The sequence below is a fragment of the Agrobacterium sp. LMR679 genome, from assembly GCF_027157905.1.
GTDB lineage: Bacteria > Pseudomonadota > Alphaproteobacteria > Rhizobiales > Rhizobiaceae > Agrobacterium > Agrobacterium leguminum.
In genome coordinates, this window is record NZ_JAPVOJ010000002.1 from 2,628,797 (window position 1) to 2,742,736 (window position 113,940).

Annotated in this window: 106 protein-coding genes, 4 tRNA genes and 3 pseudogenes (2 of these 113 only partly in view); 48 read left to right on the top strand and 65 right to left on the bottom strand. The window is 60.1% G+C overall.

Annotated elements, in window-relative coordinates:
* Both mgrA and O3W47_RS23495 read left to right on the top strand, forming a co-directional pair.
* Positions 1-841, top strand: the 3' portion of a protein-coding gene (gene mgrA, locus O3W47_RS23490) for an L-glyceraldehyde 3-phosphate reductase (protein WP_127756005.1). The gene continues 191 nt to the left of window position 1, outside the view; only the last 841 of its 1,032 coding nucleotides appear in the window; the start codon falls outside the window, past its left edge; its stop codon occupies positions 839-841.
* A 189-nt stretch (positions 842-1,030) separates the two neighbouring features.
* On the top strand, positions 1,031-1,357 hold the full coding sequence (locus tag O3W47_RS23495) for an RcnB family protein (protein ID WP_003525025.1): 327 nt from the start codon (positions 1,031-1,033) through the stop codon (positions 1,355-1,357).
* A gap of 67 nt (positions 1,358-1,424) precedes the next feature.
* Here O3W47_RS23495 and gndA read toward each other — a convergent pair whose 3' ends face one another.
* The 5 genes and pseudogenes from gndA to ccoG all read right to left on the bottom strand — a co-directional run bounded on the left by gndA (position 1,425) and on the right by ccoG (position 7,543).
* Complete coding sequence (gene gndA / locus O3W47_RS23500; protein ID WP_269314709.1) at positions 1,425-2,855, bottom strand: NADP-dependent phosphogluconate dehydrogenase; 1,431 nt, start codon at positions 2,853-2,855, stop codon at positions 1,425-1,427.
* Positions 2,856-3,018: 163 nt separating this feature from the next.
* A complete protein-coding gene (gene ccoS, locus O3W47_RS23505) occupies positions 3,019-3,177 on the bottom strand; it encodes a cbb3-type cytochrome oxidase assembly protein CcoS (RefSeq protein ID WP_269314710.1) in 159 nt (52 codons plus the stop codon).
* Positions 3,174-5,466 (bottom strand): annotated as a pseudogene (locus O3W47_RS23510) (cation-translocating P-type ATPase). Before O3W47_RS23510 ends, ccoS begins: the two are co-directional and overlap by 4 nt.
* Positions 5,463-5,963, bottom strand: a complete 501-nt coding sequence (locus O3W47_RS23515) for a FixH family protein (protein ID WP_269314711.1) — start codon at positions 5,961-5,963, stop codon at positions 5,463-5,465. Before O3W47_RS23515 ends, O3W47_RS23510 begins: the two are co-directional and overlap by 4 nt.
* Positions 5,960-7,543 carry a cytochrome c oxidase accessory protein CcoG gene (gene ccoG, locus O3W47_RS23520; RefSeq protein WP_269314712.1) on the bottom strand — a complete coding sequence of 528 codons (1,584 nt, stop codon included), beginning with the start codon at positions 7,541-7,543 and terminating at the stop codon, positions 5,960-5,962. Before ccoG ends, O3W47_RS23515 begins: the two co-directional genes overlap by 4 nt.
* A 119-nt stretch (positions 7,544-7,662) precedes the next feature.
* Between ccoG and O3W47_RS23525 the strand changes: the two genes are divergently transcribed.
* Both O3W47_RS23525 and O3W47_RS23530 read left to right on the top strand, forming a co-directional pair.
* Positions 7,663-8,067: an SRPBCC family protein gene (locus O3W47_RS23525; RefSeq protein WP_080816978.1), complete on the top strand. Its 405-nt coding sequence runs from the start codon at positions 7,663-7,665 to the stop codon at positions 8,065-8,067.
* Between the two features lie 10 nt (positions 8,068-8,077).
* A complete protein-coding gene (locus O3W47_RS23530; protein ID WP_269314713.1) occupies positions 8,078-8,434 on the top strand; it encodes a VOC family protein in 357 nt (118 codons plus the stop codon).
* A gap of 222 nt (positions 8,435-8,656) precedes the next feature.
* On the opposite strand, the gene ccoP is transcribed toward O3W47_RS23530, so the two are convergent.
* The 5 genes from ccoP to cobU form a co-directional block, all read right to left on the bottom strand.
* The gene (ccoP, locus tag O3W47_RS23535) at positions 8,657-9,520 is read right to left on the bottom strand and encodes a cytochrome-c oxidase, cbb3-type subunit III (RefSeq protein WP_269314714.1); all 864 of its coding nucleotides are present in this window, start codon (positions 9,518-9,520) and stop codon (positions 8,657-8,659) included.
* 3 nt (positions 9,521-9,523) lie between these two features.
* Positions 9,524-9,676, bottom strand: coding sequence for a CcoQ/FixQ family Cbb3-type cytochrome c oxidase assembly chaperone (locus tag O3W47_RS23540; protein ID WP_003502810.1), 153 nt, complete (start codon positions 9,674-9,676; stop codon positions 9,524-9,526).
* 13 nt (positions 9,677-9,689) lie between these two features.
* Positions 9,690-10,421, bottom strand: coding sequence for a cytochrome-c oxidase, cbb3-type subunit II (gene ccoO / locus O3W47_RS23545; protein WP_137003548.1), 732 nt, complete (start codon positions 10,419-10,421; stop codon positions 9,690-9,692).
* Between the two features lie 11 nt (positions 10,422-10,432).
* Positions 10,433-12,055 (bottom strand): cytochrome-c oxidase, cbb3-type subunit I, encoded by a 1,623-nt coding sequence (ccoN, locus tag O3W47_RS23550; protein WP_127755996.1) that lies wholly within the window; start codon positions 12,053-12,055, stop codon positions 10,433-10,435.
* 239 nt (positions 12,056-12,294) lie between these two features.
* Positions 12,295-12,816, bottom strand: coding sequence for a bifunctional adenosylcobinamide kinase/adenosylcobinamide-phosphate guanylyltransferase (cobU, locus tag O3W47_RS23555; protein WP_269314715.1), 522 nt, complete (start codon positions 12,814-12,816; stop codon positions 12,295-12,297).
* A gap of 503 nt (positions 12,817-13,319) precedes the next feature.
* Between cobU and O3W47_RS23560 the strand changes: the two genes are divergently transcribed.
* Positions 13,320-14,012, top strand: coding sequence for a DUF599 domain-containing protein (locus tag O3W47_RS23560; RefSeq protein ID WP_269314882.1), 693 nt, complete (start codon positions 13,320-13,322; stop codon positions 14,010-14,012).
* Between the two features lie 69 nt (positions 14,013-14,081).
* Positions 14,082-15,047 carry a heparan-alpha-glucosaminide N-acetyltransferase gene (locus O3W47_RS23565; RefSeq protein ID WP_269314716.1) on the top strand — a complete coding sequence of 322 codons (966 nt, stop codon included), beginning with the start codon at positions 14,082-14,084 and terminating at the stop codon, positions 15,045-15,047.
* Positions 15,048-15,245: 198 nt separating this feature from the next.
* Here the strand turns inward: O3W47_RS23565 and O3W47_RS23570 are convergent, their stop codons facing one another.
* Together O3W47_RS23570 and mgtE are read right to left on the bottom strand one after the other, a co-directional pair.
* Positions 15,246-15,632, bottom strand: coding sequence for a MerR family transcriptional regulator (locus O3W47_RS23570; protein WP_003524989.1), 387 nt, complete (start codon positions 15,630-15,632; stop codon positions 15,246-15,248).
* Positions 15,633-15,704: 72 nt separating this feature from the next.
* The gene (mgtE, locus tag O3W47_RS23575) at positions 15,705-17,132 is read right to left on the bottom strand and encodes a magnesium transporter (RefSeq protein ID WP_262535326.1); all 1,428 of its coding nucleotides are present in this window, start codon (positions 17,130-17,132) and stop codon (positions 15,705-15,707) included.
* Positions 17,133-17,525: 393 nt separating this feature from the next.
* Between mgtE and O3W47_RS23580 the strand changes: the two genes are divergently transcribed.
* From O3W47_RS23580 to O3W47_RS23590, 3 genes are read left to right on the top strand one after another with little or no spacing between them, the layout of a single operon-like run.
* Entirely contained in the window at positions 17,526-19,826 is a 2,301-nt protein-coding gene (locus tag O3W47_RS23580) for an FdhF/YdeP family oxidoreductase (protein ID WP_269314717.1), read from the top strand.
* Complete coding sequence (locus tag O3W47_RS23585) at positions 19,826-20,128, top strand: hypothetical protein (RefSeq protein ID WP_137451929.1); 303 nt, start codon at positions 19,826-19,828, stop codon at positions 20,126-20,128. Before O3W47_RS23580 ends, O3W47_RS23585 begins: the two co-directional genes overlap by 1 nt.
* A 17-nt stretch (positions 20,129-20,145) precedes the next feature.
* Complete coding sequence (locus tag O3W47_RS23590) at positions 20,146-20,640, top strand: peptide deformylase (RefSeq protein ID WP_269314718.1); 495 nt, start codon at positions 20,146-20,148, stop codon at positions 20,638-20,640.
* A gap of 3 nt (positions 20,641-20,643) precedes the next feature.
* Here O3W47_RS23590 and O3W47_RS23595 read toward each other — a convergent pair whose 3' ends face one another.
* The gene (locus tag O3W47_RS23595; protein WP_269314719.1) at positions 20,644-21,069 is read right to left on the bottom strand and encodes an OsmC family protein; all 426 of its coding nucleotides are present in this window, start codon (positions 21,067-21,069) and stop codon (positions 20,644-20,646) included.
* 111 nt (positions 21,070-21,180) lie between these two features.
* Here O3W47_RS23595 and O3W47_RS23600 point away from each other — a divergent pair, with 111 nt between their 5' ends.
* On the top strand, positions 21,181-21,348 hold the full coding sequence (locus O3W47_RS23600) for a Thivi_2564 family membrane protein (protein ID WP_003502827.1): 168 nt from the start codon (positions 21,181-21,183) through the stop codon (positions 21,346-21,348).
* Between the two features lie 81 nt (positions 21,349-21,429).
* On the opposite strand, the gene O3W47_RS23605 is transcribed toward O3W47_RS23600, so the two are convergent.
* Positions 21,430-21,855, bottom strand: coding sequence for a PAS domain-containing protein (locus O3W47_RS23605; RefSeq protein WP_331283569.1), 426 nt, complete (start codon positions 21,853-21,855; stop codon positions 21,430-21,432).
* Between the two features lie 300 nt (positions 21,856-22,155).
* Between O3W47_RS23605 and O3W47_RS23610 the strand changes: the two genes are divergently transcribed.
* On the top strand, positions 22,156-22,317 hold the full coding sequence (locus tag O3W47_RS23610) for a hypothetical protein (RefSeq protein ID WP_078053104.1): 162 nt from the start codon (positions 22,156-22,158) through the stop codon (positions 22,315-22,317).
* 198 nt (positions 22,318-22,515) lie between these two features.
* Here the strand turns inward: O3W47_RS23610 and O3W47_RS23615 are convergent.
* A tRNA-Leu gene (locus tag O3W47_RS23615) sits at positions 22,516-22,600 on the bottom strand.
* Positions 22,601-22,789: 189 nt separating this feature from the next.
* Between O3W47_RS23615 and lipB the strand changes: the two genes are divergently transcribed.
* The 3 genes from lipB (at position 22,790) to O3W47_RS23630 (ending at position 25,679) form a co-directional block, all read left to right on the top strand.
* Positions 22,790-23,521: a lipoyl(octanoyl) transferase LipB gene (gene lipB / locus O3W47_RS23620; protein WP_120947647.1), complete on the top strand. Its 732-nt coding sequence runs from the start codon at positions 22,790-22,792 to the stop codon at positions 23,519-23,521.
* 66 nt (positions 23,522-23,587) lie between these two features.
* On the top strand, positions 23,588-24,655 hold the full coding sequence (locus O3W47_RS23625; RefSeq protein WP_080816967.1) for an NAD(P)-dependent alcohol dehydrogenase: 1,068 nt from the start codon (positions 23,588-23,590) through the stop codon (positions 24,653-24,655).
* Between the two features lie 88 nt (positions 24,656-24,743).
* A complete protein-coding gene (locus O3W47_RS23630) occupies positions 24,744-25,679 on the top strand; it encodes a DMT family transporter (RefSeq protein ID WP_269314883.1) in 936 nt (311 codons plus the stop codon).
* Positions 25,680-25,699: 20 nt separating this feature from the next.
* Here O3W47_RS23630 and O3W47_RS23635 read toward each other — a convergent pair whose 3' ends face one another.
* From O3W47_RS23635 to yajC, 5 genes are all read right to left on the bottom strand, one after another.
* Positions 25,700-26,158, bottom strand: a complete 459-nt coding sequence (locus O3W47_RS23635) for a hypothetical protein (protein ID WP_127755988.1) — start codon at positions 26,156-26,158, stop codon at positions 25,700-25,702.
* A gap of 145 nt (positions 26,159-26,303) precedes the next feature.
* The gene (locus O3W47_RS23640; RefSeq protein WP_269314721.1) at positions 26,304-27,149 is read right to left on the bottom strand and encodes a phytoene/squalene synthase family protein; all 846 of its coding nucleotides are present in this window, start codon (positions 27,147-27,149) and stop codon (positions 26,304-26,306) included.
* 23 nt (positions 27,150-27,172) lie between these two features.
* On the bottom strand, positions 27,173-27,565 hold the full coding sequence (locus O3W47_RS23645; protein ID WP_003524967.1) for an Mth938-like domain-containing protein: 393 nt from the start codon (positions 27,563-27,565) through the stop codon (positions 27,173-27,175).
* Positions 27,565-30,138, bottom strand: a complete 2,574-nt coding sequence (secDF, locus tag O3W47_RS23650; protein ID WP_003524965.1) for a protein translocase subunit SecDF — start codon at positions 30,136-30,138, stop codon at positions 27,565-27,567. Before secDF ends, O3W47_RS23645 begins: the two co-directional genes overlap by 1 nt.
* An 80-nt stretch (positions 30,139-30,218) precedes the next feature.
* Positions 30,219-30,566 carry a preprotein translocase subunit YajC gene (yajC, locus tag O3W47_RS23655; RefSeq protein WP_003524964.1) on the bottom strand — a complete coding sequence of 116 codons (348 nt, stop codon included), beginning with the start codon at positions 30,564-30,566 and terminating at the stop codon, positions 30,219-30,221.
* 206 nt (positions 30,567-30,772) lie between these two features.
* Here yajC and O3W47_RS23660 point away from each other — a divergent pair, with 206 nt between their 5' ends.
* A complete protein-coding gene (locus tag O3W47_RS23660) occupies positions 30,773-31,645 on the top strand; it encodes an ATP-binding protein (protein ID WP_269314722.1) in 873 nt (290 codons plus the stop codon).
* Between the two features lie 161 nt (positions 31,646-31,806).
* A complete protein-coding gene (gene fdhA / locus O3W47_RS23665; RefSeq protein WP_003524961.1) occupies positions 31,807-32,997 on the top strand; it encodes a formaldehyde dehydrogenase, glutathione-independent in 1,191 nt (396 codons plus the stop codon).
* Positions 32,998-33,094: 97 nt separating this feature from the next.
* Here fdhA and O3W47_RS23670 read toward each other — a convergent pair whose 3' ends face one another.
* Positions 33,095-33,754, bottom strand: coding sequence for a TetR/AcrR family transcriptional regulator (locus O3W47_RS23670; protein ID WP_127755985.1), 660 nt, complete (start codon positions 33,752-33,754; stop codon positions 33,095-33,097).
* Between the two features lie 110 nt (positions 33,755-33,864).
* Between O3W47_RS23670 and O3W47_RS23675 the strand changes: the two genes are divergently transcribed.
* Positions 33,865-35,259, top strand: a complete 1,395-nt coding sequence (locus O3W47_RS23675; protein ID WP_269314723.1) for a cytochrome P450 — start codon at positions 33,865-33,867, stop codon at positions 35,257-35,259.
* Positions 35,260-35,314: 55 nt separating this feature from the next.
* Here the strand turns inward: O3W47_RS23675 and O3W47_RS23680 are convergent, their stop codons facing one another.
* From O3W47_RS23680 to O3W47_RS23690, 3 genes are all read right to left on the bottom strand, one after another.
* Positions 35,315-35,518 carry a DUF3126 family protein gene (locus O3W47_RS23680; RefSeq protein ID WP_269314724.1) on the bottom strand — a complete coding sequence of 68 codons (204 nt, stop codon included), beginning with the start codon at positions 35,516-35,518 and terminating at the stop codon, positions 35,315-35,317.
* A gap of 141 nt (positions 35,519-35,659) precedes the next feature.
* Complete coding sequence (gene cysE / locus O3W47_RS23685; protein WP_080816963.1) at positions 35,660-36,484, bottom strand: serine O-acetyltransferase; 825 nt, start codon at positions 36,482-36,484, stop codon at positions 35,660-35,662.
* A 200-nt stretch (positions 36,485-36,684) separates the two neighbouring features.
* The gene (locus O3W47_RS23690) at positions 36,685-37,461 is read right to left on the bottom strand and encodes an alpha/beta fold hydrolase (protein ID WP_080818716.1); all 777 of its coding nucleotides are present in this window, start codon (positions 37,459-37,461) and stop codon (positions 36,685-36,687) included.
* Between the two features lie 170 nt (positions 37,462-37,631).
* Here O3W47_RS23690 and O3W47_RS23695 point away from each other — a divergent pair, with 170 nt between their 5' ends.
* Both O3W47_RS23695 and O3W47_RS23700 read left to right on the top strand, forming a co-directional pair.
* A complete protein-coding gene (locus O3W47_RS23695; RefSeq protein WP_003502857.1) occupies positions 37,632-37,877 on the top strand; it encodes a zinc-finger domain-containing protein in 246 nt (81 codons plus the stop codon).
* A 30-nt stretch (positions 37,878-37,907) separates the two neighbouring features.
* Positions 37,908-39,089, top strand: coding sequence for an FAD-dependent monooxygenase (locus O3W47_RS23700; protein WP_269314725.1), 1,182 nt, complete (start codon positions 37,908-37,910; stop codon positions 39,087-39,089).
* Between the two features lie 2 nt (positions 39,090-39,091).
* Here the strand turns inward: O3W47_RS23700 and O3W47_RS23705 are convergent, their stop codons facing one another.
* Complete coding sequence (locus tag O3W47_RS23705; RefSeq protein WP_137451922.1) at positions 39,092-40,279, bottom strand: cystathionine beta-lyase; 1,188 nt, start codon at positions 40,277-40,279, stop codon at positions 39,092-39,094.
* A gap of 376 nt (positions 40,280-40,655) precedes the next feature.
* Here O3W47_RS23705 and O3W47_RS23710 point away from each other — a divergent pair, with 376 nt between their 5' ends.
* The 6 genes from O3W47_RS23710 (at position 40,656) to O3W47_RS23735 (ending at position 45,832) form a co-directional block, all read left to right on the top strand.
* Positions 40,656-41,678 (top strand): amino acid ABC transporter substrate-binding protein, encoded by a 1,023-nt coding sequence (locus O3W47_RS23710; protein WP_003524863.1) that lies wholly within the window; start codon positions 40,656-40,658, stop codon positions 41,676-41,678.
* Between the two features lie 106 nt (positions 41,679-41,784).
* Positions 41,785-42,981, top strand: coding sequence for an amino acid ABC transporter permease (locus O3W47_RS23715; protein ID WP_080816960.1), 1,197 nt, complete (start codon positions 41,785-41,787; stop codon positions 42,979-42,981).
* A 2-nt stretch (positions 42,982-42,983) separates the two neighbouring features.
* Positions 42,984-44,141 (top strand): amino acid ABC transporter permease, encoded by a 1,158-nt coding sequence (locus tag O3W47_RS23720; RefSeq protein ID WP_269314726.1) that lies wholly within the window; start codon positions 42,984-42,986, stop codon positions 44,139-44,141.
* An 11-nt stretch (positions 44,142-44,152) separates the two neighbouring features.
* The gene (locus O3W47_RS23725; protein ID WP_003524857.1) at positions 44,153-44,926 is read left to right on the top strand and encodes an amino acid ABC transporter ATP-binding protein; all 774 of its coding nucleotides are present in this window, start codon (positions 44,153-44,155) and stop codon (positions 44,924-44,926) included.
* A 303-nt stretch (positions 44,927-45,229) separates the two neighbouring features.
* Positions 45,230-45,304 (top strand) — tRNA-Glu (locus tag O3W47_RS23730).
* A gap of 453 nt (positions 45,305-45,757) precedes the next feature.
* Positions 45,758-45,832, top strand: a tRNA-Glu gene (locus tag O3W47_RS23735).
* A gap of 142 nt (positions 45,833-45,974) precedes the next feature.
* Here the strand turns inward: O3W47_RS23735 and recJ are convergent.
* The 5 genes from recJ to O3W47_RS23760 all read right to left on the bottom strand — a co-directional run bounded on the left by recJ (position 45,975) and on the right by O3W47_RS23760 (position 52,142).
* Positions 45,975-47,783, bottom strand: coding sequence for a single-stranded-DNA-specific exonuclease RecJ (gene recJ / locus O3W47_RS23740; RefSeq protein ID WP_127756171.1), 1,809 nt, complete (start codon positions 47,781-47,783; stop codon positions 45,975-45,977).
* 94 nt (positions 47,784-47,877) lie between these two features.
* Positions 47,878-48,102, bottom strand: coding sequence for a hypothetical protein (locus O3W47_RS23745; protein ID WP_003524853.1), 225 nt, complete (start codon positions 48,100-48,102; stop codon positions 47,878-47,880).
* A gap of 187 nt (positions 48,103-48,289) precedes the next feature.
* On the bottom strand, positions 48,290-49,600 hold the full coding sequence (locus O3W47_RS23750) for a homoserine dehydrogenase (RefSeq protein WP_080816956.1): 1,311 nt from the start codon (positions 49,598-49,600) through the stop codon (positions 48,290-48,292).
* A 59-nt stretch (positions 49,601-49,659) separates the two neighbouring features.
* The gene (locus O3W47_RS23755) at positions 49,660-50,880 is read right to left on the bottom strand and encodes an LL-diaminopimelate aminotransferase (RefSeq protein ID WP_059758717.1); all 1,221 of its coding nucleotides are present in this window, start codon (positions 50,878-50,880) and stop codon (positions 49,660-49,662) included.
* A gap of 302 nt (positions 50,881-51,182) precedes the next feature.
* Positions 51,183-52,142 (bottom strand): nucleoside hydrolase, encoded by a 960-nt coding sequence (locus tag O3W47_RS23760; protein ID WP_269314727.1) that lies wholly within the window; start codon positions 52,140-52,142, stop codon positions 51,183-51,185.
* A 184-nt stretch (positions 52,143-52,326) separates the two neighbouring features.
* On the opposite strand from O3W47_RS23760, the gene O3W47_RS23765 reads away from it, so the two are divergent.
* Positions 52,327-53,130, top strand: coding sequence for a TSUP family transporter (locus O3W47_RS23765; protein WP_269314728.1), 804 nt, complete (start codon positions 52,327-52,329; stop codon positions 53,128-53,130).
* Positions 53,131-53,189: 59 nt separating this feature from the next.
* Here the strand turns inward: O3W47_RS23765 and O3W47_RS23770 are convergent, their stop codons facing one another.
* The 8 genes from O3W47_RS23770 to hemN all read right to left on the bottom strand — a co-directional run bounded on the left by O3W47_RS23770 (position 53,190) and on the right by hemN (position 61,303).
* The gene (locus O3W47_RS23770; RefSeq protein WP_080816954.1) at positions 53,190-53,885 is read right to left on the bottom strand and encodes a hypothetical protein; all 696 of its coding nucleotides are present in this window, start codon (positions 53,883-53,885) and stop codon (positions 53,190-53,192) included.
* A gap of 279 nt (positions 53,886-54,164) precedes the next feature.
* Positions 54,165-55,094 carry a lipid A biosynthesis lauroyl acyltransferase gene (locus tag O3W47_RS23775; RefSeq protein ID WP_400155349.1) on the bottom strand — a complete coding sequence of 310 codons (930 nt, stop codon included), beginning with the start codon at positions 55,092-55,094 and terminating at the stop codon, positions 54,165-54,167.
* 5 nt (positions 55,095-55,099) lie between these two features.
* Entirely contained in the window at positions 55,100-56,128 is a 1,029-nt protein-coding gene (locus tag O3W47_RS23780; RefSeq protein WP_003524845.1) for a zinc-binding dehydrogenase, read from the bottom strand.
* A gap of 157 nt (positions 56,129-56,285) precedes the next feature.
* Positions 56,286-57,569 carry a beta-ketoacyl-ACP synthase gene (locus O3W47_RS23785; RefSeq protein ID WP_003524844.1) on the bottom strand — a complete coding sequence of 428 codons (1,284 nt, stop codon included), beginning with the start codon at positions 57,567-57,569 and terminating at the stop codon, positions 56,286-56,288.
* 11 nt (positions 57,570-57,580) lie between these two features.
* Positions 57,581-58,777, bottom strand: a complete 1,197-nt coding sequence (locus tag O3W47_RS23790; RefSeq protein WP_080856386.1) for a beta-ketoacyl-ACP synthase — start codon at positions 58,775-58,777, stop codon at positions 57,581-57,583.
* 209 nt (positions 58,778-58,986) lie between these two features.
* Positions 58,987-59,466, bottom strand: a complete 480-nt coding sequence (locus O3W47_RS23795; RefSeq protein WP_020810293.1) for a 3-hydroxyacyl-ACP dehydratase FabZ family protein — start codon at positions 59,464-59,466, stop codon at positions 58,987-58,989.
* 88 nt (positions 59,467-59,554) lie between these two features.
* On the bottom strand, positions 59,555-59,839 hold the full coding sequence (locus O3W47_RS23800; protein ID WP_003495848.1) for an acyl carrier protein: 285 nt from the start codon (positions 59,837-59,839) through the stop codon (positions 59,555-59,557).
* 114 nt (positions 59,840-59,953) lie between these two features.
* Entirely contained in the window at positions 59,954-61,303 is a 1,350-nt protein-coding gene (hemN, locus tag O3W47_RS23805; RefSeq protein WP_269314729.1) for an oxygen-independent coproporphyrinogen III oxidase, read from the bottom strand.
* 213 nt (positions 61,304-61,516) lie between these two features.
* On the opposite strand from hemN, the gene fnrN reads away from it, so the two are divergent.
* Positions 61,517-62,242, top strand: a complete 726-nt coding sequence (gene fnrN, locus O3W47_RS23810; RefSeq protein WP_269314730.1) for a transcriptional regulator FnrN — start codon at positions 61,517-61,519, stop codon at positions 62,240-62,242.
* Between the two features lie 293 nt (positions 62,243-62,535).
* Here fnrN and O3W47_RS23815 read toward each other — a convergent pair whose 3' ends face one another.
* Both O3W47_RS23815 and O3W47_RS23820 read right to left on the bottom strand, forming a co-directional pair.
* On the bottom strand, positions 62,536-62,844 hold the full coding sequence (locus O3W47_RS23815; RefSeq protein ID WP_080816948.1) for a hypothetical protein: 309 nt from the start codon (positions 62,842-62,844) through the stop codon (positions 62,536-62,538).
* 33 nt (positions 62,845-62,877) lie between these two features.
* Positions 62,878-63,351 (bottom strand): hypothetical protein, encoded by a 474-nt coding sequence (locus O3W47_RS23820; protein ID WP_233283526.1) that lies wholly within the window; start codon positions 63,349-63,351, stop codon positions 62,878-62,880.
* Positions 63,352-63,442: 91 nt separating this feature from the next.
* Between O3W47_RS23820 and O3W47_RS23825 the strand changes: the two genes are divergently transcribed.
* From O3W47_RS23825 to O3W47_RS23850, 6 genes are all read left to right on the top strand, one after another.
* A complete protein-coding gene (locus O3W47_RS23825; RefSeq protein ID WP_269314731.1) occupies positions 63,443-65,302 on the top strand; it encodes a PHA/PHB synthase family protein in 1,860 nt (619 codons plus the stop codon).
* Between the two features lie 32 nt (positions 65,303-65,334).
* Positions 65,335-66,054, top strand: a complete 720-nt coding sequence (gene sfsA / locus O3W47_RS23830) for a DNA/RNA nuclease SfsA (RefSeq protein ID WP_269314732.1) — start codon at positions 65,335-65,337, stop codon at positions 66,052-66,054.
* Positions 66,055-66,085: 31 nt separating this feature from the next.
* On the top strand, positions 66,086-66,925 hold the full coding sequence (gene map, locus O3W47_RS23835; RefSeq protein WP_003524822.1) for a type I methionyl aminopeptidase: 840 nt from the start codon (positions 66,086-66,088) through the stop codon (positions 66,923-66,925).
* Between the two features lie 14 nt (positions 66,926-66,939).
* Positions 66,940-67,773, top strand: coding sequence for a RadC family protein (radC, locus tag O3W47_RS23840; protein ID WP_269314733.1), 834 nt, complete (start codon positions 66,940-66,942; stop codon positions 67,771-67,773).
* A 137-nt stretch (positions 67,774-67,910) separates the two neighbouring features.
* Complete coding sequence (locus tag O3W47_RS23845; RefSeq protein WP_003524819.1) at positions 67,911-68,333, top strand: TadE/TadG family type IV pilus assembly protein; 423 nt, start codon at positions 67,911-67,913, stop codon at positions 68,331-68,333.
* 1 nt (position 68,334) lies between these two features.
* Entirely contained in the window at positions 68,335-70,074 is a 1,740-nt protein-coding gene (locus O3W47_RS23850) for a TadG family pilus assembly protein (protein WP_080816944.1), read from the top strand.
* 66 nt (positions 70,075-70,140) lie between these two features.
* Here O3W47_RS23850 and O3W47_RS23855 read toward each other — a convergent pair whose 3' ends face one another.
* From O3W47_RS23855 to rpiA, 4 genes are all read right to left on the bottom strand, one after another.
* Positions 70,141-71,517: a class II 3-deoxy-7-phosphoheptulonate synthase gene (locus tag O3W47_RS23855; protein ID WP_137451911.1), complete on the bottom strand. Its 1,377-nt coding sequence runs from the start codon at positions 71,515-71,517 to the stop codon at positions 70,141-70,143.
* 248 nt (positions 71,518-71,765) lie between these two features.
* On the bottom strand, positions 71,766-73,154 hold the full coding sequence (gene gor, locus O3W47_RS23860) for a glutathione-disulfide reductase (RefSeq protein WP_269314734.1): 1,389 nt from the start codon (positions 73,152-73,154) through the stop codon (positions 71,766-71,768).
* 145 nt (positions 73,155-73,299) lie between these two features.
* Positions 73,300-73,869, bottom strand: a complete 570-nt coding sequence (locus O3W47_RS23865) for a DUF2059 domain-containing protein (protein ID WP_003524811.1) — start codon at positions 73,867-73,869, stop codon at positions 73,300-73,302.
* Between the two features lie 16 nt (positions 73,870-73,885).
* On the bottom strand, positions 73,886-74,581 hold the full coding sequence (gene rpiA, locus O3W47_RS23870; protein ID WP_269314735.1) for a ribose-5-phosphate isomerase RpiA: 696 nt from the start codon (positions 74,579-74,581) through the stop codon (positions 73,886-73,888).
* Between the two features lie 190 nt (positions 74,582-74,771).
* Here rpiA and O3W47_RS23875 point away from each other — a divergent pair, with 190 nt between their 5' ends.
* Complete coding sequence (locus tag O3W47_RS23875) at positions 74,772-75,473, top strand: HAD family hydrolase (RefSeq protein ID WP_137451907.1); 702 nt, start codon at positions 74,772-74,774, stop codon at positions 75,471-75,473.
* 312 nt (positions 75,474-75,785) lie between these two features.
* Here O3W47_RS23875 and O3W47_RS23880 read toward each other — a convergent pair whose 3' ends face one another.
* Positions 75,786-77,645 carry a L,D-transpeptidase family protein gene (locus tag O3W47_RS23880; protein ID WP_162936776.1) on the bottom strand — a complete coding sequence of 620 codons (1,860 nt, stop codon included), beginning with the start codon at positions 77,643-77,645 and terminating at the stop codon, positions 75,786-75,788.
* Between the two features lie 502 nt (positions 77,646-78,147).
* On the opposite strand from O3W47_RS23880, the gene fumC reads away from it, so the two are divergent.
* The gene (gene fumC / locus O3W47_RS23885; protein WP_137451906.1) at positions 78,148-79,539 is read left to right on the top strand and encodes a class II fumarate hydratase; all 1,392 of its coding nucleotides are present in this window, start codon (positions 78,148-78,150) and stop codon (positions 79,537-79,539) included.
* Between the two features lie 207 nt (positions 79,540-79,746).
* Positions 79,747-80,679 (top strand): alpha/beta hydrolase, encoded by a 933-nt coding sequence (locus tag O3W47_RS23890; protein ID WP_137451905.1) that lies wholly within the window; start codon positions 79,747-79,749, stop codon positions 80,677-80,679.
* Between the two features lie 99 nt (positions 80,680-80,778).
* Here the strand turns inward: O3W47_RS23890 and O3W47_RS23895 are convergent, their stop codons facing one another.
* The 4 genes from O3W47_RS23895 to O3W47_RS23910 form a co-directional block, all read right to left on the bottom strand.
* Positions 80,779-82,407, bottom strand: a complete 1,629-nt coding sequence (locus tag O3W47_RS23895) for a CTP synthase (RefSeq protein ID WP_065116217.1) — start codon at positions 82,405-82,407, stop codon at positions 80,779-80,781.
* A 159-nt stretch (positions 82,408-82,566) separates the two neighbouring features.
* The gene (gene secG, locus O3W47_RS23900) at positions 82,567-83,022 is read right to left on the bottom strand and encodes a preprotein translocase subunit SecG (protein ID WP_003524802.1); all 456 of its coding nucleotides are present in this window, start codon (positions 83,020-83,022) and stop codon (positions 82,567-82,569) included.
* A 116-nt stretch (positions 83,023-83,138) separates the two neighbouring features.
* Positions 83,139-83,909 (bottom strand): triose-phosphate isomerase, encoded by a 771-nt coding sequence (gene tpiA / locus O3W47_RS23905; RefSeq protein ID WP_137451903.1) that lies wholly within the window; start codon positions 83,907-83,909, stop codon positions 83,139-83,141.
* A gap of 213 nt (positions 83,910-84,122) precedes the next feature.
* Positions 84,123-85,004: an alpha/beta fold hydrolase gene (locus O3W47_RS23910; protein ID WP_137451902.1), complete on the bottom strand. Its 882-nt coding sequence runs from the start codon at positions 85,002-85,004 to the stop codon at positions 84,123-84,125.
* A 225-nt stretch (positions 85,005-85,229) separates the two neighbouring features.
* Here O3W47_RS23910 and parE point away from each other — a divergent pair.
* Positions 85,230-87,333 (top strand): annotated as a pseudogene (gene parE / locus O3W47_RS23915) (DNA topoisomerase IV subunit B).
* Positions 87,334-87,753: 420 nt separating this feature from the next.
* Here the strand turns inward: parE and O3W47_RS23920 are convergent.
* Genes O3W47_RS23920 through O3W47_RS23930 form a run of 3 tightly spaced genes read right to left on the bottom strand, consistent with a single transcriptional unit; the run spans position 87,754 to position 89,071 of the window.
* The gene (locus O3W47_RS23920; RefSeq protein WP_137451900.1) at positions 87,754-88,362 is read right to left on the bottom strand and encodes an ATP-dependent Clp protease proteolytic subunit; all 609 of its coding nucleotides are present in this window, start codon (positions 88,360-88,362) and stop codon (positions 87,754-87,756) included.
* 41 nt (positions 88,363-88,403) lie between these two features.
* Complete coding sequence (locus O3W47_RS23925) at positions 88,404-88,760, bottom strand: SRPBCC family protein (RefSeq protein ID WP_262535371.1); 357 nt, start codon at positions 88,758-88,760, stop codon at positions 88,404-88,406.
* Positions 88,757-89,071, bottom strand: a complete 315-nt coding sequence (locus tag O3W47_RS23930; RefSeq protein ID WP_003524773.1) for an ArsR/SmtB family transcription factor — start codon at positions 89,069-89,071, stop codon at positions 88,757-88,759. The genes O3W47_RS23925 and O3W47_RS23930 overlap by 4 nt, the downstream gene beginning before the upstream one ends.
* A 159-nt stretch (positions 89,072-89,230) precedes the next feature.
* Between O3W47_RS23930 and O3W47_RS23935 the strand changes: the two genes are divergently transcribed.
* Entirely contained in the window at positions 89,231-90,787 is a 1,557-nt protein-coding gene (locus O3W47_RS23935) for a phospholipase D family protein (protein ID WP_269314736.1), read from the top strand.
* A 15-nt stretch (positions 90,788-90,802) separates the two neighbouring features.
* Here the strand turns inward: O3W47_RS23935 and O3W47_RS23940 are convergent, their stop codons facing one another.
* Together O3W47_RS23940 and O3W47_RS23945 are read right to left on the bottom strand one after the other, a co-directional pair.
* The gene (locus O3W47_RS23940; protein WP_120947574.1) at positions 90,803-91,636 is read right to left on the bottom strand and encodes a response regulator; all 834 of its coding nucleotides are present in this window, start codon (positions 91,634-91,636) and stop codon (positions 90,803-90,805) included.
* A 102-nt stretch (positions 91,637-91,738) separates the two neighbouring features.
* Positions 91,739-94,309 carry a GcvT family protein gene (locus O3W47_RS23945; protein WP_269314737.1) on the bottom strand — a complete coding sequence of 857 codons (2,571 nt, stop codon included), beginning with the start codon at positions 94,307-94,309 and terminating at the stop codon, positions 91,739-91,741.
* 61 nt (positions 94,310-94,370) lie between these two features.
* Between O3W47_RS23945 and O3W47_RS23950 the strand changes: the two genes are divergently transcribed.
* Positions 94,371-94,496: a hypothetical protein gene (locus tag O3W47_RS23950; RefSeq protein ID WP_269314738.1), complete on the top strand. Its 126-nt coding sequence runs from the start codon at positions 94,371-94,373 to the stop codon at positions 94,494-94,496.
* 75 nt (positions 94,497-94,571) lie between these two features.
* On the opposite strand, the gene O3W47_RS23955 is transcribed toward O3W47_RS23950, so the two are convergent.
* From O3W47_RS23955 to O3W47_RS23965, 3 genes are all read right to left on the bottom strand, one after another.
* Entirely contained in the window at positions 94,572-94,910 is a 339-nt protein-coding gene (locus O3W47_RS23955) for a hypothetical protein (protein WP_080816929.1), read from the bottom strand.
* A gap of 43 nt (positions 94,911-94,953) precedes the next feature.
* The gene (locus tag O3W47_RS23960; RefSeq protein ID WP_269314739.1) at positions 94,954-96,210 is read right to left on the bottom strand and encodes a hypothetical protein; all 1,257 of its coding nucleotides are present in this window, start codon (positions 96,208-96,210) and stop codon (positions 94,954-94,956) included.
* Positions 96,211-96,468: 258 nt separating this feature from the next.
* Complete coding sequence (locus tag O3W47_RS23965; RefSeq protein ID WP_269314740.1) at positions 96,469-99,150, bottom strand: mechanosensitive ion channel family protein; 2,682 nt, start codon at positions 99,148-99,150, stop codon at positions 96,469-96,471.
* A 122-nt stretch (positions 99,151-99,272) separates the two neighbouring features.
* On the opposite strand from O3W47_RS23965, the gene O3W47_RS23970 reads away from it, so the two are divergent.
* Positions 99,273-99,527: a GlsB/YeaQ/YmgE family stress response membrane protein gene (locus O3W47_RS23970; protein ID WP_003524764.1), complete on the top strand. Its 255-nt coding sequence runs from the start codon at positions 99,273-99,275 to the stop codon at positions 99,525-99,527.
* A 155-nt stretch (positions 99,528-99,682) separates the two neighbouring features.
* Positions 99,683-99,758: transfer RNA gene (locus O3W47_RS23975), tRNA-Lys, on the top strand.
* A 176-nt stretch (positions 99,759-99,934) separates the two neighbouring features.
* Here O3W47_RS23975 and O3W47_RS23980 read toward each other — a convergent pair.
* Complete coding sequence (locus O3W47_RS23980; protein ID WP_269314741.1) at positions 99,935-100,378, bottom strand: energy transducer TonB; 444 nt, start codon at positions 100,376-100,378, stop codon at positions 99,935-99,937.
* Between the two features lie 498 nt (positions 100,379-100,876).
* On the opposite strand from O3W47_RS23980, the gene O3W47_RS23985 reads away from it, so the two are divergent.
* The 3 genes from O3W47_RS23985 to O3W47_RS23995 all read left to right on the top strand — a co-directional run bounded on the left by O3W47_RS23985 (position 100,877) and on the right by O3W47_RS23995 (position 102,032).
* A complete protein-coding gene (locus tag O3W47_RS23985; protein ID WP_020810465.1) occupies positions 100,877-101,128 on the top strand; it encodes a hypothetical protein in 252 nt (83 codons plus the stop codon).
* Between the two features lie 200 nt (positions 101,129-101,328).
* Positions 101,329-101,559 (top strand): hypothetical protein, encoded by a 231-nt coding sequence (locus tag O3W47_RS23990; RefSeq protein ID WP_003524760.1) that lies wholly within the window; start codon positions 101,329-101,331, stop codon positions 101,557-101,559.
* 284 nt (positions 101,560-101,843) lie between these two features.
* Positions 101,844-102,032, top strand: a complete 189-nt coding sequence (locus O3W47_RS23995; protein ID WP_003524758.1) for a hypothetical protein — start codon at positions 101,844-101,846, stop codon at positions 102,030-102,032.
* A gap of 132 nt (positions 102,033-102,164) precedes the next feature.
* On the opposite strand, the gene O3W47_RS24000 is transcribed toward O3W47_RS23995, so the two are convergent.
* On the bottom strand, positions 102,165-102,413 hold the full coding sequence (locus tag O3W47_RS24000) for a hypothetical protein (protein ID WP_003502962.1): 249 nt from the start codon (positions 102,411-102,413) through the stop codon (positions 102,165-102,167).
* A gap of 682 nt (positions 102,414-103,095) precedes the next feature.
* Between O3W47_RS24000 and O3W47_RS24005 the strand changes: the two genes are divergently transcribed.
* On the top strand, positions 103,096-103,533 hold the full coding sequence (locus tag O3W47_RS24005; RefSeq protein ID WP_080816925.1) for a PACE efflux transporter: 438 nt from the start codon (positions 103,096-103,098) through the stop codon (positions 103,531-103,533).
* A 23-nt stretch (positions 103,534-103,556) separates the two neighbouring features.
* Here the strand turns inward: O3W47_RS24005 and O3W47_RS24010 are convergent, their stop codons facing one another.
* The 5 genes from O3W47_RS24010 to O3W47_RS24030 all read right to left on the bottom strand — a co-directional run bounded on the left by O3W47_RS24010 (position 103,557) and on the right by O3W47_RS24030 (position 108,641).
* A complete protein-coding gene (locus O3W47_RS24010) occupies positions 103,557-104,522 on the bottom strand; it encodes an alpha/beta hydrolase family protein (RefSeq protein WP_269314742.1) in 966 nt (321 codons plus the stop codon).
* A 111-nt stretch (positions 104,523-104,633) separates the two neighbouring features.
* Positions 104,634-105,239: an ABC-type transport auxiliary lipoprotein family protein gene (locus tag O3W47_RS24015; protein WP_035236961.1), complete on the bottom strand. Its 606-nt coding sequence runs from the start codon at positions 105,237-105,239 to the stop codon at positions 104,634-104,636.
* A 15-nt stretch (positions 105,240-105,254) separates the two neighbouring features.
* Positions 105,255-106,625, bottom strand: coding sequence for an MlaD family protein (locus tag O3W47_RS24020; RefSeq protein ID WP_020810470.1), 1,371 nt, complete (start codon positions 106,623-106,625; stop codon positions 105,255-105,257).
* 8 nt (positions 106,626-106,633) lie between these two features.
* Complete coding sequence (locus O3W47_RS24025) at positions 106,634-107,470, bottom strand: ABC transporter ATP-binding protein (RefSeq protein ID WP_035223193.1); 837 nt, start codon at positions 107,468-107,470, stop codon at positions 106,634-106,636.
* 10 nt (positions 107,471-107,480) lie between these two features.
* Entirely contained in the window at positions 107,481-108,641 is a 1,161-nt protein-coding gene (locus tag O3W47_RS24030; RefSeq protein WP_269314743.1) for an ABC transporter permease, read from the bottom strand.
* Positions 108,642-108,784: 143 nt separating this feature from the next.
* Here O3W47_RS24030 and dgcA point away from each other — a divergent pair.
* Positions 108,785-109,768 (top strand): annotated as a pseudogene (dgcA, locus tag O3W47_RS24035) (N-acetyl-D-Glu racemase DgcA).
* A 534-nt stretch (positions 109,769-110,302) separates the two neighbouring features.
* Here dgcA and O3W47_RS24040 read toward each other — a convergent pair.
* Positions 110,303-111,142, bottom strand: coding sequence for a UDP-2,3-diacylglucosamine diphosphatase (locus tag O3W47_RS24040; RefSeq protein WP_059760137.1), 840 nt, complete (start codon positions 111,140-111,142; stop codon positions 110,303-110,305).
* Between the two features lie 228 nt (positions 111,143-111,370).
* Here O3W47_RS24040 and O3W47_RS24045 point away from each other — a divergent pair, with 228 nt between their 5' ends.
* Positions 111,371-113,686, top strand: coding sequence for an NADP-dependent malic enzyme (locus O3W47_RS24045; protein ID WP_020809546.1), 2,316 nt, complete (start codon positions 111,371-111,373; stop codon positions 113,684-113,686).
* Positions 113,687-113,822: 136 nt separating this feature from the next.
* A protein-coding gene (locus O3W47_RS24050) for a DUF2865 domain-containing protein (RefSeq protein ID WP_269314744.1) crosses the window boundary here: on the top strand, positions 113,823-113,940 show its 5' portion. It continues 986 nt past the right edge of the window; 118 of the gene's 1,104 nt are visible here — the first part of the coding sequence; its start codon is at positions 113,823-113,825; the stop codon falls past the right edge of the window.

Consider the following 113,940-nt stretch of genomic DNA (forward strand, 5'->3'; position numbering starts at 1 on the left):
CAATTACGGCCCGCCGCCCGGCAGCGCCGAAACTGCCTTCGGTGAAATCCTGAAGACGGATTTCGCCGGCTATCGCGACGAGATGATCATCTCCTCCAAGGCCGGTTACAACATGTGGCCCGGCCCCTATGGCGAATGGGGCAGCCGCAAATATCTGATCTCTTCCTGCGACCAAAGCCTGAAGCGCATGGGGCTGGACTATGTCGATATTTTCTATTCCCACCGTTTCGACCCCAACACACCGCTTGAGGAAACCTGCGGCGCGCTGGACCAGATCGTGCGCTCGGGCAAGGCGCTTTATGTCGGCATTTCCTCCTATAATTCGAAGCGCACCCGCGAGGCCGCCGCCATCCTCAAGGACCTCGGCACGCCCTGTATCATCCATCAGCCGAGCTATTCGATGATCAACCGCTGGATCGAGGAAGACGGTCTCGTCGATACGCTGGAAGAGCTGGGCATCGGCTCCATCGTCTTCTCACCGCTGGCGCAGGGCATGCTGACGACGAAATATCTCGGCGGCGTGCCGGATGGCAGCCGTGCATCGCAGAGCAAGTCGCTGAACCCGGCCTTCCTCAACGAGCGCAATGTTGAAAACATCCGCTCCCTCAACAGCATTGCCGAACGCCGCGGCCAGACGCTGGCCCAGATGGCGATTGCCTGGGTTCTGCGTGGCGGCCGCATCACCTCGGCGCTGATCGGCGCAAGCCGTGTTGAACAGGTCGAGGATTGCGTCAAGGCGCTCGACAATGCCGAGTTCTCCACCGAGGAGCTGGCGGAAATCGATCGTTACGCCAGGGATGCGGATATCAACCTCTGGGCAAAATCCGCCGAACGGGTCTGATACAAAAAGGTCGCCCGGTTACGCCGGGCGGCCTGCACGCTCCGAAACTTGCGCCAAGAAACTCAAAACAAAAGATTAACTCCCGCCCCTAAGCATTAACAACCATTACATAAATGTAATTTTAAATTCAGTTTCCGTTCATTCGTTTATTCGTAAGTTCTCCTCATCGAAACCCGAGAGGAAACTTCCATGAAAAAGTTCGTCACCATTCTTCTGGCAGCCACAGTTCTTGCAGCTCCGATGGCACAGGCCCAGAGCCGCCACGACGATCGCCATCGCGGCGTCACCGTCGAGCGTCAGGTCACCACCAAGAAAGTCATCGTCAAGAAGCACCGCTGGGATCGCGGCCAGCGCCTCTCGGCCCGTGAGCGTCGCAACATGGTGGACCGCCGTGACTACCGCCGTTACCACCTTGCAGAACCGCGCCGCGACCAGCGCTGGGTCCGCGTCGACAACCAGTTCCTGCTGATCAACGCCGTCAGCGGCCTCATCGTCGGCCTCGCCGCCGCCCGTTAATCCAAGTATCAATGAAATGAAAAAGGCCCGCTTGCGCGGGCCTTTTGTCGTTTGTCGTTTCAGCCGATCAGAAAATCTCGGCGCCGCTGCCCCATGGGCCGTGCGGCTTGTCGACACCGTCGGTGCGTTCGAAACCATGCGCGCCGAAGAAGTCGCGCTGCGCCTGAATGAGGTTGGCGCTGCCGCGACCGCGGCGATAGGCGTCGAAATAGCCGAGCGCCGAAGCCAGCGCCGAAACCGGCAGGCCGGAGAGCACGGCGTAGGAAACCACGCGGCGCAGCGGCGCATCGGTATCCTTGACGATGGCGGCGAAGGCAGGTGTCACGATGAGATTGGCCACATGCGGATCCTTGGTGAAGGCCGAGGTGATCTCATCGAGGAATTCCGAGCGGATGATGCAGCCGGCGCGCCAGATGCGGGCGATCGTCGGCATCGGCAGGTTCCAGTTGAACTCCTTCGAAGCGGCCGACATGATGGCGAAGCCCTGCGCGTAAGCACCGACCTTGGCGGCCAGAAGCGCGCTTTCCAGATCGGCGATGAAGGCCTTTCTGTCAGCCGGTGCCGCCGCGAGGGTCGGCAGGCCGAAGATCTTCTCGGCAGCTTCGCGCTCATCCTTCTGCGACGACAGGATACGGGCAGCCACGGCCGCCTCGATGGCGGTTGCGGCGACGCCCATGTTCTGCGCCTCGATGACCGACCACTTGCCGGTGCCCTTCTGGCCGGCCTTGTCGAGGATCAGATCGACCATCGGCTTGCCGGTGATCGGATCGGCGGCGCGCAGAACCTTCTCGGTGATTTCGATCAGGTAGGAATTCAGACGGCCCTTGTTCCATTCGGCGAAGACATCGGCGATTTCGACGGCGCTCATGCCAAGGCCATCACGCAGGATGCCGTAGATTTCGGCGATCATCTGCATGTCGGCATATTCGATGCCGTTATGGATGGTCTTGACGAAGTGGCCGGCGCCGTCATTGCCGAGCCATGCCACGCACGGATCGTCATTATATTTGGCGGAAATGGAGGTCAGCACCTTCTCGACACGCTTCCAGCTGTCTTCGGTGCCGCCGACCATGATCGACGGTCCGTGACGCGCGCCTTCTTCACCGCCGGAAACGCCCATGCCGATAAAGGTCAGGCCGCTATCCTTCAGATTGTCGAAACGGCGGATCGTATCGCGGAAATTGGCATTGCCGGCGTCGATCATGATGTCGCCATTGGCGAGATGGGGCTTCAGGATTTCCATCTGCTGGTCGACCGGATCGCCAGCCTTGATCATGATGATGATCGGGCGCGGAGGACGAATTGCAGCGACAAATTCCTCGATGGTTTCGCAGGGAATGATCTGGCCCTGCAGTTCGCCCGCATCGGCGTAGAATTTTCGTGTAACTTCCGGGGTTCGGTTGAATACGGCAATCTTGTTGCCCTTTTCCGCGATATTCAACGCCAGGTTCGAGCCCATGACGCCGAGACCGATCAAACCGATTTCTGCCTGTTCCACGGATGTGCCTCCATCTTGCTTTTAGGTGGTCGTGTTGTGGCACTGTAATGGACAAACGGCAAGGCTAGCCGGGACTGAAACGATTAAATTTTGATGACGCAAGTCAGCTTTGCATATTTGCGACAGGTCAAGGCCAGGTCAAAACTGACCTTTTGCGTCCCCTTCAAGAGGGCCGTGGCCGGTCGTCACCATCCTCGATTACCCGCCAGGCAGCCCCGTCCATATCGTCATACTGCCCTGATCGAACCGACCAGAGAAAGGCGAAAAGCCCGAGCGCGCCCAGAAACAGCGCGACGGGAATGAGATAGATCAGCATGTTCATGCCAGTTGCGCCCCCTCGCCCGCAAATCCTGTTTTTACGTCGTTCCGGGGACGAATGGGTTCCGCCGCACCGGCGAGGCGCAACGCATTGGCAACGACGATCAGTGAAGATGTCGACATCGCAATGGCCGCGATCATCGGCGTCGCATAACCGGCAATCGCAATCGGCACGGCGATGATATTATAGCCGATGGCAAGCGCGAAGTTCTGCCGGATAAGCCTTCCGGCCCGCTCCGATGTCTCGATCGCAAAAGGCACGGCATCGAGATCCTCCTGCATGAACACGAAATCGGCGGCCTGACGGCCAATATCGGCGGCGGTGGCGGGCGCCATGGAAACATGGGCGGCGGCAAGCGCCGCCGCATCGTTGATACCGTCTCCCACCATCAGCACCCTGCGACCCTCGCCCGGCAAGTTCGGCGCAGCGCGCCGCCTTTTCCTTCGGCGACAGGTCCGCACGCCAGTTGCCGATCCCCAGCCGCTGCGCCATGGCGCTGACGGCGGCGGCCCGGTCACCCGAAACGATTTCCTGCATCAGGCCCCACACTGAGAGATTACGCAAAGCCGCAACCGCACCCGCGCGCGGATTATCCTCGAAGCCGAAGCTCGCCAGTTGATGGCCATCGAGCGACAGCACCACTTCCGACCGCGCATCGCCATTGTCGGTCTGTGCCTCATCCGGGCAGGCGAAACGGCGATTACCGAGCCGGTAGATGCCGGCTTCCGTCTCGGCCTCGACACCCGAGCCCGGAATTTCCCGCACCACCTCATAGGCCGGCAAGGCACCGCTATAAGCGGCATGCAGGGCTTTCGAGAGAGGATGACGCGAATGGGCGGCAAGTCCCGCCGCAATTGCCATGGTGGCCGGCTTCACATCACCTGTCTCGACCAGTCTCGGTTTACCAACGGTCAGCGTGCCGGTCTTGTCGAACAGCACGGTGTCGATTTCGGCCAGCCGCTCCATGGCCGAGCCTTCCTTGACCATGATGCCGTGCCGGAAGAGCCGTCCAGCGGCCACCACCTGCACGACGGGAACGGCAAGGCCCAGCGCACAGGGGCAGGTGATGATGAGAACCGCAATGGCAATCAGCATCGCCTGTTTCCAGTCCCCGCCCAAAATGCCCCAGCCGAGGAATGTAACCAGCGCAAGAAGATGCACCACGGGTGAATAATAGCTTGCGGCGCGGTCGGCGATACGGCGATAACGCGCCCGCCCGCCTTCGGCCGCCTCCATCAACCCGATCACTTCCGACAGGAAGGAATCCCTGGCCGAGGCGGTCACCCGGGCGGTGAGCGAACCGGTGAGGTTGAGCGTGCCGGCCTGCAGGCTGTCGCCTGCCGCAACGCGGCGCGGCGCGCTTTCACCATTGACGATGGACATGTCGAGATCGCTACTGCCGGCGACGACCACGGCATCCACCGCCACGCGGTCACCGGCCGCAATCGCAATCGACATTCCGGGTTGGACATCGGCAAGCTGGCGGTATTCCCGCGTTCCATCCTCCCCGATGACGGTCGCCCCGCGCGGCGACAGCCGGGCCAATCCGGCAATGGCCGAGCGCGCCTTGTCGCGCATGATATGGTCCAGCGTGCGGCCGATCAGCAGGAAGAACAGCAGCGACACGGTCGCATCGAACCAGGCATGCTCACCGTGATGAATCGTCTCCCACAGCGAAACGGCATAAGAGAGCGTGATGGCAAGCGCGATCGGCACATCCATATTGGTGCGGCCGTGTTTCAGCGCGTTCCAGGCAGATTGATAGAAGAAACGCCCGCCATAGATCAGCGCCGGCGCGGCAATCATCGCCGAAATCCAGTGGAACATGTCGCGCGTCGCCGCATCCGCCCCCGACCAGACGGAGACGGACAGAAGCATGATATTGGCGGAAGCAAAACCGCACAGCGCCACCGCCCTTATCAGCTGCGAGCGCAACGCGTCGGAAGCATCCTGTCCGCTGGCGAAAAGATGTGTGCGGTATCCCGTCGACAGGATTGCACGGGCAATCTCGGCGGGATCAGTCCTGACGCCATTGACCTCTTCCTTCCAGACAGCCGCCACACGTTTGGACGACAGGTTCACCCGCGCCCGTTCCACCTGCGGCAAACGGTTAAGCGCGGTCTCGATGGTTGTGATGCAGGCGCCGCAATAAACATCCGGCACGCTGAGATCGGTCTGGCGCAGCCCCTGCCCCAGATCGCGGCTCGCCAGCAGCAATTCCTCCGACGATGGTGGATTGACCGGCTCGCCGAGTTGAAGCGAGCCTTCCGTTCCCGGTGCACAGCAGCTCATTGACGTCCCCTGATAACGGCGATCCGCGTGCCCTCATGCACGATGATCCGGCCGTCCTTGACGGCGGTAACCTCGACGATCCATTGCCCCGGCAGCATGTCATGTGCGCCGGTAAAGACGCCGGTGGTGGCCGGGGTCAGTTCCATGTCGAAATTCTGGCTTTCACCCACAGGCCGGCGAAAATGCGCTGTCACCGTGTCCGTATCGATCGGGCCTTTATCCGGATGGAAAACCTCGTAACGCACGGTCTTCTCATCCACCACGAGCCTGCCCTTGATGCCGGTTGCAGCCCGTGCCTTGGCGGCTTCCGCGTTGGCATTGAACTGCTGGCTGGCGACATAGGTGTTGGGCACGACGAGCCCGCTCCAGCTGTGGACCGCATTCCAGGCCATGATCATGTTGACGGTGATGATGGTGCCGAAGAACAGCACCATGACGCCGAGCATGTGCCAGCCGGTGAAAACGAAGCCGGATGTCTGGCGATTGTTGACTGTCATTTTTTCACTCCCGGAGCATTAAAGACCGCATCGTAGCGGGCCGTTTCGTGGCCGGCCGTATCGCTGATGATGAATTCGAAGTTTTCCGCGGTCCGCGCAATATCCTTGCCCGGCAGGGTGACGAAGACCTTCAGCGTCGTCGCCTCATCCGGCTCCACCGTCACCTCGAAGGCGCGCGCAGCCGTATCCGGCATGCCGTTTATCTTCATCACCGCATTGGGAAGGCCTTCTATCGTCAGGCTCATTATGCGCGGTTGCGGCACCATGTTGAGAATGCGCACGGTATAGCCGTTACGGATCGAACCGTTCGATTCCAGCACATATTGCGGATTGCGGTCATGCAGGACATTGAGCGCCAGCCGCTCGCGCGTCACGAGCGCAAACAGCATGCCGATGCCGACAGCAGCCCAGATGGCGGTATAAAGCAGCGTGCGCGGCCGGAAGATGATGCGCCAGTTGAAGTGGCGGACACGCTTGCTGAAACTGCCGTCCTCATCACGCACATTGGCGGGGCGGATCGCGTATTCGCCATTGCCGGTCGCCAGCGCCATGTTGGACTGATATTCGGACAGCGTCGCATAGGCAATCAGCCCGCGCGGCTTGCCGATCTTGTCCATCACCCCGTCACAGGCATCGATGCAGAGCGCGCAGGTGATGCATTCCAGCTGCTGCCCGTCCCTGATGTCGATGCCCATGGGACAGACCGCGACACAGGCATTGCAATCGACGCAATCGCCGATACTCTCCCCAGCTGCCGCAGCCTTCTTGGCGTGCCGCGAGCGCGGTTCACCGCGCCAGTCATTATAGGTGACGACAAGCGAATTCTCATCCAGCATCGCCGCCTGGATGCGCGGCCAGGGGCACATGTAGGTGCACACCTGTTCCCGCATCAGCCCGCCGAAGACATAGGTGGTGGCGGTCAGCGTGGCGACGGTCGAGTAGGCGATCATCGGCGCCTGCCCGGTCATGAACTGCATCGCCAGCGTCGGCGCATCGGCGAAATAGAAAATCCAGGCGCCGCCGGTCAGAACGCCAATCACCAGCCAGATCGCATGTTTCAGCACCCGCTTGCGCAATTTGCCAAACGTGAAGGGCGCCGCATCCAGTTTCATGCGGGCGTTCCTGTCGCCCTCGATCGCCCGTTCGACCACCAGAAACAGGTCGACCCAGACGGTCTGCGGACAGGTGTAACCACACCATGCACGCCCGACGGCTGATGTGACGAGAAACAGCCCCAGCCCCGCCATGACCAGCAGGCCGGCAACAAAAAAGAACTCCTGCGGCCAGATTTCGATGAAGAAGAAATAAAAGCGCCGGTTGGCGATATCGATCAGCACCGCCTGATCCGGCGCATAGGGACCGCGGTCCCAACGCAGGAAAGGCGTCAGATAATAGATGCCGAGCGTGACCAGCATCACCAGCCATTTGAACCGCCGGAACCTGCCTTCGGCGCGCTTCGGAAAAATCTTCTTGCGCGCTTCATAAAGCGGTTTGCGCGTTTTTGCGGAATTAACGGCTTCCGCCTCCAGCCTTTCGACGGGCTGCTGCGGGCGATCCTGTCCGGCGCGATAGATGTTCATGATAGGAGTCCATTTTTATCTCCTTGCTTTCTCCCATCTCCCCGGTGAAACATCCTTGACTTACATCAAGTGACGACAAAGTGGCGCAGTATGGAAACGCGCCGCCAAGGGAGGATGAAATGCCTGTCATGCAGTCGAGAATCATTCATCTGTCGGTCGAAAAACCATGGAGCCACGTCTATGACTTCGCCTCCAACCCGCAGAACATGCCCCGCTGGGCCGCAGGCCTTGCGGGCGGCCTCACACCGGACGGCGAGGACTGGATCGCCGAGGGCGGGCCGCTTGGCGAAGTGCGCGTCAATTTTGCGCCTGCAAACGAGTTTGGCGTCATCGACCATGTCGTGACATTGCCGGATGGCGTGAAAGTTTATAACGCGCTACGGGTAACGCCGAACGGCAGCGGCACGGAGGTGAGTTTCACCCTGCTTCGCCTTCAGGGCATGACGGACGAGGATTTCGAACAGGATGCAAAAGCGATCACGGCCGATCTCGAAACGCTGAAGGCGCTGCTCGAAAAGGATTGATGGAGGAACCATGACCACGAATACGAACGACCGGCGCATCGACTATGTCGAATTCAACGTCGCCGATATCGAGCGCAGCAAGGAATTTTACGGCGGCGCCTTCGGCTGGTCCTTCAAGGATTACGGTCCGCAATATTGCGAGTTTTCCGATGGCCGGCTGACCGGCGGTTTCACCACCACGGCGCCGGTCTCGGCCAAGGGCGGACCGCTCGTCATTCTCTACGCCGCCGATATCGAAGACGCACAACGCCGCGTCGAGGCCGCCGGAGGCAGGATCAACGTCGCGATCTTTGCCTTTCCCGGCGGACGCCGTTTTCATTTCGCCGATCCGGACGGATATGAACTGGCCGTCTGGTCGGACCGATAAAGAAAAAAGGGCCGCATAGCGGCCCTTTGAGTTTGATGGCAAAGCGTCTTTACATTCGACGTCATCCTTGGGCTTGTCCCAAGGATCTAATCACGTCCAATTAAATCGAGATGTTGCAGATGCTCGGGACAGGCCCGAGCATGACGGAAGAGAGCTTTCAGGCCCGCTGTCATCGATCCGGGGGCCGCATGACACGGCCCTTTCCATTTCCTGTCTTTGCTATCACTCACCACCACCAAGCGAATGCACGAAGATCGCAAGCTGCTTGACCGTCGTATCGCCGAGACGCTCACCCCAGGCGGGCATGACCCCGTGCTTGGGCGAACGTATCTGCGAGACAATCCCCTCTTCGCCCTGGGACTTCAGCCAGATCGCGTCGGCAAGATTGGGCGCGCCGAATTCGCGATTACCCTTGGCGTCTTCCCCGTGGCAGGAGGCGCAATTGTCGGCAAAGAGCTGCTTGCCGGGTTCCACCAGCGCCGGGTTGGAGGGGGTACCGGTGAGACTGACGACATAGGCGGCAACCTCGCGAATTTCATTCGACTGGAGGATTTCGCCAAAGGCCGGCATTTCCGAAGCGCGCGTATCCGCATCGTCGGCAAAACGAATGCCGTGCTTCACCGTCGTATAGATGTCGTCGACGCCGCCGCCCCACATCCAGTCGTCATCGTTGAGGTTGGGATAGCCCTGCCCGCCTTCCGCGCCCGAACCGTGACACTGAATGCAATTGACCTTGAAAGCCGCAGCGCCGCCGGAAAGGGCAAACTGCATCAGGGTCGGGTCGGCCTGAATTTCGGCGAGCGACGAATTGGCGATCTTATCGACAAAGACGCTCTGCGACTGTTTTGCATCGGCAATTTCGGCGGCAATATCGCCGCGGCTGTTCCAGCCGAGCAACCCTTGCGTCGCCCCATTGATCAGCGGCCATGCCGGATAGGCAATGGTATAACCGATGGCCCAGAGGATCGTGAAATAAAAGGTCCAGACCCACCAGCGCGGCATGGGATTGTTCAGCTCGCGGATACCGTCCCATTCGTGGCCGGTGGTTTCGACGCCGCTGATGTCATCAATGTGTTTTTCGGACATATCCTAGTCCTCCTTGAGCGGAATGCTGGCGGCATCGTCCGCGGCTTTCTTGGAGCCGGGGCGAAGGGTGAAAACGACGACGCCGGCGAAGAACAGGGTCATGGCAAGCAGGCCCCAGCTGTCGGCGAAGTGGCGCATGGCCGTATAGGTTTCCATCGTTTTGGCCTCCTCACCGGTATCCGGCGGCATCGTCATAGGTCGAGAAATCGACCAGCGTGCCGAGCATCTGCAGATAGGCGACCAGAGCATCCATTTCGGTAAGCTTGGCCGGATCGCCGTCGAAATCGCCGACCTTCGCCTTCGGGTAACGCGCCAGAAGTTCCGACGAATCCGCATTCGGATCGGCCTGAGCGACAAGATCAGCCGCGGACTTCTCGATCATCTCATCGCTATAGGGCACACCAACGGCGCGGTTGGCCTTCAGCTCCATCGAGATGTCGGTGATCTTCAGCGGCGTCGTCTTGAGGAAGGCGTATGACGGCATGATCGATTCCGGCACCACGGAGCGCGGATCGGCCAGATGCTGCACGTGCCATTCGTTCGAATAACGATCACCGACGCGCGCAAGGTCTGGCCCCGTGCGCTTGGAACCCCACTGGAACGGATGGTCGTACATGGATTCCGCCGCCAGGCTGTAATGCCCGTAACGCTCCACCTCGTCGCGGAACGGCCGGATCATCTGGCTGTGGCAGACGTAACATCCCTCGCGGATGTAGATGTTGCGCCCGGCCAGTTCCAGCGGCGTGTAGGGCCGCATGCCCTCCACCTTCTCGATGGTGTTTTCGAGATAAAAGAGCGGTGCGATTTCCACGATACCGCCGATGGAGACGACCAGCAGCGAGCCGACCAGAAGCAGCGTGGCGTTGCGTTCGATGACGCCGTGTTTGTCAAGTATGGACATGCGGCCTCTCCTTATTCAGCAGGCTGCAGCGAAGGAGCCGCGTCCTTGCGGGCGCCCTCCTCGCGTTGATGACCGAGAATGGTCATCGTGACGTTGTAGGCCATGATCAGCGCGCCGCTGAGGAACATCAGGCCACCCAGTGCACGCATCACGTAATAGGGGAACAAAGCTGCGACCGATTCCGCGAAGGAATAGACGAGGAAGCCTTGGGCATCATATTCGCGCCACATCAGAGCCTGCTGGATGCCGGCCACCCACATGACGGCGGCGTAAACGACGATGCCGAGCGTGGCGAGCCAGAAGTGCCAGTTGACCAGTTGCAGGCTGTAGAGACGGTCCCTGCCCCAGAGTTTCGGCGTCAGGTAATAGATCGCGCCGAAGGTGATCATGCCGTTCCAGCCAAGCGCGCCGGAATGAACATGGCCGATGGTCCAGTCGGTATAGTGGCTGAGCGAGTTGACGGCCTTGATCGACATCATCGGACCTTCGAAGGTCGCCATGCCGTAGAAGGCCACCGCCATCACCATCATGCGCACGACGGGATCGGTGCGGATCTTGTCCCATGCGCCCGAAAGCGTCATCAGGCCGTTGATCATGCCGCCCCACGAAGGCATCCACAGCATGACCGAGAACACCATGCCGAGCGTCTGCGCCCAGTCGGGCAGCGCGGTATAGTGCAGATGGTGCGGGCCGGCCCAGATATACATGAAGATCAGCGCCCAGAAGTGGATGATCGACAGGCGGTAGGAATAGACCGGGCGGTTCACCTGCTTCGGAATGAAATAATACATCATGCCGAGGAAGCCGGCCGTCAGGAAGAAGCCGACGGCGTTATGGCCGTACCACCATTGCGTCAGCGCATCCTGCACGCCCGAGAACGCCGAATAGCTCTTGACGCCCAGGAACGACACGGGCACCGCCAGATTATTGACGATGTGCAACATGGCGATGGTGACGATGAAGCCGAGATAGAACCAGTTCGCCACATAGATATGTGGCTCCTTGCGCATGAAGATCGTGCCGAGGAAGGTAACGAGATAGGCGACCCAGACGATGGTCAGCCAGATATCGACATACCATTCCGGCTCCGCATATTCGCGGCCCTGGGTGATGCCGAGCAGGTAACCGGTGGCGGCCATGATGATGAAGAGGTTATAACCCCAGAACACGAACCAGCCGAGATTGCCGCCGAACAGGCGCGCGCGACAGGTTCTCTGCACCACGTAAAAGGACGTGGCGATCAGCGCATTTCCGCCAAAAGCGAAGATCACCGCCGAGGTGTGCAGCGGCCGCATGCGGCCGAAATTGAAATAGGGTGCGATGTTGAGATCGGGAAAGGCAAGCTGAAGCGCCACCACGACGCCGACCAGAAAACCGACGACACCCCAGAACACGGTAGCGATGACGCCGTATTTCACCACCTCGTCGAAATATTCCGACTTGCGGCGGGCGAGCGCGGCTGAATCGACAGGCGCGAAGGAGACACGGCGCAACAAAAGCACCGTGCTGACCAGCAGTGTAAAGAACAGCACCCACATATGGGCGGCGAAAAGACTGTCATGGGCAAAAGCTGCCCCAAGCAACGCGAGAAAGGCCCCAAGGGCCACGATCGCGGTTTCTAACGTGTAATTCATTGTTGGTTTCCCCCAACGTGCAAGCCGACCGACGAAAGGCACGGCACGCGCCTGGGAGAGCGGAAACGCGCCTTTGCGTCGGTTGGAGCATTGCCACCGGCAGGGGAACGCCACCTTGATCCAGATCAAGAAAGCAAAGCTGTCGCAGCCCCGGTAAAACAGGGCGCGGCTTTATGGGGGAAATTTGCGTAAGAGCAAAAGTGCGCGCCTATGTCGGCCCTGCTTTTGAAGGTGCCGTTTCAGCCCTTCATCTTCAGGGGCAGACCGGCGGCGACAAAATAGACCTCACCGACAATGGCGGCGATTCGCTGATGCAGCCGGCCGGCATGATCGCGAAATTCACGCGCCATGCGGTTTTCCGGCACGATGCCGAGACCGACTTCGTTGGAGACGAAAATCAGCCTCGCCCGAGCCGATACAATCGCCGCCTCAAGCGCCGCAAAGGCAGTCTCGATATCGGCATTCTCCATCATCAGATTGGTGAGCCACAGGGTGAGGCAATCGATGAGAACGACATTTTCCGGCGCATCGAGCTGCTCCAGCACGGCGGCAATATCGACGGGCGCTTCATGCGTGGCCCATTCGCCGCCGCGCCGCGCCTGATGATGGACGATGCGGTCGCGCATCTCGTCATCCCATGCCCGGCCGGTGGCCAGATAATGCAGGCTTCCACCGGACTTGCTCGCAAGCTCCTCCGCAAAACGGGACTTGCCGGAGCGCGCGCCGCCAAGAATGAAAACGGAGCGGTTTTTATCTGTCATCTAAAACCTGAAGGAAGAGAATGAAGTGGACCGGCATCTTCGCCGTGTCGCAAGCCAGGGACAGGCAGACATGAAGGGAACGATTCGTAGAAAAAGGCGTCCCCCGGTTGCTCATGCCGGACTGCCGCTGATACCGGACCGGAGAAAACAGGACCTGCCCGCAGGATGCGGGGCATATCAGCCTTGGCGACTCCGGATACCGGAAACACCGGTCCTGATGAAAGGCTAGGTGCGAACGGCCATCCTGTCAATCGGTCCCTGCCGTTAGCCAAAAATCAGGCGGAACCGGGACGCAAAACCTTAACCCGGAACCGGCAGACCTGTCGTCCGCGACTGGATTGATAAAGCGACTTGGTTACCGGAAAGTTAGCGAAAAACCGAATGATGAAACCGCAACGCCAAAGGAGAATATGGAGTGACGGCAGCCGCCGCCATTGCCTTGCCATGGCCTTCAAATCAATATGCTTTCAAAGATCCGCAAACAGCAAGGTGGCCTGCCCGTGATGACCGTCATGGACTACATCTCGATCGTCGTTTTCATCCTGTTATGGGCCGTCTATACCCATGTCACGACGGGGACGAGGCTATTTTCGAGAGCCAGCCTCAATCAGGCCATGGCCGAGCGCCGGCGTGACTGGATCATGAATTCGCTGAAGCGCGACCTGAAGATGATCGACACGCAGATCATGGCCGGCCTGCAGAACGGCACCGCCTTCTTCGCCTCCACCTCCATCTTCGCCATCGGCGGATGTTTCGCCCTTCTGGGTGCCACCGAACAGGTCGAATCGGTGTTTCGCGACATGCCTTTCGTGCATTATGCGGGGCGCACGGCTTTCGAACTGAAGGTCATAGGGCTCACCTGTCTTTTCGGTTATTCCTTCTTCAAGTTCGGCTGGTCCTACCGCCTGTTCAACTATTGCACGATCCTGTTCGGCGCCATTCCCATGGTCCACGATGTCGGCGCCGATCGTCAGGCGGCGGAGCGGGCGGCCGAAAACGTCATAAATATGAACATCATCGCTGCTAAGAACTTCAATGACGGGCTGCGGACCATCTTTCTGTCCATCGGTTATCTCGGCTGGTTCATCAGCCCTTATGTCTTCATTGCCAGCACGGTCATCATCATCGTGGCGCTGTTACGCCGCCAGTTCTTTTCCGAAGCGCGACGCGCCATCATGGAAGAAAACAGGCCTTGAAATAGCCGCACTTCAAGGGCCAAGCCCAGCGTGATACCGGCCTCCCCGAAAGCTTGAAGAACGGAAACCATGGACACGAACACAGCCGCAAACGAAAACCGCCGCAAAGGCCGCATAGGCGGTCTCGACACCCTGCGCGGGCTGGCCCTCATCGCCATGGCGTCCTACCACTTCACATGGAATCTGGAATATTTCGGCTATCTCGAACCCGGCACGGCGACGACCGGCCTGTGGAAGCTCTATGCGCGCGGCATCGCCAGCTCGTTCCTGTTTCTGGCCGGTTTCAGCCTCTTTCTCGCCCATGGCAAGGGCGTGAACTGGCCGTCTTTCGGCAAGCGTTTTGCCATGGTGGCCGGCGCGGCGCTGCTCATTACCGTCGCCACCTATTTCGCCTTTCCGGACAGCTTCATATTCTTCGGCATATTGCACAATATCGCCGCCGCAAGCCTTGTCGGGCTGCTGTTCCTGCGAGCCCCCGCGGCCGTGACGCTGCTTTTTGCAGTGGTCGCTTTCATCCTGCCGCACTATCTGCAATCCGAACTGTTCAACGCAAAATGGCTGGCCTGGATCGGTTTTTCCACCATGCCGCCCCGCTCGAACGATTATGTGCCGCTGCTGCCCTGGCTTGCGCCCTTCCTTGCCGGACTTGCGGTCTCGCAATTCGTCACGCCGCGCGACTGGCTGGATCGTTTTCGAAGCCCGAGTTCGCCTCGCAACCTGATCGCAGGCCCCGGCCGTCACAGCCTTGCCTTCTACCTCATCCACCAGCCGGTGTTGATCGGTCTCGTTTACACCCTGTCGCTCATCGCCCCGCCCCCACCTGTCGATCAGGTCGAGCTTTACAAATCGAGCTGTGAAAAGAGCTGCGTCGAGCAGGCGAACGGGCTGGAACTGTGCCAGCGTTTCTGCGGCTGCACGCTGGAGAAGCTGCAGGCGGAAAACCTGTTCGACACGATGATGGAAGGCAAGCTCAGCGCCGATCAGCAGACGAAGGTCAGCGAGGTGGCGCAGCAGTGCACGGTTGAGGCGCAGTAGGTACGAGTGGGCCAAATCGAGCCAACGTTTTCGAGCGTTCCCATCTGCACTCGGCGTCATCCTCGGGCTTGTCCCGAGGATCTATCCCTGTTTCCAAAATTGAACCGTAGCAGATCCTCGGGACAAGCCCGAGGATGACGGAGGAGACATATTAATTCTTAAACGATGACCCAGCGCGAATATCGCCCGAAATTTCGTTCACGTCCCAACGCCGATTTCGGCAAGCCGCGTCAGACAGGCTTCTTCGACATTGTCGAGTTCCGCCAGCGTCTCTTCGATGTCCTTGCGTTTTTGCCGAAGCTCGGCGCGCTTTTCATCGACCTTCTTCATCAGAAGCACCAATTGGCCCGATTCGCCCGGCGGTTCCTTGTAGACGTGAATGATTTCGCGAATTTCGGAGATCGTGAAACCGATACGGCGGCCACGCAGGATTTCCTGAATGAGGCGTCGGTCCGCAGCCCTGAAAAGCCGTGTGCGCCCGCGACGCTCAGGGTGAATCAGCCCCTCGTCCTCGTAAAATCTCAAGGTACGGGTGGAAACACCGAATTCGCGTGTCAGTTCGGTTATGCTATAATACTTGTCCAAGGGCCTATCCGATTCATAACCGGATGATATTATTTGACCTTCACGTAAAAGTCAATTTTCGCCCGCCTGACCCTACCCGGAAATACCGTACCACCAGGTCGCGATCCCCAGAAAGGCGAAAAAGCCGACAATATCGGTGACCGCCGTGACGAAGACCGCCGAGGAGACCGCCGGGTCCGCTCCGAACTTGTCGAGCACCAGTGGAATGAGAATGCCCGCCAGCGCCGCCGCCAGCATGTTGAGACACATGGCCGTGGCGATGATGCCGCCGATATGGATATCCTGAAACCAGACACCGGCAACAACGCCGATGGCGCAGCCGAACAGCATGCCGTTCAGAATACCCACGCCCGCCTCGCGCCGGATGATGCGGGCGGCGTTGTGAATATCGAGGCTTTTGGTGGCGAGTGCGCGCACCGACACCGTCATGGTCTGCGATCCGGCGTTGCCGCCCATACCGGCCACAGCCGGCATCAGGATCGCCAGCGCGACGATCTGCTGGATCGTCGCATCGAACAGGCTGATGACGGAGGCGGAGAGAAAGGCCGTGATGAGATTGACCGCAAGCCAGGGCACGCGTGAACGCGACGTGCTGGCAATCGAGTCAGACAGTTCTTCGTCACCGACACCGCCAAGGCGCAGCAGATCCTCTTCGGCCTCTTCCTGAATGACGTCCACCACGTCATCGATGGTCAGCACGCCCACCAGTCGGCCGTTGTCGTCGACCACGGCGGCGGAGAGAAGGTCATATTGCTCGAAAAGCTGCGCAGCCTCTTCCTGGTCCATCTCGGCCGGAATGGAGTGGTTGGTCTCGTGCATGATCGTTTCGATCTTCACCTGACGCTTGGCGCGCAGCACCTTGTCGAGATCGAGCGCACCGACCAGCTTGAAGGTAGGATCGATGACGAAGATCTGCGTGAAGGAATCCGGTAGCTCCTCCTCCTCGCGCAGATAATCGATGGTCTGCCCCACGGTCCAGAACGGCGGCACGGCCACAAATTCCGTCTGCATGCGGCGGCCGGCCGAGCTTTCCGGATAATCCAGAGCCCTCATCAGCCGCACACGTTCGGTGAACGGCAGTTGCGAGAGAATATCCTCGCGGTCCTCGTCGTCGAGGTCCTCGAGAATATAGACGGCGTCGTCCGAATCCAGCTCGCCGATACCGGCGGCGATCTGCTCGTTCGACATCTGGTCGACGATATCGAGGCGGATGCCCTCATCCACCTCGGTCAGCGCCGTCATGTCGAAGTCGGAACCGAGAAGGCGCACCAGCGCATGGCGCTGTTCAGGCAGGATGGATTCCAGCAGGTCGCCGAGTTCGGATTCGTGCAGCCGCGCCACATTCTTGCGCAGGAAAAGCAGATCGCGGTCAGCGATCGCCGCACCCACCATCGTCAGAAAATCCGAGCGGACGGACCCGTCTTCTGCATAAATATCGGAGGGCGCTTCCGTTGGCTTCATGTCCTCGGGCGCGACAGGATCGTCGTCACGGTCTGTCATCTGGCGTCCCCTTGTATTCAAATGCCGCAGTGCACGGATGCGCAGGCAGAATGGCGTTAAAAGGTTTATTGTCAACAACCGGATAGCGGCAAATAAACAAGCTCTCCGGCTGCGGCGAAAAATCCATTCAACATTCCTCTTCCTGTTCGCAGGCTCTGCCACGGCCAGCGGCTATAGGCATGTTTAGCCAAGCTTTGCAGCTTGTTTTGCGACAACGCCCACCCCCTTTACGCCGTTCCCGTTTCAAATGTCGAACGGGCGAACAAAGGTTTCGCCGCAATGCACAATTAAGACATTGACAGGCAGCGTGGAACGGCGCTTCTGGATAGGCATTTGACAAACGGCAAACGCCGACAGGCGGGCACGAGAAGACAGATTCCGGGAATCAGGACCATGAGCAAGACGGACTTCATTGGCAAGGCATCGACCGCCGCAGGCGGCTGGGGCGCACTCAAAAGCGTCGGCAAACGCCTTCTCGAATCCGGCGCCCCGATTTCCGGCGCCCGCACGCTTTTGAAGACCAACCAGCCGGATGGATTCGACTGCCCGGGCTGCGCCTGGGGCGACCCGGAACATGGCTCCTCTTTCGAGTTCTGCGAAAACGGCGTCAAGGCGGTGTCATGGGAGGCGACGGAAGCCCGGGTGCCGCCGGATTTCTTCGCCAGCCGCACCGTCTCGGAACTACGCGGCTGGTCCGACTACGATCTGGAGAAACAGGGCCGCCTCACCCACCCCATGCGTTATGACCGGGCGAGCGACAGATATCTGCCCGTCTCCTGGGACGATGCCTTCGCCGAAATCGGCCGTATCCTCAACAGTCTCGACAGCCCGGACCGGGCGGAGTTCTATACCTCCGGCCGCGCCTCCAACGAGGCGGCCTTCCTCTATCAGCTGATGGTCCGGCTTTACGGCACCAACAATTTCCCCGACTGTTCCAACATGTGCCACGAAGCGAGCGGCGTCGGCCTGAAGGCTTCGATCGGCGTCGGCAAGGGCACCGTGCTGCTTGAGGATTTCGAGCAGACGGACGCCATTTTCGTCATCGGGCAAAATCCCGGCACCAACCATCCCCGCATGCTGGGCGATCTGCGCCGCGCCGCCCTTCGCGGCGCCCGCATCGCCGTCTTCAACCCCATCCGTGAAAAGGGGCTGGAGCGATTCGCCGACCCGCAGGACAAGGTGGAGATGATTACCGGCGGCAGCACCCGCATCGCCACCAATTATTACCAGCCGCGCCAGGGCGGCGACATGGCGGCCGTGCGCGGCATGAGCAAGGCGGTCTTCGCCGCCGATGATGCCGCAAGGGCGGCGGGTGAACCCGCCATCATCGATTACGACTTCATCGCCGAACATGCGGCGGAGTTCGAGGCCTATCGCGCCGCCGTCGATGCGACGAGCTGGGAAAGCATCCTCGACCAGTCCGGCCTCACCCGCGCGGAAATCGAGGAAGCCGCCCGTATCTACATGAATGCCGGTTCCGTCATCGCCACCTGGGCCATGGGCGTCACCCAGCACAAGCATTCGGTCATCATCGTTCGCGAGATCACCAATTTCATGCTGCTGCGCGGCAATGTCGGCCGGCCCGGCGCCGGCCTTTGCCCGGTGCGCGGCCATTCCAACGTGCAGGGCGACCGCACCGTCGGTATCGACGAAAAAGCCCCGCCCGCGCTTCTCGACGCGCTGGAAAAGGAACTCGGCGTCCCCATGCCGCGCAAGCCCGGCCACAATACCGTCGAAGCAGTCGCCGCGATGCTGGACGGCAAGGCGGAGACTTTCATCGCGCTCGGCGGTAATTTCATGCGGGCGACGCCCGACAGCCCGCTGATCGTCAAGGCTTTCGAAAAGCAGAAGCTGACCGTCAACATCGCCACCAAGCTCAACCATTCGCATCTGGTGCCGGGCGAAACCTCCTTCGTGCTGCCCTGTCTCGGCCGAACGGAAATCGACCGCAATTCGGCCGGCCGCTCGCAGATCGTCACGGTTGAGGATTCCATGAGCATGGTGCACGGTTCCGGCGGCATCAACCCGCCGGCCTCGGATGAGCTGCGTTCGGAAGTCGCCATCGTCGCCGGCATCGCCGAGGCGACGCTTGGCAATGCCCATGTCGACTGGAAGGCGTTTGCCGATGATTACGATCTCATCCGCGACATGATCGAGCGGGTCATTCCCGGTTTCGATAATTTCAACGAGCGCGTCCGCGTGCCGCGCGGTTTTCATCTGCGCAACGCGGCAGCCGAACGGGAATGGAACACGCCGGCGAAAAAGGCCACCTTCTATAGCGGCCCCTTGCCCGAACAGACCGAACACCAGCAGGCGCTCACGCGCGATGACCTGTTCGTATTGCAGACCTTCCGCAGCCACGATCAATACAACACCACGATCTACGGGATGGATGACCGTTATCGCGGCGTCTATGGCGAGCGCCACGTCATCTTCATGAACCCGAAGGACATGGAAGCGCTCGGCGCCCATTCCCGCCAGCGTGTCGATGTCATCGGCGAATATGGCGACGGCGTGGAACGCATTGCGCGGAATTTCCGGCTGGTGCCCTATAATATCCCGCAGGGCAGCGTCGGCGGTTATTATCCGGAGCTGAACGTGCTGGTGCCGCTGTCGAGCTATGGCGAAGAAAGTTTCACGCCGACATCGAAATCGGTGCTCGTCTCCGTTCGCCTGCGCCGGGATGCCTCCTGATGGAAGAGGAACAATCCACTGCGGCTTTCATGGCGGCGGTGGAGCGGGTTCAGGAAAACTCCTCACAGGCGCTGACCGCCACGGGCGCAGCGATCCTTCTTTCGGTTTATCTGAACATCGCCGCTGACAGCCGCAGCATCGCCAACCGGCTGGGGCTTGCGCACGCCCTCATTCTGCGCGAAATCACTGCCCTGTCACCACGTTTCGTGCAGGTGACAAAACGCGATGCCCGCACCCAGCGCAGCTTTCTGGAGGCAACCGAAGAAGGACGGACCCTTGCGGCGGCGTCCCTGCGGATTTGAAACGAACGGAGCATTCCTTGGCAATCAGGCCGATCCTGCCCTACCCCCATCCCGGCTTGTGCGAAATCTGTCCGCCGGTCACGGCTTTCGACGGGCAATTGCAGGAGCTGGTGACGGACCTGATCGACACGATGCGCGCCGCACCCGGCGTCGGCATCACCGCCGCCCATATCGGCATAAAACAGCGAGTTTTCGTGCTGGAACTGACACCGGGAACCGTGCTCACCTACGTCAATCCTGAAGTCGTCAGCCAATCCACGCAGACCATGCGCCATATGGAGGGCAGCGTCTCCATGCCGGGCTTTACCGACGAGGTGGAGCGGCCCTGCGAAATCGAGGTGAGATTTAAGGACATAGCCGGCGGCGAATACCGGCAGACCGCCGAGGGATTTCACGCCATCTGCATCCAGCACGAGATCGACCAGCTGGACGGCATTTTCTGGCTGAAGCGCCTCTCGAAGCTCAAGCGCGACCGGCTGGTGAAAAAATGGGAAAAATCCCGGAAATCCTGATGGTCAGCCGCTAATCGACAGCGCAAACTCCGCATCGCCCTTCAGCGTGTTGCTGACGGTGCAGATATCCTCGGCCATATGGGCGATGGCGCTGCGCGTGGCCTCATCGAAATCCCCCTTTATCTCGATCCGGACATCGAAACGCGCTACCCGCGTCGGCTCCTCCTCAGCCTTTTCGCCTGCTACTTGCACCATGACCTTTTCGAACCGGTCGAGCACGCCCATGCGGCTCGCCGCAATCCGGGCGCTGAGCGCCAGACAGGCCGAAAGCGACGAATAAAGAAGATCGAGCGGATTGAAACCCGGCTCCGAGGCCGCCGTCACCACCGTCAGGGCGCCTCCGGTGGCGGTGATGACATCGGGATGCCCAAGACGGCCAAGAGTGACGACAGCCCCCGTCGGCCGCTTTTTAACCCTGAACTGATTCATGCCCGACCTCACACCGCGATTTCACCCGATGGAACCAAAATTAGCCTCGCGCTTTTACTCACGCAACGGTGAACGACCGTTGAGTATTGATTGAAAAGGGAGCTGGGACATATGGTTACATCTACGCTCGTCAGCATTCTGATCACCTTCCTGGTGATTGTGCTCGTCTTGTGGCTTATCGCGCGACTGCCGGTCGGCGGCGGTGCGAAACAGATCGCACAGGTGATCGTCATCATCATCGGCATTATTTCGCTGCTGAAATATCTCGCCGTCTTCTGATGTCCCCGCCCGGTGCAGACGAAAAAAGGCGGCGAAAGCCGCCTCTTTTTATGCGCGGTTTTCACCCCCGCCGGCCTCTCTCTATTGCCGAGGCTCGAACTGATAGGTTTTTTTCAGGGTAATATCACGAACGCTGCCAATGCCCAGAAACGGTGTATTGTCGGCATCAAAAATCGCCCTGCCCTTCGCTACGATCCACCGGTCCGACCCGTCCGGCAGATTGACCTTATAGCGCTGGTCGAAAAACACACCGGTAGTGATGCTCTCAAAAATCGCCTGCGCCACCTGATCGCGCATCTCGACATCGATTCTTTCGAGAATCTCCTCGATCGTCACCCCGCGCGACGCAACCGCCTCCGAAAACCCGTGGCATTCCGCAGTGACCGCATCCATGATCAGCCTGTTGTCGGAAATGCTCCACATGTAATAGCCAAGCGCATTGTCTGAATCCGTTTTGTCCCCCAGCACGAAAACCCCCAGACATATTTTCCTGACAAAAGCTAACATCGGACCTCTAATATTCCACCCCTCGTTTTTGTAGGGGGGAACCGCACGGCTACTCCAGCGTGCATCGATATCCACCGAAATTTATGATGACCGAGTCCAGCTAGAGCATTTCCAGTAAAAGTGCGTAGCGGTTTTACGTCCGTAAATGCGAAAAAACAAAGTGATAGCGCACCTCCGACGATTCCGTTTTGACCGGACATGCTCCAGGGTTCCGAAATGGACGATAAATTTCAAAGAGTCATCGCAAAACCACCTGGCTGCGCCTACATGGCTTGTGATGAGATGTCGAAGGAGTTCAATATGGTGCGAGCCGCCCTCACTTTCGGATTGCTGACCGCAACCGTCTTTCTGGCCGGGTGCCAGACGTGGCATAGTCCATATCGTGGAAACGAGTGGCGGATGGATCAGGTCATGGATGGTGACCCCTACCGTGTCGGTGACGGCCAGCGCAACCGACGCTGATCCACCTCGTCCATTCAATTAGAACGGCGGCAGGTCGATAATTTGCCGCCCTTAATTCATGGCGCTCTGGCTGCGGGGAAAAGCAGATTGGCGTGGCTTGGGACACATCCAATACGGTCCAACGAACCGGGGACAGGAAACAGAAGGCAAGCTAAACGACTGGCTAAAAAAGAAAAAACCCGCCGAAGCGGGTTTCTTTGGTGCGGTCGAGAAGACTCGAACTTCCACGGGTTGCCCCACAGCGACCTCAACGCTGCGCGTCTACCAATTCCGCCACGACCGCATCGTGGTAGGCGTCGACTTGCGCCGACGGGGGTGCATGTAGCAAAAGGATTTTCGGTGCACAAGAGCGTCGTGACAGTTTTTTGAAATTAAAAATCGCACCGCACCATCCTATATGCAGGAAGCCCGGAAATGCTGGGGTTGCGGCCTTGTCGCCATTTTGCGAGAAGGCTGTGGAAAGGACTTTTTCATGCTCACACGCACCGATATCGAGACAAACATGCTGCCCGCCGCCGGATCGCCGCCCGTTCGCTGGCGAATCTCGGAAGGCCTCGTCCCCTATGAGCAGGCGATTGAGGAAATGGAGCGTGAAGTCGCGGCCATTGCAAACGGCGAGGCCGACGAACTCGTCTGGCTTCTGGAACATCCGCCGCTCTATACCGCCGGCACCAGCGCCGATGCCGCGGATCTTATAGAGCCGGAGCGCTTCCCCGTCTTCGCCACGGGTCGGGGCGGTGAATATACCTATCACGGGCCGGGACAGCGGGTCGTCTATGTCATGCTCGACCTGAAGCGGCGGCGGCAGGATGTCCGCGCTTATGTGGCGGCGCTGGAGGATGTCATCATCCGCACGCTCGACAAGATGAATGTGCGTGGCGAGCGGCGCGAGGACCGCGTCGGCGTCTGGGTCCGGCGTCCGGAAAAACCGCTGCTTCCCGATGGCGGCATGGCCGAGGACAAGATCGCGGCACTTGGCATCAGGCTGCGCAAATGGGTGAGCTTCCACGGGCTTTCGATCAATGTCGATCCAGACCTCTCGCATTTTTCAGGCATCGTTCCCTGCGGCATCAGCGCCTATGGCGTCACCAGCCTTGTCGATCTTGGATTGCCGGTTATGATCGGCGACGTCGACGTTCTGCTGCGCGAGGCCTTTGAGGAGGTGTTTGGCGAAGCAGTGCCCGAAACCGGCGCAAGCGGCTGATCCCACCGCAACCTTTGCCGCAGGCCGGTGTTTCCAGCATCGATCACCACAAGAGGAGGAACGATCATGTTCACTACGTCCGCCTATGCCTGCGATGACGGCTCTTCGCCGATGAAGCTCGCGACCATCAAGCGTCGCGATCCCGGCCCACGCGATGTCGAAATCGAGATCGAATTCTGTGGCGTCTGCCACTCCGATATCCACACGGCCCGCAGCGAATGGCCGGGCTCCCTCTATCCCTGCGTTCCCGGCCACGAAATCATCGGCCGCGTCGGCCGTGTCGGCTCACAGGTCACCCGGTTCAAGGCGGGCGACCGCGTCGGCGTCGGCTGTATCGTCGATAGCTGCCGGGAATGCGCAAGCTGCGCCGAGGGTCTGGAGCAATATTGCGAAAACGGCATGACCGGCACCTATAATTCGCCCGATAAAGCGATGGGCGGCGGCGCGCATACGCTCGGCGGCTATTCCGCCCACGTCGTCGTCGATGACCGTTACGTCCTCAACATTCCCGAAGGCCTCGATCCGGCGGCGGCGGCGCCCCTGCTCTGCGCGGGTATCACCACCTATTCGCCGCTGCGCCACTGGAATGCCGGACCCGGCAAGCGTGTCGGCGTCGTCGGTCTTGGCGGTCTTGGCCATATGGCCGTCAAGCTCGCCAACGCCATGGGCGCAACCGTGGTGATGATCACGACGTCGCCGGGCAAGGCCGAGGATGCGAAAAAGCTTGGCGCACACGAGGTGATCGTTTCGCGCGATGCCGAGCAGATGAAGAACGCCGCTTCGAGCCTCGATCTCATCATCGACGCCGTGGCCGCCGATCATGACATCAACGCCTATCTGGCGCTGCTGAAACGTGACGGCGCGCTGGTGCAGGTGGGCGCGCCGGAAAAGCCGCTCTCGGTTATGGCCTTCAGCCTCATTCCCGGCCGCAAGACCTTTGCCGGCTCGATGATCGGCGGCATTCCCGAGACGCAGGAAATGCTGGATTTCTGCGCCGAAAAAGGCATCGCCGCCGAAATCGAGATGATCGATATCGATCAGATCAACGACGCTTATGAACGTATGATAAAAAGCGATGTGCGTTATCGCTTCGTCATTGATATGAAGAGCCTGCCGCGCGAGAAGGCCGCCTGAACCCGGAAGGGGGGCGACCTTGCGGGCGTCCCCTCTCCCGTTGGACCTTTTGGTCGAAAGCGCAGCCTGACCCATGACTCCCCAATCCATGACCAGCCAGACCGGTTTCAACGATATCGCCAAAGGCATGACCATCATGGCGGGTTGCATGCTGGTGCTGCCGGTCATGGATGCGATTGCCAAATACATGGCGGTGAGCGGCGGCATGTCGCCGGCGCAGGTAACTTTCTACCGCTTCTTTTTCCAGGTGCTGTGCACCCTGCCGCTGCTGCTGGTGGTGTCGCCCAGAGCGCTGTTCAGCGCCAAACGACCGTGGATGAACTGCCTGCGCGGTGTCCTGCACGCCTCGGCCAGCCTGATGTTCTTCGCCGCCGTCAAATACATGCCGCTCGCCGATGTCTTCGCGATCTATTTCGTCGAACCTTTCATGCTGACGATGATGTCGGCCCTCTTCCTCGGCGACAAAGTGGGCTGGAAGCGCTGGACGGCGATTGCGGTCGGCTTCGGCGGTGCCTTGATCGTCATTCAGCCGAGTTTCGAAATCTTCGGCTGGACATCGCTCCCGCCGGTCGCCTGCGCCTTTCTTTATACGCTCTACCTCTTCCTGAACCGCGCCATCGGCGATGCCGACAGCCCGCTGGTCATGCAGACAATGTCGGGCATTGCGGGAACCGTGTTCATGGGGGCCGCACTCTTTGCCGGAGATGCGCTGGGCGACAAGGATTTTGCCGTCTCGCTGCCGCAATCCGGCTTCGCACTTGCCCTTCTTGTATTGTTGGGATCGATATCCGGCTACATGCACCTGCTGATCGTCAGGGCCTTCCGGCTGGCGCCGCTCTCTCTGCTGGCGCCGTTCCAGTATTTCGAGATCATCTCGGCGACGATCCTCGGTTATGCGCTGTTTTCGGATTTCCCGACGCCGTCGAAATGGCTCGGCATCCTCATCATCGTCGCATCCGGCCTGTTCATCATCTGGCGCGAACGCCAGCACGCCGGTGCGACCCCGCCGCTTGACGGGCAGTGACAGCCGACACCTGACGTGCCTCAACCATTCGAGGGCAGCGGCCCTTCGTCGTGATGATCCTGCGCCTCCACAAGGCTGCCAAGCAGCCAGAGGGAGACCTCGGCCGCCTCTCCGGCCGATTTGAACCGGTATGAGCCGCTATATTTCGGCATGTCGAAAAAGGTGACGACGAAACCGTCGCCGCTCTCAAGACTTTCGACCCGGATGCGCTCGGGATCGATCATCACGCACACATAATGCGACCCCATATTGCGCATGAAGCCGGCCTTGTTGTCGTGCAGCCGCACAAAGGCTGCGCCGCCACCCGCCGTCATATGCAGACTTCTGATCGCCTCATTGGGAAAGGCGCGGGCGAAATCCATGATCGCCTGCCCCACATCATGACTGTTATCCTCATCCGTCGCCCGCGTCATGCGCCAGGCATAAACAGCGAAGACCGAAAGCAGCACGAAAACGATAATCCAGATCGCAATACTCATCCGGGACGCTCCCTCAGCACCGAAACATCACGATTCGCGAATCGAAACGATGCGAACCCGGTTCAGGTTCATATAGACCGAGGCTTGTGTGAAGTGTGGCTTTGCTGGATCGACGTCGTTTCGCCGCCTGGCGCGGTCCGTGCCATCAGAAACGCTTAAGGAAGGAAGCCTTTGCCAGCAGCCATTGCCGGCGAAGCTGCGACAGTTGCAGGTCGCCGTCGAATACGCCGCTCCCCGCCTTTCTGGCGGCGGCGATGACCGGCCCGGACAGCGCGACGGGAAGGTAAGCCGCAAAGACATTTTTCGAAATCTTCGCGCGTCTCGCCTTCTCGATATGATCCAGCGCATGAGCCGCAAAAATTTCGATGGCGATGCCGATGCGCTGCCTGTCCTGGCCTTCAAGAAAGGTCTCGCGGTCGAGCCCGGCCGCAGCCAGCATATCGGCGGGAATATAGACCTGCCCGCGACGCCGGTGCAGCGGCATGAGCAGCAGCATGCCGGCCATGGCCTGCGCCACGCCCGCGTGCCCTGCCGCCTCGGCGCTGGATGCGGCGTCCTCGGCGGAAAGCACGAGGCTTGCAAGCTGGATCAATGCGGATGCGGTCTCTCCGGCATAACCTTCCAGCGCATTGCGATCCTCGAACAGGTCGTCATAGAGATCGAAGATACGCGCCTCGATCACATTGGCCAGAACCGGCCGCGGCAGGCGATAATGCTCGATCGTCGTCAAAAGCGCGGCAGCCACCGGATGCGACTGGCTGTCGCCATGCGGATTGCCGTCGAGAAGATCGCGCCACCATTGCATGCGCACCTCACCGGGCAGCGCTTCGCGCACGGAATCGCGGATGCGGGCGATTTCGGCATTGAAGGCGTATAGCGCGGCAAGCGCATTACGCTTTTCGGCAGGCGACAGAAGACAGGCGAGATAGCGGTCGCGATCAGTATCGCGCAGCGTCGCGAGGCAGACGTCGAGATTTTCTGTGGGTGCCATGGTTCCCCGCGCGAAACGTCCTGTCAGCCTTCGACGGCAATCAGCGCCGCAGCCACGGCGCGCGATTCCGACAGCATGATATTATAGGTGCGCACGGCGGCGCCCGTGCTCATCGGATCGACCGAAATGCCCGCCTCCTTGAAGGCGGCGCGCAATTCCTTCGGCAGGACCCGCATGCCGTCGCCCGTACCTATCAGCAACACTTCGATATCCTGCGCTTCCGCCAGAACCTTTTCGAAATGTCCGACCGTCAGTTCTTTCGCATCGACAGGCTCCCACCCATAGATGCCCGAAGGCAGGAGCAGAAGCGAACCGCGATGCGACATGTCGGCAAAACGGAACCCACCATTGCCATAGGCATCGATGGGCGCCCGGCCGGGAAAATGGGCCGGGCGTATTTCAATCCCGCCGGCCATCAGACGGCAGGCTTGCCGCCGATGGCGCCGGTGTTGTTTTCTTTCTTATCGTCCTTCTCATCTTCCGCATCCTTGCTGTCAGGACGCAGCTTGAAGGCGATCAGCACCGGAGCGGCGATGTAGACCGAGGAGAACACGCCGATACCGACACCGAACAGCATGGCGAAGGTGAAGGAGCGGATGACCTCGCCGCCGAAGAGATACAGTGCCAGCAGTGCCAGAAGTACGGTCAGACCGGTAAGGATCGTACGCGACAGGGTCTGGTTCAGCGACACGTCGATGATCATGGAAAGCGGCATCTTCTTGTATCGCCTGAGGTTTTCACGGACACGGTCGTAGATGACCACGGTATCGTTCAGCGAATATCCGATGATCGTAAGGATCGCCGCGATACTGGTCAGATTGAACTCTATCCCGAGGAAGACGAACAGGCCGATAGTGAAGACCACGTCGTGCACCATGGAGATGACCGCGCCGAGTGCAAACTGCCACTCGAAGCGAACCCAGATGTAGACCATGATCGCGGCCATGGCGAGCATAACGCCGATCGTGGAGGTAACGGTCAGGTCGCCGGAAACGGCAGGACCCACCACTTCCACACGACGGAAGTCGTATTTGTCCTCAAGCTCGCCGCGTACCATGGTGATGGCGGACTGCTCGGCATTTTCGCCGCCGTCCTGCGCCTGGATGCGGATGAGAACATCCTGCGGCGTACCGAAATTCTGCGCCTGGATTTCACCCAGATTGAGCTGGTTCAGACGATCGCGAATATCGGCGAGATCGGCTTCACCCTGCTTGGCGCGCACTTCGATGACCGAACCACCCTGGAAATCGATGCCGAGGTTCAGACCCTTGGCCACGAAGCCGCCGACGCAGGCGAGCATGATGGCGCCGGTGATCATGAACACCACGCGGCGATAACGCATGAAGGGAATGTCGCGACCGTCGAACATGGCGGTGCGGACACCCTTCGGCAGGTGTTTCGGACGGCTGCGGCGAACCCAGTAGCCGAACATCCACGCCGTCAGCGTATAGGCCGTGAAGACGGTGGTGATGATACCGACGGCCAGAGTAACCGCAAAACCCTTCACCGGACCGGTGCCCATGTAGAACAGCACGCTTGCCACGATCAGCGTCGTCAGGTTGGCGTCGATAATGGTCGCAAAGGCGCGGGTGAAACCGTTATCCAATGACTGGATCAGCGGTTTACCGCTCTTCACCTCCTCGCGTATTCGCTCATAGATCAGAACGTTCGAATCCACGGCCATGCCGATGGTCAAGACGATACCGGCAATACCCGGCAAGGTCAGCGTCGATCCGATCACACTCAACACAGCGAGCAGCATGATGACGTTGACGATGAGAGCGATATTCGCCAGCAGGCCGAAGAAGCCGTAAAAGACGAACATGAAGATGAGGACGCCGACCGCGCCGATGGCGCTGGCCGTCAGGCCGGCGGTGATGGAGTCGTTACCGAGGCTCGGGCCGACGGTGCGTTCTTCAACCACGGTCAGCGTGGCCGGCAGCGCGCCGGCGCGCAGCAGAACCGCGAGATCGTTGGCGCCCTGTACCGAGAAGTTACCGGAGATTTGTCCCGAACCGCCAATGATCGGCTCGCGGATAACAGGCGCGGAAATGACCTGGTTATCGAGCACGATGGCGAAAGGCTTGCCGACATTCTGCTGCGTCGCCTGCGCGAAGCGCTGCGCGCCGCGGCTGTCGAAGCGGAAGGTGACGACAGGTTCGTTGGTCTGCTGGTTGAAGCTTGCCTGCGCGTCGACGAGATTGTCGCCGGAAACGAGCGCGCGGCGTTCCACCAGATAAGGAACCGGCGGATCGTCCTGCGAATAGAGAACCTCGGAGGTGGCCGGCGGACGACCGTTCATCGCCTCCTGCACCGGCATGGTCGTGTCGACCATGCGGAAGGACAGCTTTGCCGTCTGGTTCAGAAGCGACTTCAGGCGCTGCGGATCCTGAAGGCCGGGCACCTGCACGATGATGCGGTCCGAACCCTGACGCTGGATGAGCGGCTCGGTGGTGCCGACTTCGTCGACGCGGCGGCGCACGACTTCGATGGACTGCGAAACGGCCGACGACAGGCGGTAGTCGATGCCCTCATCCGTCAGGTTGAGCCTGAGCAGATTGTCGCCGCCGTCATTCATCGTCACTTCGGTGATGGAGCCGCCGACCAGCGTGCCGGCGGACACCGGCTGCGTCAGGTCGCGAAGCGCATTCTTGGCAGCTTCCACCTGAGCGGGATCGCTGATGCGGACCTGAATCTGCTGGCCGTTGCCGGTGAGCCCCGAATAGCGGATATTGGCGTCGCGAAGCTGCGTGCGCACATCGCCCACGATCGTTTCAAGCCGTTCCTTGACAATGTCGGAACGCTCGATCTTGAGCATGATGTGCGAACCGCCCTGAAGGTCGAGACCGAGGGTTACCTTGTTGTCCTTGTACCAGGCAGGCATGCCCTCCAGCTGTTTGTCCGTAAACAGGTTGGGAGAGGCGATGAAGACGCTTGCCAGCACAAGCAGCCAGATGAAGACTGTTTTCCAACGGGAAAAATGAAGCATTTCGATCTCGGTCAGGGTTGGGGTCGCGCTGCACGCAACCCGTCAAAATTCGCAATCGGGCATTCGATAATCCGGCAGGATCAGGAAGCGGCTTCCGTCTTGACCACTTCGCCCTTCACACGCACTTCGGCAATGTAGGCGCGGGCGGCACGGATTTTCACGCCTTCGGCGATTTCGACTTCGAGTTCATTGTCATCGATGACCTTGGTCACCTTGCCGACGATGCCGCCGCCGAGAACGACCTGATCGCCACGGCGAATATTGGTCAGCGTTTCCTGGCGCTTCTTCATCTGCGCGCGCTGCGGGCGGATAAGGAAAAAGTACCAGACCACCATGAGCGGCGCAAACAGGAAAAGCATTTCAAGGCCGGAACCGAAGGCCGATGCGCCGCCCGCTGCGTCCTGGGCAAAAGCTTGACTAATGAACATATAAAACTCCTCAGAATTACGGCACGACCTTGGATGCCGCCCCAGCTTTCAAGCCGCCGGAATATAGTGGGGAACGCCGGGATTGCAACAGATGCAGGGCCCACGCCGTACCGATTCCGGACCTCTTAACCTTTATGGGCCTGAAACGCCATGCTAGGCCGGGCGCAAAACAGAGTTTTGAACACCAGACAAGCGGAAGAAACACCATGATTCGAGAAGAAACGGCCTCCCTGCTTCTTTCAGAACTGCGCCGGCTCACCATCGCCGTGGAACGTCTGGCCGGGCCGGCGCCCGCCGTAAACGACTGGAATGCGGCCGATTGTTTCGTCTGGGCGCCAGTCAACTCCTTTATCCAGGCGGTTCCCCGCCCCAACCGCATCGCCCTGAAGCTCATCCGTGGCGTCGACCATGTCCGCGACATCCTCCACGAAAACACGCTGCGTTTCGCGGAAGGTTTTGCCGCCAATAACGTGCTGTTGTGGGGTGCGCGCGGCATGGGCAAATCCTCGCTGGTCAAGGCCGTTCACGAAGATGTGCGCGCGGCAAGCGGCGTTTCGCTGAAACTGGTGGAAGTGCACCGCGAGGACATCCACACCCTGCCCGCTTTGCTCGATATATTGAAAGCCTCCGGCCATCGCGTCATCGTCTTCTGCGACGACCTCTCCTTCGATCATGACGATACCGCCTATAAATCGTTGAAGGCGGCGCTCGACGGAGGCATCGAGGGCCGGCCGGACAATGTGCTGTTTTATGCGACCTCCAACCGCCGCCATCTTCTGCCGCGCCACATGATGGAAAACGAGCAGTCCACCGCCATCAACCCTTCGGAAGCGGTGGAGGAGAAGGTCTCGCTTTCGGACCGTTTCGGCCTGTGGCTCGGCTTCCACAAATGCGGCCAGGAAGATTATCTGATGATGATCGACAGCTATGCGGCGCATTTCGATCTGGGGCTGGACCGCGAAACGCTGCATCACGAGGCGCTGGAATGGGCGACCACGCGCGGCGGCCGCTCGGGCCGTGTCGCCTGGCAATATATTCAGGACGCCGCCGGCCGCCTCAGAAAACCGCTCGACAGATAACGCCACCGTGACATCGGGCGAAACGCGGTGTCGTTACGACCACACCGCGTGTCGTATTCCCGAACGCCACATCTCCCCTCACATGGTTTGCTGCACCCATGGAGTCACCTGTCTGCGGAGGAGCCGACAGGTACGGTGTTCAAACCATGGAGGAGATGGATATGAGCAGGAACAGAGGCGTCGTTTACATGCGGCCGGGTCAGGTCGAGGTTCGCGATATCGATGACCCGAAGCTTGAGGCGCCGGATGGCCGCCGCATCGAGCACGGCGTCATTCTCAAGGTGATTTCCACAAACATCTGCGGCTCCGACCAGCACATGGTGCGCGGCCGCACGACGGCGATGCCGGGCCTCGTCCTCGGCCATGAAATCACCGGTGAAGTCATCGAAAAAGGCGTCGATGTCGAGATGCTGGAAATCGGCGATATCGTCTCGGTGCCCTTCAACGTCGCCTGCGGCCGCTGCCGCTGCTGCAAGTCGCAGGATACCGGCGTCTGCCTGACGGTGAACCCGTCCCGCGCGGGCGGCGCTTATGGTTATGTCGATATGGGCGGCTGGATCGGCGGACAGGCACGTTATGTCACCATCCCCTATGCCGATTTTAACCTGCTGAAGTTCCCGGACCGCGACAAGGCGATGTCGAAGATCCGCGACCTCACCATGCTGTCCGACATTCTGCCGACCGGCTTCCACGGCGCCGTCAAGGCGGGCGTCGGCGTCGGCTCCACGGTCTATGTCGCGGGCGCCGGCCCGGTCGGCCTTGCCGCCGCCGCATCCGCCCGCATTCTGGGTGCTGCGGTCGTCATGATCGGCGATTTCAACAAGGATCGCCTTGCGCACGCGGCAAAAGTCGGTTTCGAACCCGTCGATCTGTCCAAGGGCGACCGGCTGGGCGATATGATCGCCGAAATCGTCGGCACCAACGAGGTGGATAGCGCCATCGACGCCGTTGGCTTCGAAGCGCGCGGCCATGCGGGCGGCGAACAGCCGGCCATCGTTCTCAACCAGATGATGGAAATCACCCGCGCCGCCGGCTCCATCGGCATTCCGGGCCTCTACGTCACCGAAGACCCCGGCGCGGTGGATGCGGCAGCGAAACAGGGCAGCCTGTCGCTGCGCTTCGGCCTCGGCTGGGCAAAGGCGCAATCCTTCCACACCGGCCAGACGCCGGTGCTGAAATATAACCGCCAGCTCATGCAGGCGATCCTGCACGACCGCCTGCCGATTGCCGATATCGTCAATGCCAAGATCATCGCGCTCGACGATGCGGTGCAGGGTTATGAAAGCTTCGATCAGGGCGCAGCCACCAAGTTCGTCCTCGATCCGCACGGCGATCTGTTGAAGGCTGCCTGATACTTCAGCGGCATATGGCTGATAATCGTAAAAGCGCCCGCGACGAATATCGTCGCGGGCGCCCTTGTTTTCCGGCCCTGTCACCGTCAGGTGAAGCTTACGGCTCCCCTACCAGCAGCGCTTCCAGCTCGGCTTTCGCTTCCGGGGAGAGATAGGGTCTGAACAGGCTTGAGACCTGCTTCAATCCCCAGTCCAGCTGCGGCGGACCGAACTCTGTGATACCCTCCTGAAGGTTGAGATAGGACGCCCAATAGGTGGAGACGATCCAGAGGTTCGTCAGAACGGCAGGCCGCTCTTCCTCGGGTATCGCGGCGAGGCCCGCTTTCTCCATGCGCGCGACGATATCGCCGACGGCAAGGCGCATCGCGGCGCTTATGGTGCGCACGGGTTCCACCAGCGCCGGGGCGGAAGAGACAAGACCGACCAGATCGCGAAACAGGAAACGATAGTCCCACACCAGCGAAAACCAGAGCCGCAGAAAACCGGCATAGGTTGCCGCCGCTCCCTCATCGGCCCCGTCAATCTTTCCGACAATTGCCAGCGCATCGGCCTCGAACCGGGCAAACAGCGCCAGAACCAGCGCTTCCTTGGTGCGGAAGTGATAATAGAGATTGCCCTCATTGATCTCTACCGCCCTTGCGATTTCGGCGGTCGTCACGTGGTCAGGCCCGCGCTCGTTAAACAGAGTAAGAGCGGCGTCGAGAATTCTCTGGCGCGTGGGGCGTGCCGCCGTCCGCCCGGTACTGCTTTTCTTCATTGATTTCGAACCCGACCATTGAAATCTAAGGTATGCACCTTAAATGCTCACAATAAGGTATACACCTTAACAGGAAATGTAAGTGTTCAACGCGGACAAAGGACCTGTAAATGACCGGAACCGACCTTCGCACCGCCTCCCCGGATACGCCCGGAATCGCTCCCGTCTCCAAATTCGCAACAGCCCGCGTCGCGCTGTCGCTTATCCGCAATCCGTTGAAGGCTCTGCCGCCGGAGATTTTCAGCGAGCCGGCGGTCTTTACCCGCCTCGGCGGCGTCATGCGGGTTCATCTTGCCGATCCCGCGCTTATCCATGAGGCGCTGGTCAAGAACGCCCATCTGCTCGGCAAGGGCGAAGATGTGCGCCGCGCCCTCGGCCCCGCGCTAGGCCAGGGGCTTCTGACGGCCGATGGCGATCACTGGAAATGGCAAAGGCAATCCGTCGCCGCAGCGTTCCGGCACGAGAAGCTGCTGGAATTGCTGCCGGTCATGATCGACGCCGCGCGCCGCACGCAAGAGCGCTGGCACGCATCGCCTGCCGGCGACATCGATATCGGCCATGAGATGATGCGGACGACCTTCGACATCATCGTCGAAACCATGATGTCCGGCGGCCATGGGATCGATATAGCGCGCGTCGAGCAAAGCATCACCGATTATCTGAAACCCACGGGCTGGACCTTCGCACTCGCCATGCTGGGCGCACCGGAATGGATTCCGCATCCGGGCCGGCGCAAGGCGCGCGCGGCGGTCGGCTATCTTCGCTCCAGCCTTGCAACCGTCATTTCCGAAAGGCGCCGGAAGCCAATTGAGAGGAACGATCTGGTTTCCATGCTGCTCGAAGCGAAAGATCCGGAAACCGGGCGCATCATGAGCGACAAGGAAATCATCGACAATCTTCTGACTTTTATTACCGCCGGGCATGAAACCACGGCCCTCGGCCTCGCCTGGACCTTCCATCTGCTCTCGCAAAACAGCGACGTGGAGCGCAAGGTTATCGATGAGATTGAGACCGTTACCGCCGGTGAACCGGTCGCGGCCGAACATATCACCCGCCTGACCTATACCAGACAGGTATTTTCGGAAGCGATGCGGCTTTACCCGCCCGCCCCTGTCGTGACACGCACGGCATTGCAGGACTTCAGGCTCGGCGAACACGATATCCCCGCCGGCACCGTTCTTTATGTGCCGATCTACGCCGTCCACCGGCACACAACACTGTGGGAAGAACCCGACCGCTTCGACCCGTCGCGCTTCGAGCCCGAAAAAGTCAAGGCGCGCCACCGCTATGCCTATATGCCCTTCGGTGCCGGCCCGCGCGTATGCATCGGCAATGCCTTTGCCATGATGGAGGCTGTCGCAATCCTTGCCGTGCTTTTGCAGAACGACCACCTCAGGAACAAAAGCCCGGCAAATACCGAGCCGCTGATGCGGGTCACTTTGCGTCCGGAAAACCGCCTGATGATGCAGGTCAGCAGCCGAAAAAACAAATCGCCCGCGGCGTAACCGCCACGGGCGACTGGTTCAGTGCGAAACTCCATCCGTCACCGGATGGTGACGATCACAGATCGACGTCGAGGATCGCCATGGAGAAGTTGTAGGAGCGGTCGCCGTCTTCGTCATCGATATAAACGACGCCGAGAAACTCTTCGCCAAGATACACTTCGGCGGAATCGTCCTTGCGCGGACGCGCCTTGACCACCATCGTCTGGTTGAAGGTGCGCTTGAAATAGGCGTCGAGTTTTTTGATTTCGTCGGCTTTCACCACTATTCTCCTGTGCGGTTCGCGTTGGCCCGCTTTTGGCATGGGACAAAGGCCAAAGTAAAGTGAAAGCGGCAAGTCATCCGTGTCTTCCACACGGACGACCGTGAAAATGCCGGCCCCATCGAAGCGCGGCAGGGCCTGTCAGATATCGGCCCCGATAAGCTGGTCCATCAGGCGCGAGGGTTCGGAACACCCTGCTTCTCCCACCACACGCGCCGGCACGCCGGCAACGGTCGTCTTGGGCGGAACCGGTTTCAGCACTACCGAACCGGCGGCGATGCGCGAGCAGCTGCCGATCTCGATATTGCCGAGGATTTTCGCGCCGGCCCCGATCATCACGCCATTGGCGATCTTCGGGTGGCGGTCCGCCCCCTCCTTGCCGGTGCCGCCGAGCGTGACGCCATGCAGGATGGAGACGTTGTCGCCGATCACGGCCGTCTCACCGACGACAAGCCCGGTGGCATGATCGAGGAAGATGCCCTTGCCGATGCGCGCGGCCGGATTGATATCGGTCTGGAAAATGCTCGAGGAGCGGCTTTGCAGATAAAACGCGAAGTCCCTGCGGCCCTTCTGCAGCAGCCAGTGGGCGAGCCTGTGGGTCTGGATGGCCTGGAAACCCTTGAAATAGAGGAGCGGCTCCATGAAGCGCGTGCAGGCCGGATCGCGGTCGTAAACGGCCTGAATGTCGACGCGCAGCACGCTTCCCCATTCCGGCCAGTCATCCAGCATGTCCTGGAAGGTCTGGCGCAGAAGCACGGCCTGCATGTCGGGATGATCGAGGAGTTCGCAGATGCGATAGATCACACATTCTTCGAGAGACCGGTGATTGAGGATCGTCGAATAAAGGAAGGCCGAAAGCAGCGGGTCCTGTGCCGCGGCACTTCGGGCTTCATTGAGCAGGCTGCCCCAGATGGGATCGACGATCGCCAGCTGTTCGGGCTGACGGGCCTCGGTACGTGCGACCATGAATGGTCTCCTCGTTTGCAGTGGTCGTTCTTTATACAGAAAAAGACGTGCATTAGAAATGGGATTCGAATGACGACTTTAAAGGCGGCAAGGCTTCAGTTTTTCTTCATGCAGCATGAAAAACCGTTTCTTGCCGTCCCGAGCGTTGCCGCATTTCCGGACGGAAAACCGGGTTCCACTTTTCCGGGAAATGCTCCCGATCAAAGCGAGCGGTAAAACTCCAGCACCGCCGCCTTGAACACCCGGTCGCCGACGGCCAGCATGTGGTCGCGGCCGGGAATATCGATTGCCCGCGCATGCGGCATGATCGCGGCAAGCTCCGCGCCGGACCCGGCGATATCGTCCTTCGTTCCGACCGCGATCAGCGTCGGCGCATCGATTTTCTCAGCCTGTTCGCGCGTGACGAGAACCCGCGACGTCTCGATACAGGCGGCCAGCGCCAGCCGGTCGCTTTTCGTCTGGTCGGCAAAGGCGCGGAACATGCGGCCGCGCTCATGGGTGACGACATCGAGCGAAGGGGCGAGAAGCGCCTCGGCAATCGGATCCCAGTCGCCGACACCTTCGACCATGCCGATGCCGAGCCCGCCGAAGACCAGCGAACGCACGCGCTCCGGATGCGCCATGGCGAGAAATGCGGAAATGCGCGCGCCCATGGAATAGCCCATCACATGCGCTTCGGCGATGCCGAGATGGTTGAGCAGCGCCACCGCATCGCCCGCCATGACGGGCGGATAATAGGCTTCGGAATCGTGCGGCTTGTCGCTTGCACCGTGGCCGCGATTGTCGATGGCGATCACCCGGTAGCCCGCTTCCCCTAGCGTCTTCAACCAGCCGGGATGCACCCAGTTGACATTGGCGCTGGAGGCGAAGCCGTGGATCAGCAGAACCGGATCGCCCGCCGGATCGCCCTCGTCGAAATAGGCAAGGCGAAGGCCGTCATGGGAAAAATCGGAAAACTGCGGCGTGTTGAGATTCATCAAGGACATCCTTTTTGCCGGACCATATGGCAGGAATTAGCAATGTTGAACATGTTTTGCTGACGATTTTTATGGAGATGCAATGCGTTTGAGGCTACATATCCGCAACGACGAGCCGGCACGCGAAGACGGATTGCGGCTCGATAACGATATTGCATTTGGAGACGAACATGGCCGGGCATTCCATTCCCCACTTCCAGAACGATGGCGGACACCGCATGATCGAGATCGGCGTCAAGGAATTCATGTGCACCGGCGCTTCCGTGCCTTTCGATCATCCGCATATCTTCATCGATATGGGCGACGACAACGAGAAGGTCTGTTCCTACTGCTCCACCCTTTACCGCTACAATCCGTCGCTGAAGGCAGAGCAGACCAATCCTCCGGGCTGCGTCTTCCATGTGAAGGCCGCCTGACCTTCCACTTTTCCTGATCGGGGCGCACCAATGCCCATCAAATCCGTAGCCATTGTCGGTGCCGGCATCGCCGGTCTCACCGCTGCCCTTTCCTTTGCCCGGCAAGGTATCGACTGTGACATCATCGAGCAGGCCGGTGAGCTGACGGAAGTGGGTGCAGGCCTGCAACTCTCGCCCAATGCCGCCCGCATTCTCGCCGAACTCGGCGTGCTGCCGGAAATCGAAGAGCGCTGGACCGAACCAGTCAGCGTCGAACTCGCCTCCGGAAAATCGCTCGCCACGCTGCTCTCCCTGCCGATGGGCGCGGTGGCTCGCACACGCTGGGGCGCACCCTACGGCGTGCTGCACCGCTCGACGCTGCAGAATGCGCTTCTCCAGGCGGTGACACGCAACCCGCTCTGCCGCCTGCACCTCGGCAAGCGCATCGAAAACGCGACGGTGGACGTGATTGCCGCAACCACCTTCCGTGACCACGATCTGGTCGTCGGCGCGGATGGCGTCTGGTCGGCGGCCCGCTTCGCGGTCCCTTCCGCCCCCGCAGCCACCTTCTCCGGCAATATTGCCTGGCGCTTCACGGTCGCCGCAAACGATGTGCCGTCAGCCATCAATAAAAGCGCAGTGACCGCCTATCTGGGTTCCGGTGGCCATATCGTCGCCTATCCGCTGAAGGAAGTCGGCGGTTTCAACATTGTCGCCATCGCGCTCGGTGCCGACCCCGGCGCAACCTGGCGGGCGGAATCGAGCGGGCGGCAGAAAGCCATGCTGCTGGAACAGTTTCGCGGTTTCAGCCCGGATATCGTCCGATTGCTCGATTCGTCTGAAAATCCGACCTTCTGGCCGCTCTATCAGGCCGGCCCGGGCCGCTGGCACAATGGCCGCGACACGGTGCTGATCGGCGATGCGGCGCATGCCATGATGCCCTTCGCCGCACAGGGCGCGGCCATGGCGATAGAGGATGCTTTCGAACTTGCGGGAGCGACGGCAGGCGGCCATGCCGAAAAGCCCCTGCCCTTGCCGCAGGCCCTTGCCGCTTTCGAGTCCCTGCGCCTGCCGCGCATAGAAAAGGCCCGCAAGCGGGCCTCTCTCAATCGTTTTGCCTATCACGCCACGGGCCCGGTGCGTATTGCGCGGGACTTCGTGTTTTCCACGCGTCCCACCGACGCCTTCCTGAAGGACTTCGACTGGCTCTACGGCTATCGCGCCAAAGGCTGAGGTCAAACCCCGGCCGCTGCCGCAAACCCGGCCTCGAGGTCCTTCTTGAGATCGGCGATATCCTCAAGCCCGATCTGCAGGCGGATAACCGGTCCTTCCGAGGGGGCCTTGGCAATGGTCCTGTCGACAAGCGAGACCGAAACGGCAAGCGATTCGTATCCGCCCCAGGAATAGCCGAGCCCGAAGAAGGTCAGCGCATTGAGGAAGGCGGCCGCCGCCTGCTTGTATTTGCCCTCCTCCGCCTTCAGCACGAAGGAGAAGACACCGCTTGCGCCCTGGAAATCGCGCTTCCAGAGTTCGTGCCCGGCAAAGCTCGGCAGCGCCGGATGCAGCACGCGGACGACGTCGTCACGGCTCTCCAGCCATGTGGCGATATCGAGCGCGCTTTTCTGGTGGTGCTCCAGCCTTATCCCCATCGTGCGCATGCCGCGCAGTATCTGATAGGCATCGTCAGAGGTGACGCAGATGCCGAGATTGGTATTGGCCTGATAAAGCGCCTTCCAGTGCTTTTCATTGGCCGAGACGAAACCCATCAGCACATCCGAATGACCCGAAGGATATTTGGTGGCGGCGTGAATGGAGACATCGACGCCGAAATCGAGCGGCTTGAAATAAAGCGGCGTCGCCCAGGTATTGTCCATCGTCACCACGCAATCATGCCGGTGAGCGATATCGGCGATCAGCCTGACATCCTGAATCTCGAAGGTGTTGGAGCCCGGCGCTTCCAGATGCACCAGCTTCGTGTTCGGCCGGATGAGAGCCTCAATGCCCTCCCCGATTGCCGGGTCGTAATATTCCACCTCGACACCGAGCTTCCGCAACATCGTATTGCAGAAACGGCGCGTCGGAAAATAGACGGAATCGACGATCAGCGCGTGATCGCCGGCGCCGAGATAGGCAAGGAACGGCACGGTGATGGCCGCAAGGCCCGAGGGCACGAGAATGGTTCCGGCAGACCCTTCCAGCTCGTTGACGAGATTGCACAAAGCATCCGTCGTCGGCGTGCCGTGGGTGCCATAGGTATATTTCTGGTTTTCGGTCGAAAGCGTCTCCGCGTCGGGAAAAAGCACGGTCGAACCGCGCACGATGGGCGGATTGACGAAACCGAAACAGTCCGCGGGATCGTTGCCGCCATGGGTCAGGCGCGTATTCACACCTGCGGCGGAAAGCAGGTCATTTGTCTTGGTCATTTCAGATCAGCTTTCGAAGGAACATTGACGCGTGCGACAATGCTAAGAGCGCAACGCAAGGTCAAGTCCCGCAGGGACGCGTGAGGGGGTTGGATTGATCCATCGCCAACCAGAATACAAGAAGTATACAAATACTGTGCAAGTGCAAATTTCCGCAAAAATATGCTTATATTTTCACCCTTTGCACACTTCCCGACCAAAATTTGGAAAATTCCGTTTTATAGGCACAATTATTGCCCGCACGTCTTGACCCCGCTGCCAATTGCGATTGTGATAGAAAAAGCGGATCGAAAAAGATCTCGCTGAAGGGGGAGCTGGGGAAAACAAACATGCCGGTCCTCTTCCAAGTGACGATAACAAACAAAGGTTGGGAAAAATGAAAAAGGCAATTCTGTCAGCCGCCATCGGCGCAGCAGTTTTGGGAGGAGCCTCGGTCGCTTCGGCTGCGACGCTTCAGGATGTGAAGGGAAAAGGTTTCGTCACCTGCGGCGTAAGCGCCGGCATTCCGGGATTTTCCAATCCCGATGACAAGGGCGAATGGTCCGGTATCGACGTGGACTATTGCCGTGGTATTGCCACTGCGGTTTTCGGCGATCCTTCGAAAGCCAAGTTCGTCGCCCTTTCGAGCAAGGACCGCTTCCCGGCTCTCCAGTCCGGTGAAGTCGATGTTCTGACCCGTAACACCACCTGGACGATCAGCCGCGACACGTCGCTTGGCTTCAACTTCCGCACCGTCAACTATTATGACGGCCAGGGCTTCATCGCCAAGAAGAGCCTTAATGTGAAGTCCGCTCTCGAGCTCTCCGGCGCCGCCGTCTGCGTTCAGACCGGCACGACCACCGAGCTCAACCTGGCCGACTACTTCAAGACCAACAATCTGCAGTACAACCCGGTCGTTTTCGAAAAGGAATCCGACGCAACCTCCGCCTATGATTCGGGCCGTTGCGACGTTTACACCACCGACCAGTCGGGCCTCTATGCAATCCGTCTGAAGCTGAAGAACCCGGACGAAAACGTCGTTCTGCCGGAAGTCATCTCCAAGGAGCCGCTTGGCCCGGCCGTTCGCCAGGGTGACGACCAGTGGTTCGACATCGTGACCTGGGTTCACTATGCTATGGTCAACGCCGAAGAGCTTGGCGTCACCTCCAAGAATGTCGATGAGCAGAAGAACAGCGCCAATCCGGACGTGAAGCGCCTGCTCGGCACGGAAGAAGGCACCAAGATCGGTACCGATCTCGGCGTGACCAACGACTGGGCCTACAACATCATCAAGCTGGTGGGTAACTACGGCGAAGTCTTCGACCGCAACGTCGGCGCTGGCTCTCCGCTGAAGATCGAGCGTGGCCAGAACGCGCTGTGGACCAAGGGCGGCCTGCAATACGCACCGCCGGTCCGTTGATCGGCCCCATTACCGGCTAGATCATAAGGAGGCTGGGCAACGCCCGGCCTCCGCTTCAAATTATATAAATAAGCTCGCAAAGAGCATATAAAAGGGAAAGGTGCCTATGGCAGGCAACGCGGTCAGTTCGCAACGATCGCGCGCGCAAAGCGCGTCGTCACTTATCTACGATCCACGCATACGCGGCATTTTCTATCAGGTCCTGACAGTCGTCGTCCTGGCCGCCTTCGTCTGGATCATCGTGACGAATACGATCACCAATCTTCAACGGTCAAACATTTCGTCCGGCTTCGGCTTCCTCAACGGAAGAGCCGGTTTCGATATCGGCCAGTCGCTGATCGCTTATACCAGCGACGCGACCTATGGCCGGGCATTGCTCGTTGGTATTCTCAACACGATCCAGGTTGCGTTTTTCGGCATCATCGCCGCCTCGATCATCGGTTTCATCGTCGGCATCGCCCGGCTGTCCAACAACTGGCTGATTTCGAAACTCGCGCAGGCCTATGTGGAAATCTTCCGCAACATCCCGCCGCTGCTCGTCATCTTCTTCTGGTACAAGGGCGTCATCTCGGTTCTGCCGCAGGCGCGCGAGTCGCTCGAGCTTCCGCTTGGAACCTACCTCAACAATCGCGGCTTCTTCTTTCCCAAGCCGCTGTGGGGAGAAGGCACCTGGCTCGTGCCACTGGCCTTCCTCGTCGCCATCGTTCTCAGCGTCTTCGTTTACCGCTGGGCGAAGGCCAGACAGGAAAGAACCGGACAGCAGTTCCGCACCGGCATAACGGTGACGCTTCTAATCGTCGGCCTGCCGCTCGCGACATTCCTGGCACTCGGGGCGCCGCTGACATTCGACTATCCGATTGCCGGGCGGTTCAATCTCTCGGGCGGCGCGGTCGTTGCACCTGAATTCATGTCGCTGTTCCTGGCGCTTTCCTTCTACACCGCCTCATTCATCGCCGAAATCGTTCGCGGCGGCATCAAGGCCGTGGCAAAGGGGCAGACGGAAGCTGCGGATGCACTGGGGCTTCGCTCCAGCACCACGACGCGCCTGATCGTCGTTCCGCAGGCGATGCGCATCATCATCCCGCCGCTGACGAGCCAGTATCTCAACCTGACCAAGAACTCCTCGCTTGCGGTCGCTGTCGGCTTCGCCGACATCGTCTCGGTCGGCGGCACGATCCTGAACCAGACGGGACAGGCAGTCGAAGTCGTTGCAATCTGGCTGGTCATCTATCTCTCGCTGTCCCTGCTCACGGCCGTGGTCATGAACTGGTTCAATGCGAAAATGGCCCTGGTGGAGCGATAACGATGACGATCAGCAATCACGCTTTCGTGCGACAGACCATCGAGGACGCCAAACCCGCGCCCTCGAGCGCCGTCGGCTTCGGCCACTGGCTGCGCACCAAACTTTTCGCCACGCCGAAGGACACCGTCCTGACGGTTATCGCCCTTGCCCTGCTCGCCTATCTGGTGCCGCCGATCGTCAAGTGGCTGTTCATCGACGCGGTATGGACCGGCAGCGATCGTATCGCCTGCCTGACCGCTTCGCAGGGCGGCGCGCTGCCGGACGGCCAGTCCGGTGCGTGCTGGGCCTTCGTTTCGGCGAAGCTCGGACAATTCGTCTTCGGCCGCTATCCGATCGACGAACGCTGGCGTCCCATCCTGGTGATGGTGACGTTCGCCATCCTGCTGATACCGATGCTGATCCCGAAAGCGCCGTTCAAGCGACTAAATGCGCTGGCGCTTTTCATCATCCTGCCCTTCATTGCGTTTTTCCTGCTGATCGGCGGCGTCTTCGGCCTGCCGAAGGTGGAAACGCAGCTCTGGGGCGGCCTGATGGTGACCCTCATCCTGTCGTTCTTCGGGATCACCGTCTCCCTGCCCTTCGGCATTCTTCTGGCGCTCGGCCGGCGGTCGAACCTGCCGGTGATCAAGATGCTCTGCGTGGCCTTCATCGAAATCATTCGTGGCATTCCGCTGATCACTGTCCTGTTCTTCGCCAGCATCATGCTGCCGCTGTTCCTGCCCGATGGCTGGACCTTCGACAAGTTCCTGCGCGCGCTCGTCGGCGTGTCGCTGTTCTCCTCGGCCTATATGGCGGAGGTGATCCGCGGCGGCCTGCAGGCCATTCCGAAGGGACAATATGAAGGTGCGGATTCGCTCGGCCTGAACTACTGGCAGAAGACGCGGCTGATCGTGCTGCCGCAGGCGCTGAAGCTGGTCATTCCGGGCATCGTCAACACCTTCATCGGGCTGTTCAAGGACACGTCGCTGGTCTCGATTATCGGCATGTTCGACCTGCTCGGTATTGTCACACTCAACCAATCGGATGCGAATTGGGCCACACCCGTCACCGCCATGACTGGCTATATTTTCGCAGGCTTCGTATTCTGGATATTCTGCTTCGGCATGTCGCGTTATTCGCTGTTCATGGAACGGCACCTCGACACCGGGCATAAACGATAAGGGACGCTCAAATGGCAGAAACCCAAGCAAAAAAACTGACCGTCTCGACAACGGACGTGGCGATCGAACTCATCGGCATGAACAAGTGGTATGGCGACTTCCACGTGCTGCGCGACATCAATCTCAAGGTGATGAAGGGCGAGCGCATCGTCATCGCCGGTCCTTCCGGGTCGGGCAAGTCGACCATGATCCGCTGCATCAACCGGCTTGAAGAACATCAGTCGGGCACGATCAATGTCGATGGCATCGAGCTCACCAACGACCTGAAGAAGATCGACGAGGTGCGTCGTGAAGTCGGCATGGTGTTCCAGCACTTCAACCTCTTCCCGCATCTGACGATCCTCGAAAACTGCACGCTGGCGCCGATCTGGGTTCGCAAGATGCCCAAGAAGGAAGCCGAAGAAGTGGCGATGCACTATCTCAAGCGCGTCAAGATCCCCGAGCAGGCGAACAAATATCCCGGCCAGCTCTCCGGCGGCCAGCAGCAGCGCGTGGCGATTGCCCGCTCGCTCTGCATGAAGCCGAAGATCATGCTGTTCGACGAGCCGACCTCGGCGCTCGACCCGGAAATGGTCAAGGAAGTGCTCGACACCATGGTCAGCCTTGCCGAAGATGGCATGACCATGCTGTGCGTAACCCACGAAATGGGCTTCGCCCGCCAGGTGGCAAACCGCGTCATCTTCATGGACCAGGGCCAGATCGTCGAACAGAACTCGCCCGCCGAATTCTTCGACAATCCGCAGCATGAGCGCACCCGGCTGTTCCTCAGCCAGATTCTGCACTGAGACTGCGATCGACATGTATATCGAGCGGGGCCGTTTCGGCCCCGTTTTCGTTTCTGGAGACCTGCTGAAATCGTTATCTCCGTGCACGAACGCAACGATTTCGATTTTGCGATTCCACCGCTCTCGAAGCGCAAAGAGCACAAAAATGGGCGCGGTGGCGTAGTTTAACCATTTGTTACGAAACAAGAATCCTTGTTTTTCAGGGCTTCTGGCGGCCCATGTCATTTTTTTGTCAAATCATGCATTTTTCCGCTTGCAGACCTTCAGGAGCCTGACTATAAGGGCGCCACACCACAAGCGCACGCGCCCTTCGTCTATCGGTTAGGACGTCAGATTTTCATTCTGAAAAGAGGGGTTCGACTCCCCTAGGGCGTGCCACTTGCCTTCGTGTTATCCCCCTTCAAAAAATGACAGCATCGCATCCGCTGGCAAATTCGTCACGCGTGATCAATGCGCCGGAACCGATTCCCGCCGGGCACGTTAGAATGCTGTCCCCCCGATGGAAGGCAAGCCGGACGAAACGCCAACAGGCAAATCGACCCGGCTTGCCTTTCCCCTTCAGCCCTCGCCACAGCATCCGTTTCATCCAGCCGGCAGCATATGCCAGCTAAGGGTTGGAAAACTGCGCCCCCGGCCCTCCCGCAAGGCATGGGGGCATTACTGACGCGCAGCGATAGGGGCGATATTTCAAGGCCTTGGCCAGTTCTGGCGCAGTTTTCCACAGCCCTTCCGGCCTCCATAAAAAAACTCGTCACGAAGCGAGAAAAATCAATTTTTCCGCTTGCGGACCAACCGGAGCCTGACTATAAGGGCGCCACACCACAAGCGCACGCGCCCTTCGTCTATCGGTTAGGACGTCAGATTTTCATTCTGAAAAGAGGGGTTCGACTCCCCTAGGGCGTGCCACTTGCTTCTCCTTTAAAATCAGCTGCCTGCACGAAAATCTTCACACTTCGCGTAAAGAAGTGTTGTTGCGTCTCATCCACTCGCCTGGGCCGGTGTCCGGTAAAATTCCAAGATAGCTGGAAGGCCGTGGCAGTGCGCAAAATCACGGCGCGAAAGCCGCGTCCAGAACGCGCAGTTGAACGCGCCTCTGGCCCTGCCAGAGATCGGCGCCCACGGTGCCGGCTACATGAATATTCCGGCCACGCGCGTTCAACAGCATCTGCCCCAAAGGCGCTTCTGCGGCGCGGAACGCGATGCCGTCCAGTCGCGAGCCGTCCATGGCCTCCAGCGTGATCTTGACGTGAGCTGTCCCCACAAGCCGCACATCGCGCAGGCGATGCGCCGGCACGGCAAAGATGGGCTGCGAATGACCGGAGCCATATGGACCGGCCTGCTCCAGCTGATCGACGAGCTGCAATGTGGCACCCGACGCGCCGATAGCGCCGTCGATCTTCAGGACGCTGCTTTCCACCAGCTCGTTCACGGTCTTTGCCGCCGCTTCCTCGAAGAAAGTCCTGAGTTTGCCGAGATTGGCGCGCTCCACCGTCAGGCCGGCCGCCATGGCATGCCCACCGCCCTTGACCAGCAAGCCGGCCTCCACGGCGGCGCGCACCATGCGCCCCATATCGAAGCCGTTGATCGAGCGGCCGGAACCGGTGCCCTTGCCGGAGGGATCGAAGGCAATGGCGAAGGCGGGACGGCGGAAGCGATCCTTCAGACGTGAGGCAAGCAGACCGACAATGCCGGGATGCCAGTTTTCGCGCGCAGTAACGATGACGCCCGCACCGGAACCATCGCCATATTCGAACAGCGCCTCCGCTTCTGCTTCCGCCAGCATGGCGGCTTCCATGGCCTGCCGCTCGCGGTTCAGCTCATCCAGTCTCTCGGCAATGACTTCGGCCTGCGAAGCATCGTCGATGGTCAGGAGACGGCTGCCGAGCGCAGCGTCGCCGATGCGGCCGCCGGCATTGATGCGCGGCCCGATCAGGAAACCGAAATGATAGGGCGTCACAGGTCCGCCCAGCCCCGCCTTCTTGAACAAGGCAGCAAGCCCGGCATTGTTCATATGGCGCGCGGCAATCAGCCCCTTCACCACATAGGCACGGTTGAGCCCCTTCAGCGGCACCACATCGCACACGGTGGCAAGCGCGACGATATCGAGAAGCGACAGCAGATCGAGCGTGAAGGCCTGCCTATGCCGCTTCTCTTTCAACAGCCGCAGGGTGGCCACCAGCACGAGGAACACGACGCCGGCGGCACAGAGATGCCCCTGCCCCGAAAGATCGTCCTCGCGGTTGGGATTGACAAGCGCCACGGCCGGCGGCAGCTCCGTGCCGACCTGATGGTGGTCGATCACCACCACATCCGTTCCCGCATCCCTGGCGGCCTTCAGCGACTCATGGCTGGTGGAGCCGCAATCGACCGTCACGATCAGCGTCGCGCCATTGGCGGCAAGCTGCTGCATCGCCGCCGGGTTCGGCCCGTAGCCCTCGAAAATACGGTCTGGAATATAAATTTCCGGTGTCAGACCGAAATGCGCGAGAAACCGGTACATCAAAGCGGAGGAAGCAGCGCCGTCGACGTCGTAGTCGCCGAAGATCGCCACCTTCTCACCGGTCTCTATGGCGCGCACCAGCCGCTCGGCGGCCTTTTCGCAATCGGTCAGCACATGCGGATCGGGCATAAGCGAGCGAATGGTCGGATCGAGGAACGCCAGGGCGTCATCAACACCCACACCGCGCCCGGCAAGCACCCGGGCGATCAATTCGGGGATGGCGTGGATCTGGGACATGGCCAGCGCGCGGTTCTGCCCGGCCTGATCCAGCCGCGACACCCAGCGCTGTTCTGTCGCCGACCGCTCCACGCTTAAAAACGCGCGGGCCACGGTATCGGCCGGCTCCATCATTGCCATCCTGTCCATTCATCCTGTCACGCGCCCAATCGCGCTTTAAAACGGGCTAAATGGCGATGGCGTGTTTTTCAAGCAAAAACGCGCTTATGAGGATTCACACCGAAAAAATCGAGAAAAACGGGCTGACGATCGAGACCGCGCCGACAAGCAGCAGCAGCGAGAACACGGCAAGCGAACACCAGTTGCGCTCATGCTCCCCCATATCGAATTCCATGCTGCGAATATTGTCGTTGGCATTGTGAGGCCGCGCCCGGTGATGGGCGGCCGCAACGCCTGCACGCTTATTGTCCTTGAACAGGATGATCGATGTCACGGCCACGCCTCCCTCGCTTGGTGAACAGGATTAACCATAGTGCCGAATCGCCTTGTTTTCCAGCGCTTCCGACGCCGTCCCCCCAAATTTTATGGGCGCGAGACTACCGGCATGATGCAGGCAATCGTAGAACGAAAAACCGCGCCTCCATGCGGAAGCGCGGCCCTCGATAACATCAAGATAACGAAGCGTCTCAGGTGCGCTCGATGCGGATGACCTGCGGTTCGCTGACGAGATATTTCTCGTTCTTGATCGCCTTCACGGCCTTGCGGATCGCATCTTCCATCGTCGCATGGGTGACGAGGATGATGGTCTGCGGCGCGCCTTCCACATGTACGCGCTGGCGCTGCACGATGGATTCCAGCGAGATGTTGTTATCCGCCATGCGGGTGGCGATGGAGGCGAAGACGCCCGCCTGATCCTTCACCGTGAGGCGAATGAAATAACCGCCCTCGTGGCTCTTCATCTTGGCGCGGCGGTATTCCGTCAGCGATTTCGCCGGACGGCCGAGAACCGGCACCTGCTGGGCGCCCGGACGGCTCTTGGCGATATCGGCAATGTCGCCGAGCACGGCCGACGCCGTGGCGTTGCCGCCCGCACCCGGGCCAACCATCAGCAATTCGCCGAGAATGTCGGATTCGATCGCCACCGCATTGGTGACGCCATCCACCTGGGCGATGACGGAATCGAGTGGCACCATGGTCGGATGCACGCGCTGCTCGATACCGGATTCAGTCACCTGCGCCACGCCGAGAAGCTTGATGCGGTAACCGAGTTCGGCGGCCGCCTGAATGTCCTCGCTGGAGATATTGGTGATGCCTTCCAGATAGATGTCATCGGCCGAAATCTTGTTGCCGAAGGCAAGCGTCGTCAGGATGGCGAGCTTGTGGGCCGTATCGTTGCCCTCGATATCGAAGGCAGGATCGGCTTCGGCATAACCCAGCCGCTGCGCTTCCTTCAGACAGGCCTCGAAGGACAGCCCTTCCTTCTCCATCTTGGTCAGGATGTAGTTGCAGGTGCCGTTCATGATGCCGTAGATGCGCGACACATGGTTGCCGGTCAAGGATTCACGCAGCGCCTTGATGACGGGGATACCGCCGGCCACCGCCGCTTCGAAATTGAGAAGCGCCCCCTTGTCTTCGGCAATGGTCGCCAGTTCCACACCGTGCTTGGCCAGCAACGCCTTATTGGCTGTCACCACGTGGAGACCGCGTGCGAGCGCGGCGCGCACCGCATTTTCCGCCTGACCGGAAGCACCGCCGACCAGTTCGACGAACACGTCGATCTCGGCTTCGCTTGCCATCTGCTCGGGCGTATCGAACCAGGTAATACCCTTGAGATCAATGCCGCGGTCGCGCGAACGGTCGCGCGCGCTCACCGCAATAATCTCAATCGCGCGTCCGCAGGTAATCGCAAGTTCGTTGCTTCTCTGCTGGAGGATGCGCACGAGCGAAGCGCCGACAGTGCCGAGCCCCGCTATGCCGATTCTCAATGAATCTGCCATGGGTATGTTCCTGATTGCTGTTGATGGTGGCGGCCGGGACCCGGCCGCCTTGGTTGCCCTTATCTGTGGGCGTTGAGCGAAACGACGTTATGCATCGTTTCGTCTGCGCTCGACAGGAAACGCTTCAGATTGCGCGCTGCCTGACGAATTCGATGCTCGTTTTCCACGAGCGCGAGACGGACGTAATCGTCGCCCATTTCGCCAAAGCCGATGCCGGGAGCAACGGCGATATCTGCCTTCTCGACCAGAAGCTTGGAGAATTCCAGGCTGCCGAGATGGCGGAATTTTTCCGGGATCTTCGCCCAGGCGAACATCGTCGCCGCCGGCGGCGGAACCTCGAAACCGGCCTTACCGAAGGTGTCGACCATCACGTCGCGGCGGCGGCGATAGACATTGCGCACTTCGGCGATGTCGGAACCGTCGCCGTTCAACGCATGGGTCGCCGCAACCTGGATCGGCGTGAACGCGCCGTAATCCAGATAGGACTTCACACGCGTCAGCGCCGCGATCAGCCGCTCGTTACCGACGGCAAAGCCCATGCGCCAGCCGGGCATGGAGAAGGTCTTCGACATGGAGGTGAACTCCACCGCAACGTCGATTGCGCCGGGAACCTCGAGAACCGAAGGCGGCGGATTGTTTTCGTCGAAATAGATCTCCGAATAGGCAAGGTCGGAAAGCACGATGATCTCGTGCTTCTTCGCAAAGGCGATGACGTCCCTGTAGAAATCCAGCGAGGCGACATGCGCCGTCGGGTTCGACGGATAGTTGACGATCAGCGCCAGCGGCTTCGGAATAGAGTGGCGCACGGCCCGTTCCAGCGGTCCGAAGAAGCTGTCATCCGGTTCGACATTCATCGAACGGATAACGCCGCCCGCCATCAGGAAGCCGAAGGCATGGATCGGATAGGTGGGGTTCGGACACAGGATCACGTCACCCGGCGCGGTGATGGCCTGCGCCATGTTGGCGAAGCCTTCCTTGGAGCCGAGCGTGGCGACGACCTGCGTGTCGGGGTTGAGCTTCACGCCGAAACGGCGGGCATAATAGGCCGCCTGCGCGCGGCGAAGGCCGGGAATGCCCTTGGACGAGGAATAACGATGGGTGCGCGGGTCCTGAACGACCTCGCAAAGCTTGTCGACGATGGCCTTCGGGGTCGGAAGGTCGGGATTGCCCATGCCGAGATCGATGATATCGGCCCCGGCCGCTCGCGCGCTCGCTTTCAAACGGTTGACCTGTTCGAAGACGTATTGCGGCAGACGCCGGACCTTGTGAAACTCTTCCATCTCTTTCCTCATGGGAATGGACCGGTTCTGCCGGCCCATAACGAAGGTTCGTTTTTTGTTGTTAAACGCCGCCGACACGAACCGACCCGGCAGGCGTTATTCATTGTAGCGCAAAGCACGGGAAAACCTACAAGGCTTTTCTCGGCCCACGCCGCATAGCGGTGATCCGCCCGTGCTTCCCGCAGGGCCTTCTCAGGCCCGCCGGCAAGGCGGATCGCGCACTATGATCAGGGAACTTGCATAACGCCAGATTCTTGGAAAATGCAAGGCAAGCCATGCTCAAGAACGGCCATTCCTGCCCTTCAGCCGCGCTCACCCTTCACAATTGCCGCGCGGATGACCGAAAGCACGCGCTCCGGCTCGATATCCGTGCAGATCAGCTGGCTCGGATGCCCGTCCCAGTCGCCCGGCGGAAAGGCGCGGCCATCCGGCTTCTGGATCGTCTGGCCGTCGGCAAGACCGCCGCACACGACGCGCACCGGGCCGCTGCGGGTGGTAAACAGTTCCGGCGCGACGAGATAAACGCAGGCGCAGCTGTCATGCACGACCATTCCGTCACCGGTGCGGGTCTTGTAGAAATCGATGTAGAACTGCGACAGGTCGGAAAGCAGCTGCACGGGCTTGCCGCCGGCCTTGGCCATCTCTGCCATGAAGGCGCTGGTCATCACCGTTTTTGTCGTCACGTCCAGACCGACGACGACCACGCGCCACGGCGCGGTGAAGACGAGATCGGCCGCCTCCGGATCGCCATGAATATTGGCCTCGGCCGCCGGCGAGACATTGCCGTTCATGTCGAAGGCGCCGCCCATGACGATCACTTCCTTCACCAGCGCGGCGAAGTCAGGTTCTTCGCGCAAAGCCAGCGCCAGATTGGTCATGCGGCCGACGGCGATCAGCGTCACCTCGCCGGGATTGGCCTTCACCGTCTCGATGATGAAGCGATGCGCCGGGCGCGGATCGAGCGGCAGATCGATGGTTTCAGGGATATCGATATCGCCGAGGCCGTTTTCGCCGTGGATGAAGGTCGGCCAATGGCCTTCCTTGCGGGAGGGATCGAAGGTCACGCCGGCGCCTCTCGCAACCGGTGCGGTCATCTGCCATTCCCGCTTGAGAAAGAGCGCATTACGGGTGGTGATATCGATGGGGGCATTGCCGAAAACCGTGGTGACGCCGATCAGATCGATATCGGGGTGACGGTGCAGGAACAGAAGCGCCATGGCGTCATCTACACCGGGATCCGTATCGAATATCACTTTATGCATAATGCCCTCATCCATATGTCTTCAAGCGCCGTCCGCTTCTGCCGGCGACGCGCCACGGAAACATAACGATAAGCGGCCACACCGCAATCCCCCCGCAGGCGGCATATCATGCAGAAAAATATTGCGTGGCGGTCTTTTCAATGAAAGAAGAAGCCCTCTCCCGCCGCCTGCCCGGACATCCCAAGTGCAAGACATCGCCCTCAACGTTTTTCTCGTCCTTTTCTGCGTCGCCATCTTTGCCGGCTTTATCGATTCCATCGCCGGTGGCGGCGGTCTCATCACCATTCCGGCGATGCTGATCATGGGCATTGCGCCGCTCGATACGCTCGGTACCAACAAGCTGCAATCGCAGTTCGGCTCGGCCTCCGCCACCATCGCCTATGCCCGGCGCGGCCATGTCAATCTGAGGGAACAATTGCCCATGGCCGCCATGGCCATGCTTGGCGGCGGGCTCGGTGCGGTCACCGCCGCCTTCGTGCCGTCGGACCTGCTGCGCACCATCATGCCGTTCCTGCTGATCGCGATTGCGATCTATTTCGCCTTCAAGCCGCAGCTCAGCGATATCGACAGCCATCGCCGCATCACGCCCTTTGTGTTCGGCTTCACCGTCGCGCCGCTGGTGGGCTTTTACGACGGCGTTTTCGGCCCCGGCGCGGGTTCCTTCTACATGCTCGCCTTCGTGGCGCTTGCCGGTTTCGGCATGTTGAAGGCAACCGCCCATACCAAGCTTCTGAACCTTGGCTCGAACTTCGGCGGTTTCGTTGTGTTTGCGATAGGTGGTGCGGTTTTGTGGAAGCTCGGCCTCGCCATGGGCGTCGGCCAGTTCATCGGCGCACAGATCGGCTCCCGCTTCGCCATGAAGAACGGTGCGAAGATCATCCGCCCGCTGCTGGTGCTTTCCTGCCTGGCCATGGCGACGAAGCTCCTTGCGGATGCATCATCCGCATGGTCCATCGCCGCGATATGGGAAACCATCTTCCCGAAATAAAGGATGGTGGAGCGCCGCCTCCCCGTGACTAACGGGCAGATGGAAGGCGCTCCGATAGATCAGCCGGTGGCGCGGCGCCGGCGATCGGCAATTTCCCTTATCACCACCATGGCGCCCACGAGCTTGTAGGCGGAGGAATAGCAGGGGGACATTTCCAGCGATTTCACAATCGTCCGGCCGTTCTGATCTTCTGCATAGGTATATTTCGACGTATCGCCCTTGAAGCAATTGTCGAGTTTTTCCCGAAGGTCGTTCTGGAAGCGGTGGACACCGACGAGTTCGGCAATGTGGCAGCCGACAAGCCCTTCCGGCGCATTGCGCTGGAAAGCATCAAGCGCATTGGCAAAGGACACGCGGTAGCCGGGAGAAACGATGACCACCGGCTCGTCCAGATCGTTGAGCATGTCCTCATCGAGGATCAGATGGCGGTGATGCCATTCCAGGGTGTCCTCGTCCTCGTCACCGATGACCTTGGCCTTGGGCGGCATGCCGACATAACGGTCGACCAGGGTTCTCAGAAGCTCGGAATTGCGCTGCACGCAGCCGAGATCCTCCGCCTCGTGATTCAGGAGGTCGATGGCGAAGCGGAACTGTTCGCGAATATCCTCGGAGTTTTCTGTCTGACGCCCGACGACCCGCTCGAGAAGCTGCTCCAGTTCACGCTCCAGCACTGCGATCTTGTTGGCTTCGTTTTTACCAACGGCAGATTGCAGTTCCGTATAACGCAGCCAGAACAACTCAATCAAATCTTTCAACCCAACTCTCCCTGAACGGGCATAACCCGGTCCCCAATGCGAACGGATTAACCCTTTGCCCCCTGATTATAGCGTCTTTGCGCTTAAAAATGACGTAACGAAACGCAGGAACGCCACGAGGATTGTTGTCCAAAATATCACAGCAGCCGCTAATTTTTCAATTTCGATAATCCATGAACGAAAAATGAGGTTCCACTAATAAGGAAAAACATCGAAACGCACAATTTTCCGGCCGAATTTCGTGAAAATCGCGGAAAATCCGGCCGCACGGCAGTCACCTCAAATCTGGTGCTTCACGTCCCAGCGGTCGTGATACCACAGCCATTGTCCCGGGTATTCGCGCACCCAGCTTTCCACCTTGTCGTTCAGAAGCTGCGCCGTCGCCTGAATGTCGACATTGCCCTTCTCATCCCGCGGAATTTCAACCCTGGGCTCTATTTCCAGCCTGTAGCGATTGTCGGGAAGACGCACGCAACGGGCGGGATAAACATCGCAGTTGAACTGCCGCACCAGCTTGGCAAGCAGCGGATTGGTGCGGACTTCAAGGCCGAAGAACTTCGTTGTCAGACCCTTGCCGAACTTCTGATCGACGAGCACGCCGACACCGCCGCCCTTTTCCAGCTGCCGCGCTAAGGCGAAAGAGGAACCGGCGTGCGACGGCACGAGATTGCCCATGCGCTCCTTGCGGAAGTTGAACACCTTGTCGGCCACGAAGGGATTGTTCGGCGGACGGAACAGCACGGTCACGTCAAGACCGAAGGCAGAACTCGCCACCGGCAGCAACTCGAAATTACCGCTATGGGCGGTGAAGACGATGAAGGGCCGCGGATTGTCGCGCAGTTCCAGAAAGGTCGGAATACCCTCGACCTGAATGCGGCCGGGCTCGTTCTTCTCCGGATCGAAATCGAACAGGCGGTCGAGAAACACATATTCCGCCGCAAGCCGGCCCATATTGGCCCAGCTATCCATGGCGATCTCAAGCCGTTCCTCCTCGGATTTCTCCGGAAAGGCACGCGCCAGATTATGGAGCATCAGCTTGTGGCGGCCGGTTTTCGGCCCCACCCAGCGTGCCAGCCGGTCGGCGGCTCGAATGCCCGCATCGGCGGGAAAAAGCTTCAGCAGGTTGAGAAGGCCGAAGGCGAATGTCGCAATCAGCCACTGCCGGAAGTGGTCCAGTTTCAGGACAATCCGTGTCAGGAACAGCTTCAAGATGTTCAGTCCATCCGCAAAACGATCTTGCCGAACACCTGACGCGTCTCCATGCGCTCCAGCGCCCGGTCGATATCGTCGAAGGTCACTTCGGTGTCGATGACGGGATGAACGATGCCGCGCGCCATCTTCTGCATGGCGTTGGCCATGTTTTCCATGCGGCAGCCGAAGGAGCCAAGCAGTTTCAGCTGCTGCTGGAACAGCATCATCAGGTTGATTTCGGTGGAAACGCCCGACGTGGAACCGCAGGTGACGAGACGGCCGCCGCGCTTCAGCGAGAACATCGAGGCGACGAAGGTGTCCTTGCCGACATGTTCGAACACCACGTCGACGCCCTTCTTTTTCGTCAGCTTGCGCACGACGCCTTCGAAACGGTCGGTGCGGTAGTTGATGACATGGTCGGCGCCCAGCGCCTTCGCCCGTTCGATCTTGTCGTCGGAACCCACTGTCGTGATGACGGTACAGCCCATCTTCTTGGCAAGCTGGATCGCCGCCGTGCCGATGCCGGAACCGCCGGCATGAATGAGGATGGTTTCGCCCGGCTCAAGCTTGGCATTGTCGAACAGCATGTGCTCGACCGTGCCGAAGGTCACTGGTGCGAGAGCCGCAGCAACGGCGTCAATGCCATGCGGCGCGGGCACCAGCTGGCGGGCGGGAATATTGATCTTTTCCTGCGCGAAACCGTCGAGATGGAAACCGTGCACGCCCTGAACGTGTTCGCACAGATTGTCACGGCCTTCGCGACACGGCTTGCACAGCCCGCAGGTGCGCGCACCGTAGATCGAAACGAGCTGGCCGGGCAGCACGTTCGAAACGCCCGGACCGATGGCTTCAACCACGCCCGAGGCCTCGGCACCGATGGTCAGCGGCATCTTGCGCTTGGCGAAAGCCATGCCGCGCCAGCCCCACACGTCGATGTGGTTGAGCGCAACGGCCTTGACGCGCAGCGTCACCTCGCCCGGCGCCGGAGCATCCGGTTCGGGCAGGTCCACTTTTTCGAGCTTCCGGTCGTCCACGAGTTGAAGAGCGCGCATATATCAGTCCTTCGCCCAGGGGCGTTTATCTGGGGGCGTTATCTAAAAGCTATTCCAGCAAACCTCTGTAACGGTTTTGCGGCCGGAATGCGTAATCAAAGAAGCGAGAGCGTTTCCGCAATTGCCGCGGAAACGCTCCTGTTGATGGCGGAACCGGTTAAGCCGGTTCCCGCGTCATGACAAGGCTTGCATTCTGCCCGCCAAATCCGAAGGAGTTGGACAGAACCGCGCTCACCTGAGCATCCCGCTTCACATTCGGCACCACGTCGAGCGTGATGGTCGGATCGGGATTGTTGTAGTTGATCGTCGGCGGCAGCGTGCCGGTCAGCATGGTCTGCAGCGAGAACACCGCTTCCACGGCGCCTGCTGCGGTCAGGGTATGGCCGATCATCGACTTGTTGGACGATAGTGGAATATCTTTCAGGCCCTCGCCGAAGACGGCGAGCATGGAGCCATATTCCATCTTGTCGTTCTCAGGCGTCGAAGTGCCATGGGCGTTGATGTAACCGATATCGCTTTCGGCCACGCCCGCATCGGCCAGCGCCGCGCGGATCGTCGCAATCGCCGGGCCGCCATCGGGCGAAGACCGCGTGCGGTGGAAGCTATCAGCCTTCTCGCCCGCACCCTTGATGATGCCGAGCACCTTCGCACCGCGTGCAACGGCGGCTTCCAGCGATTCCAGCACCAGTGTCGCAGCACCTTCGGCGATCACGAAACCGTCGCGATCCTTGCTGAATGGCTTGGAGGCCTTTTCCGGCGGGTCGTTCTGGGTAGAAAGCGCGGAGAGAAGCGAGAAGCGAATAAGCGCCTCGGCACTGACCGAACCGTCGGTCGCAACCGTCAGCGCCCGCTCGGTGCGTCCCTGGCGGATTGCCTCGACGCCGAGCTGGATCGCGGTCGCGCCGGATGCACAGGCCGTAGACAGCGTGACAGGCAGGCCGCGCGTGCCAAAACGGTCGGAAAGACGCTCGGAAATCGCGCCGAACAGGGCGGCCTCCTGGAATGCCGGGTCGGGACGCTGGCGGAAGGCCGTCAGGAAGCGCTCATAGGCATCGCCCGGCTGGGCGGCCGGCGGAGACCGGTCGGCAAGCTCGAAACGGGCGCTCCATTCCGGCTCGATAGGCGGCGCTGCGAGAAACAGCGGGCCGTCGAAATCGCCGGAGATACCGGCCTGCGCCAGCGCCTCGATGGTGGTTTCGCGGGCGAAGGCATAGGAACGCTCGACGGAATTCGGAACCGGGATATCGATGAAATCCACCGTGCCGCTGATGCGGGTCGAAAGCCCCTCGGTCGGGAAACGGGTGATCTTGTGAATGCCCGATTTGCCCGATGTCAGCGCCGCCCAGTTATCGGCAAGCCCCTGCCCGAGCGACGTGATGATGCCCATGCCGGTGACGGCGACGATGGGACGACCGAGATGATCCCTGAAATTGGAAGTCATGGTCTTTCTCCTCAAACGTCGCGGGACAGAACGGCGACACCTTCGCCGCGCACATGGCCGACGGTGGTGACGACGGCTTCGCTGGCCGCCTCGCCCATGGGCTTTTCCTCAGCCGCATCGAAGGTAGGCACCTTCGCGCCGCTTTCAAGCGTCAGCGCGGCAAGCGCCAGGCCGAGCGGAAACTGCGCTTCCAGCCCGTGGCCGGTGACGCCGCCAAAACCGCGAATGACGGCATTCGGCAGGGCCTTTTCGAGAATGTCCTTCTCGCGGGCCGTCACGCCGTCATAACCGCTCGCGCCGGAAAACACGACGGTCGCCGCGCTGTCCTTGGCGGGGGCAAGCAGCCGCTCCATGCGCTTTTCCATCTTGCCTTCGTCGCGGCTGCCGCGGTCGCCCTCGATGGCGTCGATGCGGGCATAAATGCGCGCGCCGCGCTCGCTGGCGTGCTTGCGCGATTCCAGCACCAGGAAGGCTCCGAGCGAACCGGAAACCATGCCGCCGCCTTCCTGGCCTTGGCGCGACCATAGCGGCTGCCAGCCGCCCTGCGCATGCGCGCCGATGGCTTCGAACAGCAGGATCATGTCGGGACGTTCCGCCGAGAAGGCGCCGCCCACCAGCGCATGGCTCGATTCGCCGGAGCGGATGCGGTGAAATGCGGTTTCGACGGCGGAAATGCCGGCCGCTTCCTCGCCCATGAAGGTGCGGGAAGATCCGGTGACCTTGTGCACGATGGAGATATTGCCGGCCATCAGGTTGGAAAGCTGGGCGAGAAACAGCGTTGGGCGCAGCTCCGTCGTCAGCTTCTCATTGAGCAGCTTTTCGCGGTCATTGCGCTTCAGCGCTTCGTCGACGATCAGCGTATCGACATTGATGTCGCGCTCACCGCCGCCGGCGGCGACGATCATGTCCATGGTGGCGCAGGCTTCGGCATCTTCCTTCAGCCCGGCATCGTCGAGTGCGAGACCGGCGGCGAAAACGCCGAGGCGCTGCCAGTTTTCCATCTGGCGCTGGTCGCCGCGCTTGGCGATCTGCGCGGACCAGTCGATCTCCGGCATGGGATGGACCGGATAGGGCTTGAACTTTTCGGTCTCGACCACCGGCTCCGGCACGGCGGTTCCGGAAAGAAGCGCCACATGCGCCTGGCTGCCGACGCCGTGACAGGTCACGATGCCGACCCCTGTTATCACCACATCATTGTCAGATTTCATCGTCTGTCATCCTTTGCAGCCGGCCCCGTCGAAACGGTCACGGCTATCCAACAGCGGTCGCGAACAACCACTTCATGCGTTGCGGAATAAAGCGCGCGATGCGGATTGGCAATGGTGAAGGCCTGATCCGCCGTCGCGAGCCCACGATTTTCGTGCTCAAAAACCGGGCCGGCGGGAAAAACGCTCTCCTTCGAAACGAACGGAAACGCTTATTTCTGCGCATCCGCGGCAATCGCCGCCATCAGGCCGACTTCCTCGGCCCGCTTCTTGACGATAGGCCCAAGCGGAATTTCGCTGAAGGGCATGGTCCTGAGCTTAAGCTGCGCGTCGCAGACCTTCTTGCCATCCGAGGTGATCTTCGCCTTGGTAACGGCAAAGCCGGAACCGTCATGCTCCAGCACCGCCTCGATGTCGAGAACGGCGCCCGGCTCCACGAAGGTCCGCATCTTCGCGCCGTCGACCGACATCAGGAACGGCATGGACGCAAAATCGGAAAACGCCAGAACCAGCATGCCGGACGCCTGCGCCATGGTCTCGATCAGAAGCACGCCCGGAACCAGCGGCATGCCGGGAAAGTGGCCTTCGAAAACCGGGCTTTTGTCGGGAACGACAGACTGCGCCTTCAACGTGCGCGTCGTCATGTCCACGGCCTCGACCTTGTCGATCATCTGAAAATATTCAAGCAGCATTCGTCCGGCCCGTCTCTGGTCGGTTAGTCATGGTTTGCCCGCAGGCGGCATCAAAAGAAAATGCCCGCTGAAAGCGGGCATTGTCACATCAGCCCTTGGCTGCGCGCAATTCGTCGATCTTGGCGCAAAGGTTCTTCAGCACGAAATATTCTTCGGTGGAAACCTTGCCTTCGTTGACTTCCTGCGTCCACTGCTCGAGCGGAATCTTGATGCCGAATTCCTTGTCGATCGCGAAAACGATATCAAGAAAGTCGAGGCTGTCGATGCCCAGATCGTCGATCGTGTGGCTCTCCGGCGTAATGGTTTCGCGGTCGATTTCGCTGGTTTCGGCGATAATGTCGGCAACCTTGTCGAATGTAGCTGTCACGCCCATAATCCTTATTGTCGTTCGTATGAATTATCCTGTCTGACGCACCACATAGGCAAGTCGCACAAAAAAGCCAATGGTTTCGTGACGTAACTTTGAAATTTGCCCCAAAACTGTTGCCTAAACAGCAACCGAATGACGGCCGCGTCCATTGCCGAGATAGGCGTCGAAGATTGCCGCGATGTTACGCACGAAGGGCTTTCCAGCCTCCGTCACCGCAAAAATATCGGCGTCCATCCGCACCACACCGTCCCTGTCGCTTGCGGCAAAATGCTGCGCCTGGGCTCTCACGGAATGGCTGACCTTGCCGAAACGGTGCTGCAACTGCGAAAGATCGATAGCGAAATCGCACATCAGCCTTTCGATGACATGCGAGCGCAGATGGTCGTCCTGCGACAACTCTATGCCCTTGACGGCGGCAAGGCCGCCCTCGCCCACCATCCGCTGATATTCCCCCGTCGCCACCATGTTCTGCACATAACCCTGCGGCAGCCTGCCGATGGATGATGCGCCAAGCCCGATCAACGCATCGGCCGTGTCGGTCGTATAGCCCTGAAAATTCCTCCGCAGGGCGCCGGCTTCGGCGGCCTGACATAATGTATCGGTCGGCTTGGCGAAATGATCGATGCCGATGGCCTCGTAACCCGCCTGTTTCAGCATCTCCGCCGCCATCGTCATCTGGCGGTAGCGCTCGGCAATATCCGGCAGGGCGTGCTCCGGGATCAGCGACTGGTGTTTTTTCATCCACGGAACATGCGCATAACCGAAAAGCGCGATGCGATCGGGGTCGAGCGACACGATCTGGTTCACCGTCTTTTCCAATGTCCCGCAGGTCTGGAACGGTAACCCATAAAGAATGTCGCAATTGACCGAATGAACGCCCCTCGCCCGCACCGCATCCACCACGGATTTCGTCTGCTCGAAGGACTGGATGCGGTTGATGGTTTTTTGCACTTTGTCATCGAAGTCCTGAACCCCGAGGCTCGCCCGCGACATGCCGATGGCGGCAAGCGCATCGTAGCGGCTGTCATCCAGATCGTTGGGGTCCATTTCGACGCTGATCTCGGGTGCGAGGCCGAAGGTGAAATGACGCCGCAGACAGTCCATCAAGTCCCGCATGTCCTCCGGCTTCAGCATGGTGGGCGAACCGCCGCCGAAATGCACGGCGCTCACCACCGCATCCGGCGAAACAAGCGCGCCGACAGCTTCTATCTCCTGCTTAAGTGCTTCAAGATAAACGGCAATCGGTTCGTATTTCAGCGTGTGCTTGGTGTGGCAGGCGCAGAACCAGCACAGCCGGTCGCAATAGGGAATATGCAGATAAAGCGACAGGCGATTCCTGTGGCCGAGTGCGCCGAGCCAGCGGCGATAGGTGCCATTATCGATTCCCTCGTGGAAATGCGGCGCGGTCGGATAGCTCGTGTAACGCGGCACTGCACCCGAATATTTGTGAAGAAGTTCGGTATTCATCGCCCGATTTGCCTTTTATCAAGAAAATGTCGATTTCCTCTCTTTCAGTAACGGCTGCGACAGTTTGCAACTTTGACTTCAATCAAATTGCACCGTAAGTTCTTGCTAAAGTAGACGCAGGGGCGACGGCTACGTGGCGAAAGCCTTGCATGAGACCGGATTTGACACCCACGGTCGTAATCGTCCCGAAAAAGCCAGCATTGGAAAAGGCTTATGGACACGCTGCAGAAGACCATCCACAATTCGGAAGAGCCCGTTGTTTGCCGCTCCTGCGAGGCGCGTCACGGCGGTCTTTGCAGCACGCTGACGCCGCAGCAGCTTTGCGACCTCAACCGCCATTCCAGCCGCAAAAAGCTGGAAGCGGGCAACGAGCTTCTTGGCCAGGGCGAACTCGTCACCTCCTACGGCAATATCCTGAACGGCGTGGTGAAGCTGTCGAAAATGATGTCGGATGGCCGCCAGCAGATCGTCGGCCTGCAATTCGCACCGGACTTTCTCGGCCGGCCCTTCATGGCGGAAAGCAAGATGACGGCGGAAGCCGCAACCGATGTGGAGATTTGTCTCTTCCCGCGCCGCGTCGTCGACCGGATGGTTTCCGAAGTGCCCGATATGGAACGCAAGCTCCACAGCCAGTCCCTGAAGGAATTGGACGAGGCGCGCGACTGGATGCTGACGCTGGGCCGCAAATCGGCGCAGGAAAAGGTTGCCAGCTTCCTTTACATGATCGCCACCCATATCGATCCGGAAAACGACGACAAATCCTGCTTTGACCTGCCGCTTTCACGCGCCGATATCGCCGATTTCCTCGGGCTCACCATCGAAACGGTTAGCCGGCAAATGACAAAGCTGCGCAAGGAAGGCGTTATCCGCATCGAGAACAACCGCCACATCACCGTGCCTGATCTCGACGTGCTGAGCGACGCCGCCGGCAACGACTGACGGAATTTGCCTTTCACTGCCCCTGAAGTGCAGGCGTCCCGAAATTGATATGCGGCGCCCGCGCCTGAGCGGGTGCGAGCGCAAAACCGGCAAGAACCAGCAAAGCGGCGATGCATTTCATGATATTTCACCCCGTGCCCCGCTTTTTCAGCGGCCTGTTTGTTATGACCGCATCATAAGCGGCAAACCGCATCCATCCGCTTAACATCTTGGGTAAGCGGAAGGTTCAGAGGCAGGGTAAAGAAGGGGTTATGATTGCCGCTCCTCCCGCAAGACTGAGCCGTCGAAGCAAATCAGGCTTTCGCTGCAAGCAGCAACAGGACAAGGGAGAGAGGGCTGGACATGCCGGCCAGTACAAAAGCGAATACGCAGGCGACCCCGTAACTTAGCCACCCTAAACGATATCGCGTGGCCGCACCCCACAAGCAAACTAAAATGTTCAGAGCAAAGATCGATATACCGAGGAAGATCGACGGCCCTATATCGAGTAAGCGCAGGACAAGAGGCAGAACGCCCAACAAAACTACAAAAACTAAAAGCACTTTTGGATTGCGCATTTCGATCAAAACCGGTTTCGCAAAATATAGCGCCAAAGCTGCCATACGCGATGGCCATAGCATGTATTGATTTGGGATTTATTGCGAGGCGGCAGGCGTCGCAACCGGCTTCTGGTTTTCGGCAAGCGCCCGCAGCTCCGCCACGCGGCGCTTGTATTCGGCTTCCGATATCTGGCCGTTGCGCCGTGCCGCACCGAGGCGCGACAGGCTCGATTCCATGGTGGATGCCTCATCCTCACCCATCTGGGTGCCTGCGGCCGTCAGCGGCTGCGAGAAGGTCGGATAGGTGCCGGTGTCGCGCTTCTGGCTCACCGCAGTGTCGCTGACCGGGCGCGGGCCGACGATTTCGGCCGTCGGGCGGCGCATATGGGCGGGCGCGACGATCGGCTCCGGAGCCTTGCAGGCGGCAAGTGTGGCGGCGAGCATTGCGCCGGAGAGCGAAAGCACAGCGATTCTTGCCGCATTTTCCGCATATGTTCCCCATGTGCCCATGTGCTTGCCCATCGTCATGTTCCGCCTGTAAGGATATCTGCCGATATCGAATTCGACCACGGTTCGGCCCTTTGCGGCCTCCCCTTGCTGGTGGAACTTGTATTCGTTTTCATGCAGAATGTGCAAACACAAATTTGGTGGAGGATCGTGCATGGCAGGTGTTGACGGCGGCGGCAAGAAAAAGGGCGGCAAAACGCCCGGCTTCGACGCCAGCTCCGCCGAGGCCTACCTGATCCGCGACCCGGAAACCTTCGCGATCAATATCGCCCGTGCGCTCGAAAATCTCGGCAAGGCCGCATCCGAATGGCTGGCGCCGCGCGAACGCGGTGAGATCCTTGAGACCAGCGCCGATCCGGTAACCGATCTCGTCAAGACGCTCTCCGATGTCGCCGAATACTGGATGGCCGAACCGAAGCGCTCGCTCGAGGCGCAGACCCATCTGCTTTCCAGCTATTACGATCTCTGGGCGAAATCGGTGGCGCAGTTTTCCGGCGATGCCGATTCGGCCCCGGAAAAACCCGCCGAAAGCGGCCCTGCGGAACGCAGGAGCAGGCGTTTTGCCGATGCCGACTGGCAGGCCAATCCGTTCTTCGATTTTCTCCTGAAGGCCTACCAGACCACCGTCGGTTTCGCCGACCGGATGGTGACGGAGGCAGACGGGCTGGACGAACATACCCGCACCAAGGCGCTGTTTTACATGCGCCAGGTGACGGAGGCCCTTTCGCCGGCCAATTTCGTCTTCACCAATCCGCAGGTTTTCCGCGAAACGGTCGCCTCCAGCGGCGCCAATCTCGTCAAGGGCATGGCGCAGCTGGCGGAGGATGTCGCCGCCGGCAATGGCCACCTGAAACTGCGCCAGACCGATTACAGCAAATTCGTCATCGGCCAGAATATCGCCGTCACGCCGGGCAAGGTGGTGGCGAAAAGCCCGCTCTGCGAAATCATCCATTATGCGCCGACGACGCAGAAGGCCTTCAAACGGCCTTTGCTGATCGTGCCGCCATGGATCAACAAATTCTACATTCTCGATCTCAACCCGCAGAAATCCTTCGTCGGCTGGTGCCTCGAGCAGGGACACAGCGTCTTCATGGTCTCCTGGATCAACCCGGATGCCCGCCTCGCCGACAAGGGCTGGGACGATTACGTTCGTGAAGGCATCGATTTTGCGCTGGATACCGTCGAGGAGCGAACCGGCGAAAAGGAAATCAACGCCATCGGTTATTGCGTCGGCGGCACGCTTTTATCCTCGGCGCTGGCGCTGCATGCGCAGCAAGGCGATGAGCGCATCCGCAGCGCCACGCTGCTGGCCGCCCAGACCGATTTCATCCATGCCGGCGATCTCAAGGTCTTCATCGACGAAGGCCAGCTTGCGGCGCTGGACAAGCACATGCAGGCGGTCGGTTATCTCGACGGCTCGATCATGGCGACCGTCTTCAACATGCTGCGCGCCTCCGATCTCATCTGGCCCTATGTTGTCGACAATTACCTGCGCGGCACCGAGCCCCTGCCCTTCGACCTGCTCTACTGGAACTCCGATTCGACCCGGGTGACGGCCGCCAGCCATTCCTTCTATCTGCGCAATTGTTATCTCGAGAACAATCTCGCCCGCGGGCTGATGCGGGTCGCCGGCAAGCGGATCAATCTCGGCGACATCAAGATACCTGTCTATGATCTCGCCACCCGCGACGACCATATCGCGCCGGCGAAGTCGGTATTCACCGGTGCTTCACTGTTCGGCGGGCCGGTGGAATTCGTGCTCGGCGCTTCCGGCCACATCGCCGGCGTCGTCAATCCGCCACAGCTTGAAAAATACCAATATTGGACAGGACCGTCACCGGCCGGAGACTTCGATGCCTGGCAGGCCACTGCGACGCCGCATAAGGGCTCCTGGTGGGTGCACTGGCAGAACTGGATCGCAAGCCAGAGCGCTGAAAAGGTGAAGGCGCGAAAACCGGAAGACGGCAAGCGCGCCGTGCTCGGCGATGCGCCGGGAACCTATGTCCTCTCCTGACCGCACCCATCATTTCTCATCTTTCAGGCCACATGTTCTTCACGCCCCCGCTTACTCCCGCCACGCTGATTTCCCGCTACAAGCGTTTCCTGTTCGACGCCGTTCTGGAGGACGGCACCGCGATCACCGGCTCCTGCCCCAATACCGGCTCCATGCGCGGGCTCACGACAACGGGCTCCCGCATATGGCTGTCCGAACATGACAGCCCCACCCGCAAGTACCGGCACATGCTGGAAATGGTCGAGGCCGATGGCACCACGGTCGGCATCAATACCGGCATGCCCAACCGGCTGGCGGAAGAAGCGATCCTCACCGGCCGCATCCCCGAACTCGGCGGCTATTCGACGATCCGGCGCGAACAGAAATATGGCCGCAATTCGCGTATCGACTTCCTGCTGTCGCAACCCGGCCGGCCGGATGCCTATGTGGAAGTGAAGAACGTGCATTTCATGCGCGAACAAGGCCTCGCCGAATTTCCCGATACCGCCACCAAACGCGGTGCGAAACATCTGGAGGAGCTGGGTGACGCTGCGGAAGCAGGTTACCGTTCGGTGATGCTCTATCTCATCCAGCGCGACGATTGCGACCGCATGCGCATCTGCGACGATCTCGATCCCGTCTATGCGCTGGCGTTTCAGCGGGCGATGGCGCGCGGCGTGGAGGCCTATGCGGTGAAATGCGCGGTTTCCCCGACACAAATTTCGGTCAGCGGAACGGTTAAGATGGACGAATGGCGTCCGGCTGTTTTATGAACAGGGACGTAAAGAGACAGAAAGCACCAAGATGGTCACCTATATCGACGCAGCCTCCGCCCCCCTCAAGAATACCGGCGTCATCCGCCTCTATACCCCTGAGGACTTCGACGGGATGCGCAAGGCGTGCCAGCTGACGGCGCGCTGCCTCGACGAACTCGCCGCAATCGTCAAGCCGGGCGTGACGACGGACGCCATCGACCGTTTCGTCTTCGAATTCGGCGCCGACCACGGCGCGCTGCCGGCGACGCTGAATTATCGCGGTTATACCAAATCCGTCTGCACCTCGATCAACCACGTTGTCTGCCACGGCATTCCGGATGAAAAGCCGCTGCGCGATGGCGATATCGTCAATATCGACGTGACCTATGTGCTGGATGGCTGGCATGGCGATTCGAGCCGCATGTATCCGGTCGGCCAGATCAAGCGCGCTGCCGAGCGGCTGATGGAAGTGACCTATGAATGCCTGCTGCGCGGCATCGCGGCGGTGAAGCCCGGCGTGCGCACCGGCGCAATCGGCGCGGCGATCCAGGCCTATGCGGAAGCGGAGCGCTGCTCTGTCGTGCGCGATTTCTGCGGCCATGGCGTCGGACGCCTGTTCCACGACACGCCGAACATCCTGCATTACGGCCGCCCGGACGAAGGGCCGGAAATCCGCGAGGGCATGATCTTCACCATCGAGCCGATGATCAATCTCGGCAAACCGCATGTGAAGGTGCTTTCCGACGGCTGGACGGCGGTAACGCGCGACCGGTCGCTCTCCGCGCAATATGAACATGCCGTCGGCGTTACTGCCACGGGCTGCGAAATCTTCACACTGTCGCCCGGCGGCTTCGACCGTCCGGGCCTGCCGCCGCTTCCCCCCGCATAAGGCCAGACCCGCCTATGGCAAAACGCTCCGCCCCGCCTTCCGCCGATCTTTCCACAACTCCCGGCTTTCAGGCGGGCGAAGGCGATCTGTTCAACGGAGCGGATGAGCGCGGTTTTTTCGCCGAATCGCGGAGCGGCGCGAAAAGGCCGGCAGCCATCGTCGAACAGGAAACGGATGCCGCCCATTATCATGGACATCGCGACCGGCTGCGGGCGCGTTATCGCGATGGCGGCGACGCGGCGCTCGCCGATTACGAATTGCTGGAGCTTCTTCTCTTCCGGCTGATCCCGAGGCGCGATACCAAACCCATCGCCAAGGCTCTCATTGCCCGTTTCGGAACGCTTGGCAGCGTGCTCGGCGCGCCCTTACCGTTGTTGCAGGAGGTGAAGGGCGTGGGCGAAACCGTGGCGCTCGATCTGAAGCTCGTCGCCTCCGTTTCCCAGCGCATGCTGAAAAGCGAAATCCGCAACAAGCAGGTGCTCGGCTCCTGGTCCTCGGTCATCGATTATTGCCACGCCGCCATGGCCCATGAAACGCGCGAACAGTTCCGCGTCCTGTTCCTTGACAAGCGCAACGTCCTGATCGCCGATGAGGTGCAGGGTCAGGGAACCGTGGATCATACGCCGGTCTACCCCCGCGAGGTCGTGCGCCGCGCCCTTGAACTTTCATCTACTGCCTTGATTTTAATCCACAATCATCCAAGTGGAGACCCAACCCCTTCGCGCGCGGATATCGAGATGACCAAGACAATCATCGATACGGCAAAGCCGCTCGGCATCACCGTCCATGATCACATCATCATCGGCAAGGACGGTCACGCCAGTTTCAAAGGCCTTCGGCTGATCTGAAGTAGACGCGAAAGCTTAAGAAGAGCTGCAACCCATGGGAGCGGCATCAACACAAAATTAACACCTATAAATTAGCATTTCCGAAAATAATAAATCAAGGCATCGAACCTTGATGCCTGAAGGAACGGGGGTGCTTTATGTTTAATGGAGTGCGTTTCTTTCGCGATAGATCTGGCTCGTCTGCTGTCGAGTTCGCCATCGTCGCACCGATATTCTTTCTCGTCCTGCTCACCATGATCGCCTACGGCATTTATCTGATGGCGGCCTATTCGGTGCAGCAGATCGCCGCCGACGCGGCGCGGACGGCGGTTGCCGGCCTCAATACGACCGAGCGCCAGCAGCTTGCCCGGGATTTCGTCACCAAAAGCGACCTCAGCTACGCCTTCATGGACAAGAGCCGCTTCACCGTCGATGTCGCCACCGATCCCGCCAATGCCAACCAGTTCACGGTGAAGGTCGAATATGACGCCCGCGATCTGCCGATCTGGAGCCTCTACAGCTACACCCTGCCCGAGCCGGTCATCCGGCGTTTTTCCACCATCCGGATCGGAGGAGCATGACATGCGAGATATTCATTCCCTGCTTCCCCGCTTCCTCAAGGATAAAACGGGCAACATCGCCATTTCGGCGGGGCTCACCGCACCGCTCTTCATCGGCATATTGGCGCTCGGCGTCGATTACGGTTATCTGACATTGCAGAAACGGCAATTGCAACAGACCGCCGATCTCGCGGCCATATCGGCGGCAGCCAACGCCACGGACGCCGAAAAGGCGGTCCAGCAATATTTCGCCCTCAATGGCATGGATCTCGGTGTCAGGACGGCCCAGGGACTTTTGACCGAAAAGGGCCTGCAACCCTTCGACCCGCTGAATGAATTCGCCAACAGCAAGGGTTACGCCGAAGTCATCAAGGGACACTACGAGCCGGATGCGACAGTCCCGGTCGGCCAACGTTTCGTCGATAACGCCCTGCCCACCAATGCGATAAAGGTGAACATCGTCGAACAGGGCCAGATATTCTTCGCTTCCGCCTTCACCAAGCCGCCAAAGGTCTCGGCGGTCGGAACGGCCTCGTCCCAAAGGATCGCGGCATTTTCGGTGGGATCGCGCCTCGCCAGCCTCGATGAGGGAATTCTCAACAGCCTGCTCGGCGGTCTGCTCGGCACCACGGTTTCATTGAAACTCATGGATTATCAGGCGCTTCTCGCCGCCGATGTCAATGCGCTGAAGATCGTCGAGGCGCTGGCCATCGATCTCAACCTCACCGCCGGCACCTATAAGGATGTTCTGAAGACGGAAATCAGCTACGGCAAATTCCTCGACGTGCTGACGAAAACCACGGGGTTGCAGCCGGCGGTCGTCAACATTTTGAATACGCTGCAAAAAACCGTCAACAAGAGCAACGTCAAGATCAAGCTGGAGGAAATCCTCAATCTCGGTCCGTTCTCGGACAAGCTGATCGGTACGGGCGAAAACCTCAAGGTCACCGCCGGCGTCTTCGATCTCATCAATGCCGCCGCCGTGGCGGGCAATGGCGGCAACCAGCTAGGGCTTAATATCAACGCCAATCTTCTCGGCCTCGCCTCGGTCAAGGCAACGCTCGCCATCGGTGAACCGCCGGTCGAAACGCCGTCGCTCGCCGTTGGCGGTCAGGGCACCGTGGTGCGCACCGCACAGACCCGTCTTGCGGTCAGTGTCGTGGTGGACGGGCTTCAGGCCATTGCCGGCCTCAAGGTCAACCTCCCGCTTTATGTGGAAGTCGCCCATGCCGAAGCACGGCTTGCCGATATTCGTTGCACGGGCGGCGGACAGGGCACCGTCGATGTCGAGGTCGTTCCCGGCGTCGTCGAAATCGCCCTTGGCAATGTCGATACCACGGCCTTTGCCAATTTCGGCAGGGACCCGCGCGTCACCAAGGCCGCAATCGTGGATTCGGCGCTGCTCGCCATCAATGGCAGCGCCCTCATCAACGCCACCAATATGACCAAGACCAAGCTGACCTTCACGCAGTCCGACATTACCCAGGCCAAGATCAAGAGTGTCTCCACCAAGGACACCGTCACCACTCTTGTCAGTTCACTGCTGAAGAACCTCAATCTCGATATCAGGCTTCTCTTCCTCAACCTGGATTTGGGAGGTCTGGCGGGCATTCAGTCGGCGCTTGCCAACACGCTTGCGGCAGTCACCGCTCCGGTCGATCAGCTGCTCTACAACGTGCTTCTGGTTCTCGGCGTCAAGATCGGCGAAGCCGATGTGCGGGTCACGGATGTCCGCTGCCAGCAGCCGGCGCTGGTGCAATAATTCAGCACCGCGCATGAAAAAGCCGCCGGAAGGTCTCCCGGCGGCTTTTTTGTTTAAGGCTTCATATCACGCGTTGGCGATTGCCAGACGCTTCTCATCGCGGCCGCTCTTCATGCGCTCGGACAGCAGGAACGCCAGTTCCAGCGCCTGATCGGCATTGAGGCGCGGATCGCAATGGGTGTGGTAACGGTCGGACAGCGAATCCGCCGTCACCGCGCGCGCGCCACCCGTGCATTCCGTCACATCCTTGCCGGTCATCTCGATATGGATGCCGCCCGGATGCGTGCCTTCGGCGCGGTGGATCTGGAAGAAGCTTTCGACTTCCGACAGGATGCGCTCGAAAGGACGTGTCTTGTAGTGGTTGAGCGTGATCGTGTTGCCATGCATCGGATCGCAGGACCAGACGACCTTGCGGCCTTCCTTCTCAACAGCGCGAATGAGCTTCGGCAGGCTGTCCGCCACCTTGTCATGGCCAAAACGGCAAATCAGCGTCAGGCGACCGGCCTCGTTTGCCGGGTTCAGCGCATCGATCAGCTCGATCAGATTGTCGGGCGTCAGCGACGGGCCGCATTTCAGGCCGATCGGGTTCTTGATGCCACGGAAATATTCCACATGCGCATGGTCGAGCTGGCGCGTGCGGTCACCGATCCAGATCATGTGGCCGGACGTCGCGTACCAGTCACCGGAGGTGGAATCGATGCGGGTCAGCGCCTCTTCGTAGCCAAGCAGCAGAGCCTCATGGCTGGTGAAGAAATCGGTTTCGCGCAGGCTCGGATTATTGTCCGCGCTGATGCCGATCGCCTTCATGAAGTCCATGGTTTCGGAAATCCGGTCGGCCAGCTTGCGGTAGCGATCCGCCTGCGGGCTGTCCTTGATGAAGCCGAGCATCCACTGGTGAACGTTTTCAAGGTTGGCGTAACCACCCATCGCAAAAGCGCGCAGCAGGTTCAGCGTCGCGGCCGACTGGCGATAAGCGTCGAGCTGGCGCTCCGGGCTCGGTATGCGCGAACCTTCGTTGAATTCGATACCGTTGATGATGTCGCCGCGGTAAGACGGCAGCGTCACGCCATCGAGCACTTCCACGTTGGAAGAGCGCGGCTTGGCGAACTGACCGGCAATGCGGCCGACCTTCACGACGGGCAGCTGCGCGCCATAGGTGAGCACAACGGCCATCTGCAGGAACGCGCGGAAGAAGTCGCGGATATTATCCGCGCCATGTTCGGCGAAGCTTTCGGCGCAATCGCCGCCCTGCAGCAGGAAGGCGTTGCCTTCCGCCACATTGGCGAGCTGCTTCTTCAGGCGGCGTGCCTCACCGGCAAAGACCAGGGGCGGATAAGTCGCAAGCGTGGCTTCCGTTGCCGCAAGCGCTGCCGCATCCGGGTATTCGGGAACCTGCTGGATCGGTTTCTGCCGCCAGCTGCCGGGGGTCCAATTCTGTGCCATGTTCTCACCCTTTTCTCGCCCGCGCGACGTCGCGCGGCCGCCTCGAAAAATTGAGCGGCTTATAGCTCCAAGCATCGGCTTTGCATAGCCAATCCCTGAGCCATCCGGCTCATTCTGCCCGTTTTGAGCGCTCCAGACGCACAAAAGTCAATTCAAACGATTTAACAACCCCGCCGCCATTCGAAAACTTCGCTTTCAAAGGGCGGCAGGCTGATGTGGGCGGCGATTATATCACGCCCGTACCGGCGTTACACACGCTCGCCATTCACGACGCGATAGCTCGGCGAATACATCGTCACCAGCTCTTCGGCAGCTGTGGGATGAACCGCCATGGTGCGGTCGAAATCATCCTTGGTGCAGCCGGCTTTCAGCGTGATGCCGAGAAGCTGCGCCATCTCGCCCGCCTCATGGCCGAGAATATGCACGCCCAGGACCTTGCGGTCGGCGGCATTGACGATCAGCTTCATGATCGTCTTTTCCTGACGGCCGGAAAGCGTCGCCTTCATCGGCCGGAACTGGGCGCGATAGACTTCCAGTTCCGGATATTTCTTGCCGGCCTCCTCTTCCGAAAGACCGACAGTGCCGATTTCAGGCTGCGAGAACACCGCCGTTGCGATCAGTTCGTGATCCGGCTTGGTCGGGTTGTTCTTGTATTCGGTTTCGATGAAGCACATGGCCTCATGGATCGCCACCGGCGTCAGCTGTACCCGATCGGTGACGTCGCCCAGCGCGAAGATGTTCGGCACATTCGTGCGCGAATAATCGTCGACGACGATCGCACCGCGCGCATCCACCTTCACACCGGCATTTTCCAGACCCAGACCCTTGGTGTTCGGATCGCGGCCCAGCGCCAGCATGACCAGGCCGACATGCAGCGAGGCGCCCTGCTTGGTGCGGGCCACGAAGCCACCGGTACCATCCTTGCTGACTTCCTCGATGATATCTTCGAGAATGATGCGGATGCCCTTGGCCTCCATCGCTTCATGCAGGCCTTTGCGCATGTCCTGATCGAACCGCGAGAGGATTTCCTTGCCGCGATAGATCAGGGTCGTTTCGACACCGAGCCCATGGAAGATATTGGCGAATTCCACAGCGATATAACCGCCGCCAGCGATCAGGATCGATTTCGGCAGTTCTTCCAGGTCGAAAGCCTCGTTGGACGAGATCGTTAGCTCATGACCGGGCAGCGCCTTGTGCTCGTTCGGCGTGCCGCCAACGGCAATCACGATACGCTCGGCCGTGAAGGTCTTGCCGGTTTTCGTCAGCTTCACGGTATGGGCGTCGATCAGTTCCGCCCGGCTGTCGAAAATATCGGCCTTGGCGTTTTCCAGACCCTTGCGGTAGAGCCCTTCGAGCCGGGTGATTTCCTTGTCCTTGGCGGCGATCAGCTTCTTCCAGTCGAAGCTGCGCTCGCCGACGCTCCAGCCGAATCCTTCCGAATCCTCGAAATGCTCAGGGAATTGCGAGGCATAAACGAACAGCTTCTTCGGCACGCAACCGCGGATGACGCAGGTTCCGCCATAACGATATTCCTCGGCGATTGCCACGCGCTTGCCGAGCGAGGCGGCCACGCGGCCGCTGCGCACGCCGCCGGAACCGCCACCGATGACGAAAAGATCGTAGTCATAAGCTGTCATAGTCAAAACCCCTGATCAAAACCGCCGTCCAGCCTCAAGACGGGCGGCGGTGCATTCACGCCACATATAGGTGCTGCGACGCACAAATGAAAAGCCCGGTCTTGCGGCCGGGCTTTGAATATTTCTGAATTGTCCGTTCACCCAATCAGGGCTTGGGAGCAGCCGGAGCGCCACCTGTGGCGTTCTGATCGGCCGGAAGCGGCTTCAGGTCCGCGCCAGCAACCTTCTGCAGTTCCGACATGCTGGAAGCGTTGAGGTCGCGGTTGATGCCGGCGGCCCAGATGTCGGCAGCCTTCATCAGTTCGCGCGTGGCGATCGGGCCGTCCTTCAGGAGCTTCTTGCCGGCTTCGCTGCTGTAGAAGGTGGAAATGGCGTTCAGCTCTTCGACGGTGAAAGCGCGCGCATAGGTGAGCGCTGCTTCGCGCTCCAGATCGGCGCGGCGCGGCGCAAGCTCGAGAGCCTTCGCGTCAACAGTCTCGGTGATCGCGTCCTGAACGTTCGGCGAAGCCTGAATGAGTTCGGCCTTCAGACGCTCCGCCAGACCCGGCAGAATGTCGTCGAAACGGTCGGTAACGCCAAGAGAGGTGATCGCCTGCCGTGCGGCAGCGATATGCGCTTCCGAAATTTCCTGAGCGCGTGCGGCAGTACCGAACACGATGCCGGAAATGAGGATCGAAGCAGCGGCAGCTTTGCCCAGTCCCGCTAGTTTGACCATGAAAATCTCGCTCCTGTTATACTGCCTGCATCACGCGGGCGCCTTCAGGACCCGCGATAATGGCAAGCGATGCCAAATTTATGAAAAGTCCGTGCTCGACGACACCGGGAAACGTGTTCAGCTCGCGTGCTAGCGCTTCTGCATCAGGAATACGGCCAAAAGATGCGTCGAGGATAAGGTGCCCGCCATCCGTCATGAAGGCGCCGTCGCCCGACGAACGCATCGTCAGCGTGCCGGAAAGCCCGGAACGCGACGCCAGTTTTTCGATGGCGATACGCGTCGCCACCTGGCCGAACGGGTTGATTTCGATGGGCAGCGGAAAGGCGCCCAGCGTCTCCACCACCTTGCTCTGGTCGGCGATCACGATCATGCGGGCGGATGCCGCCGCAACGATCTTTTCGCGCAGAAGCGCGCCGCCGCCGCCCTTGACGAGACGCAGCGCATGATCGACCTCATCCGCGCCGTCAATGGTCAGATCCAGTTCCGGCAATTCATCCAGCGATTTCAGCGGCACGCCAAGCTCGACGCAGAGACGCGCGGTGCGCTCGGATGTCGGCACGCCCTCGACTTTCAGACCGGCGGCGACCTTTTCGGCCAGAAGCCTGACGAATTCCTCGGCCGTCGAACCCGTGCCGATACCAAGCCGCATCCCATCCTGTACATGGGACAATGCGGCCTCGGCGGCCTTGATCTTCATCTGGCGGGCATCCATGTGCCTGAAACTCCGGTAGCTTTGTCGTCGCCGTGCTGTTTACACGGGTCGAAAGCCAAACGAAAGCCTTTTTCAAGCCAACGAACAGAACGTTGTGACGCGGTTGCAAAGACAGGCCCGTTTGCCTAGGCTTGGCGGGAATGAAAGCACCGATACATCAGTTACACGCATTCCCGAGAGGCCAGTTCCCGTGACATCCCGCCCGCTCTCCCCGCTCGCCATTTTCGATCTCGACGGCACGCTGGTCGATACCGCTGCCGACCTGGTCTCGAGCCTCAACCACACCATTGCCGCAGCCGGGCTTGCTCCCGTCACCTATGACGACCTGACTCACCTCGTCGGCCAGGGCGCGCGGGTCATGATCAAGCGGGCCTTCGCGCTTCGCGAGACGGAACTGCCGGAAGCCGAAATCGAGCCGCTCTATGAGCGCTTCATCACCCATTACCGCGCCGAAATGCCCGGCGAAAGCCGCCCTTATCCCGGCATCATCAACGCGTTGGATGCGCTCTCGGAAGCCGGCATCACGCTTGCCGTCTGCACCAACAAGACTGAAATCCTCGCTCTGCCGCTGCTCGAAGAACTCGGTCTGACACGCTATTTTGCCGCCATTACCTGTGGCGACACCTTCTCCTTCCGCAAGCCGGACGCCCGCCATATTCTCGGCACCATCGAAAAAGCCGGCGGCGACGTCCAGCGCTCCATCATGGTCGGCGACAGCATCAACGACATTCTCGCGGCAAAGAACGCCGCCGTGCCGTCGATTGGCGTCACGTTCGGTTATTCGGATGTGCCGATGGCTGAACTCGAACCGGATGTCGTGATCGACGATTTCAGTGAATTGACGCCGGCGCTGTTCGAAGAACTGGTTGCGAAGGGTGCAGCCGCCGCCTGAGAGGCTGGACCAGACAAGTAAAGCGCCAGGGAACGGCGATTCCGACGTCAATGAGAGCTGAACAACCTCTCCTCCGTCATGCCGGACTAGATCCGGCATCCAGCTACGGCGCGTCTGCGCCGTGAAAAGACTTCTTTTGCGATCAAGGACTTGATCGCGCTGGACCCCGGATCAAGTCCGGGGTGACGGAGTACGGTGTTGCCGTTGACGCCAAATGTAGCAGGCGGACTCCAGCACCAAACAAATTGGGCAGGCCTTTCCTTCAAACAAAAAAGCGCCGTCTCCGGCGCTTTTTTCTTGATGCTATCCTGATCAGATCGACGCGGCCCGCGCCTTCGTCGTCACGGCGAACGCCTTCTGCACATAGCTGTCGCGGTCATACACATCGTCGAAGAACTGCACCTTGCCGTCCTTGTCCGGCCAGGCGGTGAAATAGGCCACGTAGACCGGAACCTTCTCCGGCACCTGCACGGCGCGGTTCTTGCCGGAGGCGATCTGCTCGCCGACCTTGTCGACGCTGGTGCCAAGAACGGCGGCAGCCATGCGGCGCGGATCGACCAGACGGATACAGCCATGGCTCAGCGCCCGCATGTCGCGGTTGAAGAAGCTCTTGGCCGGTGTGTCGTGCATGTAGATGGCATGCGCATTGGGGAACAGGATTTTCAGGTCGCCCAGCGCATTGTCGCTGCTCGGTGGCTGGCGCACGGAAACGGCGTTGGTGGAGCCATACCAGTTGACGCTGGTGGAGGAGACCGCGCGGCCGCCCACCTGAACCTCATAACCCAGCCGGTCGAGATAGGACGGATCGCGGCGCAGCTTCGGCAGCATCTCGTTGACGATGATCGACTGCGGCACGCCCCAATAGGGGTTGAACTCGACGGTCTGGATTTCGTCCTGGAAGAAATAGGTCTGGTTGGCCTTGGAGCCGACGACGACCTTCATGCCGAACTGTTCCACGCCATCATTGTGGTAATAGGCCATGAAAGCGGGCTGGTTGATGAAGACATAACGCTGACCGAGATCGGCCGGCAGCCAGCGGACCTGTTCCATGGCCACCTGCACCTTGACGATCTTCGCGTCATTGCTTTCGCCGACCATGGCGCGCACGGTGGCGCGACCGATCACGCCATCGGGTTTCAGGCCGTTTTCGCTCTGGAACGCCTTCACCAGATCGACGAGATCGGGCGTATAATCCGGCGTCTGCTGGTAAGCGGAAATGATCGCCGCATGTTCGGCCTTGAAGGCGGGCGAAGCGCGATGCTCGATGGCCTTGACGACATTGGCCATATCCGCACTGCTGTTGCCGGGCTTCAGCACCAGATCGGCGGGAACGCGGACGACATGCGCCGCATCGCCCTCACCACGCAGGCGGGCAAGCTCCGCCTTCAGCGCCAGATATTCGGCGCCCGACGGTTCGCGGCTACGTAGATAGGCGGCAACATCGGGGCTCAGGCCCGCAAGCTTCAGCACCGGTGCGAGGTTCACCGTCTTGCGCTTGAAATCATGATAGCCGGAAAGCCGGTTCGGATCGACACGGCCACGGGCCGTATCCTGCACATAGGCGAGAACCTTGGCGGAAAGCGCCAGCTCGAACTGCATCTGCGCCCGCTGATAGGCATCGGACACGGGCGCCGAGGCCGTCTCTACCGGCGTACCGGTCGCAGCCGAACCGGAAGCGTTGCTGATGCTGGCCGTCACATCCTTTGCCGGTGGCGAAATGCTGTAATCGGCCGGATCGAGGCCGCTTTCACCGACCGTCTCCAGAAAGGCGATGACAGCATTGGCGCGCGCGGTCAGCTCGCCTTGCGAAACCCAGAGCGTCTTGCCGCCGGCGCCGTAATAGGCTTCCAGCGCCTTGGCGATCTCGGGGGTGGCGCTGAACTTCAGATTGGCAAGGCCTTCACCGAAATTCGCCGTGTTCACCGCACGGGCCGTATCCGCCTTGTAGTCGTAATAGCGCGGGCCGGAAACACGCGGCAGCGGCTCGGGATCGGAAGCATCGGCACTTTGGCCGGCACTCGATCCGGGGGGCGAGGTAACGATGCCGGCCGGCGGCAACTCACCGCGATCGCGCGCGATCTTGCCAGGGCCGCCGCGCAGGAGGTCCATCAGCGTTACCGCACCGGCGCTGCCGGGAAGAGCGGTGGAAACGGAAAGACCGAGAGCCAGCACCAGTGCTGCCGATGTTTTTCCAGATGTGACTTGCAATTTGATCCTCGTAGCACCCAGCACCGCCAGCGAAAGGGCGGGCATCAGTTTCATGCCTGTCTAGCCGATCGACGGCCCGTTGAAAAGAAAACGCGAAAAAGCCCACAACCGTGCCGAAATGAACCTTATGATACAGCCAAAGCCGTAAAAACGTAATTTCCAGAATTGGCGAGAATGGTTAAATTTCCATTTATTTCATTTACTTTGCCCTGCCCCGCCCGACCTTCCCAGCCCCCCGGAAAGCCCGGTTTTCCAGCCATTTCGCGTCGTAGTAAAAATGACACGCCGGCACCTTTTTCACCCCGCGCCGCGCCAGACGGCGAAATCGCTTTTGCGCGGCGGGAAATATCTGCCTCCGCTGCATTGCAGCGCTTTCATTGCCGGCGCGATGATTCTATATATCGGCCGCGCAAGGCGGGCGAAGGCGCCGTTTTGGCGGAGGAAAACGAGTAAAAAGGCAAGATTGATGACAGCCACACGGACGGAAACCGATACATTTGGACCCATTGAAGTTCAGGCCGATCGCTACTGGGGCGCGCAGGCGCAGCGCTCGCTCGGCAACTTCAAGATCGGCTGGGAAAAGCAGCCCGCCTCTGTCGTTCGCGCGCTCGGCATCGTCAAGCAGGCCGCAGCCCGCGCCAACATGGCGCTGGCTGGTCTCGACCCCAAGGTCGGCGACGCCATCATCGCCGCCGCGCAGGAAGTCATCGATGGCAAGCTGACGGAGCATTTCCCGCTCGTCGTCTGGCAGACCGGCTCCGGCACCCAGTCCAACATGAATGCCAATGAGGTGATTTCCAACCGCGCAATCGAGATGCTCGGCGGCGAGATGGGCACCAAGAAGCCCGTCCACCCCAATGACCACGTCAATATGAGCCAGTCCTCGAACGACACCTATCCCACCGCGATGCACATCGCCTGCGTGGAAGAGATCGTTCATCACCTGCTGCCCGCCCTCAAGCACCTGCACAAGGCGCTGGAAGCCAAGGTCAAGCAGTTCGAAAAGATCATCAAGATCGGCCGCACCCACACCCAGGACGCCACACCGCTGACGCTAGGCCAGGAATTCTCCGGCTACGCCGCGCAGGTCGCATCTGCCATCGCCAATATCGAAACCACCCTGCCCGCGCTCTCCAAGCTCGCCCAGGGCGGCACCGCCGTCGGCACGGGCCTCAACGCTCCCATCGGCTTCGCCGAAAAGGTCGCCGAGGAAATCTCCAAGATCACCGGCCTGCCCTTCGTGACCGCGCCGAACAAGTTCGAGGCGCTCGCCTCGCACGATTCCATGGTCTTCTCGCATGGCGCGATCAATGCGGCCGCTGCTGCGCTGTTCAAGATCGCCAACGACATCCGCTTCCTCGGCTCCGGCCCGCGCGCCGGCCTCGGCGAATTGTCGCTGCCGGAAAACGAGCCTGGCTCGTCGATCATGCCGGGCAAGGTCAACCCCACCCAGTCGGAAGCGCTGACGCAGGTGTGCGCCCACATCTTCGGCAACAATGCAGCACTGTCCTTCGCCGGTTCGCAGGGCCACTTCGAGCTCAATGTCTATAACCCGATGATGGCCTACAACTTCCTGCAGTCGGTCCAGCTTCTGGGCGATGCCGCCGTCTCCTTCACCGACAATTGCGTCGTCGGCATCGAGGCCCGCGAAGACAACATCAAAAAGGGCGTCGAGAACTCGCTGATGCTGGTGACGGCGCTGAACAGCAAGCTCGGCTACGACATCTGCGCCAAGATCGCCAAGACCGCGCACAAGAACGGCACGACCCTGCGCGAAGAAACCGTCGGCGGCGGATACCTCACCAATGAGGAATTCGACCAGTATGTGCGCCCGGAAAACATGATCGGCCCGAAGTGAGCCAACCATATTCAACGGACATGGAAACGGGCCTTCGGGCCCGTTTTTGTTTGTTCGATTGACGCGGCGCGGGGAAGCCGTGACATGGGTGGCCCGGGCCGGAATATCGGGCTGCCCCCATATTGACCTGTTGGTTTTTTATATCGTCCTCATAAACTGCTCTTCCGGGATAATGCCGGAGCCAAATGCCCGATTGAGGATGACATCATGATCTGCCGCCGCAGCCTGCTTCTTGCCGGCGCATTCCTCGCCACGGCGATGAAAGTCCCAAATCTGCTTGCTGAGGACAATCGGCCTCGTATCGCCCTTTGGCCCGACCTGCCGCCCGGTGGCGACGGTCCGGATGGTCCCGCGGATATCAGCGAAAAAGGCGCCGTCACCAATATCGCCATACCGAGCCTTGAGGTATTTGCCCCTGACAGGCCCAATGGGTCTGCAATGATCATAGCCGGTGGTGGCGGATATAAGCGCATCGAGGAAGGCAAGGAGTCCTATCCCGCCGCGCGCTGGCTCGCGGCCAGGGGCATTTATGCTTTTGTCCTCAGCTACCGCCTGCCGATCGAAGGATGGGCGGCCGGACCGCTGGCACCGCTTCAGGATGTGCAGCGCGCATTTCGTCTGGTACGTGCACGCGCCCCGGAATGGCAGATCGATCCGCACAGGATCGGCGCGCTTGGTTTTTCTGCAGGCGGGCACCTGATGGGGCTTGCCGCCGCCCGCTCGGCCTTCACATCTTACGAAGGCGTAGATGAGATCGACAGGCAATCAGCCCGGCCGGATGTTGCGGCTCTGATCTATCCGGTCATCACGCTTGCAGCACCCTATGACCGCACATCAACCCGCAGATCGCTTGTCGGCAGACACCCGGCAGACGAGGCAACGCGGGAATGGTCGGTGGAAAGCCATGTGAGCAAAGACTGCCCTCCGGTCTTCCTCACACAGGCGGATGACGACCGGATTTCCAATCCCGCCAACAGCCGTATCATGCGGGAGGCCTGTGAAAAGGCTGGCGTGGATGTCGAGTTTCATCCGGTCGCATCCGGCGGCCACGGCTTCGGCATGGGCAAGGCCGGCACCCCAACAGAGGCATGGCCAAACTGGTATGAGGCGTGGTTGCGGAAGCAGAACTTTCTGGCATGAGGCCTCCCGGCAATCCATCGCACCGCGCGTCTTGAGACCTGTTGCCACCCCAATAAAAAAGGGCCGCAAAAGCGGCCCTCTCCGTAATCATTCAAACCGTCAAACCAGCCGGCTCTGCTCCACTGCCGCTTCGATGAAGCTCGCAAACAGCGGATGCGGATCGAGCGGACGGCTCTTCAGTTCCGGGTGGTACTGAACGCCGATGAACCACGGGTGATCGGGATATTCCACCGTTTCCGGCAGGACACCATCCGGAGACATGCCCGAGAAGACGAGGCCGCATTCTTCCAGCCGATCCTTGTAGTCCACATTCACCTCGTAGCGGTGGCGGTGGCGCTCGGAAATATCCGTCGTGCCGTAGATATCGGCGATCTTGGTGTCTTTCTTCAGCGCCGCCTTGTAGGCGCCGAGACGCATCGTGCCGCCGAGATCGCCCTTGGAGGAACGCTTCTCCAGCTCGTTGCCCTTCACCCATTCGGTCATCAGGCCAACGACCGGCTCGGACGTCGGGCCGAATTCGGTGGAGGAGGCATTTTCGATGCCGGCAAGGTGACGGGCCGCTTCCACGACCGCCATCTGCATGCCGAAGCAGATGCCGAAATAGGGCACGTTGCGCTCACGAGCGAACTGCGCCGCCATGATCTTGCCTTCCGAACCGCGCTCACCGAAGCCGCCGGGCACCAGAATGCCGTTGACCTTTTCGAGATAGGGCGTCGGGTCTTCCTTTTCGAAGACCTCGGACTCGATCCACTCCAGCTTGACCTTGACGCGATTGGCAAAGCCGCCGTGATGCAGCGCCTCGATCAGCGACTTATAGGCATCCTTGAGGCCGGTATATTTGCCGACGATAGCAATCGTCACTTCGCCTTCCGGCGTGCGGATGCGGTTGCAGACCTCTTCCCAGGGCTCCAGACGCGGCTTGGGCGCCGGCTCGATGCCGAAAGCGGCCAGCACTTCCGAATCGAGACCTTCCTTGTGGTAGGCTATCGGAACGTCATAGATATTCGCCACATCCAGCGCCTGGATGACGGCGGAAGGACGCACGTTGCAGAACAGCGAAAGCTTGCGGCGTTCGGCTTCCGGAATTTCCCGGTCAGCACGCACCAGCAGAATGTCGGGGTGAATGCCGAGCGCCTGCAGTTCTTTCACGGAATGCTGGGTCGGCTTGGTCTTCAATTCGCCAGCTGCCGGAATATAGGGCATCAGCGTCAGGTGAAGATAGATCGCCGTGCCGCGCGGCAGGTCGTTGCCGAGCTGACGGATCGCTTCCATGAACGGCATCGCCTCGATGTCACCCACCGTGCCGCCAATCTCGCAGATGACGAAGTCGTAGTCGTCATTGCCTTCAATCACGAAATCCTTGATCTCGTTGGTGACATGCGGAATGACCTGAACCGTTGCGCCGAGATAATCGCCGCGCCGTTCCTTGTCGATGATGTTCTTGTAGATGCGACCGGTGGTGATGTTGTCGGTCTTGGTGGCCGAACGCCCGGTAAAGCGTTCATAGTGGCCAAGGTCGAGGTCCGTCTCGGCACCGTCATCCGTCACGAACACTTCGCCGTGCTGTGTCGGGCTCATGGTCCCGGGATCGACGTTCAGATAGGGGTCGAGTTTACGAAGCCGCACCCGATAACCACGGGATTGCAACAAAGCTCCGAGTGCTGCCGCGGCGATGCCCTTGCCTAGAGAGGAGACCACGCCGCCTGTGATGAATACATATCGCGCCATGGGATTCACCGGATACCTTTTTACCTCTGATTCCGCCAGCCCAAATTTCATGCTTTCGAAAATTCGCTGTTGACGAATTTGCGATGGGTCAGGCCGGAATGCGAACAAAAGAAAACCGGCAGGCTTTTGGCCTGCCGGAGCGTTAAATCAAAACCGGGCTTATTGACCGGTCGGAACTGCGTTCGGATCGGCGGGCTGCGCCGGGGCCGGAGCGGCCGTGCCGGAAGCGGCCGGAGCCGGGGTCGTCTGAGCCGGTGCGGCTGCACCATTGGTCGGAACGCCATTTTCAGCCGGAGCGGGCGTCGACGGCGTCGTCGCCGGGCCGAGCGTATCGAGAATGCCGTTACCCTGGCCCTGCGTGGCCGGAATACGGTTCAGAATGTCGGTCGGGCGCGATTCGTAGCGCGTCAGAAGACCGAGGCCGAGCGAGGTCGCGAAGAACAGCGCGGCAAGGATCGCCGTGGTGCGCGTCAGCGCATTGGCCGTTCCGCGCGCGGACATGAAGCCCGAACCGCCGCCGATACCGAGGCCGCCGCCTTCGGAACGCTGGATCAGGACCACGCCGACAAGCGCCAGCACGATCATGAGGTGAATAACAATCAAAACGGTCTGCATGACAATCCATTCCATGCCCCGCGCGGAGCACTACAAAGAAGGTTTCGCGGCTCTTTACATGAGGCGAAGGCTTATTCCAAGCCCCTTTCCCGCCATCTGTAACAGGAAAACCTGTCTCAGGCCGTCAGTTGCTCGTATGCCGCATAGATGGACAGGAAGTCTGCGGCTTTCAAGCTCGCGCCGCCGATCAGCGCGCCATCCACGTTCTCGACGCCCATCAGTTCCAGTGCATTGGCGGGCTTTACCGAGCCGCCATAGAGGATGCGCATGGTCTTGCCGGCCTCACCGAAGCGCTTGACGAGTTCGTCGCGCATGAAGGCGTGGGCCTCGCGCACATCCTCCACGGTGGGTGTCAGACCCGTGCCGATTGCCCAGACAGGCTCATAGGCGATGACGGTGTTTTCAGCCGTCGCTTCATCCGGCAGGGAGCCGGCAAGCTGCCGCTTGAGGATATCGAGCGTCTGGCCAGCCTTGCGCTCATCCGCGGTCTCGCCAATGCAGACGATGGCGATGAGATCGGCCTGATGGGCGGCCACGGCTTTGGCGCGCACCAGATGATCCGTCTCTGCATGGTCGGTGCGGCGCTCGGAATGGCCGACGATGACATGGGTGCCGAAGCAGTCGGCGATCATCTCGGCGGAAATATCGCCGGTATGCGCGCCGGAGGCGTTCTGGTGGCAATCCTGCGCGCCGATCATCAGCGGGCTGTCATCGCACAGCGCCGTTGCCACGTAGAGCAATGTCGAGGGCGGGCAGATCAGCGCATCCACCTTTTCAGACAGTGCGCCCTTGACGCCCTCTGCCATGGCCTTGATCTGATCGAGCGAGGCACGGGTGCCGTTCATCTTCCAGTTTCCGGCAACAAGCGGTCGAACATTCGGCGTCATGCGTATCCCATTCCCTTTGTCTTGAGGCCGCCTGTGGCGGCGCCCCTTCCCTCAGCCGTATCACGGCCCATAATCGCGACAGAAACACTGCCGGAAATCCCGGGATATTCCTTTAAACGGCCCCGGCAATAAATGGTACAAAAAAGCGGCTCGAAGGTTCGAAACAACGGCCAATTTCTGAAAATTCGCCGCCGCTGACCCGAAACAGCGGCCTCAGCGGCTCAAAATCCAGTTCAAAACCACCCGCCAGTCGGTCATGCGCACCGGTGTGCCGTGGCTGCCACTCTCATACCGCGTGAACCGCGCCGGCTCGCCGGCCTTCAGCAAGGAACGGAAGATCGTCGCCTGCTGATCGGCCGAATAGACCTTGTCGGCGCTGCCATGGGTGAACCAGACCGGCTTCTTCGCCCTGGCAAAGGCACTTTTCGGAAAATCCGGATCGACCGCACCGCCGAGGATCGCCATGCCCTTGAGATTGGCGACGGCAGCCGTGTCGCGGCTGATGCCGTAGCAGATGAAACTGCCCATCGAGGCACAGGCCAAAATGACAGGCTTGCCGCCCGATTTTTTGGCCGCATCGGCAATCAGCGCCGCAACATCGGCAACGCCGTTTTCATCGAAGGAGCGCACGCTCGGCACATAATAGGTGCCGCCATTGGCCACAGCGAGGTTTTTCAGCCGGTTGAAATTGCCGCCGAACGTATAGTCGTTCATGCCGAGCCGCCGGTCGCCGCCGCGCCCGTGAATGAATATGACGGTGAAGGCCTGCCCGCTCGCCGGCCCGACGCGGCCGACCTCAAGCGCCCTGCCCTCAACGGAAACGGTTTCCAGCGCCTGCGCCTTCTTCGGCGTCATATCGACATATTGCCGTTTCACCCGCCGCTCGGGCACCTCGTCGCGGCCGTTGATATCGCGCATCTCCTGATATTCGATGACGTCGGACGCGCCGCCATCGCCGGTGGAAAGCACCGTCTGGGCGGAAAACAGCTCATCCTTGAACGGCCGCAGCGGCCCGTCAGAGGCGAAGGCTGCAACCGGCATGGCCGCAACAGTCAGGCTGAAAAGAGTACAAAACGTGAAATGAGCTGTGGACATGCCTTGGCTAACCGTTCATTCGTGGCTGCGAGACTTGCCATTGCAACCTCGCCAGCGCAATCCTCCTGTTGCGAAACCCTGACACAATCGTGGCATAGGATGCGCCGCGTTTGCCAGACGGACCCACTTCAAATCGGACGGGAACCGCGTTTGGCGTTATGATTGACGCTATTGGCATAATGATTCGCATGGCGAAATTCTGACACACGCTTTTGAACTTTGGACATGATGGACGACAGCAACGATCTCTTCTCCGGTCTTCCGGCAGCACGAAACAGCGATACGGAAACGAACGAGGACACCGCAAAGACGCCGGTGACCGCGGCCGCCAACGCGAATGTGCAGCCGAAACCCGCAGCCGTTGCGGCCGTGACGCCGCCCGCCCCCGTATCACCATCCGGTGACGACTACGGCGCGTCCTCGATCCGCGTGCTAGAAGGGCTGGAGCCGGTGCGCATGCGCCCCGGCATGTATATTGGCGGCACCGATGAGAAGGCGCTGCACCATCTCTTCGCCGAAGTCATCGACAACTCTATGGACGAGGCCGTCGCCGGCCACGCCAATTTCATCGAGGTTCACCTCGACGCCGAAGGTTTCCTGACGGTCACCGACAATGGCCGCGGCATTCCGGTGGAAAACCACCCCCAGGTTCCCGGCAAGTCAACGCTCGAAGTCATCATGACCAAGCTGCACGCCGGCGGCAAATTCGACGGCAAGGCCTATGAGACATCGGGCGGCCTGCACGGCGTCGGCGTTTCCGTGGTCAATGCGCTTTCCGATCTTCTCGAAGTGGAAGTGGCCCGTAACCGCAAGCTTTACCGCCAGCGTTTCTCGCGCGGCCTGCCGATCGGTCCGCTGGAAGAGCTGGGCGACGTGCACAATCGCCGCGGCACCCGCGTTCGTTTCCATCCCGATCCGCAAATCTTTGGCGATCACGCGAAATTCGAACCGGCCCGCATCTTCCGCATGGCCCGCTCCAAAGCCTATCTCTTCGGCGGCGTCGAAATCCGCTGGAGCTGCGATCCCGGCATGGTGCCGGGCCGGCGGCGAAATCCCCGAAAAGGCCGTGTTCCATTTCCCAGGCGGCCTGAAGGATTATCTTGCCGCCACGCTCGGCAAGGAATTCACCGTCACCCGCGAGATTTTCTCCGGCCGCACGGAAAAGACCGGCGGCCACGGCGCGCTGGAATGGGCCGTCACCTGGTATGGCGGCGATACGCAGATCCATTCCTATTGCAACACCATTCCGACGCCCGAAGGCGGCACGCATGAGGCCGGCCTGCGCATCGCGCTCACCAAGGGCCTGAAGAATTATGCGGACCTAACGCAGAACAAGCGCGCCAAGGACATCACCACGGATGACGTGATGATCTCGGCCGCCGGCATGCTTTCCGTCTTCATCCGCGAGCCGGAATTCGTCGGCCAGACCAAGGACAAGCTCGCCACCGTCGAGGCTCAGCGCACCGTCGAAAACGCGCTGCGCGATCCCTTCGACCATTATCTCGCCGGCAATCCGGGCGAAGCGGCGAAGCTGCTCGACTGGGTGATCGAGCGGGCCGAAGAGCGCCTGCGCCGCCGCAAGGAAAAGGAAGTCAACCGCAAGACCGCCGTGCGCAAGCTGCGCCTGCCCGGCAAGCTGGCGGATTGCGCCCAGAACACCGCAGAAGGCGCTGAGCTTTTCATCGTCGAGGGCGACTCGGCCGGCGGCTCGGCCAAGCAGGCGCGCAACCGCGCCAACCAGGCCATCCTGCCGCTGCGCGGCAAAATCCTCAACGTCGGCAGCGCCAGCCGCGAAAAACTCTCCGCCAACCAGCAGATCGCCGATCTCATCCAGGCGCTCGGCTGCGGCACCCGCACCAAGTACCGCGAAGAAGATTTGCGCTATGAGCGCATCATCATCATGACCGATGCCGACGTCGACGGTGCCCATATCGCCTCGCTGCTCATCACCTTCTTCTATCAGGAAATGCCGGAACTCATTCGCGGCAATCACCTCTATCTGGCAGTGCCGCCACTCTACGTCATTCGCCAGGGCGCCAAGAGCGCCTATGCCCGCGACGACGCCCACCGCGCCGAGCTGATGGAAACCGTCTTCAAGGGCAAGAAGGTCGAAATCGGCCGCTTCAAGGGCCTCGGCGAAATGATGGCCCAGCAGCTGAAGGAAACCACCATGGACCCCGAAAAGCGCACCCTGCTGCGCGTCGAGATCGACGACGTGGATTTTGAAGGCACCCGCGAGGCCGTCGACAATCTGATGGGCACCAAGGCCGATGCCCGCTTCCGTTTCATTCAGGAACGGGCGGCGTTTGCGGATAATCTGGATATCTGATCATCCGGATGGGTTTTGGGACGGCTCGCCCAGCTGCCGTCAGATTGCGGAGAAAGTACGGAACGCTCTCTTCCGTCATGCTCGGGCCTGTCCCGAGCATCTGCAACGTCTCGATTTAATTGGACGCGATTAGATCCTTGGGACAAGCCCAAGGATGACGTCGCGTATGAGGGCAGGTTGCGATCCCCTCAATGGGCCTCGTATTAGCTATGTCGATGGGGCGCGGAATATCATGCGGATAGTGCTGACGGGCAGTTCCGGTCGGGTCGGCCGCGCGATTTTCAGCGCCTTTGCCGGCAAGCATGATGTCACCGGTATGGATCGCTCCCCCTTTTCCACCACCCATATCGTCGGCGATTTCGCGAACGAAGCGCTCCTGTGGGCGCCAATAACAGCAGGAAATCCGAATAAGCGTCCGGCTTATGCCGCGACATCCTCACGAACGCCCAGAATGCGATCGATCAGGCCCCATTCCAGAGCTTGCTCCGCCGTCATGAAAAAATCCCGGTCCATGGCCGCTTCGAATTTTTCATAGCTCCGTTTGCAATGTTCGGAATAAAGCCGCGTCATACGATGCTTGGTCTGCCGCATCTCTTCGGCATGGATCAGCATGTCCGACGCCTGCCCCTGAAAACCGCCCAGCGGTTGATGAATGTGGATACTGGCATTGGGAAGGGCGCTCCGCTCGCCCGGTTCACCCGCCATCAGCAGAAACGATCCCATGGAGCGGGCCGTTCCCATGCAGAGCGTATGAACGGGTGCGCGGATGTAATGCATGGTGTCATACATGGCGAGACCGCTGGTCACCACGCCGCCCGGCGAATTGATATAGAGATGGATCGGTTTCTTCGGGTTTTCCGCCTCGAGAAACAGCAATTGCGCGCAGACCAGCGCCGAAACCGCATCGTTCACCTCACCGTTGAGGAAGATGATCCTTTCCCGCAACAGCCGGGAATAGATATCGAAAGACCTTTCTCCCCTAGACGATTGTTCGACTACCATAGGGACGAGTTGCATCGCTTCGCGCATCGGCGAACTCCTGTCGTTGAAATGTCGGGGAACGTTCCGGATCAGGCGGCGAGCTTGATCGGCGAACCGTTGTGGTTTGCGGCGGCCTTTATCATCCGGCCGGTATTGACGGGCAGGTCGTGAATGATGCGCAGGCTGGTGCCGCCATGGGCATTCGCCGCGATCCTGAAGGTGACGGTGCTTTCCAGAAATGGCGGATTATCCTCGCGCAGCCGGTAGCGCACCTCCTCGCCGGGCTTGATATCGACCGCCTCGGGTTCCGCCAAAGCCTCCTTCGGCAGCCAGTTTTCACGAAACGCCGGAATGCTGATGGCGCGCCAGACCTTTTGCGGCGGCTCGTCCAGATCATATTCAAGCTCGATGCCGTTTTTCGGCGCTTCCGGTGTCTGCCTGTTCATTGGTCCATATCCTTCAGCAGGAGTTTGAGAGCCTCAATGCGCTGCGGCCAGTAGGCGCGATATTTGCCAAGCCAGGCCGCAATGCGCGTCAGCCCGTCCGGATCCACTTCATAATTGACGAAACGGCCCTGCCGCTTCTCAACCACCAACCCTGCCCCGCGCAACACCGAAAGATGCTGCGACATGGCCGGCTGGCTGATCTCGATCCCCTCACGCAGGGCGGAAGCGTTCATGGCGCCATCCGCCAGCTTTTCGAAAATGGCGCGTCGCGTCGGATCGGCCAGCGCCCGGAAAATATCGTTCTCTGTCATGACAATACATAAGCACACACTTATGTGATTCACAAGCCCTTTCGGCGCGTAGAAAACGCGCCTTTTTCACGCCGAAGGCACGAGGTGCGGTGAACGCTTTATCCCCTCGCGCGTTTTCATCCCGCCTGATACTCTTCGGGCCGGGAGCGATCAAAACAAGTGACTGCATTTACGGTCTTCATCGTCATTCTTCTTATGGTCATCGGGCCGAGCCTGTTTGTCGTCATCGGCAAGCAGCGGGAAAAGGCCATTCCCAAGCGCCCCTCCACCGCCCTGCCCCTTGCGGAAGACGCGACGACGCTGGACCGGCACTGGCAATCGATAAGAAACGGCTGGAACGAGAAGAATGCGCTCTGCCTGCTGCATTCCAACCTCGATGCCTTTGCGGTGCGCGTGGCGGCGGCGCGTGCCGCCGGGCGCAGCCTCGATCTCATGTATTACATGTGGAATGCCGATCTGACCGGACGGCTGATGATGCGTGAAGTCATCGCCGCCGCCGATCGCGGCGTGCGCGTGCGCCTGCTGCTCGACGATCTCGGCGTCTCCATCTCCGACCGCATCTTCCACGCCATCGACAGCCATCCGAATATCGAGTTGCGACTGTTCAACCCCACCCGGGCGCGGGAAAACATCCTGCATCGCAGCATCGAGCTGGTGCTGCGCTTCCGAAGCGTCAACCGGCGCATGCACAACAAGGCCTGGATTGCCGACGGGCGGGCCGTGATCGTCGGCGGGCGCAACATTGGCGACGCCTATTTCGACGCCGCCGAGCGCGCGAATTTCCACGATTTCGATATTCTCGGTTTCGGCGACATCGTCGCCGACGCCACCGAAATCTTCGACGATTACTGGAACAGCGCAGTTTCCGTGCCCGTGCGGTCGCTGCTGGCAAGACGGCCAAACAAACTCGCCAGATTGCGCCGCGAACTGGATGCCCTGCCGAAAAGCGAGGCCGCCAAACCCTATCTGGAGCGGATCGAAAGCCAATATGACCGCGACCATTTCCTGATGTCGGACCGCCTGCACTGGGTCGAGGCGGCGGATATCCTTGCCGATCCGCCCGAGAAAGCGGCGGGCAAACGCCGCAAGGGTCATAACTTCCTGATGGAAAGCCTGCTGCCGCTGATGCAGGCGGCAAGCGACAGCCTGCACATCACATCGCCCTATTTCATTCCCGGAAAACAGGGCGTGGGGATATTTCTACAGCTCGCAGAAAACGGCGTGTCGGTCGCCATCCTCACCAATTCGCTGGCCGCGACAGATGTGGCCGCCGTCCATGCCGGTTATGCCCGCTACCGAAAACCGCTTCTCTCGGGCGGGGTGCGCCTGCACGAGCTGCGCGCGCAGGCCGATCAGTCCAACTTCACCCTGCGCGGCTCGGGACAGGCGAGCCTGCACACCAAGGCTTTCACCCGCGATGGCAGGACCGGCTATATCGGCTCGCTCAATTTCGATCCACGCTCCGCCTCACTGAATACGGAAATGGGCGTCGTCTTCAACTCGGCGCCGTTGGTTGCCTGTATGGACGAGATATTTGCCGGCGAAATCCGCCGCAGTATGAGCTTCGAGCTGGAAATCGACAAAGGCAGGCACATTGTCTGGATGACGGAAGAACAGGGGCGCACGAAAACCTACCGGCGCGAACCCGACGCCGCCATCAGCCGCCGCATCGTCGCCGGCATCATGCGCTTCCTGCCGTTTGAATCGCAGCTTTAACGGGGAAAGCTAAGCTCAGGCCGCCGGCCTTACCCCCGCTTTCGCCAGCTGTATCTGCACCAGCGTATCGAGGTTCTGGTTGACCCGGCAATAAAACTCCTCGTCGATGAAGGGGCGCAGCATGAAATCATTGCCGCCCGCCTTCAGGAACCGCGCCGAAAGCAGCCGGTTGGTGGAGGAGGACACCCCGATGATGCGCAGCTCATGCGACCCGCGCACGGTGCGGATGCGCCGCGTCAGTTCGAAACCATCAATATCGGGCATGTTGTAATCGGTCACCACGAGGCCGATATCGGGGTTGGCCTTCAGGATATCGAGTGCCTTCGCACCGCTATCCGCCAGGCTGACGCGGAAATTATAACGCTTGAGGCGGCTCGAAAGCAGCGCCCGCGCCGTCGGGCTGTCATCGACGATCAGCACATGGTGGCGATGATTGGTGAGGAAGCGACAGACGGATTCCGTCAGCATATCCACGGCGAAAATATTGTCCTTAAGGATATAATCAACCACATCCTTGGCGATCAGCGTTTCGCGCGTCCCCTCGTGAAAGGTGCTGGTGAAAACGATGGTCGGGATCGAAAGATCGATCAGATATTCCAGCGCCTCGCCCTTTTCCGCCCCCGGCAGGTTGATGTTGGAAATGGCCAGCGTCACCGGTTCGGGAGAATGTTCGTAACAGGCCTGCAATTCCTCGAAATTGCGGCACACTTCCACGGTAACGCCCAGCAGCTCCTTCAGGCGCATGCTCACCATCTGGGTGAATACATTGGTATCTTCCGCCAGCAAGATGCGGCTGTTGGTAAAAGGCACGCCAGAATATTGCATGCCCGTAATGCCTAGAAAATTCATTCTGCCCCGATCCCCCATCGTATGTCAGGGAAAGATAGCAGGCTCATTTTTCAGAATCATTAATAACACTTTTGCCGGAAAAGCAGTTGAGCACATGCTTACCTAAACGGAAATACGGCCCACGAGGGGCCGTATTCCAACTTTGGGAGGGGGATGGGTTGATACGCGCAGAAGCGCATTGTCGGTGTCGAACGGGCTCTCTTCCACCACTTCGGCATCATAGGACGTACCGAGAATGCGGATTTTGAGCTTGGTGCCCACGGCTGCATAGTCCGGCTTGAGCATGGCAAGTGCGATGGATTTGCCCATACGCCAGCCGAAACCGCCGCTTGTCACACGGCCGGCAAGCGCACCGTTTTCATCGACGATCGCTTCCGAACCGCGCGCATCGACATCCGTATTGCCTGACACGGTGAGCGTCGAGAACACCCATCTCGCGCCGCCTTCCTTGTAAGCAACCAGCGCATCGCGGCCGATGAAGGATTTTTCCGGGCGCACGAAGCGGTCGAGACCCGATTCATAGGCGTTATATTCGACCGACAGTTCACGTCCCATGTTGCGATAGGATTTTTCGAGCGACATGGAGACCATGGCGCGGATACCGAAGGGCTTGATGCCGAATTCGGCACCCGCTTCCATCAGCCGGTCGAAGATGTAGTTCTGCATCTCGATCGGGTGGTGCAGTTCCCAGCCAAGCTCGCCCACGAAGTTGACGCGCAACGCATGCGCCGTCGCCACGCCGACGGAAATCTGCTTGCCGGTGAGCCAGGGGAAATCCTTGTTCTCAAGGCTGGTGCGGGTCAGCTTCTTCAGGAGATCGCGCGACTTCGGACCGGCCAGAACCAGCACGCCATATTTCTGCGTGATCGGCTGCAGCACCACGGAACCGTCTGTGGGCGCAAGGCGGCGCAGAACGTCATGATCATGCGCCTCGAGACCACCGGCCGAAACCATGTAGAAGCGGCCCGGCGCCCATTCATAAACCGTGAATTCCGCCTTCACGCCGCCATTCGGCGTCAGAAGATGGGTGAGCGCGATACGGCCGCGCTTCTTCGGCACAATGTTGGCGAGAATGCTGTCGAGCCATGCCCGCGCGCCGGGACCGGACACTTCCATCTTGGCGAAGGCCGACATATCGAGCACGCCGACATTCTGGTGGACATTCTTCACCTCGTTGCCGACATGTTCGAAATAATTCGAGCGGCGGAACGACCATTTCTCGACGATACGGCCGTCCTCCAGAGCCGGCGCATGGTTGTGGCTGGTGATGACATCCGCACCGACGCCGAGATCTTCTTCGCGCAGCGCATAACCTTCCGGCGCATACCAGTTGGCACGCTCCCAGCCATAGACCGAGCCGAACACGCCGCCGAGCTTCTTCAGGCGGTCATAAACCGGCGTCGTCTTCAGCGGGCGGGCGGCGGAGCGCTCTTCGTCCGGATAATGCATGGTGAAGACGTTGGCATAGGCTTCCTCGTTCTTGGCGATGAGGTAGCCTTCCGTGGCGTAAGGGCCGAAGCGGCGCGGATCGACACCCATCAGGTCGAGCGTCGGCTCGCCATTGACGATCCATTCGGCCAGCTGCCAGCCGGCGCCGCCGGCAGCGGTGATGCCGAAGGAATGGCCTTCGTTCAGCCAGAAATTCTTCAGGCCCGGTGCGGGGCCGACAATCGGGTTGCCGTCGGGCGTATAGGCGATGGCGCCGTTATAGACCTTCTTGATGCCCACTTCGCCAAAGGCCGGAACACGCACCATGGCGGTTTCGATATGCGGCATCAGGCGGTCGAGTTCTTCCTGGAACAGCTCATATTCGCTGTCGTCGGAGGGACCGTCGACATAACAGACCGGCGCGCCGACTTCATAAGGACCGAGGATCAGGCCGCCCGCTTCCTCGCGCATATACCAGGCCGAGTCGGATTCGCGCAGGACGCCCATTTCCGGCAGGCCCTGGCGGCGACGCTCCTGAATGGCCGGGTGCGGCTCGGTGACGATATATTGATGCTCGACAGGGATGACCGGGATGTTGATGCCGACCATCTCGCCGGTCTTGCGGGCAAAGGAACCCGTGCAGGAGATGATGTGTTCGGCGATGATCTCGCCCTTGTCGGTCGTCACCTTCCAGTGACCGTCTTCCAGCTGCTCGATGGCGGTGACGGTGGTGTTGCGATAGATCGTCGCCCCGCGGTCACGCGCGCCCTTGGCGAGCGCCTGCGTCAGATCGGCGGGCTGGATATAACCGTCATCGGGATGCTGGATGGCGCCGAGCAAGCCGTCCGTCTCGCAGAGCGGCCAGATTTCCTTCACCTGCTCCGGCGTCAGCATGTTGACGCGCACGCCGATGGTCTCGGCAATGCCGGCATAATACATATATTCGTCCCAGCGATCCTTGGTGCGGGCGAGACGGATATTCGAAACCTTGGAGAAGCCGACATTCATGCCGGTCTCTTCCTGAAGCTCCTCATAAAACTTCACGGAATATTTATGAATCTGGCCAACCGAATAGCTCATGTTGAACAGCGGCAAAAGCCCGGCCGCATGCCAGGTGGAACCCGAGGTCAGCTCCTTGCGCTCGATGAGAACGCTGTCGCTCCAGCCCTTCTTGGCAAGATGATAAAGCGTCGAAACGCCAACGACGCCGCCACCGATCACCACCGCCCGTGCATGTGTCTTCATTTACAGAACCCCTGAAAAGCGCCGGCCTTGCCTTATTCCGCCGACATTGGATGGGAGGAATATGAAGCGCTTGCGGGTTGTTCAGCCGCCTGATTGCGACATGGCCATAGGGTGCTGCGACAGGGAAGAAATTGCCGCCATCGAGCTGGGCTTTCGTATTGCCGCCGCCCAGCAGGACGACGAATGAGAGGATGTCGGAAAAATACCTACTATGGCAGCGTCGGGATTTTCAAACCTCATGGCACCCAAGACCAGCAGACGCCTATTTGGACCACCTGTTCTGAAGCTCCTTCTGCATATCAAGCATTTTAGGCTCATCCAGCTTGAAGTCCTTCAGCATATTATTGCCTGGGATAATGATCGTTTCCTTGAGCACGGGGGCACCCGGCAAGTTATGGATACCGCCGCCGCCCGGTGCCGGTGGTGGAATGGGAATAGGACTCCTGGGACCGGGCGGTGGTGGAGGCTCGCAAGGTGGAATCTCATATCGGCAGTCTATGGCAAATGGGAGGAAGACACCATTGACGGGCTGTGCAAACACCTCTTGCGAATTCATCAAAAATGAAACGGCAAGTCCGAAAAAAATCGAAGCGCTTTTCATTTCCCTGCCTCCGTTGAGGTCGCACATGCCAGCACGGTGCCTTTTACTTTTTATCAGCGGAGGCTTTCGCCAGATCGTCCCTCCAAGCAGGCGTGCTGCCACGCATACCCAGTGAAACGGAATTGAACCCGATAACTAGTGGCCGCGCAAAACGACGATCAGAAAATAGGCCCGAACTATTGGCGCTGCGGATGGCGTTTTCAGCCGCAAGCCTGTCCTTTATGGCGGCCTCTGCCGGAACGTCTTTGGGCGGTTCCGTGGCCGATGACGTCACAGCGTCCTGCAATTTCTCCATGTCGGGCTGACGGCTGGCCAGATTGGCTTCGATCAGCCGACCACGCCCGTTGGTGACCTTCACACCGCGCGTCAGGAATGCCTGGCGCACCACAAGCAGCCGGATGTCATAGATGTAGCGCAGACCGCAATCTTTGGTTTCCGCACTTCTCAAAATGTCGCGGCCGAGAATATAGGACAGCTTCTCCCGCAGATATTCATCGTTACAAAGAAGCTGCGTCTTCTCGCCGGCACAAAACTGAATCAATGCGTATTGAGCGTGAAAAGGATTGATGGCGTAGGTCTGGACGTTCTGCAGCTCGATTTCCTCGACATCAGCACGCGCGCCACCGAAACCGATAGTGTTCCAGAGGCCGGCCATGCCTTCCCTTCGCTCGATCTTGATAACCGGGAAGAGCACATCCTTCACCTCAAGACCCGAGGTCGTGCCATTATTCTGGACTTCGCTGCGCGGCTGCGAAAGGGCAAGCTTTTCCTCACCCTGCTGCCAGGTATTGTCACCGAAATAAGGGGCTTCCGATTTCAGGGAAAGATATTGTCGAAGATCCGGTATCTGCGTCACCTTGACGTAGCGGCCAATGAAGGATTCGCTCTGGAGATCGTCCGGCAGCGATTTAAACTTATGGCCTGAATCTACGACTTCGGCGATGATATCGCCGACGTAGATATCCTCCTGGGGCGGATAGACCGGCGTTATGCCGAGCCGTCGGATGGATTCATTCCAGCGTTTGGGCAGGTAATCGTCGGTCACATCCGTCTCACCCATCAGGAAAAACAGACCCGCCGAGCCGATAACGACCCCCGCCGTCAGAAGGGACAGCCGGGCGGCATGGGGCTGCATCCACGCCCAAACCCCCTTCAGCTTCTCACGAAGAGATGTTTTTGCAGGAACCGGGCCCGGAGGCTGGGCAGGCTGGGCAGGCTGGGCAGGCTGGGCAGGCTGGGCAGGCTGGGCAGGCTGGGCAGGCTGGGCAGGCTGGGCATTCTCATCGACTGGATCCGGCATTTGAACCCCGACAGGAAAGAAATAAACTAAATAATAACCATAATATATCAACTTACAGTTTACGTAGCAATACAGTCATCGCGGGTATTTCGATCATTTTTTCATGACGGCGGCCGGGCATATCCGACCTCCATCAAAGTAAAAAGCTATCCCGGAAAGTATCCACCATCCACCGCAATGCAGCCGGGTGCGAGACATGGTCGCGCACCCACCGGAACCGATTCCGGCGGCCCAATGATCGACATCGGCCGTAGCCGCTCAATTGTCCTTGCCGACCACCTTCGCCGTCGTCGGCCGTTCCGCAACGGCCTTGTCGCCCGTCTTGTCACCTGCCTTGCCCGCATCCTTTTCCCGCACAGCGCCGGCAACGGGCGCTGCCGCACCCGTATGGGCCACCACCGCCTTGTCGCCCTCCTCCGAAAGCAGCGCCGCCAGCATCTGGGGGTTGGCGTCGCCCTCCACGTGGATATTGAGGTTGCGCTGCGGGAACGGGATGTCGATCCCCTCCTCCCGGAAGCGCTGGAGGATTGCGATACGCAGCGCGTTTTTCACGCCAAGACCATTGGAGAGATCGGCAAGGTGGAAACGCAGTTCGAAATCCAGCGAAAAATCGCCGAAGCGGAGGAACTCCACATGCGGCTCGGGATTGCGCAGCACCGGCGGCTGGGCGCGCACCAGTTCCAGCAGAATATCCATCACCTTCTGCGGATCGGAATCGTAAGAGACGGAAACGGGAATTTCCGCGCGCATGATGCGGTTGCGGTGTGTCCAGTTGCCGACCGAGGAATTGATGAATTCCGAATTCGGCACGATGATCGACTGGCCGCGGAAGGTTTCGATCTCGGTGGCGCGCACGGAAAGCCGCTTGACGGTGCCTTCCGTCGTGCCTGTCACCACCCAGTCCCCCACCTTGAAGGGGCGTTCGACCAGCAGGATGAGGCCGGAGACGAAGTTCGAGACGATGTTCTGCAGGCCGAAACCGATACCGACCGAAAGGGCCGACGCCACCAGCGCCAGGCTGGAAAGGTTGAGACCGGCCGAAGACACGCCGAAGATGGCCGCCACCGCGATACCGAGATAACCGATACCGGTCTTGACCGAATTGCGCACCCCGGCATCCACCTGGCCGCGCGCCATGACGTTATTGTCCAGCCACTTCTGGAACCAGCGGGTGATGATGTAACCGATGGCGAAAACGAGGACGCCGCCGAAGAGGCCGATCAGCGAAATGGAGGCATTACCGACGGTGATGCCGGTCAACAGACGATAGGCCCAGCTTTCGATATCGCCCGGCTGGAACCCCCAGGAAAACAGGATGAGCGGCACGCCGAAGGCAAGCGCGACGGCATAGATGCCAAGCCCCGCGGCAAGGCCGGCCTGATCGAGCGCCACCACGCCGAGACCGAAACGCCGGGCGAGATAACGGCCGGCAAGCGATTCCGCAAAGGCGCCCTGTCGCGAAATCGCCTTGCCGGAGAGAATGCCGATATACATCGTCGCCAGCACCGCGCCGGTGGCGACGATCTGCGTGGCAAGGAAACGCGCAAGCCCGACATAACCCGTCAGGCAGGCGCCGATGAGAACGAGGCCGCCCACCCGCAGCAGGATGACGAGCCAGCGCGGCAGGCGCTGGTTGCCGGTCTCGTAATCCTGCCCCTCGCCGATCACCGGCCGCAGGAACGATACGGTCAGCAAGATAAGGCCGATGATGATCGAGGCGAGAAAGCTCTTGGCAACGGTGACGATCAGCGGTGAATAAAGCGTCTCGCTGATCGTGCCGAACAGGTAGTCGAGCCCGTTGACGAGCGCCATCAGCAACACCGCCGAGGACAGCGTATGCGCGCCCTTGTTGGACACCTTCAGAAGGCGCCATTCCGGCTGCGTCGGCGCAAAGATCGCATAGCTCAGCCGCGAGACGAAATAAACGAAACCGGTGACCGCCATCGCCCCGAACAGGATCGGCGCGATGTCTGATCGCAGCACGTTGAAATTATCGAGGAAGAAGGCGGAGGTGACGAGAAACAGGAACAGTGACAGCGACTGCACCATGGTGGACCAGAAGGCCACCGAAAGCCGTCTCAGATAGGAAGGCTCGCCCGTAAAGGCCCGCCGGTCCATGCGGCTGCCGAAAAAGCGGTAACCGCCCACGAGAAACAGCAGGGCGGCCATGATCGACAGCGTCACCGCCCCGAACATCGGCAGGCGCTTGTAATTCCAGACGAAGCTCGCCCAGCTGCTGAAAGCGTTGTTGAGGTTGGTCAATTCGGTCAGAAAGGCGGAGGAGGCATCGCCCAGTGTCTGCGCCGAAACTTCGGTGCGCTTGAACAGCGTGGCGGCGAAAAGCGCCCGGCGAACGGCGGTGATGTTATTGGAAATCTGCGCGGCATTGGTGGCCGTGCTCTCCACCTCGCCGGCAATCGCATTCACCTCGGCCCGTTCCGCCGTCAGCCGGTTTCGCTCCTCCGTCACCATGCTCGCTTCCGGCGGCTGGTCATCCGCAGGCGCCGCACCGAGCGCATCCAGCCGGGTCTTGATCTGGTCGAGACGGGTGCGCAGCTTGGTGTTGGCGGCGGCGGCATCGGCGGCAATGGTGTCGGCGCGGCCCTTCAGGTCCACAAGCTGCACATCATCGCTGCCGCCCGCTTCCACCTGTTTGGCGATCGCCGCGACATCGGCCTTCCATTTCTCCAGTTCCGCCCTCGCCTGTTCGACGGTCGAAGCCTGGATAGCCACCGGGGCGGGCGATGTTGTTTCCCCCTGCGCCGCCGCCGGCATTGCCGACAAGAGACCGCCGGCCAGAAAAAGCACCATGGCCATTATCGCCGCCATGGCGCTCCATTGCCGCCGATCCCACACCAGGCCGTCGAATACCCTTCTGCCGTCCATCAATCCGCCGAACATCAACCGCACATCCATGCCTTTCGTCTCTTTGCGCCGCATCAGGCTTTTTAGCGCCTGCCGCGCGGAAAACCACCCGCATAAAGCGAGGTTTTCAGGAGTTTGCCTTGCTTTTCACCACGAGAATCATCACCTTCGATGATGCAGCAACATGGGAGGAAATCATGGAATCTGCTGGCATTGGCTGGATCGCAGCCATCATCATCGGTGGTGTCGCCGGGTGGCTCGCCGAACAATTCATGAAAAGCAATATGGGTGTTTTCATGAACATCCTTCTTGGAATCGTCGGCGCGATCGTCGCCAACGCCATCCTTTCGGTGTTTGGAATCGTTTTGACGGGTTGGCTCGGTTATCTCATCGCCGGCTTCATCGGCGCCTGCATCCTCATCCTTATCGGCCGGGCTTTCAGGCGCGGATGAATAAAAGGAAAAATCCGTAAAACCCCGGATTTCCAGACTTTTCCAGCGCGACTGAAATTTTTTCGTCACAAAAATCGAAGAAATTTCATTTCCGCGCTGGACAAGCCCAAACTTCCCCTTTATACGCCCCCTCACACCGCCACACGGTGCCGGTCGGGTGATTAGCTCAGTTGGTAGAGCAGCTGACTCTTAATCAGCGGGTCGTAGGTTCGAGCCCTACATCACCCACCAAATTTCTCCTGAAATGACAAGACGTTGCGATGCTAACTTAAAGCATCGCATAAACGCGCCGGGCTTTCGCCAAGGCCTCAGCTTTCGACAATGTTTCGATAGTGGTTGCGCATAGAGCCGCCCTCGTCACCTGCAACGCGCGGCTGCGCCAACGGTCGGGCTGGTGTCAAACGCGCCTATAATTCCGTTTCCGGCGCCTTGATATCTGCCCCGACAAAACGCGGCGCCAGCGGCCGCCCCGCGATACGGCTTCCAAATTGCTCGGTGAAAGGCACAGGTGCCGCCCGTTTGACCGCCTCGATGGCGGAATCGATGAAGGCCTTGCGCCTCGGGCTGTCTTCCTGTGGGCGCGCGGCGGTGACCACCACCTTGCCCCTTATCTGTCCGTCCTTGTGCAGAATGAACTGCAATGTCACGACCAGCCCCGCCGTGTCTTCGGGCGGCACCCAGCAGGCGTAGATCGCATCGAACATTTCATTGATATTGCCGGTCGGTGTCGGGTCGTTGCAGACCCGTGACTGGCCTGAGGCCTGCGTCGAAAAACCGGCGGACAACAGGACCAGCGCCACGAGGCCTGATAGCCTGAACGCGCTGGCGAATGGAAACCAATGCGGGATCAAATCAATACCCTCTACCGAAGCTCGATCTGCCTGCCTGGCCAGACCGACCGTCACCGTTTCTTGAAATCAATTTCGTCAATAAGAATTCAGCGGAGCATTGCGTAGTTTCCCCGCTCTTAGTTTTACGATCACAGCAAGCCCAAATATATCAATAAAAAACTAAAAACAAAACAATTTTAAGTTAAAACAAAATGAAACGTGAAATAAACCACTACAATTTACACCAAAATCATCAAGCAAATCCGAATTTAGAAACGTAAAATACAGAGATATACAAATAAACAATACCACAAACGCCGAGATATAAACTACCATTTACTCTCCACATGAAGTGAAGCGCCAGCCTGGACATATACATACCCGGCCCGCGCAATCACGACCCTTTCCGTAAGAGCACGGGGCTCAACTGCAGCAACCGGCTTTCCGTGTGGCCGCCGAAAAGATGATTATTGGCGTTGCGGCATCGCCCGTTTCCCCAAAGCTGTCTCAATCGTCCTTATGATCGGGACCATGAGATTGCTCATCAACATATTGCTTTTCATTCTCGGCGCGGTCGGGAGCGGGATATGTGCGTTTTTATTATCGGCAGCGCTTGCCGATTCCGGATTTCTCGGCTCCTGTTTTGAGGGAAACTGCGCCTATGCGGCGCTTTTCATGGTGCTGCCCGTCACATGGTTCGTGCTTTTTGCGCTTTATGTGATGGCGCTGCTGATCTGGCGGCGAAAGCCTTTCCGGAACGGAAGGCTCTGAAAACGGAGGTGGCGACGTCATCGCCGCCGCGCACGCGTTGACAGCGGTTAAGACTTGCCGCTAACGTCCGCCTGCTGGGGGATTCGCTGCCAGTGATATGCGGGCCTCATGAGCAACCCGATATCACCGGCCTCTGAATGTGCATGTTCCGATTTGCGTCTCGCGTATGTGGGCATGACGGAAAACAGGGAGACCAAAGGATGCGGGCCGCAATCAATTCCCCGTCGCTTTCGATCGACACCATGGACTACCAGGCCGAGTGCCAGTTCGCGCTGGAACCTTCCATTCACGGGCTGATCGAAAAAGCGGAACATGCCGGCTGGAACCGCCAGCAGGCCGCCCTCGCCATCGTCGCTCTCGCCAGCGAGCATCTCACCGATCTATTGTCCGCCGGCGGCGTTCCCGCGCCGGATCAACGCCCCCTCTCCTGATATCCTCCTTAAGCCGGGCGGATCAGCGCCCGCGTCATCGAAACATCATAGCTAAAATCAACACAACATGTCCGGAGTGTCCCTGTCGACACTGCCGGAACAGGTTTGTGCCGTGAAGGTCAACGTGTGGGCAAAGCCGATCCCGCACGGCACTCCGACGCCGCCTGTCGCGCCCCGGTCCTTTCATCGCGCCGGGCACCCAATCGCCCGCCAGCAACCCTGCCATAGTGTTGACACAAGCCACCAATAATGAGAACATAAAGTGAACATTATGGAGGTCAGCGATGAACACAGCAGACGCAGCCATAGAAAATGCCCTTTCCGTTGTCGCCCGCTCCCGCGATATGCGCGAACGCGCGCTCGAGCGGCGGCGCGAGCTGCAACGGCGAACGGAAGTCATCATTACCCGGCCGCTTTACGTGCTCAAAAAGAACGAAGGGCCGAAACAGCTGTCGCTGAAACTCGACAGCTAATCGCCGATGCAAAGAGCCGGCAAGAGCGGCGCTGTGAAAGCGAAGGTTGCCCCGCCTTCCTCCTGAAAGCAAAATCCCGTGCGGATCACCTCACGCACGGGATTTTCAGAATGAAGAGGTTGTTGTTCCTGTTTATTGCATGCGTTGCATTGCGGCTTCTGGTTCACCGGTCGTCGCAACCGCTGCCGGAAGGCGGTCGGTCTTTTTCAGGATGACGACGGGCTTTTCCACCGGATCTGTCGGCGGAACGATGCTTGCGGTTTTGAATTCACGGTCTACGGCAGGAACGGAAGCGTTGATCTGTTGATGACCTGCGCATTCCGCAAGCGCTGCACTGGCGGAAAAACCAAAGACAGCGGCGATAATGAGAACTGATTTCATGTCATTCTCCCTTCGCTCTGGTGGCAATCTCCAGTCTAGGTGGAGACGGGCCGGATTGAAAATCACACTTTAGAGACATCTAAAGCTCATCATCATTTCGGCAGTCGTCGTCATCAATGTGCGGGGGCAGGCAACAGGCAAATGCCTTAGCCCTTATTTCTTCCGCACATCCAGCGGATTTCGGCAAAGCGGTCTGCGAAATATCATCGCCACATAACTTCCCTTAAGAGAAATGAGGCTTGGCGTGTAAGTCGTAACCTTCGCCGTGTTGGCGGCCTTTATCGTTCTCCCCTCAGAGGAATTCTGCTGCATGGCACGCCTCCTTCCATAAGCGATAACGAAAATGCGCCGGTCTTGTTCCGCATCGTCCTCTCTTTGCTCCGAGAGAGATCGAGGCGCTGCCGCGTATTTCTTCTCCCCGCCGGGGAGAAGGTGGCCCGAAGGGCCGGATGAGGGGGCTAGCGCAGAGATATGCGGAGAGCTTGCCCCCTCATCCCGCTGCCGCGGACTTCTCCCCGGCGGGGAGAAGAAACAAGCGGCGACCTTCCAGCCATATCCAAGGCCCCAAATGCACAGCGCTTGAAAAATTCGCCCAAAACCTCTATATGACCCAGCGCGAGGACGACCTCGGCCATATCGGCGACAGCATGCGGGACGGCCCGGTCACATACCGGAGAATGAAATGCGTTCCCTGCAAGATCGTATCCGCCACGCCCTCAGTTTCGAAATCATCGGCCTTCTGCTCGTCATTCCCTTGGGCGCGCTGCTTTTTGGCATGCCTATGGAAGATATCGGCATTGTCGGCCTCGTCAGCGCCACGTTGGCGACGGTCTGGAACTATGTCTACAATCTCGGCTTCGACCACGCCATGCAGCGGCTGAAAGGCACGACGCTGAAGACGCCCGCCCTTCGGGTCGCCCATGCCGTGTTGTTCGAACTCGGTCTGCTGATCGTGCTGATGCCTTTCATCGCCTGGTATCTGAATATCAGCCTTGCCCACGCGCTGGTGATGGATATCTCGTTTGCGCTGTTTTACGTGGTCTATGCTTTTGTCTTCAACTGGAGCTACGACCGGATTTTCCCCCTGCCGGAATGGAAGTCGCAGCAGGACGCCGCCTGACCGGCGCGGAGAGGAACGATGCCTCAGCGCAGCGACGCCTTGAAGAAACTGACCACCTCGGTGTTGAAGCTGCGGTGAAACCCCGCCCGGTCGAAACCCGCCGCATCGCTGCAAATCTGGGGCACGGCCTTTTCCATCTCGGCGGGGCAAGGGGCGATAAAGGAAAAGTGCCCCGCCCCTTTTACCATCCGATAGTCCGGTTTTACCGGCAGATCGTCGCGCAGCCTTGCAACATCCTGCGGCGCGACACCATCGCCGCCGCGTTCCGAACTCCAGAGCTGGACCGGGATCGTGATATTCTTCAGGTCGCCCGCGCCGGGAAAGGCATTCAACGGGTCGGCGACAACCACAGCCTTTATCCGCGCATCCTGACCGCCATGCTGCGGCAATGTCGTCTTCTGCCGCATCTGCGTGCAAATCGGCGCCTGCGGGTCGGGACAGGGCAGCCCGGCATTGGCAAAATCAGGCGTGCCGCCGGCAAGCACCAGCGCGGTATAACCGCCGCGCGAAAATCCGAAGACGCCGATCCGCCCGGCATCGATGGAACCGGCTTCGCTAAAACCTTCAAGCAGATGATCCAGCAACCGGGCAATATCCGCCGGACGGCCCGTCAGCGCGGAAAGCTCGCCGGCCTTCTTCATTTCAAGCGCATTGTCTCCAGGGTGATTGATCGCCGCGACAATGAAGCCGGCATCCGCCAGCGCCACCGCCGTGTCCCGCTGGCTGAAATAGGTGCCGCCAAAGCCATGAGAGATGACGACGAGCGGATATTTCCCTTCAGGAACAGGGCAGTCGCGCACGGCGGGCAAAATGAAGGGGCCGATCCTCACCTCTTCCGGCGCGGCCGCGCAGGGCGACCACACCGCAGCCTTCATGGCAGCTTTGCCATTCGCGGCTGGAATGTCGATCAGCCGGAGACCGGCCGCCATGGCGGCGCCCGTTCCAGACAGGGCGGAAAACATAAGGCAAAGCAGCAGCAGAAATCGCATCACCAACTCACGGATCGGGCTCACGGATCGGGCCATTATGCATAGGCCGATCGGTGACCGGCGCTACGCGAACATAAAGCGGTTTCCTGTGACGGCAATAACGCCGAGCGCTTAAAGCGATTTCAGCGTCCAGGCCACGATATCGCGCGTGGCGGCGGCAAAGGCCTGATCCAGCGCCTTCACGAAATTGGCGTTGCCGGAACCGCTGACGCGGGCGCTGGCGCGGAATACTTCCTGCGCCTTCACCGTGCCATTGCGGTCGTTCAGGAGCTTCACGGATATTTCGATATTGGCGATATTCTTCGCCGTATCGATTTCGAAGGCACGAATATCGGTCACGACCTGATAGTCGATTGCCAGCCCCTGCCCCGGCCGGCCGACGCCGCCAAGCTTGCCGGTATCCTCGAAGGCTTCAACGAGCTTGGATTGCACCATGCGCGGCAGGCGGTCGCTCCATTGCGAGTTGCCGAGATACTGCACCTCCGAGCCGGAAAGGCGCACCACGATGTTTTCGCTGTCGAGCGCCTTCAGGGCGGTCGGATCGGCGATCAGCAATTGCCGGCTTTTCAGTGAAGGTCCCTGCGCCACCGCCGCCGAAGAGACGGAGAGATCGAAAGTATCGTTCTTCGGCGCACCCGCGCAGCCCGCCATCAAGGCGGCAAACAGCGGAGCCAGAATGAGGGCGCGGCGCTGACGGCCGTTCATCAATCGTGTCATTGGCCCATACCCCTCTTAGCGCCTTGTTCTGCCATCATATTGTTTCACGGTTTCGCCGCCGAAAATCAACCGCTGCGGATCGCGGTCGATATTGGTGATGGCATTGTTGAGATTGTCGACCGTGACCCGCGTACTGCCGATCAGCGCCTGGAAATCCTTCAGGCCCGAGCTGGAGAAACGGGTCAGATTGTCGGCAATCGGCCCGATGCGGGCATTCAGATTGTCGGCCACCGCCTTGAACGATGTGAGCGTCTCGCGCGCCTTGGCAAACAGCGAATTGGCGTCATCGGTGCCGAGCATGCCGTCCACCTTGGCGAGAATGCCGTCGACGCGGCTGGAAGCGAGGTTCAGCTTGCGGCCCATTTCGGTAAAGTCGGAAACCGCCTGGTCGATATCGGCGCGGCGGGCGCCGACATCGTCGGCGATCCGTTTGAAGTTCGCCACGGCATCGCGCGCATCGGCAGTCGCAGAGGAAACGTCGTCAACCACGGTGCCCACCTTGGCGGGATCGACGGAGGCGAGAAGCTCATCCGCACGCTTTACCACGGTCTGCACTTCCGTGCTCGCCGCTTCGAAATTGCGCGCCGTGCTCTGCACGGTTTCCATGATGCCCTGAATATCGCTGGAGGCGGAAGCGACATCCTTCGTCACCTTGTCGACATTCGACAGGATGGAATCGATCTTGCCAGCGTCCACCGCCTTCACCAGATCCTCGATGGCCGTCAGCGTGCCGTCGAGACGCACCGAGACCGACTGAACGGTGGTGGAAAGCGAGCTGAGGCTGGCGATGAAATTCTTGATGCCGTCGGAATTGGCCGCCAGTGCATCGGAGAATTTCTCGGCATTGCGCACCGTCTGCGTCAGCGGGCCACGCGCATCCTGCACGAAACCCTGCAATTCGCCGATGGCGCCATCGGCGCGTTTCAGGATCTTGTCGGCGGTGGCAAGCAGGTTGGTGACGCTGGAAAGATCGGCAGTCAGTTCGGCCGGAACGCCGCTTTCGACGGCTTTCTGCAGAATGCGCTCGCCATCCTTGTTGCCGCCGGAAAGCTCGATATAGGCAGCGCCCGTCAGGCCCTGAATTTCAAGCACGGCGCGCGTGGATGGGAAAACCGGCGCATCGGCCTGCACTTCGGTAAAGGCGATGGAATAGGCCGGGTCGTCGCGGTCAATGGCAAGGCCGCGCACGGTGCCGACCGGAATACCGTTGAAGCGCACGGGAGAACCGACGGAAAGGCCGTTCGCGGAGCCGGGAATACGCACGACAAGCTGGGCCGTCGGGCCACCGCGGCCAAACTCGGCCATCCAGTAAACGAAGCCGAATGCGGCGGCGATCACGATCAGCGTGAAAATTCCGACTATGGTGTAGTTCGCCTTGGTTTCCATGCTTCTTGTTACTCCACCGGATTTTCGTGTCTGCCGTCCGGAAGAACGACAGAGCGCGCCCGTTTGCCGCGGAAATAGGATTGCACCCATGGGTCGTCGCAGGCGAACATGTCCTGCAATGTCCCTTCCACCAGCACTTTCTTCTGGCCCAGCACCGCAATGCGGTCGCAGACGGAGAAGAGGCTGTCGAGGTCGTGCGTCACCATATAGACGGTCAGGCCGAGCGAATCGCGCAAGCGCGCAATCAGCATATCAAATTCCGCCGCCCCGATGGGATCGAGGCCGGACGTCGGCTCATCGAGGAAGACGAGGTCGGGATCGAGCGACAGCGCCCGGGCAAGCGCCGCGCGCTTGATCATGCCGCCGGAAAGCTCGGAAGGATACTTGTCGCCCGCATCGGGCTTCAGCCCCACCATCTCGATCTTCAGATAAGCAAGCTCGTCCATCAGCTTCTTGGGCAGGTCGAGATATTCGCGCATCGGCAGCTGGATGTTTTCCTTCACCGTCAGGCCGGAAAACAGCGCGCCCTGCTGGAACAGCACGCCAAGCCGCTGGTCGAGCATCATGCGGTCGTCTTCGCTCGCCTTGTCGTAATCGGTACCAAGAATGCGGATCGCACCCGCCTGCCGCGGCAGGAGCCGCAAGATCGCGCGCATCAACACGGATTTGCCAGCACCGGAGGGGCCGATGAAACCGAGGATTTCACCGCGATAGACATCAAGATCGAGATTTTCGAGCACGTTGCGGCCGTTGAAACCGACGGTCACGCCCTCGACGGAAAGCACCACCTCGCGCCCGTCTTTCCCGGTTCTGGTCTCCTGCGGTTTCTGGTCCAGTTTCTCCAACGCGCCCTCCCTAGAAATCGATGGCTGCGTAGAAGATGGCGAAAAGACCATCCACCAGAATGACGACGAAGATCGACTTCACCACCGAGGAGGTGACGTGCTGGCCGAGCGATTCGGCCGAACCGCCCACCTTCATGCCTTCAACGGCCGCGACGATGCCGATGATGAGCGCCATGAACGGCGCCTTGATCATGCCCGCAGCAATGGTCGATTCCTCGACAGCGCCATGCAGGCGCGACAGGAACACCTCAAACGTGATGCCGGAATAAAGCAGCGCCACGATGGCCGCGCCGAAAAGCGCTGCGAAATTGGCGAGAATGGTCAAAAGCGGCAGCGCGATGGTCAGCGCCACCAGCCGCGGAAACACCAGCACGCCCACGGGGTTGAGGCCGATCACCTTCAGCGCGTCGATTTCCTCGCGCATCTTCATCGAGCCGATTTCCGCCGTGATCGCACTGCCGGAACGGCCGGCGATCATGATCGCGGTCAGAAGCACACCGATTTCGCGCAATTGCAGAATGCCGACGAGATCGACAACGAAGACTTCCGCACCGAAATAACGGAGCTGGAACGCGCCCTGCTGCGCGATGATCGCGCCGATCAGGAACGACATCAGCATGATGATCGGCACGGCGCGCACGCCCATATGGTCGATCTGGTTGACGATCGCAGCCGGCGAGACGCCGCGCCCGCGCCCAAGCTTCATCTGCGCGCCGCGCACGGCCGAGCCGAGAATATACATGCCCGCCAGGAAATCCGCGCCATTCTGGATGACGGCCTTGCCGACGGGCGCAAAAATACGCTCGGCGAGCCCCACCTTCGCAGCGGCTTCGCCCTCCATCTCCACCTTTTCCGGCAGCTGGCCGATGACCTCTTCGATACGGTCATTGCCCGTCACGGTGACGGTGGCGCCATTTGCCTCGAGGTCCTTGCGCAGACGCTGGATGATCCATGCGCCTGTCGTATCGATGGCCTCGACGGAAGAAAGATCGATTTCCACCGGGCCGGCGGATTTGCTCTTTTCGATCTTTTCAAGATTGGGGAAAACACCGGCGAGATTGCTGTTGCGCCAGGAACCGCTCATGACAAAACGCAAGCCGCCGCCGGAGACGCTGTCGTCTTCGGTGATTGCGGCCGGGTTCGCCTGTTGCCGTGTGTCCTGTTCTTGCATAATGCTCCGAGCGAGTGCAGCCGTCACGAGATTCTTAAAGGTTTCATAACGTTTTGGCCTCCGGCAAGCCACAGTGACGGCCGACAATTCGTGATAAATTTGGCGTCATGTGTCTTTTGCCGCCCAATCGGAAGTGAAAAAACATGCCCCGTTACCTTCAAGCCACAACAGAACGTTTTCCCGTCGCCGGCAGCTTCACCATTTCACGCGGCACCCGCACGCATGCGGATGTCGTAACGTGCACCATCCGCGATGGTTCCTTCGCTGGCATTGGCGAATGTGTGCCCTATCCGCGTTATGGCGAAAGCATCGAAGGCGTCATCGCCGATATCGAGGCGATGGCGCAGCAGATCGCCGGCGGTGTGACACGGCAGGAACTGCAGCAGGCGATGCAACCCGGTGCCGCCCGCAATGCGGTCGATTGCGCGCTGTGGGACCTCGAAGCCAAGATCAGCGGCAAAACCGTTGCCGAGCGCGTCCTTGGACAGGCGGCAAAGCCGCTCGTCACCGCCTACACCATCTCGCTTGCCGACCCCTAGACCATGGCCGCGAAGACGGCGGAAAACGCAGGCCGCCCGCTGCTGAAGATCAAGACCGGCACGGCGGATGACGAAGCGCGTCTAAGAGCCGTGCGCGCCGCCGCACCCGAAGCGCGCATCATCATCGACGCCAATGAGGGCTGGAACGATTATAATATCGAATATTATCTGAGGCTTGCGGCAGAACTGAAGATATCCCTGATCGAGCAGCCGCTACCCGCCGGCAAGGATGACATCCTCGCCCGCATCGATCATCCGGTGCTGATCTGCGCCGATGAAAGCGTGCATTCCACGAAGGACCTCGCCACCCTGCGCGACCGTTACGATGCGATCAACATCAAGCTCGACAAGACCGGCGGCCTGACCGAAGCGCTCGTCATGAAGGCGGAGGCCGAAAGGCTCGGCTTCACCATCATGGTCGGCTGCATGCTCGGCACCTCGCTCGGCATGGCGCCGGCCGTGCTGGCAGCACAGGGCGCGGCCTTCGCCGATCTCGACGGGCCGCTGCTGCTGGCGCAGGATCGTGAGCCGGGACTGGATTATGAGGGTTCGCTGGTTTATCCGGCGCGGCCGGAACTGTGGGGATAAGCCACTAATATTGGAAGTAGTGAGTCAAGGTGAGCCGCAACGTCGCCCTTTGTTTCTTCTCCCCGCCGGGGAGAAGGTGGCCCGAAGGGTCGGATGAGGGGGAGGCTGTGCCGGATGTCGGAGAGCAAGCCCCCTCATCCCGCTGCCGCGACCTTCTCCCCGGCGGAGAGAAGACGAAAGACGCACCCGCTCGCCTTAAATGACGGAATGGCTCGTCTATGAGGAAGGCATGGTTATCCGGTCCCGCCGGAATTGCGGAAGTCTCGCCCAGGCACCGCACGCCAAGGCGGCATGTTCCGCGCGCCTTACCCAAAGAGGCACAGGGAAGATTGTAGAACCTCTCCTCCGTCACGCCGGGCTTGATCCGGCATCCAGCCACGGCGCGTCTGCGCGGTGAGAAGAGTCTTACGCGATTAAAGACTTAATCGCACTGGATCCCGGCTCAAGGCCGGGATGACGGTGTGCGGATATTGCCACTCATCGAATGCGGCATTCCATACGAGCCTATCGTCAGCGCACGTCAAACGCCCCAACTCAGGCCGCGTGCTTCCCGATCAGCCCCGGAATATCCACCGGCTCCATCTCGTCCGATGCCTGTTCGGCGGTAACGTCGCTCGTCTGCATCCAGGTGATCAGCTCGAAGCTGCCATCGGCATTTTCGGCAATCGCCGTGCAGCTTTCCACCCAGTCGCCGGTGTTGATGTAGCGGATGCCGTCCATGTCTTCCATCACCGCATGGTGAATATGTCCACAGATGACGCCATCGACATTGTTGCGGCGCGCCTCTTCGGCCACCACGCGCTGGAATTCGCCGATGAAGTTGACCGCGTGCTTGACCTGCAGCTTGGCCCAGGCCGAAAACGACCAGTAAGGCAGGCCGATGCGGCGGCGCACGGCGGCGATGGCGATGTTGAGCGCAATCGCCGCGTCATAGGCCCAGTCGCCGAGATAGGCGAGCAGGCGGGCGTTGCGCACCACCACGTCGAACTCGTCGCCATGGATGATGAGGTACTTCTTGCCGTCGGCGGCCTCATGGATCATGCGCTCGGCCACTTCGATGCCGCCGAAATGCATGCCGGGAAATTCCCGCAGGAATTCGTCATGATTGCCAGGAATATAAACGATGCGCGTTCCCTTGCGGGCCTTGCGCAGAAGCTTCTGGACCACGTCGTTGCAACCCTGCGGCCAGTACCAGCTGCGGCGCAGACGCCAGCCGTCGACGATGTCGCCGACGAGAATGATCGTCTCGGCCTCGTGATATTTCAGGAAGTCGAGCAGATAGTCCGTCTTGGCCGCCTTGGAGCCGAGATGAACATCCGAAATGAAAAGCGTTCTGAACTGTCTGGTTTCGATTTGACCGGCCACGGATTTCATCCCCCTGTTCGGTTGCGTCCCTGCGGCTTTCTTACCTCTCAGAACCAGACTCGTGTTTCAGCAACATGACAGACGTCGGTTTTTATAGGGAATATGACGAAAGCCTTCACGAAAACGCGAATAAGCCATGGCCGCATTTGCATAAGGTGCGGTCAAATAACGGCTGTACCACGGGGAAGTTTGTTGTATTCAGGGGTCCGGAATTGAACCAGACATGACGGTGGAAGAATGACCTCTCACGATAAGAACAACACGCCCGCCAACACGGCAAAGGCCGACATCGAGGAACAGGCGCTCTTTTTCCACCGCTATCCGCGCCCCGGCAAGCTGGAAATCCAGGCCACCAAGCCGCTCGGCAACCAGCGCGATCTGGCGCTCGCCTATTCGCCGGGTGTTGCCGCCCCCTGCCTCGCGATCCACGAAAATCCGGAAACGGCCGCGGAATATACCGCCCGCGCCAACCTCGTCGCCGTTATTTCCAATGGCACGGCGGTGCTCGGCCTCGGCAATATCGGCCCGCTCGCTTCCAAGCCGGTGATGGAAGGCAAGGCCGTCCTCTTCAAGAAATTCGCCGGCATCGACGTTTTCGACATCGAAATCGATGCGCCCGGCATCAACGACATGGTCTCCACCATCGCAGCGCTGGAACCCACCTTCGGCGGCATCAACCTTGAGGACATCAAGGCGCCGGAATGTTTCGAGGTGGAACGCCAGCTGCGCGAAAAGATGAATATCCCGGTCTTCCACGATGACCAGCACGGCACCGCGATCATCGTCGCCGCCGCCGTCACCAACGCACTGGAACTGGCCGGCAAGTCGCTCTCGAGCGTCAAGATCGTCGCCTCGGGCGCAGGTGCGGCAGCCCTTGCCTGCCTCAACCTGCTCGTCGCCATGGGCGCGAAGAAAGAAAACATCTGGGTCCACGACATCGAAGGCCTCGTTTATGACGGCCGCAACACGCTGATGGACGAGTGGAAGGAAGTTTACGCCCAGAAGACCGACAAGCGCGTCCTGGCCGAAACCATCGACGGCGCGGATGTCTTCCTCGGCCTTTCCGCCGCCGGCGTGCTGAAGCCGGAACTGCTGGAGCGCATGGCGGAAAACCCGCTGATCCTGGCGCTTGCCAACCCCAATCCGGAAATCATGCCGGAGGCGGCGCGCGCTGCCCGTCCGGATGCGATGATCTGCACCGGCCGTTCGGATTTCCCGAACCAGGTCAACAACGTTCTCTGCTTCCCCTATATCTTCCGCGGCGCGCTGGATTGCGGCGCAACGACCATCAACGAAGAAATGAAGATGGCCGCCGTGCAGGCCATCGCCGAACTCGCGCGGGAGGAAGTCTCCGAAGTGGCCGCCAAGGCCTATAGCGGCGAAACGCCGGTCTTCGGCCCGAACTACCTCATCCCCTCGCCCTTCGATCCGCGCCTCATCCTGCGCATTGCGCCAGCCGTTGCCCGCGCTGCGGCCGCAAGCGGCGTCGCCGCCCGGCCGATCACCGATTTCGAAGCCTATCTCGACCAGCTGAACCGTTTCGTCTGGCGCTCCGGCTTCATCATGAAGCCGGTCTTCAATGCCGCGAAAGCCGCCGAAAAGAAGCGTATCATCTTTGCCGAAGGCGAAGACGAGCGCGTGCTGCGCGCCGCCCAGGTGCTTCTGGAAGAAGGCACCGGCATTCCGATCCTCATCGGCCGCCCGCAGATCATCGAAACGCGCCTGAAGCGCTTCGGCCTGCGCATCCGCCCGCATACGGATTTCGCCGTGGTCAACCCGGAAGACGATCCGCGCTACCGCGACTATGTCGATGACTATTTCGCCCTTGTCGGCCGCGTCGGCATCAACCCGGAAGCCGCGCGTACCATCGTGCGCACCAACACGACCGTCATCGGCGCGCTGTCGGTGAAGCGCGGCGAAGCGGATGCGCTGATCTGCGGCCTCGAAGGCCGTTACGACCGCCACCTGCGCGACGTCAACCAGATCATCGGCAAGCAGGAAGGCGTTCGCTCCTTCGCCGGCCTCAGCCTGCTCATCACCCAGCAGGGCGCGCTGTTCCTGACCGATACTTTCGTGAACTATGACCCGACCTCCGAGGAAGTGGCGGAAATGGCCATTCTCGCGGCCAAGGAAATCCGCCGCTTCGGCATCACGCCGAAGATCGCCCTCGCCAGCCATTCCAATTTCGGTTCGCGCGATTCCGAAAGCGCCCGCAAGATGCGCCGCGCCCTGAAGATCGTGCAGGAAGCAGCACCGGAACTGGAAGTGGACGGTGAAATGCAGGGCGGCTCGGCCCTTTCGGAAGCGCTGCGCAAACGCGCCATGCCGAACAGCGTGCTGACCGGCGAAGCGAACCTCCTGGTTTTCCCGAACCTCGATGCCGCCAACATCACGCTCGGCGTCACCCGCACGCTGACGGAAGGCCTGCATGTCGGCCCGATCCTGCTCGGCACGGCCCTGCCCGCCCATATCCTGTCGCCCAGCGTCACCTCGCGCGGCGTGGTCAACATGGCGGCGTTTGCCGTGGTGCAGGCCTCGCATCCTTCGGTGTGATAGAGGGCGCATTAACGCAATTTTGAACAGGCTGTTGCCGCCTTGCGGCAACAGCTTATGTTATCTTCCCGAAACACGGATGTCGTGAAGTATAACGCCCCTGCCACCGGCTGGGGACATCGAACGGATCGAACAATTGACCCGCCGCAGCCGCATCATCGGCCTCCTGCTTCCCCTTGTTTTCACCGCACCGGCCGCCGCTTTCGCGGATCAGGTCTGCGACATGCTTTATGCGCAGTTGCGCGAACCGCCCC

Coding starts and splice junctions, on each gene's coding strand:
- O3W47_RS23495 (WP_003525025.1), top strand. CDS start 1,031: ATGAAAAAGTTCGTCACCATTCTTCTGGCAGCCACAGTTCTTGCAGCT.
- ccoS (WP_269314710.1), bottom strand. CDS start 3,177: ATGAACATGCTGATCTATCTCATTCCCGTCGCGCTGTTTCTGGGCGCG.
- O3W47_RS23515 (WP_269314711.1), bottom strand. CDS start 5,963: ATGACAGTCAACAATCGCCAGACATCCGGCTTCGTTTTCACCGGCTGG.
- ccoG (WP_269314712.1), bottom strand. CDS start 7,543: ATGAACATCTATCGCGCCGGACAGGATCGCCCGCAGCAGCCCGTCGAA.
- O3W47_RS23525 (WP_080816978.1), top strand. CDS start 7,663: ATGCCTGTCATGCAGTCGAGAATCATTCATCTGTCGGTCGAAAAACCA.
- O3W47_RS23530 (WP_269314713.1), top strand. CDS start 8,078: ATGACCACGAATACGAACGACCGGCGCATCGACTATGTCGAATTCAAC.
- ccoP (WP_269314714.1), bottom strand. CDS start 9,520: ATGTCCGAAAAACACATTGATGACATCAGCGGCGTCGAAACCACCGGC.
- O3W47_RS23540 (WP_003502810.1), bottom strand. CDS start 9,676: ATGGAAACCTATACGGCCATGCGCCACTTCGCCGACAGCTGGGGCCTG.
- ccoO (WP_137003548.1), bottom strand. CDS start 10,421: ATGTCCATACTTGACAAACACGGCGTCATCGAACGCAACGCCACGCTG.
- ccoN (WP_127755996.1), bottom strand. CDS start 12,055: ATGAATTACACGTTAGAAACCGCGATCGTGGCCCTTGGGGCCTTTCTC.
- cobU (WP_269314715.1), bottom strand. CDS start 12,816: ATGACAGATAAAAACCGCTCCGTTTTCATTCTTGGCGGCGCGCGCTCC.
- O3W47_RS23560 (WP_269314882.1), top strand. CDS start 13,320: ATGACCGTCATGGACTACATCTCGATCGTCGTTTTCATCCTGTTATGG.
- O3W47_RS23565 (WP_269314716.1), top strand. CDS start 14,082: ATGGACACGAACACAGCCGCAAACGAAAACCGCCGCAAAGGCCGCATA.
- mgtE (WP_262535326.1), bottom strand. CDS start 17,132: ATGACAGACCGTGACGACGATCCTGTCGCGCCCGAGGACATGAAGCCA.
- O3W47_RS23580 (WP_269314717.1), top strand. CDS start 17,526: ATGAGCAAGACGGACTTCATTGGCAAGGCATCGACCGCCGCAGGCGGC.
- O3W47_RS23585 (WP_137451929.1), top strand. CDS start 19,826: ATGGAAGAGGAACAATCCACTGCGGCTTTCATGGCGGCGGTGGAGCGG.
- O3W47_RS23595 (WP_269314719.1), bottom strand. CDS start 21,069: ATGAATCAGTTCAGGGTTAAAAAGCGGCCGACGGGGGCTGTCGTCACT.
- O3W47_RS23600 (WP_003502827.1), top strand. CDS start 21,181: ATGGTTACATCTACGCTCGTCAGCATTCTGATCACCTTCCTGGTGATT.
- O3W47_RS23605 (WP_331283569.1), bottom strand. CDS start 21,855: ATGTTAGCTTTTGTCAGGAAAATATGTCTGGGGGTTTTCGTGCTGGGG.
- O3W47_RS23610 (WP_078053104.1), top strand. CDS start 22,156: ATGGTGCGAGCCGCCCTCACTTTCGGATTGCTGACCGCAACCGTCTTT.
- lipB (WP_120947647.1), top strand. CDS start 22,790: ATGCTCACACGCACCGATATCGAGACAAACATGCTGCCCGCCGCCGGA.
- O3W47_RS23625 (WP_080816967.1), top strand. CDS start 23,588: ATGTTCACTACGTCCGCCTATGCCTGCGATGACGGCTCTTCGCCGATG.
- O3W47_RS23630 (WP_269314883.1), top strand. CDS start 24,744: ATGACCAGCCAGACCGGTTTCAACGATATCGCCAAAGGCATGACCATC.
- O3W47_RS23635 (WP_127755988.1), bottom strand. CDS start 26,158: ATGAGTATTGCGATCTGGATTATCGTTTTCGTGCTGCTTTCGGTCTTC.
- O3W47_RS23640 (WP_269314721.1), bottom strand. CDS start 27,149: ATGGCACCCACAGAAAATCTCGACGTCTGCCTCGCGACGCTGCGCGAT.
- O3W47_RS23645 (WP_003524967.1), bottom strand. CDS start 27,565: ATGGCCGGCGGGATTGAAATACGCCCGGCCCATTTTCCCGGCCGGGCG.
- secDF (WP_003524965.1), bottom strand. CDS start 30,138: ATGCTTCATTTTTCCCGTTGGAAAACAGTCTTCATCTGGCTGCTTGTG.
- yajC (WP_003524964.1), bottom strand. CDS start 30,566: ATGTTCATTAGTCAAGCTTTTGCCCAGGACGCAGCGGGCGGCGCATCG.
- O3W47_RS23660 (WP_269314722.1), top strand. CDS start 30,773: ATGATTCGAGAAGAAACGGCCTCCCTGCTTCTTTCAGAACTGCGCCGG.
- fdhA (WP_003524961.1), top strand. CDS start 31,807: ATGAGCAGGAACAGAGGCGTCGTTTACATGCGGCCGGGTCAGGTCGAG.
- O3W47_RS23670 (WP_127755985.1), bottom strand. CDS start 33,754: ATGAAGAAAAGCAGTACCGGGCGGACGGCGGCACGCCCCACGCGCCAG.
- O3W47_RS23675 (WP_269314723.1), top strand. CDS start 33,865: ATGACCGGAACCGACCTTCGCACCGCCTCCCCGGATACGCCCGGAATC.
- cysE (WP_080816963.1), bottom strand. CDS start 36,484: ATGGTCGCACGTACCGAGGCCCGTCAGCCCGAACAGCTGGCGATCGTC.
- O3W47_RS23690 (WP_080818716.1), bottom strand. CDS start 37,461: ATGAATCTCAACACGCCGCAGTTTTCCGATTTTTCCCATGACGGCCTT.
- O3W47_RS23695 (WP_003502857.1), top strand. CDS start 37,632: ATGGCCGGGCATTCCATTCCCCACTTCCAGAACGATGGCGGACACCGC.
- O3W47_RS23700 (WP_269314725.1), top strand. CDS start 37,908: ATGCCCATCAAATCCGTAGCCATTGTCGGTGCCGGCATCGCCGGTCTC.
- O3W47_RS23705 (WP_137451922.1), bottom strand. CDS start 40,279: ATGACCAAGACAAATGACCTGCTTTCCGCCGCAGGTGTGAATACGCGC.
- O3W47_RS23710 (WP_003524863.1), top strand. CDS start 40,656: ATGAAAAAGGCAATTCTGTCAGCCGCCATCGGCGCAGCAGTTTTGGGA.
- O3W47_RS23715 (WP_080816960.1), top strand. CDS start 41,785: ATGGCAGGCAACGCGGTCAGTTCGCAACGATCGCGCGCGCAAAGCGCG.
- O3W47_RS23720 (WP_269314726.1), top strand. CDS start 42,984: ATGACGATCAGCAATCACGCTTTCGTGCGACAGACCATCGAGGACGCC.
- O3W47_RS23725 (WP_003524857.1), top strand. CDS start 44,153: ATGGCAGAAACCCAAGCAAAAAAACTGACCGTCTCGACAACGGACGTG.
- recJ (WP_127756171.1), bottom strand. CDS start 47,783: ATGGCAATGATGGAGCCGGCCGATACCGTGGCCCGCGCGTTTTTAAGC.
- O3W47_RS23750 (WP_080816956.1), bottom strand. CDS start 49,600: ATGGCAGATTCATTGAGAATCGGCATAGCGGGGCTCGGCACTGTCGGC.
- O3W47_RS23755 (WP_059758717.1), bottom strand. CDS start 50,880: ATGGAAGAGTTTCACAAGGTCCGGCGTCTGCCGCAATACGTCTTCGAA.
- O3W47_RS23760 (WP_269314727.1), bottom strand. CDS start 52,142: ATGCATAAAGTGATATTCGATACGGATCCCGGTGTAGATGACGCCATG.
- O3W47_RS23780 (WP_003524845.1), bottom strand. CDS start 56,128: ATGCGCGCTCTTCAACTCGTGGACGACCGGAAGCTCGAAAAAGTGGAC.
- O3W47_RS23785 (WP_003524844.1), bottom strand. CDS start 57,569: ATGACTTCCAATTTCAGGGATCATCTCGGTCGTCCCATCGTCGCCGTC.
- O3W47_RS23790 (WP_080856386.1), bottom strand. CDS start 58,777: ATGAAATCTGACAATGATGTGGTGATAACAGGGGTCGGCATCGTGACC.
- O3W47_RS23795 (WP_020810293.1), bottom strand. CDS start 59,466: ATGCTGCTTGAATATTTTCAGATGATCGACAAGGTCGAGGCCGTGGAC.
- O3W47_RS23800 (WP_003495848.1), bottom strand. CDS start 59,839: ATGGGCGTGACAGCTACATTCGACAAGGTTGCCGACATTATCGCCGAA.
- hemN (WP_269314729.1), bottom strand. CDS start 61,303: ATGAATACCGAACTTCTTCACAAATATTCGGGTGCAGTGCCGCGTTAC.
- fnrN (WP_269314730.1), top strand. CDS start 61,517: ATGGACACGCTGCAGAAGACCATCCACAATTCGGAAGAGCCCGTTGTT.
- O3W47_RS23815 (WP_080816948.1), bottom strand. CDS start 62,844: ATGGCAGCTTTGGCGCTATATTTTGCGAAACCGGTTTTGATCGAAATG.
- O3W47_RS23825 (WP_269314731.1), top strand. CDS start 63,443: ATGGCAGGTGTTGACGGCGGCGGCAAGAAAAAGGGCGGCAAAACGCCC.
- sfsA (WP_269314732.1), top strand. CDS start 65,335: ATGTTCTTCACGCCCCCGCTTACTCCCGCCACGCTGATTTCCCGCTAC.
- map (WP_003524822.1), top strand. CDS start 66,086: ATGGTCACCTATATCGACGCAGCCTCCGCCCCCCTCAAGAATACCGGC.
- radC (WP_269314733.1), top strand. CDS start 66,940: ATGGCAAAACGCTCCGCCCCGCCTTCCGCCGATCTTTCCACAACTCCC.
- O3W47_RS23845 (WP_003524819.1), top strand. CDS start 67,911: ATGTTTAATGGAGTGCGTTTCTTTCGCGATAGATCTGGCTCGTCTGCT.
- O3W47_RS23850 (WP_080816944.1), top strand. CDS start 68,335: ATGCGAGATATTCATTCCCTGCTTCCCCGCTTCCTCAAGGATAAAACG.
- O3W47_RS23855 (WP_137451911.1), bottom strand. CDS start 71,517: ATGGCACAGAATTGGACCCCCGGCAGCTGGCGGCAGAAACCGATCCAG.
- gor (WP_269314734.1), bottom strand. CDS start 73,154: ATGACAGCTTATGACTACGATCTTTTCGTCATCGGTGGCGGTTCCGGC.
- O3W47_RS23865 (WP_003524811.1), bottom strand. CDS start 73,869: ATGGTCAAACTAGCGGGACTGGGCAAAGCTGCCGCTGCTTCGATCCTC.
- rpiA (WP_269314735.1), bottom strand. CDS start 74,581: ATGGATGCCCGCCAGATGAAGATCAAGGCCGCCGAGGCCGCATTGTCC.
- fumC (WP_137451906.1), top strand. CDS start 78,148: ATGACAGCCACACGGACGGAAACCGATACATTTGGACCCATTGAAGTT.
- O3W47_RS23890 (WP_137451905.1), top strand. CDS start 79,747: ATGATCTGCCGCCGCAGCCTGCTTCTTGCCGGCGCATTCCTCGCCACG.
- O3W47_RS23895 (WP_065116217.1), bottom strand. CDS start 82,407: ATGGCGCGATATGTATTCATCACAGGCGGCGTGGTCTCCTCTCTAGGC.
- secG (WP_003524802.1), bottom strand. CDS start 83,022: ATGCAGACCGTTTTGATTGTTATTCACCTCATGATCGTGCTGGCGCTT.
- tpiA (WP_137451903.1), bottom strand. CDS start 83,909: ATGACGCCGAATGTTCGACCGCTTGTTGCCGGAAACTGGAAGATGAAC.
- O3W47_RS23910 (WP_137451902.1), bottom strand. CDS start 85,004: ATGTCCACAGCTCATTTCACGTTTTGTACTCTTTTCAGCCTGACTGTT.
- O3W47_RS23920 (WP_137451900.1), bottom strand. CDS start 88,362: ATGCGCGAAGCGATGCAACTCGTCCCTATGGTAGTCGAACAATCGTCT.
- O3W47_RS23925 (WP_262535371.1), bottom strand. CDS start 88,760: ATGAACAGGCAGACACCGGAAGCGCCGAAAAACGGCATCGAGCTTGAA.
- O3W47_RS23930 (WP_003524773.1), bottom strand. CDS start 89,071: ATGACAGAGAACGATATTTTCCGGGCGCTGGCCGATCCGACGCGACGC.
- O3W47_RS23940 (WP_120947574.1), bottom strand. CDS start 91,636: ATGAATTTTCTAGGCATTACGGGCATGCAATATTCTGGCGTGCCTTTT.
- O3W47_RS23945 (WP_269314737.1), bottom strand. CDS start 94,309: ATGAAGACACATGCACGGGCGGTGGTGATCGGTGGCGGCGTCGTTGGC.
- O3W47_RS23950 (WP_269314738.1), top strand. CDS start 94,371: ATGAAGCGCTTGCGGGTTGTTCAGCCGCCTGATTGCGACATGGCCATA.
- O3W47_RS23955 (WP_080816929.1), bottom strand. CDS start 94,910: ATGAAAAGCGCTTCGATTTTTTTCGGACTTGCCGTTTCATTTTTGATG.
- O3W47_RS23960 (WP_269314739.1), bottom strand. CDS start 96,210: ATGCCGGATCCAGTCGATGAGAATGCCCAGCCTGCCCAGCCTGCCCAG.
- O3W47_RS23965 (WP_269314740.1), bottom strand. CDS start 99,150: ATGCGGCGCAAAGAGACGAAAGGCATGGATGTGCGGTTGATGTTCGGC.
- O3W47_RS23970 (WP_003524764.1), top strand. CDS start 99,273: ATGGAATCTGCTGGCATTGGCTGGATCGCAGCCATCATCATCGGTGGT.
- O3W47_RS23985 (WP_020810465.1), top strand. CDS start 100,877: ATGATCGGGACCATGAGATTGCTCATCAACATATTGCTTTTCATTCTC.
- O3W47_RS23990 (WP_003524760.1), top strand. CDS start 101,329: ATGCGGGCCGCAATCAATTCCCCGTCGCTTTCGATCGACACCATGGAC.
- O3W47_RS23995 (WP_003524758.1), top strand. CDS start 101,844: ATGAACACAGCAGACGCAGCCATAGAAAATGCCCTTTCCGTTGTCGCC.
- O3W47_RS24000 (WP_003502962.1), bottom strand. CDS start 102,413: ATGAAATCAGTTCTCATTATCGCCGCTGTCTTTGGTTTTTCCGCCAGT.
- O3W47_RS24005 (WP_080816925.1), top strand. CDS start 103,096: ATGCGTTCCCTGCAAGATCGTATCCGCCACGCCCTCAGTTTCGAAATC.
- O3W47_RS24010 (WP_269314742.1), bottom strand. CDS start 104,522: ATGCGATTTCTGCTGCTGCTTTGCCTTATGTTTTCCGCCCTGTCTGGA.
- O3W47_RS24015 (WP_035236961.1), bottom strand. CDS start 105,239: ATGACACGATTGATGAACGGCCGTCAGCGCCGCGCCCTCATTCTGGCT.
- O3W47_RS24020 (WP_020810470.1), bottom strand. CDS start 106,625: ATGGAAACCAAGGCGAACTACACCATAGTCGGAATTTTCACGCTGATC.
- O3W47_RS24030 (WP_269314743.1), bottom strand. CDS start 108,641: ATGCAAGAACAGGACACACGGCAACAGGCGAACCCGGCCGCAATCACC.
- O3W47_RS24040 (WP_059760137.1), bottom strand. CDS start 111,142: ATGAAATCCGTGGCCGGTCAAATCGAAACCAGACAGTTCAGAACGCTT.
- O3W47_RS24045 (WP_020809546.1), top strand. CDS start 111,371: ATGACCTCTCACGATAAGAACAACACGCCCGCCAACACGGCAAAGGCC.